Source organism: Vitreoscilla stercoraria DSM 513 (assembly GCF_000382305.1).
Taxonomy (GTDB): domain Bacteria; phylum Pseudomonadota; class Gammaproteobacteria; order Burkholderiales; family Neisseriaceae; genus Vitreoscilla; species Vitreoscilla stercoraria.
Genome location: NZ_KB908027.1, coordinates 1 through 114078, shown reverse-complemented (window position 1 = coordinate 114078; position 114078 = coordinate 1). Strand labels below are relative to the sequence as shown.

Below are 114078 nucleotides of genomic sequence, written 5' to 3'. Positions count from 1 at the left end.
TTATGTTTAATCTCTAAGCTTACTATTTAATTTCTGGTCTGCTTCTCAAAGAAAAAGAGCGAGAAATGATTAAAAATCATATCTTGTCTTTACTTCTTTAGCAGTGTGAGGCTCTTCGCACTCACACTTATCGGTAATCTGTTTTTTAAAGAGCTGTGCTGTGAAACTTGTGAAGCTGACCGTTTGGTCTGTTTCGTTTCTGTCTCAGCAGCGAAGAAACCGAATATTACAGAAACACCGAAAACCCGTCAACACCTAATTGTAAAAATATGACTATAAAAACACAATGCTATTGAATTTAAATAAAATTATTTTCAAATAGATTCCAAAATCATTCTAAAAAGTATCAAAGTTCACTCAATACTCACTTCATCACACACTTAACTGAAAAAGCACGGCCAAACCAAATCTACAATCAAACTCACCATATCCCATATCAAAGCGTCCTGTAATCCATGAAAACGTTCTTTGGTGTCATATACTATTTGTCATGTTATTACAGGCATTGACTCTCTAAAATATACAATACATCTTCCCGACATGAACAAAATGATACAACTCATCCCATAAAGCCACCTTGTCAAAGATGAAAATATATCGCTATGATGGTTTGCACTTTAAGATAGATGCGTAGCATCGGTCTTAATACAATATTCCATATCATTTTCAAAAAGAGGTCTTGCATGAACCAAGCCGAACACATTAATCAATGGTTAGATGCTCACAATATTACTGAAATCGAGTGTTTGGTACCTGACATGAGCGGTACTGCTCGCGGCAAAATCATTCCACGCCACAAATACAATCCAGCAGAAGGCATCCGCATGGCCGAAGCTGTGTTCACCCAAACAGTAACAGGTGACTTTCCCGAAGAGGATTTTACCGATGTTGCCGATAACGACATGCGTTTGATTCCAGACCCATCTTCGTTGTGCTTGGTGCCATGGGCCAAAGATCCCACTGCTGCCATCATTCATGATGCTTACAATTTCAAAGGTGAGCCAATTGAAATTGCGCCACGCAATGTTTTAAAACGGGTTTTAAAAGCTTATGCTGATTTGGGCTTAAAGCCGATTATTGCGCCTGAGATGGAGTTTTATTTGGTGCAAATTCAGCCTGACGAAGATTTGCCATTGGCGCCGCCTGTGGGTCGTACTCGCCGTACCGAAGCAGGCCGCCAAAGTTTCAGTATTGATGCCATGAATGAATATGGCGATATTTTTGATGTGATGTACGATTGGTGTGAGATACAAAACATTGCTTTGGACACATTGATTCATGAAATGGGTCCTGCTCAAATGGAAATCAACTTGGATCATGGTGATCCGCTGGATTTGGCTGACCAAGTGTTTTTATTCAAGCGCACCATTCGCGAAGTGGCATTGCAAAACAATATGTATGCCACATTCATGGCCAAACCGATGCAAGGACAGCCGGGCTCAGCCATGCATTTACATCAAAGCATCGTGAATATTGAAACAGGCGTGAACATTTTTGCCGACCCCGATACGGGCGAATCCACCGAAGTATTTTTCAATCACATAGCGGGCATGCAAACTTATTTGCCTGCTGCAATGGCATTTTTGGCACCTTATGTGAATTCTTATCGCCGTTTGAGCCGCTTCAGCTCGGCACCAATCAATTTGGAGTGGGGTTTTGACAACCGCACTTGTGGTTTGCGTGTACCAGAATCGAACGCTGCAGGTCGCCGCATTGAAAACCGTTTGCCCGGCGTGGATGTCAATCCATATTTGGCATTTGCTGCCAGCTTGGGAGCAGGATTGCTAGGGATGCAACAAAAACTCAAACCATCGGATGCTTTGGCTGGCAGCGCTTATGACAAAGCAGCGAATTTGCCACACCATTTGGACGATGCCGTCGCAGAATTATTAGCATGCGAGCCATTGGCACAATTATTGGGCCCACATTTTGTGCGTTGTTATGCTGCGATTAAAGAAACGGAGTTTGAAGAGTTTTTCGAAGTGATTTCACCGTGGGAGCGCCGCTTCTTATTATTGAATGTTTGATTTCAATGCACCACTGAACAAGCGTCCTGTAAACATTGACAGGACGCTTTTTAATGTTTGCAATATTCTGAATCATACTTGTGCGATTTTCGAAGCCATCTTCTAGCCTAGCCGTCATTTGTGCATCGCCACATTCCATTTTACAATGGACACATCACTCAGAAAGGTCTCACATGAATTCAGCAGTCGATTACAGCGGCTTGGAATTTTTAAACAAAATCAAAGACGGCCAATTGCCACACTCCAATATGGCAAACACCACAGCCATGCGTTTGGTCGAAGTGGCAAAAGGCAATGTGGTGTATGAAGTCACACCAGACGAACGCCATTTGAATACTTTGGGCGGCGTACACGGCGGTTTGTATGCAACCGTAATGGACACCATCACAGGTGCAGCCATACACAGCATGTTGGATGCTGGCATTAATTTTGGTACCACCGATTTAAATTTGAAAATGTTGCGAGCGTTGAAACCACACCATACTTACCGTGGCGAAGGCAAAATCATCAGCATCGGGCGCACTTTGCTCACTGCCGAGGGGCGCATTGTCGATGAAAATGGCAAAATTTATGCTTATGGCTCAGCCAGCTGTTTGATTATTAAATAAGCGTCCTGTAAACCAAAAAAAAAGCGTCCTGTAACTTACAGGACGCTTTTTAAATGCCATGACATCAATTAAAACGACTCTTTCAAACCGACCGTGCGGTTGAACACAGGTTTTTCAGGGGTATGGTCATAACGGTCGGTCACAAAATAACCCAAACGCTCAAATTGATAACGTGCTTCAGGTGCCAAAGTATTGGCCACAGGTTCAATCAAAGCGCTGACTTCGGTAACAGAATGTGGGTTCAAGAATTCGGTGAAGTTTTTGTACTCACCGTTTTCGTCACGCACCGCATCAGGACGCTCAACCGTAAACAAACGCTCATACAAACGCACAGTCGCATGCACCGCGTGTTCCGCTGACAACCAATGAATCACGCCTTTGACTTTGCGACCCTCTGGTTTTTTACCCAAAGTGTCATGATCAATCGAGCATTTGAGTTCAATCACATTGCCCATTTCATCCGTCACAACTTCTTCACATTTGATCACATAGCTGTAACGCAAACGCACTTCACCGCCCACAGTCAAACGTTGCCATTTTGGCGGCGGCTCCAAAGCAAAATCATCTTGCTCAATGTAAATATGGCGTGCAATCGGAACATTGCGCTCGCCCATTTCTTCATGATGCGGATGAAATGGTGCGCTGCGGCTTTGGGTTAAGAATTCATCAAAATTGGTCAATTCAATTTTCAATGGGCTCAAAATCGCCATCAAACGCGGTGAAGAGTTTTCCAATTCTTCACGCACCGCGCCTTCTAACACATTCATGTCCACCACATTTTCACTTTTGGAAATGCCAACGCGTTTAGAGAACAAACGCAAACCAGCAGGCGTATAACCACGACGGCGCATGCCTGCAATCGTTGGCATGCGTGGATCGTCCCAGCCTGAAACATGGTTTTCAACGACCAATTGGTTCAATTTGCGTTTTGAGGTAATCGAATACAACAATTCCAAACGTGAAAATTCGTATTGACGTGGGTGCGTTTGAATCGGGATATTGTCCAAAACCCAATCGTATAATGGACGATGGCTTTCAAATTCCAAAGTACACAATGAATGGGTGATGTTTTCAATCGCATCAGAAATCGCATGGGTGTAATCATACATCGGGTAGATGCACCATTTGTCACCTGTGCGGTGGTGGTGCACGCGGCGAATGCGGTAAATCACAGGGTCACGCAAATTCACATTGCCTGCTGCCATGTCAATTTTCAAACGCAAAGTCTTGCTGCCATCAGGAAACTCACCCGCACGCATGCGTTGGAATAAGTCCAAGTTTTCTTCTGGCGTGCGATCACGATATGGACTGTTTTTGCCTGGCTCGGTCAAAGTACCACGGTATTGACGCATTTCTTCGGCGTTCAATTCGTCCACATACGCCTTGCCAGCTTGAATCAAACCGATGGCATATTGGTATAAATCTTCAAAATAATCCGATGCAAAATGCGGCTCACCTTGCCATTGAAAGCCCATCCATGTCACGTCCTCTTTAATAGAGCGCACGTATTCATCTGATTCTTTTTCAGGATTGGTGTCGTCAAAGCGCAAATTGCACAAGCCGTCGTACACAGTGGCCAAACCAAAATTCAAGCAAATGCTTTTGGCGTGACCAATATGCAAATAGCCATTAGGTTCGGGTGGGAAACGGGTTTGAATTTGTTGGTGTTTACCGCTGGCCAAATCGTCTTCAATAATGGTGCGGATAAAATGATTGTCCGCGAATTCTTCTTTGTTCATAAGCTCTGTATGTCTGTAAACAGTTAATGAAGATTGTACCTGATTTGCTGCCTCGCAGCATCTATCTGCACATCAATTACTCATTTAAAAACTTTATTTACCTCAAACGCTTGACTATACAAGCGACCTGAATTCACCTTCTTACAATCAAATCGACTGTTGATAGCCAATCTAAAACCCAATATAGCTTGGTAAAGACAAGAAAAAGTTTTCAAATCAATATGTGAATGATTTCATTTAATCAAATCAAAATATTGCCATTACAAGCGGCCTGTAAAATACCTTTTACGCAACAAAAAAGGGTGTCAAAGACACCCTTTTCATCTCATTTTAGTTTGTGGCGGAAGCAGCAGGCGCGGCTGCAGTGGCAAACCATTTCGCATAAATCTTATCATAAGTACCATCAGACTTGATACCTGCCAATCCAGTGTTGATTTTGTTCAACAAATCATCACTTCGGCCTTTTTTCACTGCAAAACCGTAATATTCTTTTTCAAATGTTGGGTCTACCAAAGTGCGCAACTTAGCGCCCGGATTATTGGTCACAAAGTTTTGTACCACGCCATTGTCACCGACAGATGCATCCACGCCACCTGCTAACAATTCTTTCAAAGCCAAAGGCATGCTTTCAAAACGCTTGATTTGCTTGCTGTCAGCGCCCATCAACTTTTGCGACACAATGTCACCTGTCGTACCCGTTTGTACCGATACCAAATGTTTGCCATTTTTCAAATCAGCAAACGATTTGATGTCTGCACCTTTGTTATCATTAATTGCAATCATTTGTGTGGCTTCAAAATACGGCTCAGAGAAATCCATTTGCGCTTTGCGTTCTTCGGTGATGGTCACACTTGAAGACACAATATCGCTGTCACCGGTATTCAAAGTTTCAAAAATACCTTCCCAAGGTTTGTTCACAATTTGGATTTTAATGCCTGCTTTATCGGCCACTGCCTGAATCACTTCTTGAGAAAAACCTATCACTTGGCCTTTGTCATCTTGATACTCAAATGGCGCATAAGTGGCATCAGAACCCACAGTATAAACCACATTGCTGGTATCGGCTGCAGGTGCTGCGCCAGCTGAATTGGCAGGTGCGGCAGGCTCTTTACCACCACATGCACTTAACAATAGGGCTGCGGCAATAGTACACAAACTGAATGAGGTTTTTGAAATCATTTGCATCTTGTCTTCTCCGAATGGTTTTGTAAGTAGCAGCACTGTCTCAATTTTTTAATCAACACATAAGCTAAATCAACTCTGTTACATCAAGCTGTGTTTTTGGCAAATTATGTTGCACTATAAATTTTCACTGTGGGATGGTCAATGTTTGTGACTTTAAAATGACATATAATTTTTAGAGCCGCTCGCATTGCAGGCAAATGACAACAACGTCATAATGGTTTCTTATCAGTTTTGTAGTGAGTTTTTACATGTTGATTTTGCACCAATCTAACCGTCTTGAAAATTTGGCACAATCGTTTGCCTCTTTGCTACAAAACCTACCGATAAATGGTGTGTTCACACCTGAAACCATAGTCATTCAAAGTCAAGGGATGAAACGCTATGTCAACCGCTTTTTAGCATTGCACAATGGTATTGCTGCCAATTTAGATTTCAATTTGCCTGCACGATTTATGTGGAAAACCATGCAACAAAGTTTGGGACAATTGCCCAAAGTGAGCCCGTTTTCATCCACAGTTTTGCATTGGCGCTTGATGCAATTGTTCGAAAATCCACAATTCAAACAACAAAACAGCCCTGCCGCCCAATATCTGAGCAATTACATCGACAGCCGAGATGAGGCGTATTTTGATTTGGCATTTATCTTAGCCGACATTTTTGACCAATACATGGTCTATCGTTTCGATTGGACTGAGGCTTGGCAACACAATCAATTACTCGGCTTGGGCGCTGATGAAGCGTGGCAAGCCGATTTATGGCAGCAATTGACCGCTCAAGAAAGCCACCAAGGCGAACACCGTTTGCAAGTGTGGGAGCGTTTTTTAGAAGCTTTGCCCACAGCCAAGCTGCCTGAACGCATTTGGGTATTTGGCATTACTTCTATGGCGCCGATGTATTTGGACTTGTTTCGCCAATTGTCACAATACACCGATGTACACATTTTTGCGACCAATCCCAGTCAAGCCTATTGGGGCGATGTGATTGAACCCACTTTTTTATTGCGCAAATACGAATCCATGAGCACTGAAGAGGCGGCACAACACCAAGGTCATCCGCTATTGGCATCGCTTGGGAAACAAGGACGGGATTTTTTCAGTGCTTTAACCAGCGATATTGAATACGAATTTAGCTTAGACTTATTCCAAGAGAACGCCAATACGACTTTATTGGCTCGTTTGCAAAACGATTTGTTGCATTTACACAGTCCTCAAAACCACGCCACCGACCCCACACACAGCGGCCTGAACCATCCCGATTTATACGATGGTTCTATTGTCATGAACAGCGCACACAGTGCTTTGCGTGAATTGCAAATCCTCAAAGACCACATTATTCAGAATTTGGCACAAAACCCAACATGGCAATTGCACGACATCGCTGTTTTGACTCCGCAAGTTGATCCTTATTTGCCTTATTTAGAAGCGGTGTTTGGTCCCAATTGTCCCGATGGCAAACCTTTGGCATATTCGGTTTCCGATGTACGTTTGAGCCGCCAACAACCTTTGATGCAAGCCATTGAACAGTTTTTACATTTGATGGACAGCCGTTTTGAATTGTCCGACATGTTACCGTTGCTGGATACACCCGCTTTGCAACAACGTTTTGATTGGGATACCGATGACGTCGCATTGCTGCACACCACCATCCGTGAATTGAACATACGTTGGGGCTTGGATGACAATATGCGCCGCCAATTTGGTGGTGAAGGCGATGCGTTCACTTGGAGCCAAGCTTTAGAACGGGTGTGCATGGGTTGGATGTTGCCCCAAGGCAGCAGCCACATTGCATGGCATGAGTTGGTACCCTATGACAGCGAGCCGAATCATTGGGCCATCTTGGCGCAATTGAACCACTTGGTCAGCTTATTACAAAGCTACCACCAACAATGGCAAGAAGACACGGATATTGCCACTTGGGTCATTCGTTTACAGGACGCTATCAAAGAATTGTTTTTACCGCTAGAACGTGATGCGTTTTCTTTACAACAATGGCAACAAAATTTGCAAGAGTGGCAACAATACGCCGACATGGCGCAATACCAAGGCAAATTATCGTTTGCCATTGTCAAACGCCATATCAGCGCCTTCTTACAACAACAAAGCCAAGCAGGGTTTTTGCGTGGCGGCATCACTATTTGCTCGATGGTGCCGATGCGTGGTTTGCCGTTTCAAATGTTGTGTTTGCTCGGTATGAACGATGGCGAATTTCCGCGTGACACCAAAGCCCCCTCGTTTGATTTGATTTACCAAGATGCCCTCCACCACCGCATGCGCAAGGGTGACCGTTCTCGCCGCGATGACGACCGCTATTTGTTCTTAGAAACCTTGCTCAATGCCCGTTCGCAACTGTATTTGTCTTATATCGGCAAAAGCATTAAAAATGACGAACGCTTGGCGGCTTCAACAGTGGTTTATGAATTCATAGACACCATTGCATTGATGGTTGGCGCAAGCAGCCAAGATTTGATAGAAGGCGATGGCGAACAAGCGCCGTGGATCACATCCCATCCGTTACAAGCATTCTCACCCAATTATTTTGCGCCACAAGCCAAGGTTTACAGCTACCGCCAAGACATTGCCCAAGCTTTGAATGCGCCCGCCAAACACATCGAAGCATTCATCGATGGTGCTTACGAAAACCATTTACAAGCCTTACCGACTCAACATGAAGACTTGAATTTGCACATGCATGAATGGTTGGCATTTTGGCGCAATCCCACCCGTGTTTGGCTCAAGCAGCAATTGTCATGGCAAGACACCTACGCCCAAGATGCTTGGCCAGAGCAAGAATTGTTTGAACTAGACGCCTACGACAGCATGCCGCTATATGAGGCTTTTTATGATGCCCGTCGCCAACGCCAATCTTTGGAGCATGTGGCCGCGCAAATCTTGCAACGCAACCAAGTGCCTATGGGCAAACTCAGTCAATTACACATTGAAACCATTCAAAAACAAGTTTTGTCTATGCCAAGTGAATGGTTCCATGCTCCAACATTGCCCAACTTAGACCATGTCTTAGAACACCGCTTTCACGATGGCAGCCATGTACAATTGCAATTGAGCCTCAGCCATCGCACCGATTGTGGACAGATTTTTTGGTTTCATAAAACCCCGACTGCACCTGAAAAAATGGCAGCTTGGCTAGAGCATTTGGCCTTCTGCGCCATCGACCACAGCCACATTCCCAAAACCACCATCATCGCTTGGGCAGAAAATGCTTGGCAATGGCGGCCTGTAAATTCCGATGTGGCAAAACAATATTTACTCGAAAGTCTGATTTTGTTGCGTTTGGGCAAACACAAACCGTTGCCATTTTTTGCTCGTGCTTCGCTTGCCGCTGGCGAGGCGTGGTACAAACAAGCGAAAAAAACACCTGACGATGAAGCCATCATCCAAGAAGAATCCCGCAAAAAAGCCTATGTGGCATTTGCAGGCAATCATTTCAAAAGTGGACAATTGCAACAAGAAGAAGGCACCAATTTGGTCTATGCCCACAGCGAAGATTCGCCTTTAGACAGCCATTTATTCATGGAAGTGGTCAAACAAATGTGTGTGCCCATGTACGAATACATCGTGGCCATTGAAGATGCCGATAAGGAAACCCATGCAAGCTGAAACCTTCAATGCTTTGAGCATTCCCATCAACGCCACCAATTTGATTGAAGCATCCGCAGGCACAGGCAAAACTTGGAGTATTGCCGCGTTGTTTTTACGTTTGGTGTTACTCGAACGCATTGCTGTCGACAAAGTCTTGGTCGTGACTTTTACCAATGCGGCCACTGCCGAGTTGAAAACCCGTTTGCGCAGCCGCTTAGATGAAGCCTTGCGTGAATTAAAAGACTTGCCCGACGACAACGCCAGCGCCTTATTGGAAGAAATATATACACAAAAAAACGCTGCAGAAGATGTGCCAGAGTTTGAGCCATTTTTGTACGAGGTGTTGCAACTGGCTTTGCAACAAGAAGCTGCTTCACGTGTGCGTTTGCGTTTACAGGCCGCTTTAAACCAATTTGACCATGCGGGCATTTTCACCATTCATGGTTTTTGCCAACGCGTCTTGCGTGAATTTGCCTTTTTGTGCCAAGTGCCCTTTCAAATCAGTTTGTCAGACGATACCGCCATCGCCAAACAACGCATTGCCGCCGATTTTTGGCGCAAACATGTGATTGAAGACGAGCAACGTGCACGCTTGTGTTTTGAGCACAACATCACTTTGAACGATGCTTTAAATCGCATTCAAAATTGGTTTGGACGCTCTGAACACCACATCCAATTTCAATTGGCACAACCTAGCCATGCCTTAGAAGACTTACATGCCCAGTTAGATGAATTGGCGCAAGCCATATTGCTCCAATTGGAAGAATGGAAAATCTCGTTCACCGACATGCATCCAATGCTCAATGGCACCACGTTCAAATTACCGACTTATCTGACCTTGTTTGACGATTTGGCACAATGGCTGCCCCGCCAACAATGGCACAAAATCAGCAGCAAAGAAAAACACATTCTCAATTTACAGGCCGCTTATTTACAAGAAAAAACCAAAAAAGGCCAAGTTTTAAGCGATACACAACTCAATCAATTTGCACCATTACACCGTTTATTGGATTTGTGTCTGAGCCTTAAAACCGAACAAGACGCTTTATTTGACCAATTGCATTTGGATTTGTACCACTATTTGCTACCCAATTGGCAGCAAGAAAAACAACGAGTACAACAATTGGGCTTTGATGATTTGCTCACCGACGTGGCCAAAGCGTTGCAAGATGAAAAATACGGTTTGCATTTGGCTTCTTACTTGAGTGAACACATGTGGCAAGTGGCTTTGATCGATGAGTTTCAAGACACCGATCCTTTGCAATATGGTATTTTTGACACCATTTTCCGCCAACATCACAAACCTGTGTTTTTGGTCGGTGATCCCAAACAAGCAATTTACCGCTTTCGTGGTGCAGACATCCACGCTTATTTGCAAGCCAAACACGAAGCCAACCGCTTGTATACGTTGGACACCAACCGCCGCACCCACCAACAATTGGTCGCCAGCATCAATGCCTTATTTTTGAACAAAAACAAACCCTTTTTATTGGACGATATCGATTACATCGACGTACAGGCCGCTCGTGCTGACAGCCGCTTGTTACCCAATGACACACCGTTGGAAATCCAATGTTTGTTGCAAGGCGATGAAACTTATCTGAACAAAGAACAAGCCAAACCACGCGCGGCTTTGTATTGCGCATTGGACATTGCACGGCATTTGGCGTTGAGCAGCCAAGGCAAACTGCAATACGATGGCGGCCCCTTACAAGCCAAACACATTGCAGTATTGGTTCGCACTCATGGCGAAGGCGAATTGGTACAAAAAGAATTGCGCAAAGAAGGCATTAGCAGCGTGATCTTGAGCCGTGACTCGATTTTTGCTTGTGAACAAGCCAAGCCTGTATTGAGTTTGTTGCAATGGTGGCAAGCACCACAACAACAAGGCTTGTTGCGTTCGGTTTTGGCCAGCGATTTGCTCAACTACCGCAGCAGCGATTTAATGCGTTTGAACCATGCCGACTCACAAGACGAATTGATTGGTTGGATGGAAGATGCATTACAAGCACAACAAGTCTGGCAACAGCGTGGTGTGTATGCCGCTTGGCAAATGTTCGATAAAAAACGAGGTATCAGCGCAGACTTTTTAAGACGCAATGACAAGCGCGGCTTGACCAATGTGCAACAATTGTTTGAATTGCTCGCCAAAGAAGAAAGCGAGCGTTTTGGTGCCGCTTCATTGATTCAATGGCTCAACGAACAAGTCAGCCAACAAACCCATGGCGAAGCGTATACTTTGCGTTTGGAGAGCGATGAAGAATTGGTGAAAATTGTCACCATGCACGCATCAAAAGGCTTGCAATACCCTGTCGTTTTTTGTCCATTTGTATGGGACCATCGTGACTTTAAAACGTCTGAATTCAATATCGTCCATCAAAATGGTCAAGTGCGCATCGTCAGCGAATATTGCTTGAGTCAAGACGATGAAGTCAGTTTGATTGAAGACGAACGCTCGGAAACCTTGCGTTTATTATATGTGGCGTTCACACGTGCCGAAGAAAAATTGATTTTGTCTTGCAGTTTGCTCAAAGACAATGGCAGCGCCAACAATGTCTTGCACCATTTGATTGCCGGCGAGCCCGACCACTCATGGGAACAAACTCACGCCTTATGGGCCAATGCAGGCAAAGACAAACGGGTGTGGTATCAAGACTTGTGGTTGCAATGGGCGCAAAAATACCATGTCAATTTATTGTGGCGGCCTGAACAACCAGAATACTCAGGTTTGATACAACAACAGATTCAGCGCACCGAATACACCGCATTGCAAACAGCATTGCCATTTTATCGTTTTCAAGAATACACCAGTTTCAGCGGTATCAGCCGCCATATCAGCCATCTTGCCATGGATGAATTGGTGCCTGAAATCGATGTGGGTGAATTACAAGACGATCAAGTGGTATTGGATGAAGAGACAGTCTTGCCTGAAGCGCACGAATTTGATATTTTTCATTTCCAGCGCGGTACAGATGCAGGCTTATGTTTACATGCTTTATTAGAACACACCGATTTCCAACAATCGGCCATCAGTCAAAGCGATGTATACGCACCGATTTTAGAGCGTTATCACATTGATGAATCATGGCAGCCTGCGCTCTATGCTATGATTGATGCCACTCGTTTGGCACATTTGGATGCAGATGTTTGTTTGGCTGATTTACCTCCAGAGCAATGTTTGGCGGAGATGGGTTTTGTGTTGAATGTCAATCAATTTACCGCAGCCGACATCCAACAATGTTTGTTAGAATCGCATTTACCATCGGCAATCAAACAGGCCGCTCAAGGCTTGCATTTTCGTGATGTGATGGGTTTTTTAAATGGTTTTATCGACTTGGTTTGCGTGAACTTAGATGGCAAAGTGTATGTCATCGATTACAAGTCTAATCATTTGGGTATGTTGCCCAAAGATTACCATACCAATGCTTTGAATCTTGCCATCAATGACCACCATTATTATTTGCAAGCTTTGATTTATGCCATTGCTGTCGGTCGTTATTTGCGCAGTCGCCACTTTGATTTTGACGCCATTCACATACGTTATTTGTTTTTGCGTGGTTTACAGCCTGCGAGCGAACAAGGTGTATGGCGTTGGGACATCGGCATAGATGAGTTAGATAAAATTGACGCTGTACTTGCTTCATGACAATATCAACCTACTTATTTTTTTAATTATCAAGCAACACAAAGGACACCCACCACATGAAAAAACCTGAAGAAATCATCATGGCCGTCTTAGCGGCTTTATGGGTGGTTCTGACTTATTTTATTTTAAATTATTTTGGCGTGCGCACCGAAACCACCTTGACTATTACGGGTTTGACCTTACTTTGGTCTATAGTCACATTTGTGTTTTGGCAAAAAAACTTGCTCACGTTTATTTGGCCTGTGTTCGTAGGTTTACTGGTCGCTTGTTGGTGGCCTTGGTTTGACTGGTTTGCAATGAAAGACGTCATCGACCAATCACGCATTGGTGATACTTTGTTATTAACCCGTCCATGGTATGCCACTTGGGGCTTTAAATTCACAATCGCCATCGTACCCATGATCATCGGTTATGTGGGCGTATGGAAGTTGGCTCAACGTCGCAAGCAAAAAGCCTCACCACAAAATTTATCGGCTTAACAGTTACAGAAAGATTGCACCATGTCAGAAGACAAAAGTAAAGCCTTAGCCGCCGCCTTGGCGCAAATTGAAAAAAGTTTTGGCAAAGGCGCTATCATGAAAATGGATGGCAGCCACAAAGATGAAAACTTAGAAGTCATTTCGACAGGCTCATTAGGTTTGGATTTGGCATTGGGCGTAGGCGGTTTGCCTCGCGGTCGCATCGTCGAAATCTATGGTCCTGAGTCTTCAGGTAAAACCACGCTGTGTTTGGAAGCCATTGCACAATGTCAAAAAGCAGGCGGTGTGTGTGCTTTTATTGATGCGGAAAATGCGTTTGATCCTGTGTATGCACGTAAATTGGATGTCAAAGTAGAAGATTTGTTGGTATCGCAACCTGATACTGGCGAACAAGCTTTGGAAATCTGCGACATGTTGGTACGCTCAGGCGGCGTGGATATGGTCGTGGTCGATTCGGTTGCGGCATTGGTTCCTAAAGCCGAGATTGAAGGCGAAATGGGTGACAGTCATGTCGGCTTACAAGCGCGTTTGATGAGCCAAGCCTTGCGTAAACTGACTGGCAATATCAAGCGCACCAATACTTTGGTGGTCTTCATCAACCAAATTCGCATGAAAATTGGTGTGATGTTCGGCAGCCCAGAAACCACGACTGGTGGTAATGCGCTGAAATTCTACGCATCGGTGCGTTTGGACATTCGCCGTACTGGTCAAATCAAAAAAGGCGATGACATTTTGGGCAATGAAACCCGTGTCAAAGTGGTGAAAAACAAAGTGGCACCACCATTCAAACAAGCTGAATTTGATATTTTGTATGGTCAAGGTGTCAGTTTAGAAGGCGAAATCATCGATATTGGCGTGAAATTGGGGATTGTCGAAAAATCAGGTGCTTGGTATAGCTACAATGGCAGCAAAATCGGTCAAGGTAAAGACAATGTCCGCTTGTGGTTGATTGAAAATCCTGCGATTGCCAATGAAATCGAACAGAAAATTCGCAAAGAAGTGGGTATCAATCCCGACAACACCGAAGGTGTGTTGGATGAAACCGATGGCGAACAACCTCATTAATCCATAATCCATCTAAGCTTTAAACCAAGCGTCCTGTAAGTTACAGGACGCTTGATTCATTTGATACGCTAGATGCTATTGATGATGAATGTATTCTAGCGATTCATCATTTTGACAGGCCGCTTCAAACCACATTCCTATCTAAAAACCAAATGTTTTAGACAATTCTTGTGCTGCAGTTTGCAAACGTGGAATGAACGACAAAGACACCGTCAAAGGTGTGGTTGCCACTTGACCATGCATGGCAATGGCGGCAATACAATTGTTTTTGTCATCAAAAATCGGTACCGCCACACAAGTAATACCCAACACAAATTCTTCATTGTCGATGCTGACATTGCGCACATTGATGCGCTCTAGCTCCGTATCCAATTCATCCAAATCGGTCAACGTGTTTGGCGTCAAGGCTTCTAGTTTGGTTTGACGCAACAGTGCATGGCGTTTGTCTTGGCTCATTTTGGATAAGAACAATTTACCACTGGCGCAAGAATGCGCAGGTACGGTCGTGCCCGGTTGCAAATCCAAGCGCAAAGGTGAAGGCGATTCCATGCGGTCTAAATACAACACTTGCGATTTGACCAACATGGTCAAATTACAAGTTTGTCCGATATCTGCCACCAAGCTTTTCAAAATCGCATGACGCTGGCGTTGTACATCACCGTGATTCAACACAGTGCTGCTCAAACGGGTCAAACGGGGACCAATCGTATACGCATGTTTGGCACCTGCATCACGAATAATCAAACCACCCGCTTCCAAAGCCGCCAAATGGCGATGTATCGAAGGTTTCGGAATATCCAATACTCGCGCCAATTCTGTCAAGCTCATGGCATGGTCTGATGCAGCCAAACATTCCAACAATGAAAACGCTTTTAAGGTAGGGGTTTCATTTTCACTCATACGCAGCAACTCCTAGCGACGCTTGACGCCAAAATTAGACTGTAACAAAGCGCAAGACAAACGCTGACTGCGCACACCACGGCGACGACGACCCTTAATCAAAGGTGAGTCAGGAAAATCATCCAATGCCACATCGGTTTTAGATTCCACAGATGACGCGGCAGCCAGCGCTGATTTACGCGCTTGGGTATTGGAAGGATGAGCAGCACGAGGCTTGTCTTTGGCAACAGGAGCTTCTTTAGGCGCTTTGCTCACCGCGGTAACCAATTCACCTGAAGTTGTATGTGTACTTTGCGCTTCGTGTTTTTGCATCCAACGTGGCTCAAAATTTTCTATTTTATCCAAAGGCAAATCTTGTTTGATGAGTTTGCAAATCGACTCATACATTCTTTGTTCGGTTTCATCCATCAAGGACAATGCAATGCCTTCTGCACCTGCGCGGCCTGTACGACCAATACGGTGTACATAGTCTTCTGGATTGCTTGGCAATTCGTAATTGATTACAAACGGCAATTCACTGATATCCAAACCACGCGCCGCCACATCGGTCGCAACCAAAACTTTGACTTTACCCTCTTTGAAAGCCGCCAAAGTTTCGGTACGGGTTTGTTGCGCTTTGTCACCGTGAATGGCTTTGGCAACAATGCCTTTGCGCGACAAATCACGCGTCACTTGATCGACACTGATTTTGGTTTTACAAAACACAATCACTTGTGGCATGTCCAAATCTACAATCAAACGCTCTAACAAATGGCGTTTGCGAGAAGCATCCACCGCAATCATGTGTTGTTCAACATTTTTATTGGTAGCGTTTTGTGCCGCTACTTCAATGATTTCAGGCAAATGCATAAAATCATTGGCCAAACGCTTGATTTCAGGTGCAAACGTGGCGGAGAACAACAAAATTTGACGGTTTTTTGGCAACATCGCAATGATTTTACGGATGTCATCAATGAAGCCCATATCCAACATGCGGTCGGCTTCATCCAATACCAAAATGTCCACTTTGTTCAATTGGATGGTTTTTTGCGAGACATGATCAAGCAAGCGACCCACGGTTGCCACCACAATCTCACGTCCGCTGCGCAAAGCCTGCACTTGCGTATCCATATTGGTGCCACCAAACACCACCGTGTGCTTCAACGGCAAATATTTGATGTAAGAAGTGATATTGGCATCAATTTGGTCGGCCAACTCACGCGTTGGCGTCAATACCAACATGCGCACAGGATGCATGGCAGGTGAGGCACTGGTATTGGCAAAACGCTTCAAACGCTCCAAGCTTGGCAACATAAAAGCAGCCGTTTTGCCCGTACCTGTTTGTGCAGCCGCCAAAATATCATGACCTGCCAAAACTTTGGGAATGGCAGCGGCCTGAATCGGTGTTGGCGTGGTATAACCTTGTTCGTCCAAAGCTCGGACGATTTCATTGGACAAACCCAATGTATTAAAAGCATTCATGCTTTGTATTCCTTGTCTCACCGTGCTCTTACTCACAAGAACACGGTATTAATCACTATAAGATGTCTTTGTGCGCCAGTTGTTGGGCTTGCTGCTCACGTTGTTGTTCTTGGCGATAATGGGCTAATGAAGACTCAACATAATCAATGTGTTTGGCTGCCAATTGTTGCGCCAAAACTGCATCTTTAGCACGAATTGCCGCAACAATGGCTCGGTGTTGTTCTCGCAAACTGATTTTCGCTTCATCATCAATCGAGAACATATTGGCCAGATTTTTTTGAGTATGTTGGTGCAAAATACGCAGCAAGCTGGCGGACAATTGACTGAATAATACATTATGTGAGGCCTCAGCGATGGCTTGATGAAAGTTCACATCCGCTTGTGATTGTAATTTAACACTTTTTTTCTGCACTGCGACATCAATTTGTCTTAGCCAATACTCTATTCTTTCCAAATCGGTCTCAGTTCGGCGCTGTGCTGCCAAAGCGGCCAAAGTACCCTCTAAAGAGCGGCGAAAATCCAACACATCGCTTTCTAAATAGTCATGTGTTTGCAATAAACTCTGCCAACCACCAATAAAAGCCTGTTGCAATTGGTCAGACACATAATAACCATCGCCTTGTCGTGCTTCGAGCAAACCGCGCGTCGTCAAAACACGCAAAGCATCGCGAATAGATGGGCGAGATACGCCAAAATCTTCTGCCAGCTGGCGTTCTGGCGGCAACTTACTTTGCGCAGCATACACGCCTCTGACAATGCGCTCTTCTAAATACCAATGCGATTTGTTCAAACAATTTTTGCTGTTTTATCACACTCATTGCCACATATCCAAAAAAAATAAAAAATAAAAAATATCAAATACTTATTTAAAAAATCCGATTGAATTCATTCTCAAAATACATAATAGCTATGATTCAAATCTTGACCAAAACAACTTTTTTTTGTAAAGTATTTGTAAATATAAAAATTGGTCTGACCAATTTACCAAGGATAACATAGAATGGAACACCAAAACAATCAGTCGCACCGCGTGACCGATGTTTACTTTTTTGGTACCTGCGTGATAGACATTTTCATGCCAAACGCTGGCATGGATGCCATGACTTTGCTTGAAAAGCAAGGCATACGTGTTCACTATCCGCAAGCTCAAAGCTGTTGTGGTCAGCCTGCGTTCTCTTCAGGCCGCCCGAAAGAATCGTTTGCTGTTGCCAAAGAACAATTGGACTTGTTTCCCGAAGCTTGGCCTATTGTCGTGCCATCAGGTTCTTGTGGCGGCATGATGAAGCATCATTGGCCTGATTTATTCAAAAATACCGTGTATGAACAACAAGCTTTAGATGTTTCAGGCCGCATTTACGAGTGGTCACGCTTTTTGGTAGACGTTTTGAATTATCAGCCGCAAGACACAGGCACGCCGATTAAAGTCGCGGTACACACCAGTTGCGGTGCGCGCCGAGAAATGAATGTGCACACGTCTAGCTGGCAATTGGTCGATGCTTTGAGTCACGTTGAACGTGTTGTGCATGATCATGAAAGCGAATGTTGTGGTTTTGGCGGTACTTTTTCGATGAAGCATCCTGATATTTCAGGCGCGATGGTCAGCGACAAAGTCAAAGCTTTGAAAGACACACAAGCGGTTGAAATCATCAGCGCCGATGCAGGTTGCATGATGAATATTGGTGGCAAAATCGCCAAAGATGACCCATCCATGCCCAAACCCAAACATTTGGCGACGTTCTTATTGGAACGCACAGGACACAAAACTTGTGAGGAATCGGTTTGATGAGCGCGCGTGACCAAATTTTAAACCGTTTGCGAGCGGTACACACCGAAACTTTGCCACAGCCACAAACGGCTGAGTATTACACTGAGATGAGCCCGAAATGGGACACGCCTGCGCTGCGTTTGCAACATTGGGCGAATACCATGCGCAAAGTCAAAGGCGAGATTGTTTGGTGTCATCGTGACACTTGGCAAGACACTTTTGCTCAAGTGGTGGCTGAAAAAAACATTGCCAAAATCGTATTGCCATTGCAAACGGAACATGGTCAACAAGCGGCTGAAATTTTACACAATAAGCGGCCTGTAACCGAAATTTGTGCTTATTCACAAACATTAGAGCAATGGAAAGACGAGTTTTTCAATACTGTGGATGCAGGTTTTACCGATATCAAAGCAGGCATTGCCCACACAGGTACTTTGTTATTGTGGCCAACGCCTGAACAGCCTCGCACCATGAGTTTGGTGCCACCGATTCACATTGCCTTGTTTGATACCACCACGCTTTACGATGACTTTTACGCAGCCATGCATGGCTTGGATATGGCCGATGGTATGCCGACCAATGTGGTATTGATTTCAGGACCTTCTAAGACTTCTGATATTCAATTGACTTTGGCTTTTGGGGCACATGGTCCTCGAGATTTGGTGGTGTTGGCGCTTTTACCTGATGACATTTCAATGGAAGATGTAGAGGGGGCGGCATGAAAACACAAACCATCCATTTTATGCCTGAAACATTCAAGTCCAATGCCAAAACCGCCTTAGCCGATGCACCACTACGCCAAAGCTTGCGCACAGCCATGGATGGCTTGATGAGCAAGCGCAAAGCGGTTTTGTCTGATGAGCACGAATTGCAAGCATTACGCACTTTGTGTGAGAGCATCCGCCAACATGCTTTGTCTCGTTTGCCTGAATTATTAGAGCAATTGGAAAGCAATTTGACCCGTTTGGGCGTGAAAGTCCATTGGGCGCAAACGCCTAAGGAGGCTTGCCAAATCATTGATGGCATCATGAATCATCATCAAGCTTCATTGATGGTCAAAGGCAAATCGATGGTCAGCGAAGAAATCGAGCTGAATCATTATTTGGAAGCGCAAGGCAAAGAGGCGATTGAAAGCGACATGGGCGAATACATTGTGCAAATGGCACATGAAAAGCCCACGCACATTGTGATGCCTGCCATTCACAAAACCAAGCAACAAATTTCCAAACTGTTTCACGACGAATTGGGCACACCACTGACTGATGATGTCGATGAGATGATTCAAATTGGCCGCAAAGCCTTGCGCAGCGTCTATCGCAATGCTGATGTGGGTTTATCAGGCGTGAACTTTGCGGTGGCTGAAACAGGTACTTTGTGTTTGGTAGAAAACGAAGGCAATGGGCGTTTGTCAACTTCGGTACCGCCTGTGCACATTGCCATTACTGGCATTGAAAAAGTGGTCGCTCGTTTGGACGATGTGGTGCCTTTGTACAGTTTGCTCACACGCTCTGCCATCGGCCTGAACATCACCACTTACTTCAACATGATTACAGGCCCCCGTCGTTCGCAAGAATTGGATGGTCCACAAGAAATGCATTTGGTATTGCTAGACAATGGTCGCAGCCAAGCCTATGCCGATGAGCAATTGCGCAAAACTTTGCAATGCATCCGTTGTGGCGCATGCATGAACCATTGTCCTGTGTATTCACGCATTGGCGGCGCAGCTTACGGCACCACGTATCCCGGTCCTATTGGCAAAATCATTTCACCGCATTTATTGGGTTTGGAGTCTACCAAAGATTTGCCGACCGCTTCTAGTTTGTGCGGCGCTTGTGGTGAAGTGTGTCCTGTACGCATTCCCATTCCTGAATTGCTTGTGCGTTTGCGCACCGAAGCACAGCGCGATCCAAACGAGAATGTGCCACATCCTATTCGCGGACAAGGTGCCAACCATTCATTGAGCGAGAAAATGGCATGGCGAGCGTTTGAAGGCATTTTCAGCGGCAATAAAACTTACCAATATTTTGGCAAAGTGGCGACCAGTTTGCGTGGTTTAACCCCAAAACATCAAAAGGGCTGGACACAAAACCACACGCCATTAAAACCCGCTAAAAAGACTTTGCACCAATTGGTCAAAGAAAAACACAATACTTTTAATTGAAAAATACACCATTCATTATCCAAGGAGGCCGCACATCAACACAATTTTAAACGCATTGTCATTTGGTCAAACCCAATAATAATCAGCGCAAAAAGCGCTTTAGCCAATGATAATTTAACTGAGAAAAGAAACTAGTAAGTCATTTGGAGTAACCCAAGATGAGTCTATACACGCTATTAGCACTCGCCCCCATTGCGGTGGTATTTTTATTGATGGTGGTGATGAACCGCTCAGCGGCTTTGTCCATGGGCAGCTCGTTCGCTGTCACCGCCTTATTGGCTTTATTTGTGTGGAATGCCCCAGGGGCCGTGGTTGCCGCTGCCACTGTTAACGGCATTGTCACAGCTTTAACCTTATTGTTCATCGTATTTGGCGCGATTTTATTGCTCAATACTTTGAAAGAAAGTGGTGCCATCAAAGCCATTCGCAAAGGCTTTATGGACATTTCTCCCGACCGCCGCGTACAAGTGATCATTGTGGCTTGGTTGTTTGGTTCTTTGATTGAAGGCTCGTCAGGCTTTGGTACACCGTCTGCCGTAGGTGCGCCTTTGTTATTGGCTTTGGGCTTCCCTGCCATGGCAGCGGCGATGGCGGTTTTGATCATTCAATCAACGCCAGTGTCTTTTGGTGCGGTAGGTACGCCTGTGTTGGTAGGTGTGCGTTCAGGCATTGACAATAAAGAAGACGTGGCTGCATTGATTGCACCACAAACGCCATTGGAATACTTGCAACAAATCGCTGAAAACGTATCGATTTTGCATGCATCTGTGGGTTTTGTGATTCCAGTGATTTTGTGCGCGTTCTTGACCCGTTATTTCGGTGCCAATCGTTCGTTCCGTGAAGGCTTGGCAATTTGGCCATTCGCCATTTTTGCTGGCTTGGCATTTGTGGTTCCTTACACCATTGTGGCACACATTTTAGGCCCTGAATTCCCATCTGTATTGGGTGCTTTGATTGGTTTGGCAATCGTGGTTCCTGCTGCGAAAAAAGGTTTCTTACAACCAAAAACCGTTTTTGATTTCCCACCTCGTTCACAATGGGAACAAAAATGGATCGGTACCATTGATGACAAAGACGACGGCCAACCATCACAATTTTCAGTCATTCGCGCCTTCTCACCTTACATCATCATGGTGGTATTCTTGTTGTTGACCCGTAACATTCCGCCATTGAAAGCGTTCTTGACAGGCGAATTGACGACTTTGAAAGTCAGTGGTTTGTTCGGCACCCACATCAATGCTTCTGCACAATTGTTATACTCTCCGGGCTTTTTGTTGATTTTGGTGTCTTTGATGTGTATTGGTTTGTTCAAAATGAATGGCCAACAATACATGACAGGTGTGAAAAACTCTGCACGCACCATGTTAGATGCAGCGCCTGCGTTATTGCTTGCTGTGCCGATGGTACAAGTATTTGTGAACTCAGGCTCGGCTGATCCTAGCATTGCAGGCGCATTGCCTAATATGCCGATGGTGTTGGCACAAGGTGCTGCGGCATTGGCAGGTTCTGCTTGGCCAAATGTATCGCCTTGGGTAGGTGGTTTGGGTGCGTTTATTGCAGGCTCTAACACCGTATCGAACATGATGTTTGCTTACTTCCAATTCCAAACCGCACAACAAATCGGTTTGAGCGTAGACCAATCGTCTATCGTGGTGGCATTACAAGCCATTGGTGGTGCAGCAGGTAACATGATTTGCGTACACAACGTGGTGGCAGCAGGTGCTGTGGTTGGCTTGATGAATCGTGAAGGCGAAGTCATTCGCAAAACCTTGATTCCATTTGCATTCTATTGCATTCAAGGTGGTTTGATTGGTCAGGCTTTGATCACTGGCAACTTCATGTGGTGGATCATGGCAGCCGCTTGGTTGGCGATTTTCTTTGCATTCTTATACACACGCAAACAAGCGCAACCTGTCAGCAGCCAAAATACTGGCAAAGAAGTTTCATCTTCTTAAAAAAACATCCTTCTTCTGATGTGTCTTTTACCCACTCTGCAAAGAGTGGGTTTTTTATGGTGCATCTGATCATCAAGCGTCCTGTAAATATTTACAGGACGCTTGATGATCAGATGATTATTGAACGATACAACACACTGTCATCTACTTGCGACACCTTGGTTTTGCCGCACAAAGCCATGGTCGTGTCCATTTCTTTGGCTATGATTTCCAGCACACGCCGCACACCATCTTCGCCATATGCTCCCAAACCATAATTGTAAGCGCGCCCAATCAACACGCCTTGCGCGCCCAATGCCAAAGCCTTGAAAACATCTTGACCCGAACGAATACCACCATCTAACCACACTTCAATGTCTTGTCCCACTGCCGCCACAATTTCAGGCAAGACTTGTATGCTCGATGGTGCACCGTCTAATTGCCGCCCACCATGATTGGACACAACGATGGCATCCGCGCCACAAGCCACTGCCGCTTGCGCATCTTCCACATCCATGATGCCTTTGATGATGAGTTTATCGCCCCATTGCGCTTTGACCCAAGCGACATCATCCCAGCTTAATTTAGGGTCAAACTGTTCGCCCGCCCAAGCCGACAAAGAACGGGTATCGCTCACGCCTTCCACATGCCCTACAATATTACCCAATTGATGGCGTTTGGTTTGGCTCATGTAATAACACCAACGTGGTTTGGTCAACAAATTCAAAATGGTTTTCACCGTCGGTTTCGGTGGCGTGGACAAGCCATTTTTGATGTCTTTGTGACGCTGCCCCATAATTTGCAAATCTGCTGTCAACACCAAGGCGCTGCAAGCGGCTCGTTTGGCACGCTCAATCAAGCGTTGCATAAACGCTCGGTCTTTCATCATATAAAGCTGAAACCACAAAGGTCGCTGCGGTGCGTAAAACGCCACCTCTTCCAAAGCGCACACACTCATGGTCGAAACAATATAAGGCACACCAAATTCTGCCGCTGCTTTGGCAGCCAACATTTCACCATCGGCGTGTTGCATACCCGCCAAACCTGTTGGTGCCAACGCCACTGGCATACTCACCGCTTCGCCCAACATCGTGCTGTGTAAAGAACGGCAACTAATATCTTGCAACACTTTTTGGCGCAATAAAATTTTTTGGAAATCGCTTTCATTGTGGCGATACGTCAACTCCGTATAAGAACCCGAATCAACATAATCGACAAACATCTTAGGTACGCGGCGGCGATACACTCGGCGCATGTCCTCAATACAGGTAATGTGTTTCAAATCTTGCATCAATTTTTCACCACTTCATCAACATAAAAAAGCGTCCTGTAAACACTTACAGGACGCTTGCGCATTCATTTTCAGACAAATTCTTTGGCCACTTCAATCGCAATGCGTTCACTCAACGCTTTGATTTTGTCCATATCACCCATTTGTGCCGCATGTCTGCCTAAATCGCGAATATGGCTGGGAATCACATGAAAATGCACATGCGGAATCACTTGACCGACCGCTTCACCATTGGATTGCACCAACACCACGCCACCGGCATCCATGGCCGCATTCACGCCACGGGCTATTTTTTGCACCGCTTGAATGGTCTGTGCCGCAGCATCAGCAGGCAATTCAAACAATGTCACCGCAGGCACTTTAGGAATCACCAATACATGACCGTCTGCTTGCGGCATGATGTCCATAAAAGCCAAAACATGTTCATCTTCATGTACTTTAAACGCTGGCATTTCGCCACGCAAAATTTTTGCAAAAACATTGTTGTTATCGTAAGCCATACTATTCCTCGTCTTCAAATATTGGTATAAACCATACCAAGCTTAAGCCTCAAAAACAAGCACTACACACCGTTTTCATTCACATCAAACTGTGCCATTTGACTCATCCAAGCGTCCTGTAAATCGTCATTGACATCTTTGGATTGGATTTCTAAATGTAAAGTCGCACCAAAATGCGCAAAATGCATGGTAGCTTCGTCTTGATGGCGCGCCAATCTATGCGTGCGCTCAATCTGTGCCATGACTTCGGCTTCCGTCCAAGCTGGTTCATTTTTCATCTGCAAGCACGCCATTACAATGTGTGTTAAGGCTGTTTGACATCGCTATCAAACAAATCTTTGAAAGAAGCATGTTTTGAATGAGCCGCTGATTCTGCTTGATTTTTAAATGGGCTGTCTTCATCCAATAAACCATTGACCAATTGCTTCAAATCAGGCGCACCTTCACCCAATAAATGATTCAACGTGTTTTGCAAATCCCCTTCCATATCTTGCCACGCCTCAGGTGACATAGAAGGCAAATCAGCAGCACCTTCATCCTCTTCTTCAAACAAAATTTCAGCATCCATAATGCCGCCATGCTTGGCAGAATAGACATAATCGCTTTCTTCCAAAGCTTCAATATGCGCATCTAACCATGCTTCTAAGGATGTCGCTTCCAAGCTGCGCACCATATTGTCAAAGCGCACACGAATGATTTGACCCATCACCCCATCTGCGCTCGGTGCCAAATCCACACACACATAATTGCCTTGTCCATCATCGCTAAAAGGCAACCACGCATCATGCCACCACAAAGCTTGCACCTCATCATCCGCACTCAAAGCAATCTCTTCATGAGACATTTCAGTTACACGCGTTTGCATGTGTTGCCAAAGCGCTTGCATGCGGGACAACGACAACCATGCTGCACCATTGAATACATGCTCACTATTGGGACTTTGTCCATCAAACAGACGATACCATTGCTGCAAATCATCAGGAAAAACCACATTCAAATCAGCTTGCACTTGTACAAGCTGTGCCTCAGTGGCGCCATCATTCAGTTCTAACCGTGATAATGGTTGTTGTTTTTGGATTTTTGCCAAAACGGCTTGAAAACGCTGTGCTAAATTTTGAATCATGATGACCTATCTTTCTACATCCAACCTAAAAACCAAATGAATTTGTGGCTGCGATTTTAGCACAGCCACAATAAAGCCTTGGTCTACATCCTTAAGCAACCACGACCCATTTAAAAATCATTCATTCCTATCAACGCTTGGCCGCTTGATAATAAGGCATCACTTGTGGAATGGTTTGTTGAATCTTGGCAATGCGATCGGCTGAGGCAGGATGGGTGCTTAAAAAAGACACCGATTGTCCCGATTGTAAGTTTGCCGCTGCCATTTTTTGCCAAAATGTAATAGCCGCATTGGGATTGTATCCAGCGCGCGCCATCATTTCCAAACCAATCAAATCCGCTTCGGTTTCTGCGCTGCGGCTATTGGGTAAATCCCAACCGTATTTACTGGCCAAACTCACCACTTCATTACCCGTATTGCTTAAGCCTGCATAACTGGTAATCAAACTCGTCACCAAACCACCTACCGCACTTTTACTCGCTTTTTCACGCGAATGCTCACGCAAAGCATGCGCAATTTCATGTGCCAATACTGCCGCCAATTCGTCATCGGTTGGTTTGACTGCATTCAACAAACCTGTAAACACCGCAATTTTGCCACCAGGCATAGCAAACGCATTGATGTCTTTGCTTTCAATCACATTCACTTGCCAATTCCATTGTGCCGCATCAGCTCGGTATATCGGCACTTGTTGCAATAAGCGCTGACTGACACGTGTTACTTGCGCATTGCTTTTTAATTGTCCACTGGCTCTGACTTGCTGAATCAATGAGCCATAATCTTGCGCCGCTTGTGCATGATATTGCTGTTCAGGCAGCATGATAAACTGCTTGCGGTTGCCTCCCAAAGTATTTTCATTGGTGGTAGAAGCACAAGCACCCAACATCAAGCTACTGCTTATCGCTACGGTCCATATCACATATTTGGCTGTTTTTTGCATGATGACTCCTTATCTTGCCATATGAATTTGAGAATGAAATACATCATCCACGATAAAGCTATTTTTGTGCAAGTGCATTCCCATGTCGATGGATACTATTGAAAGCCATATCAAACCATCAATCGCACCCATAAGAAAAGCCGTCTGAATCGACGGCAGTTCCAATCAAGAAATAGTAAAAACATTAAGATTCAAATGGTGCACTCAAGTTCAAATTGGCTTCAAAAGCATCATTAAAGTCTGCCAATTCCCACGTATGCTCATCCCACTCGACCAATATTTGTGTGTCTTGCAAGTTTTTTTCATTCATACCACAATCTACAACCATATCCATGGATAATCCTCAGTTTCATACTCTTTGTTTACAGAAGATAATAAAGCCAATCTGTCACTCAAGCCAATCAATAAGCATTTACATTGCCAATTTTTGATTTGTCGCAAGAAGATGTCACCAGAAAATAGAAAAGACTTGTTAAGAACAAAAATGCCCTGAGACCAAGTTCAGGGCATCACAAAACATCATCGGCTCATTAGCTTTGACGCTCTACTTGAGACACATCACGCACCGCACCTGTATCCGCAGAGGTCGTCATTGCTGCGTAAGCACGCAAAGCTGCCGACACATAACGGTCACGATTCACAGGTTTCCAAGCCTCTTTGCCTTTGGCTTCCATTGCTGCACGGCGTTCTACCAATACCTCATCTGAAACTTGCAAATTAATACTGCGGTTTGGAATGTCAATTTGAACGGTATCACCTTCTTCAATCAAACCAATCGCACCACCTTCAGCCGCCTCTGGTGAAGCGTGACCAATAGACAAGCCCGAAGTACCGCCTGAGAAACGACCATCGGTCAACAAAGCACATGCTTTGCCCAAACCTTTGGATTTCAAATAAGACGTTGGATACAACATTTCTTGCATACCAGGGCCGCCTTTAGGGCCTTCGTAGCGAATGATAACAATGTCGCCTGCCACAATGTGATCGGCCAAAATGGCTTCTACTGCCGCATCTTGGCTTTCAAACACACGAGCGCGGCCTGTAAATTGCCAAATGCTTTCGTCCACACCAGCCGTTTTCACCACACAACCGCGCTCAGCAATATTACCAAACAATACCGCTAAACCACCTTCTTTAGAATACGCATGTTCTGCATCACGAATACAGCCGTTTGCACGGTCAGTATCCAAGCTTGGCCATGAACGGCTTTGGCTAAATGCCTCAGTCGTGCGCACGCCACCTGGCGCGGCACTAAAGCGTACATGCGCTTCGCTGTCTGCTGCGGTTGTCATGATGTCCCATTTGGCTAAGGCATCGCCCAAAGTCGCTGCATGTACCGTGTGTGCATCGGTATGAAGCAAGCCAGCACGATTCAATTCCGCCAAAATCGCCAACACCCCACCGGCACGGTGAACGTCTTCCATGTGGTATTTTTGTGTGGCAGGCGCAACCTTACTCAAACAAGGCACTTTGCGGCTCAATTGGTCGATGTCGGTCATTTTAAAGTCCACGCCCGCTTCGTTCGCAGCTGCCAACAAATGCAAAATGGTGTTGGTTGAACCACCCATGGCAATATCCAACGCCATCGCGTTTTCAAACGCATTTTTCGTCGCAATCGAGCGAGGCAACACAGAAGCATCGTCTTGTTCATAATAACGCTTGGCCAAATCCACAATGCGGCGACCTGCTTCTAAAAACAACTCTTTGCGGAATGCATGTGTGGCGAGCAACGAACCATTACCCGGCAATGACAAGCCCAAAGCTTCGGTCAAACAATTCATCGAGTTGGCGGTAAACATGCCCGAGCAAGAACCACACGTTGGACAAGCCGAACGCTCAATTTTCGCCACATCTTCATCAGATACTTGGTCATTGGCAGCTTCTACCATTGCATCGACCAAATCCAATTTGCGGATTTCGCCTTCGATGATTTGACCTTGCGCATTGGCAATGCCAATGACTTTGCCCGCTTCCATAGGGCCACCTGACACGAAAATCGTTGGTATGTTCAAGCGCATCGCAGCCATCAACATCCCTGGGGTGATTTTGTCACAGTTGGAAATGCACACCATCGCATCGGCGCAATGGGCATTGACCATATATTCCACGCTATCGGCAATCAAATCACGCGATGGCAAGCTGTACAACATGCCACCATGACCCATCGCAATGCCATCGTCCACCGCAATGGTATTGAATTCTTTGGCAATGCCACCCGCCGCTTCAATTTCGCGCGCCACCATTTGACCCAAATCTTTTAAATGCACATGGCCTGGTACAAATTGGGTGAATGAATTGGCAATGGCGATGATTGGTTTACCAAAATCACCATCTTGCATGCCAGTGGCGCGCCACAAAGCGCGAGCACCAGCCATATTGCGACCGTGGGTAGAGGTACGAGAACGATATTGAGGCATGTTACACAATCCTTATTATATTAAAGACAGCTGACTGCTGATGATTGATTTCATTGTAACACCGAGGAGCAGACTTGTTGATAGCCGCACCAACATGCTTATTTTTTATACAAAATACAAAATACCATTTATTTTAAAATATTAAAAATATAAATCCTTTGTTTTTTCAATATATAAAACTTTCATCCAAAATAAACCCATTTATGCCACATTCAAAAATCATCAAACTACCAATCCTCTCATAATTATGATTCAAAGCCCACTGATATTGACCAAGCGTCACCCGATGATTCACAACAATCACAATATTAAAATGCCAGAATCATTCCCTTCATTCACATCAAAAAAAGCGTCCTGTAAATGTTTACAGGACGCTTTTTATCTGCAAAATGACTGTTCAAACCATTTAACGCATATTATCGTTCGACTCTTCTTCTTTGCGCACCATTTCAGAAACCACTGTTTTTTTACTTTTGGTACGGCGGCGTGGTCTGGCCAAAATCGGATGGGCAATCTGCTTCAAGTCTTTTTCCATGTCGCCCAACGCAATTTCCAAAGCATGACAAGACAAAATCAACTCATACATCGAAATCAACAATGACACCACCAAACAAGACAAACTGATCGTGAACAAACTCACGCCCCAAAATTGACTTTCAAAAAACAAAGCAATGATGCTGGCAATACTAAGCATGATACAAGCCACGCCAAACATTTGCATGTTACGCACCATGATGACGCGCCGCTGCAAATTGTCAATTTGCAATAACAAAGAATCATCAGGATGTTGTTGGTATTCGTGCGTCAAATTGCGAATGACCGTCGACACACCTAAAAATCGATTGGTGTAAGCCAACATAATCAATGAGATGGCTGGAAAAATCAGCGCAGGGGTGGTCATTTGTAAGTCCATATAGATACTTTTCTTTATTTTAAAATATTAAAACCCATTGGTTTGTCACAAAGTTTCAGTGTCGCTGTGAGTAATACCATCCAAACGGGCTTGCAAACGCTCTACTTGCTTTTTCAATGCCATGATTTCAGCACGGGTATTCTTAATCATCTGCATCAAACCCGCACAAACCACACCCAAAATAATCAAATTCAACACAAACAAAGTAAACATCTTTCATCCCAACTCAAATACAAAAATCTTGACCAAAATCCAATTGCTGCACTGCAATAAAAATACCACAAACCACCATCACACACCACTAGCTTCTGTCCATTGAGCAGACACAAACTGTGTGAATATCAAACCTATTGGCATCATATCTTGCCATGTTTGGCAAACAAATTCAAAACCCTACAAAAAAGCCATCTTGCTGTGAAGCAAGATGGCTTAAAAATCTAAAAGAGGTCAAACCAATTTATTTTAATTCAACCACTTCTTGACCAAACAAAGCCGCAGCGGTGCGCAACATTTGGCAGCTAAAGCCCCATTCATTGTCATACCAAGCCAATACTTTGACCATATTGCCGTTAGACACTTTGGTCAAAGTCGAATCGAAAGTTGAACCTTCGGTAGAATGGTTAAAGTCGGTTGAAACCAATGGCAAAGTATTGAAGCCCAAAACATGTTTCATACTGCCTTCAGCAGCGGCTTTGACAATGGCATTGACTTCATCAACAGATGTATCGCGACCGGCTTCAAACGTCAAATCTACCAATGACACGTTAATGGTCGGCACACGCACAGCAAAACCATCCAATTTGCCATTCAAATCAGGCAATACCAAACCCACGGCTTTGGCAGCGCCTGTTTTGGTCGGAATCATGTTTTCAGTAGCAGAACGCGCACGACGCAAGTCTTTGTGACGCACGTCGGTTAATACTTGGTCATTGGTGAACGCATGAATCGTGGTCATCAAGCCTTTTTGAATGCCCAATGCATCGTTCAAAGCTTTGGCAACAGGTGCCAAACAGTTGGTGGTGCAAGACGCGTTAGACACAACCGTCATGTCAGCAGTCAATACGTCATGGTTCACACCATAAACCACAGTAGCATCCACATCATCGCCACCTGGCGCTGAAATCAAAACTTTTTTTGCACCTGCATCAATGTGTGCTTGGCATTTTGCTTTGGTGGTGAACGCACCTGTACACTCCAAAACCAAATCCACATTCAATTCGCCCCAAGGCAATTCAGCTGGATTGCGAGTAGAGAAAAACGGAATCACATCACCATTGATGACCAAAGCATTGTCTTGATGAGTCACTTCTGCACCAAAACGGCCGTGTACGGTGTCAAACTTGGTCAAATGTGCATTGGTGGCCAAATCGCCAGAAGCATTCACGCCAACGACTTCAAACACATTCGTCAATTTGTAATCGTAAATGGCACGTAAAACTTGGCGGCCGATGCGGCCATAACCGTTGATGGCTACTTTAATCGTCATGGAAAATCCTTAGTTGGTTTAGGAGACACAAAAACGGCGGCAATTATACCAAAAATGTCGCCTTTTGGCTGTCATAAGTTGCAAATGAATTTAAGCGGCTGCAATAAACAGTGCCAAAATACACACCAAACCCACCATCCACGACCCAGAACGCAAAGTCGCCATGTCTTTAATGTACAAGAAAATGTACAGCAAGCGACTCAACACAAACAAAACCGACCAAAAAGTTATCGCAGCTTGCGATGCGCCGCCCGTCATATGTGCAATGATGACAGCTGCGGCAAACGCAGGGAAAATTTCAAATGAATTTTGCTGCGCTGCATTGGCACGCTTGGCTTCGCCTTGCGTGTGCAACATAAAATCACGTGGATTGTGGTTGTCTTGACCTGCAAAACCGCCGACCCGTTTAGCATAAAACGCACACAACCACGGTAAAAACATTGCAATAAACACACACCAATACGCTAAAGTCATGCTAATTTCCTTTGTTTTCAACATCAAAAAGCGTCCCGTAAACCTTTACAGGACGCTCGATGGTTTCAAGAATGTTTCTGTGTTTTTTGACACAAATCCAATAATAAATCTTGCATAGATTGCCATGCCTTGCCATCGGCAGCACCTTTGATTTGACGGTCTATCAGCGCACACTGTTGCAAAGCCATCAAGACGCGTCTGACACCTACACGGCGCAAAGCTTGTTGCGCCCATGCATATTTGTCACCCCACAAACGCAAGTTGCGCCGCAAAATCTGCTCGCTTTCGCCTGAAGACAAACCCGCTTTCAAACGCAACAAAGCACGCAAATCCTCGCTCACCGCCCAAACCACCAACACAGGTTCATCGCCTTCGCTTTGCAAGCTCGCAAGCAATTGCAATACTCGGCTGACATTACCTTGCATCCAAGACTGCGCCAAATCAAACACGTCAAAACGTGCCACATCTGCCACCGCTTGTTGGGCGTCCTGTAAACCCAAACGCGCGCCTGCACCATGCAACAAAGCCAATTTGTCGATTTCTTGCTTAGCCGCCAGCAAATTGCCTTCCACACGCTGCGCCAACACATCCAAAGCATCGGCTGCCATGTGCAATTGGTGTTGCTGCAAACGCTGCTCTATCCAACGAGGCAATTGCGCAGCGCTAACCGCTTTGCATTCCAACACACAAGCGGCCTGTAACCACGCTTGGAACCACTTGCTTTTTTGCTGCGTTTTGTCCATATTGGGCAAAACCAATACCGTGACAGTATCTTCTGCAAAAGCAGCCGCGGCCTGTAACAACGCTTCGGCACCTTCTTTGCCTGGCTTGCCTGTTGGCAAGTGAATTTCAATCAATTTTCGCTCAGAAAACAAACCCATAGATTGCGTCGCTTCACGCAACAACGACCAATCAAAATGGCTATCCACCGTCAAAACCTGACGGTCAAAATATTCTTGTTCTCTGGCAGCAGCACGCAAGGCGTCCACAGCCTCAATGCGCAACAAATCTTCTTCACCAAACACCACATACGCCGCTGGTAATGGCTGTTTTAAACTGGCCATCCAAGCTTGAGCATTCAACAAAGCCACTACTGTCGCACTCGCAAATCAGCTGCATTGACCATGGCAATGCGCAAAATCAACTGCGCAGCCGCCTCACGACGCATGTCTTGCCACAGTTTTTGTTCTTCATCGTCTTTACTTAAAATCTCATTGTCTGAGTATTTCATAAAGCGACGCACTTGCACACTCATCGGCTCAGACACAATCATGCCGCCTTGTTCGATGCGAATGGTGACGTTCAAAGTCATCAAATACTCAGTGGTGGAACCTTCTAAATTCAAAGACTGTGAACGTCTGTCGGTGCTTTCCTCTAAGACACGCAAAATGGCTTGCGATTGAGCTGCATCCACCACTTCTACGTCTTGACGGCGTTTCAATTCGTATTTGATTGGGTTATACATGCCCTTTGCATCTTCAACCGCCCAACGGTGGTAAGGCAATAAAGTGTCGGTCAACTCAACGCCACGCAAATTAAAGCCACAAGCGCTCAATAAAAACAGACAACTCAATATCAGCCATTTTTTCATGTGTGTCCCTTATTAAACCAATTTGGCTTTCATCAAATCTTGCACTTGCGCAGGATTGGCTTTGCCACGGCTGGCTTTCATCACTTGACCGACCAAAGCATTCAAGGCTTTTTCTTTACCCGCTTTGAATTCTTCGACCGATTTAGGATTGGCTGCCAACACTTCGTCAATCATTTTTTCAATGGCGCCAGTGTCATTGATTTGTTGCAAACCATCACGTTCAATGATTTGTTCGGCTGACAAATCGCTGCTCCACAAAGCTTCAAACACTTTTTTCGCCAATTTGCTCGACAAAGTGCCATCGACAATTTTTTTCACTAAACCAGCCAAACGCACCGCGTCAATCGGGCTGTCTGCCAAGGTTTTTTCTTCACGGTTCAATGTTGCTGCCAATTCGCCGTTCATCCAGTTGGCAACCAATTTGCCTTCGCCTGAAGCTTTGGCAGCGGTTTCAAAATAATCCGCCGTGATTTTGGATGTCGTTAACAAACGCGCATCGTATTCGGTGATGCCAAAATCCGCCACAAAACGCTCGGCCATGTCCGCAGGCAATTCTGGCATTTCCGATTTCACACGCGCCAATTGTTCATCAGAAATGATCACAGGCAACAAATCAGGGTCTGGGAAGTAACGGTAATCGTTGGCGTCTTCTTTGGTACGCATCGCGCGGGTTTCGCCTTTTTCAGGGTCCCACAAACGCGTTTGCTGAATCACTTTACCGCCGTCTTCAATCAATTCGATTTGACGCTCAACTTCGTAATTGATGGCCGCTTCCAAAAAGCGGAATGAGTTCAAGTTTTTGATTTCGCAACGCGTGCCAAATTCAGCCTGACCTACAGGACGCACCGACACGTTCGCATCAATACGGAACGAACCTTCGGCCATATTGCCGTCACAAATATCCAACCAAGTGACCAAATCATGCATCGCTTTGGCATATGCCACCGCATCGGCTGCGCTGCGCATTTCAGGTTCAGACACCACTTCCAATAAAGGCGTGCCCGCACGGTTCAAATCAATGCCCGTAAAGCCTTGCACCGCATCGTGTACCGATTTGCCCGCATCTTCTTCCATATGCGCACGGGTCACATTGATGGTTTTGAGCGTATCGCCAACGACGATGTCCAATTTGCCATGTTCGACAATCGGATAATCCATTTGGCTGATTTGGTAGCCTTTGGGTAAATCAGGATAAAAATAGTTTTTGCGGTCAAAAATATTGGTTTGATTGATGGTGGCTTTCAAGGCCAAGCCCAATTTGATGCCTTTTTCAATCACCGCACGGTTCATCACCGGCAATGCCCCCGGCATCGCCAAATCCACTACCGATGTATGTGTGTTGGCATCGGCACCAAAAGCTGTGGATGAGCCGCTGAAAATTTTTGATTGTGTGTTCATTTGGACGTGGATTTCCAGTCCAATTACGGTTTCCCAAGTCATATTCTTACTTCCTATTCAGATTACAGGCGTCCTGTAAACGGGTGTTACTTAAAAATCTGGGGGTTATGAAGCCAAATCAGTGGCTTGTTTGAGCAATTTTTTGACAAACACGCCACGACCTTTGGCTTCTTCTGCCTCGCTGACAGAACCCGTGACCACCAATACTTGCTGTGCACGGGTCATGCCTACATACAATACTTTGGCGTCCGACGCAGTGCGTTTGGCTTCTGGTGCCAAGCTGCCCACACCCACCACGACCACATGTGTGAATTCCAAACCTTTAGACGATTGCAACGTCATGATGGCGACGCTGTTGTCGTCTGGCAAATACGCTTTTTTGGCTTTGCTATCGACCAAAATTTGTGTGGCCACATTCACCTGTTTGAAAGCGTCCTGTAAAGGTTTGGCTTGTTCCAAAGTCACCACCAAAATCGCCATTTTGTGCAAAGCCACACCTTCGGCTTGCCAAGAGACTATTTGCTGTTTGGCTTGGGTGATTTCCTCACTGAACGATGGCAGGCGGTAAAACACAGGTTTCGGACCAGACACGCCACCGGACTCAGGTAAAACCAAAGGAATGTGGTCGTCGTCTTTGCTGTCTGCACCGGTTAAATATTCGCTGGCAAACTCATACGCAAAATGCAAAATTTCACGCGTATTGCGGTAATTCATTTTCAAAATCGAAGTGCGGCCTTGTGCTTTGATGCCGACACTGGACAAAGTAAAATTCAAACCACCACGACGGTAAATCGATTGTGCATCGTCGTATAACAATAACAAATTGCCATCGTCTATATCCACCATTTTGGCCACAGCTTGCAGCCACTCAGGCTCAAAATCGTGGCCTTCATCTATCATTACTGCGCCATATTGTTCACGTGAAATCCTACCATCTTCCACCGCCGCCAACATAGTGGCAACTTGGCGTTTGTAAATCGGCTCAGAGCCTTCGATGGTAGCAATATGGTGTTTTTTCAGTTGCTCAATACACCAACCATTAAAATGGTGGACTTGGACTTTGTCGCCCAAGCCTTTATTTTGCAACATCGTCTTTAATTTGACCGCCAAAACAACGTTGTAACACAAGACCAAAATCGGTTTGCTCAACATTTGCGCCAAATATTGACAATGGTAAGCCAAAATCAAGGTTTTTCCCGAACCTGCCACACCATGAATCACCCGATGTCCCGCACCCAAATTGCGTGCCAATTGCTCTTGCTGCAAATCCATGACTTTGATTTTATCAGGCAAAGACATGGCACTAGCGTCCTGTAAAACCTCTAGCGATGGCTCATCATCAAACAAATTGGTTTGTGACAATTGCAAATCAATGCGCAATTCTGGATACAAATGCCAACGCACACGGTTGATTTCGTCCTCACTCAAACGCTGCCCAAATTGATACGGGAACATGTCCCACAATTTGTTTTGAAATGCCTCGTCATCCACATCATCACGCAAATCTTCTTGGTACAACACCAAATGGTCGGGTAAGACCAAATTGCGGCTGTCTTCGGGCAAGGCATTTTCCATTTGACTGCGCAAGACTTTGGAAAAAATCACCCCACAACCATACGGCATTTTCAATTGTCCCAAACGATGGGCGGCCGTTTGCTGTAAAACAGGGTCGGCTTTCAATTGATTGACCAAGGCAAAAGCACAACCACGCACTTGTGCCAAAGGATTGGGATCGGTGCGCAAACCATTGCTGGTTAAGCGTTGAATGTCATTGGGATTGATGGATTTGAAAGTTTTCAGCTCCCAATCTTTCACCTCCAAAAACAACAAGCCTTTTTGCGGATGCAACACGATGAAATCAGGATAGCGGCGTTTTTTGCCCACTGCCACGTCATACCACACCAAACATTCATCGCCTAATTTGCGTCGCAAAACCTCTGCCACACGCCGCTCACCTGCCGTACCGCGACCTTTGAGTTGATTCAAATTGGGGATAATGATGGCCATAAGCGCGACGTCCTAAGCATGAAAACAGGTTTAAGGAATACTACTTGTCCAATAGATGTTTACAGGACGCTTAAAACAGCGTCCTGTAAACACGATGAATACCTTACGCAGGTGTGCGTGTGTGGTAGTCACTGTTCAATTGGATTTGATGTGCCACGTTTAACAATTTGGCTTCCGCAAAATAATTGCCAAACAATTGCATGCCAATTGGCAAACCGTCTTGACTGAAGCCTGCTGGTACGCTGATGCCCGGCAAACCCGCCAAATTCAACGATGTCGTAAACACATCACTCAAATACATTTGTACGGGGTCTTTGGTTTGACTGCCAATGGCAGGGGCTGCCGTTGGTGAAGCTGGCGCCAAAATCACATCGCATTGCTCAAAAGCGGCCTGAAAGTCATTCGACACCAAGCGACGCAATTGTTGTGCTTTAACGTAATAGGCATCGTAATAACCATGTGACAATACATAAGTACCCATCATGATGCGACGTTTCACTTCTTCGCCAAAACCTTCAGCGCGGTTTTTGCTGTAAAACTCATCCAAAGACTCAAAACTATCAGTGCGATGACCATAACGCACGCCATCAAAACGTGACAAATTGGTCGACGCTTCGGCTGTCGCAATCACATAATACGCAGGAATCACAAATTCGGTTTGACGCAAGCTGATGTCTACCATTTGTGCACCCAAAGATTTGAGCAAATCAACGGTATTTTGCACGGTTGCCGCCACATCTGCATTCAGGCCGCCTTCTAAATACTCTTTTGGCAAACCCACGCGCAAACCGGTCAATGGCAAGTTCAAATCGCGCATATAATCTTCTTTGGCACGCTCCAAACTGGTCGAGTCACGTTCATCAAAGCCTGCCATCGCATTCAACAGCAAAGCGCAATCTTCTGCCGTTTGTGCCATCGGACCGGCTTGATCCAAACTCGAAGCATAAGCGACCATACCAAAACGGCTGATAATGCCATAAGTGGGTTTGATACCTGTCACACCGCAATGCGCCGCAGGTTGACGAATAGAGCCGCCTGTATCTGAACCCAAAGCCGCAGGTGCCAAACGAGCCGCCACAGCCGCAGCAGAGCCTCCACTTGAGCCGCCCGGAACGTGATTTAAATTCCACGGGTTGCGTGTGATGCCAAAGAAAGATGACTCACTGGTAGAACCCATGGCAAACTCATCCATGTTCACTTTACCCAAGCTGACCATGCCATGGTTGCGCACGTTTTGTACTACGTGTGCGGTATAAGGGGCGATAAAGTTCTCTAACATCTTCGAACCACAAGACGTCGTCCAACCTTCTTCACAGAAATTGGCCTTGACCGCAATAGGCACACCTGTGAGCAAACTGTCGGTGCCACTTTGCAAACGCTCATCTGCTTTTTGCGCTTGCGCTAAAGTTCTGTCTGCATCCAAATGAATGTAAGCATTGATTGCTGGATTGTGTTCTTGAATTTGATTTAAGTAATCTTGTGCCAACTCAGTGGCTGAAATTTGTTTGCTTTGCAACAAATCGCTGCATTGCTTCACGCTTAATGGTTTCATGTCGCTGTCTCTTTGCGCGGTTTAATCAATGACTTTAGGGACCAAATACAGGCCGTCTTGAACAAGTGGTGCATGCTCTTGGTAGCGTTCACGCTGGTTGCTTTCGCTTACCACATCGTCACGCAAGCGCAAAGCCACTTCATGTGGATGGCGCATAGGCTCAACACCCTCAGTAGGAATGGCTTGCATTTTCTCAAGCATGGTAAAGACATTGTTCAATTGAATTTCCACAGCATTCAACTCTTCATCGCTTAAATGCAAGCGGGACAAGCGTGCAATTTTTTGCACATCACTGGTGGTTAACGCCATGAGAATATCCTTCACCTTCAATAGTATTTAAATAATACGTTAAACTGGCAGCCTGATGCTTAGCAAGCGGCATAAACTCAGGTATGATACACGCTTTTGGTTTTAGGCTACCGTTACAGGCGAGAATTATAACCGATTTTCACCAATGGGTAAGCCTTAGCCTGCTATACTGCATTGCAGCAAATCACTTGCTTATTAAATATTAATCACGGACCAATTAACCCTTTCAGGAAACTCCGATGTTGCGCTTTTTAACCCGCTTTTTTTCAAACGATTTAGCCATTGACCTTGGCACTGCTAACACTCTGATCTACATCAAAGGCAAAGACATCGTCTTAAACGAGCCGTCGGTTGTCGCCATGCACATCAATCCAAATTCCAACAAAGACGAAACATTGGCCGTAGGCACAGATGCGAAAAAAATGTTGGGTCGTACACCAGGCTCGATTCAAGCCATTCGTCCAATGAAAGACGGTGTGATTGCTGACTTCAATGTGACCGAACGCATGTTGAAAGCTTTTATTCGCAAAGTGAATAACGGCAAACTGTCTGCACCGCCTCGCATCGTCATTTGTGTACCTTGTGGTTCAACCCAAGTAGAACGCAAAGCCATTCGCGACTCAGCCTTAGCTGCAGGTGCTTCTAGCGTGAATTTGATTGAAGAGCCTATGGCTGCGGCTATTGGTGCAGGCTTACCGATTGAAGAACCAACAGGTTCTATGGTGGTGGATATTGGTGGCGGCACCACTGAAGTAGGTGTTGTGTCTTTGAGTGGCTTGGTTTATTCACACTCTATTCGTGTGGGCGGCGATGCATTTGATGAAGCCATCATCAACTATGTGCGTCGTAACTACGGTATGTTGATTGGTGAAGCCACTGCTGAACAAATCAAAAAAGAAATCGGTACGGCTTTTCCTGGTGCTGAAGTGCGTGAAATCGAAGTCAAAGGTCGTAACTTGGCTGAAGGCATTCCGCGTTCATTCACCATCACATCTAATGAAGTTTTGGAAGCTTTGTCTGAACCTTTGAACCAAATCGTACAAGCGGTGAAAAATGCTTTGGAACAAACCCCACCAGAATTAGGTGGTGACATTGCAGAACGTGGTCCTGTTTTGACTGGTGGCGGTGCTTTATTGCGCGACATCGACCGTTTATTGGCAGAAGAAACTGGCTTGCCTGTTAACATTGCAGACGATCCCTTGACTTGTGTGGCACGCGGCTCTGGCTTGGCTTTAGATAAAATTGGTAAATTAAATTCCATTTTTGTGGTCAATCCTTAATATATCGTCATTAATATATCGTCATTTTTGAATATAGTCATTGTAGATGTCTGAATCATTACAATTTAACCAACGACGCCTGCACCCACTAACCAAGTTGGTGCTCTTGGTGTTGTTGGCTTCTATCTTGCTCATCACCGACAAACGTGTCGATGCGGTGAAGCAAATGCGCAGCCAATTGGCCAGCATTTTTTATCCCATTCAATGGGCTGCTAACCAACCTGTCAATTGGTATAACAGCCTTAACCAACATTTTGCAGAACAAAATCAATTGGTACAAACCAATCAAGCTTTGCATGCCGAAAATGCCCGTTTGAAAACTGAGTTAAGCCAATTAAAAGGCATCAACAACAGTGTCGATGAAATCACTGCCAATGAGCGCCTGAAAGATTTGCTGTCCTTACCCACCACCGATGCCAAAATCGTCCATGTGGGCATAGAACCTTTTCCGACACATTATTTATTGGACAAAGGCAGCCAACACGGTGTTCAGGTCGGTCAAGCAGTCGTGACGGCTGCAGGTCTATTAGGGCAAATTACGTCTGTGGGTAACCGACATTCTGAATTGACTTTGCTCAACAATGCGCAAAACGTCATTCCTGTTATGGTCGCTCGTACGGGTGTACGCAGCTTGTTGTATGGCAATTTAGAAGACTTGGAATTGCGCTACTTCCCTGTCAGCGCCGATTTGCAAAAAGACGATGTTTTGGTCACATCAGGCATGGACAATGTGTATCCAGCGGGCATTCCCGTAGCCACAATTACCTCGATTACCCCTACTAGCGGCACCCCTTTCTACAAAACAACCACAGCAGCCACGGCCAATTTGACCAGCGTGCGCTCAGTTTTGATTTTAGAAAGCAAGCCGGTTGTTTATTTGAATGAAGCTGAATCAGCCAATGTTGCGACTGCATCCGCCGTCTCTGCTGCATCTGCGCCTATTAAGACCGAAAGTGCTCCTGCTCCATGACCGCATACAGCTCTTCTAATCCATATAAAGTTTCAGGACGCTTTATCACCACAACATTTGTTGCGGCGATTATGTTTGACTTGATTGCTTGGCCAAGAGAGTATTTTTTCTGGCTGCCTGAAGCATGCTTATTGGTATTGATTTATTGGGTTTTACACCGACCTGAAAGCATCAATATTGGCATCGCCTTTTGTATCGGCTTGGTGATGGATTTGTCTTTAAGCTCACCCTTAGGACAACATGCCATCAGTTACAGCATTATTGCTTTTTTAGCCAGCCAGCAACACCGACAACTCTTGCTATACCATTATGGTTTCCAAGCCATTGCCGTAGGTGGTTTTTTCTTATTACACGCAGGCATTATGATATTGGTGCGTCTGTTTTATGACCAAATCTTTTACGGTTGGTTGTATTTCACGCCTGCCATTACGGTGGCCATATTATGGCCTTTACTTAACACATTGATGGTTGGCATCATGCATTGGCGGCAAAATAAACGATGAAATCTTTGCGTGAATACCAAAGCAGATTCAAACAAAGAAACCAACGTGACTTCCAATTGCGCCTTTTGGTTTCCTTTGTTGTTGTGCTGATTTTAAGTGTGGTTTTGATTGTGCGTTTTGCTTATTTACAAGTTGAAAAACACGATGAATTCGTGCAACGAGCTACCAGCAACCGCGTTTCTGTCATTCCGACACCACCTATTCGAGGTGAAATTACTGACGTCAATGGCGTCGTTTTGGCACGCAATTATCCTGCTTATTCTTTGGAAATCATCCCAAGCAAAATCGAAAGCAAATTCGATGATTTGGTGGTGCAATTACAAAAATATGTCACGGTTTCTGACGCAGATATCAAGCGTTACCGCCGCATGCGCGCGCAAAGTCGTGCTTATGAAAACATTCCTTTGAAATTGAAACTGTCTATCGACGAAGCCAGTGCTTTGGCACCAGAGCTGTATCAATTTCCGGGCGTTGAAATCAATGCTCGTACGTTCCGTGAATACCCTTATGGCAAGCTCACCGCTCATATCTTAGGTTATATTGGCCGTATTAGCACCAAAGACTTGGATAAACTCAGTGAAGACGGTCGTCAAGATTTGTACCGAGGTACCACACATATTGGCAAACTTGGTTTGGAATCCTATTACGAGCCTCAATTACATGGTATCCCGGGCATGCAAGAAGTGGAAAAAGATGCCACAGGTAATATTGTCCGCGTCCTGAACAAAATGCCAGCGCAAACAGGGCAAACCTTGCGTTTGGCTTTGGATATTCGTGTACAACAAGAAGCTGACCGTTTGCTTGGTAACCGTCGTGGTGCGGTGGTGGCCATCGACCCACAAACAGGCGGTATTTTGGCCTTGGTATCCAAGCCAACGTTTGACCCCAATTTGTTCATTGACGGCATTGATACCGAGTCGTGGAAAGCTTTGAATGAGAACTGGGAAACACCCATGCTCAATCGCACCACGCAAGGTTTATATCCACCAGGCTCAACCTTCAAACCTTTCATGGCCATGGCCATGTTAGAAAGCGGCAAGTTGACCCAAACCAGTATTGTGCCCGCTCCTGGTGCATGGAGTATTCCTGGCACCAAACACGTGTACCGCGATTCGGTAAAATCCGGTTACGCCCCAATGAATTTACAACGTGCCATTACGGTTTCATCCGATACCTTCTTTTACCGCATCGGTTATGAAATGGGTATTAATATGGTAGCGCCCCACTTAAGACGCTTTGGCTTGGGTGAGCGCACTGGCATTGATTTGCCCAATGAAAATCGTGGCATTTTGCCTACCAAAGAATGGAAAGCCGAACGCTTCAAAAAAGGCAAGCCGCGAGAACGCGAATGGCATCCTTCAGAAATGGTGTCTATTAGTATTGGACAAGGTTATAACACTTATACTCCTTTACAAATGGCACATGCCACAGCCACTTTGGCCAATAATGGTGTGTCTTTCAGGCCGCATGTGGTCAAAGAATTACACAACCATCAAACGCGTGAAATCACTTTGGTCGATCCCAAACCTGAAGCTGTTTTGCCCTACCAACAAAACAATTTTAACTATGTCAAACAAGGCATGCAAAACGTGTTGCGACCAGGTGGTACTGCTTGGCGTGTGGGATCAGGCTTGCAATACAGTATGGCAGGCAAAACAGGAACGGCACAGGTGAAAAGTATTGCACAAGGGGCAACATACAATGCCGCAGCCTTGGCGGAACGTCACCGTGACCACGCTTGGTTTATTGCCTTTGCACCTGTGGAAAATCCTAAAATTGCCATTGCCGTGATTTTAGAAAATGGTGGTTGGGGTGCCACTGCCGCTCCGATTGCTCGCCAGCTTTCTGATTTTTACTTATTGAAAGTTTTAGGCAACAAAGGTTCTAGCGATGATTTGCGCATACCACAAGCCAATACTGTCTTGGCAGACGAAACCTTAATTTCCAGCAACAGTAAAGACAATAAAACCACCCACGCGCAAACTTCTTTACAGGCCGCTTTCCAATCTGCACAAAAAATACCTCGTGCAGCATCAGGTGTGACCCCATGACTTCCAATCACCCACTCAAACGCTTATACGATATTTTTATCGCACCTATGGATCGATGGTTATTACTGTCTATCTTAATCATTTACATCATGAGCTTGTTTTTGCTCTATTCTGCTGACGGTGGCCAATTTTTCCAATTAGAGAAAAAAACCCTACATACTTTCCTAGGCTTCATGCTGTTGTGGGGCTTATCGCGTATCAAACCGCAAATGCTCGCGAGCTTGGCTTTGCCAGCGTATATTGGTGGCGTCATTTTATTATTGGGCGTAGAGTTTTTTGGTGTCAGCGTCAACGGTGCCAAGCGCTGGTTGGACATCGGTCCCTTGCGCATTCAACCTTCTGAAATCATGAAAATTGGTTTACCCATGATGGTGGCAGCTTATTTTCAACGCTATGATACCGAATTGCGTTGGTACCATTATTTAGGTGCTTTGGGCATTATTGGTCTGCCTGTAGGTTTGATTTTAGACCAACCTGATTTGGGTACAGCCGTATTGATTGGCGCATCTGGTATTTTTGTGATGTTTTTTGCTGGCTTGTCTTGGCGCGTGGTTTTTGTCACCATTGTTTTAGCAGTCTTATCCATGCCGTTGATGTGGGAATATGGCATGCACGAATACCAACGTGTTCGAGTCAGAACGTTGTTTAATCCCGCAGCAGACCCTTTGGGCGCAGGCTATCACATCATCCAATCCATGATTGCCATTGGTTCAGGCGGCGTGTGGGGCAAAGGATGGCTCAATGGCACACAAACCCATTTAGACTATATTCCTGAGTCCACAACCGACTTTATTTTTGCCGTTTATGCCGAAGAATTTGGTTTGATAGGCAATATTTTATTAGTCGCAGTGTATGTGTTTATTGTCGTTCGTGGTTTGATTATCAGTGCCAATTCGCGCACTTTGTATGAACGTACTGTGGCAGGAGCTTTCACGATGACAGTGTTTTGTTATGCGTTCGTGAATATTGGCATGGTCAGCGGCATTTTGCCTGTGGTGGGCGTGCCTTTGCCTTTGGTCAGCTATGGCGGTACGGCAACTTTATCGGTGATGATTATGCTTGGAATGTTAATGAGTATTCACAGCAATCAAACCCGCGGCAATCAATCCAAATATTAAACTTTGTGCACGCCACAACGACTGTGTTGTGGCAACAAACTTAAATGATAAGGATGGCGTAAAAACGGCTGCACACATCGAGTTAATTGTGGCAGCCGTTTTTGTAAAGCATCGACCTGTAAATATGTAGCCGCAAAATAATGAGCAACGACTTCCGCTTGTTGCTCCATATTCAATTGGGCAAACGCAGGCAAATCTTGCCCTTCTTGCCAATAACGGTAAGCACGGGCATGAACATATCCCGCTTGGCCAAACAAACAAACACCTGACAATAAAACCGAAAACCCACGTTGGTATTGCCACACATGCGTCATTTCATGCATGAACCATATTTTCAAATGCACGGGTGCTTGTGAAAAATCGGCGCAATACGCCGATTTGGGAAAGTAAATACAACCATTGGGTGCCACGGCTGCACGGCTGAAAGTTTGCCACCAAGCACCAAAGACCAAACGCACAGAGGCATAATCAACAGCGTCCTGAAACATCCAACGCGCCAATTGCATTTCGCCCGTGGTCAATTTACGCTTCATTTTATTTCAATCGCTCATGCCGAGAGCGCCAACGACTGACGGTACGGCAACGCCAACCGCCGCGTACCAACACATAGCCTATCACAGCCAGACTTCCCGAAAACAATGGGACGCCTAGCATCAAATATTTGGCTTGTTCAGCCAAAGCCGCGCGCAAATCCGAACCACCTGCTTCAATCACCACTTTCCAATCCGAAAATGCCATTAAAGTGTGTCCAGGCTCAGCCAAAACATGAAAGCCCAATTGATAAGCCAAATAATACAAAGGCAGATACGTCAACGGATTGGTATATAGAGTCATGGCCAAAGAAATAGGCAAATTGGCACGCAATACATACGCCAAAATCAATGCCATCAACATTTGCGTAGGCCCTGGCATCATGCCTGCAAACAAGCCAATGGCCACAGCCAACGCCACTTTGCGACGCGAGGCGACCCAAAAATAAGGCTTGTTGAAATACGGAGCCAAAGGTTTTAACCAACGCTTGGCAAAGATTTCATCGTGCGTTGGGACTTTGTCTCGCAACGCATGCCATTTTTGACGCCACCAACTTTGTCGCAACATGTTTTAGACTTCTTTAGCGCAACAGGCTTTGTATTTTTTGCCGCTGTTACAAGGACAAGGGTCATTGCGACCGACTTTTTCACCACGGAAAATCGTTTGTGGCTTGTTTTGCACCGCTTTCCAATAATGGAAGAATTGCTCTGCGGTGGCGGCCAATTGTTCAGCCGATTCTTTGCGCTCTTTTGGGCTAATGTCTATGCCTTCTTCATCATAAATGCCTGCTGTCACCATCATTGGATAAAACGCATCTTCAAACTCTTCATCGTTTGCTGCCTCAAACCAATCGGTATTGACCACATCCAAAGCAAACAAATAAGCGTTCGCCCAAGTTTGGTAATCAAGCTCACCGTCTTCATCGTCTTCAAGCAACAAAGTCAACTCGCGCGCTTCCAATTGCGCTGCCCATGCATCGCTCAATTGACGAATCAATTCCAAAATTTGCGCTTTTTGTGCATCAGAGAACAAATTTTCATCACCCAAAATCTCAGGCATCCAATCTTCCAATTGAATGTCATCGGGACCCGACAACACCGCGCACATGAAGCCTTGCACTTCATCCACGCGCATGGTGTCACCGTCAATATGCGGGTGCAATAAAGTGGCTAATTGTTGTTGTAAGGCTAAAATATCACTCATGGTTTACTTCTCAATCGTTGTCGTTGTTGTTCAAAAATACAAATAGTGGCAGCCATCGCCACATTCAAGGATTCTGTCTGTGCATGCATTGGAATGTGAACACTCTTTGCACAATATTGCAAAAGCCCAGTGCTAATACCCGCGCCTTCGTTGCCCATCACCCACACGCCATCTTCACACAAATCCAAATCATACACGCTGTCGCTCTCTTGCTTCAAAGCTGTCATCCACAAGCGTCCTGTAAAGTTTTGCGTCCAATCAATAGCATCGACATCGGTGTAAATGGGCAGCGTAAAATGCCCACCCATCGCAGCGCGCAAAACTTTGGGCGACCAAGCATCGGCACAGCCTTGGCTTAACACGAGCCAATCCAAACCCACTGCCGCTGCGCTGCGAATGATGGTGCCAATGTTGCCTGGGTCTTGTACGTCTTCTAACAACATGCCATTGCCAGAAATTGGCAACACATCGTTTACAGGACGCTTCACAACGCTGATGATGTCGTCCGCCTCGGTGAGGCTTGTGATTTTGCTTAACGCATCACCTGTCACCACATGCACCACACCCGCAGGCAGCAAGCGCAATAAGGACGCAACCTCGGCATCGCTGCTGCGTTTTTCAGACACAAACACTTGTTCAGGAAACGCGCCCGTTTGCAAATACGCTTGCAACACATGCACGCCTTCCATCGCCGCCAAACCCAATTGACGGCGCACTTTCGCTTGCTTGAGCAATTTGCCCAAGCGTTTTAATGACTCGTTTTGAGCCGATTGAATCAAATACATTTTCAGGACGCTTTCAAAACCGTTCTAATTTCATCATTGCCTTTTAACGGGCGAATCGCTTCAAACAAAACATGCGCTTGTGGATAAACCAATTTCATCATCGCCACCCATTGTTTCAAACGTGCCATCGGATATTTGGAGTCGCCCGCCTTGATACAACACAACTCAAAAAACAAGCGCACCCAATGCATGATTTCAGGCCAATCCATTTCAGTGACAGTTTGACCTTGTTCGTACAACATGATTTGACGCGCCAAATCAGGACGACGCACAGCGCCGCGACCGAGCATCACACTGTCGCAGCCCGATTGTGCTTTGATGGCAATGTAATCGTCTAAACTGAACACATCGCCATTGGCAATCACAGGAATGTTCAAAGCCTCGCGAATGCGGTGAATGTATTGCCAATGTGCAGGCGGCTCATAGCCTTCTATTTTCGTGCGAGCATGCACCGCCACTTCACAAGCACCACCATTTTCAATGGCATGAGCACAATCTAAAAACAAATCTTTGCTTTCATAACCCAAGCGCATTTTGGCACTCAACGGAATGTGTTCAGGCAAAGCTTGGCGCACGGTAGTGACAATTTCCAACATACGCTCAGGCTCTTTGAGCAAGACTGCCCCACCTTGATGGCGGTTCACTGTCGGCGCAGGACAACCAAAATTGATGTCAATTTTTTGGGCGCCATAACGCACCGCTTCCAAAGCATTGAGCGCCATATTTTCAGCATCTGAACCTAAAATTTGCACCGTACACGGCACACCTGCAAATGTTTTGGCATCGTGTTCCAATTCAGGAATCAACTTCATCCACATGCCACGCCCATGCACCGTGTGCGTGATGCGCACAAATTCGCTCACACAAGCGTCCAACCCACCCATGCGGGTCAATAAGTCGCGCATCACATCGTCCACCAAACCTTGCATTGGTGCTAGAATCAAACGCATTGAATCTTCCTTTATCAATAGCCCGCTATTTTACCCTGACATGAGCACACTCGCCCAACGCTATTTCAATCTTTATGCTTCAAACAAGCATTGTTCAATCATGCTGCAAATGGATTGGGGAATGGGCAAGACCATTAAAATCTTTATGGCATTGACCTTGAGAAAATCGCCATCATATCGCTACCTGATACCATCAGATACGATGCAAAATATTTGTGCTCATTAGGGACATTTGAATTTGAATGAATTGAAAAGGACTTTACTATGCAAACAGCCATTTTAGCTGGTGGATGTTTTTGGTGTTTGGAGGCAGTATTCTCTCAATTACAAGGCGTCCTGAATGTCAAAAGCGGCTACATCAACGGCCACACACGCCATCCCACTTATCGAGAAGTGTGCACTGGCAATACGGGGCATGCTGAAGCGGTTAAAATTGATTTTGATGAAAATATCATTCGTTATGATGAAGTTTTGGATGTCTTTTTCACCATCCATGATCCCACCACATTGAACCGTCAAGGTCATGATGCCGGTACGCAATACCGCTCAGGTATTTATTATTTAAACGAAGAACAAAAACAGCAAGCACAAAACAATTTAGAAGCCTTGCAATACGACTTGCCCCAAACCATCGTCACCGAAATTGCAGCAGCACAAACTTTTTACCCTGCCGAAAACGAACACGATGATTACTTTTTTGAAAATCCCTACCAAGGCTATTGCCAAGTGGTGATTGCACCGAAAGTACAACAAGCGAAACAACAATTTGCACATTTATGGCGTACAGCATGATGCTGTTTGTAAGACTTTGCGGTAAAGTGACGCTGCTTAGACACATTGGAGCCCCATGCTTTCTACTCAATTTCAACGCATAGGCATTGCTTGCCGCATCGCAACACCTGAGGCGTTTGGACCTGTCAGCAAAATCGTCCAAACCTTGCTAGATGATGGCTTAGAAGTGTATTTGGACGAAGACAATTACCATGACTTGGCGCAAATGCCGCAAATTGAGCATTGCCAAATCGTCAGCAAAAGCGATTTAGGCCGCCATTGCCATGTGGTGATGGTATTGGGTGGCGATGGTACATTTTTGTCAGTCGCGCGCAAAATTGCCCCATTTTATGTGCCCATCATTGGCATTAATTTGGGTCGCTTGGGCTTTTTAACCCAAGTACCCGTGGAAACCTTGGCCACTGATTTGCGCAATATTTTGAGTGGCAAATACTTGCCTGAAGATTTGATTTTGCTAGAAAGCAAAGTGGTGCGTGATGACAAAACCATCAAGCAATCTTTGGCTTTGAACGATGTGGTGTTGTCGCGCGGTGGCTTGGGGCAAATGGTCGAATTTGAAGTGTTCATCAATCGCCAATTTGTCTATACACAACGAAGCGATGGTTTGATTGTATCCACGCCCACAGGCTCGACGGCTTACTCTTTAGCGGCAGGTGGTCCGATTTTACAATCGTCGATGCATGCTTTGGCTTTGGTGCCAATTTGCCCACAATCGATGACCAACCGTCCGATTGTCATTTCAGACACCAGCGAAATTGAAATCATGTTGACCAAAGGCATGGATGCCCGCGTGCATTTTGATGGACAGTCGTTTATCGATTTGCAAAAACTCGATCGCATCATCATTCGCCGTTATCGCAATACTTTGCGGGTATTACACCCAACCGATTACCATTATTACCGTACTTTGCGCACCAAGTTGCATTGGGGCGAACAACTCGTCTAGGGACGTTTATGCTGCTTGCCTTATCTTTAAAAGATTTTGTCATTGTTGACCAATTACATCTGAATTTTCAATCAGGTTTGACTGTGATTACCGGTGAAACGGGCGCGGGCAAATCCATTACTTTGGATGCTTTGGGCTTATTATTAGGCGACAAAGCCGATTTTTCACAAGTGCGGGTGGGTCAAAAAGAAGCCCAATTGTCCGCTTTGTTCGACATCACGGCATTGCATGCTTTACAGGACGCTTTGCGCGAACAAGGCTTAATGCAAGACGATGAAGACAAGCAATTGAGCATTCGCCGCATCATTGATGCCAAAGGCAAAAGCCGCAGCTTTATCAATGGTCAAACCGTCACTTTAAGCCAATTGCGTGACATGGGCGCGCATTTGGTCGACATCCACGGACAAAACGCCCACCAATCGTTGAACAAAGAAGCGATGCAACGGCAATTGCTTGATGCTTTTGCAGGCGCGCAAGAATTGTCATTGTCGGTCAAGCACGCTTATCAAACATGGCAACAAGCGCAAAAAGATTTACAGGACGCTTTGAATTCTGGTGAACAATTGGCTTTGGAGCAAGAACGTTTGCAATGGCAATTGCAAGACTTGGAACAACACCAATTGTCTGCCAAAGAATGGGACGAACTCAATCAAAGCCACGATGCTTTGGCGCATGCTGCGGACATTTTAGAAGCGGCGCAATGGGTAGATGAAGCGATAGATGGCGCAAGCAGCGTGCAGCAACGCCTCTACCAATGCCAACAACGCTTGAGCCATTTGGCGCAACACGAACCACGTTTTCAAGAAAGTTTGCCATTGCTTTTGGCAGTAGAAGCGGAATTGGCAGAAGTGGCCTCGAGCATGCGTGATGTGTGCGCTGATGTCGACATCAATCCACAAGAATTGGCTGTCCAAGCCGAACGCATTCAAACTTTAAACACCTTGGCACGCAAATACCGGGTCGAGCCACCAGAATTGTTTGCCAAGCAACAAAGCTTACAGGACGCTTTAAATCAATTGGAAGCCGCAGGCGATACGGAGGCTTTAGAACAAGCGGTTAACAAAACCCAAGCAGCTTTTGAAACACTTGCCCAGCAATTGAGCGCCAAACGCCAACAAGCGGCACAACTATTGGCGGCTGAAACCACCGAGCGCATGCAAGAATTGGCGATGAATGGTTCACGTTTTGCCATAGAATTACTGGCATCCAACGCAGGCTCACATGGTTTGGAACACGTCCAATTTCTGGTGGCTGCTAACAAAGGCAATCCTTTGCGGCCCATGGCAAAAGTGGCTTCAGGTGGCGAATTGTCACGCATTTCTTTGGCATTGCAAGTGGTCACCAGCCGTTTGCAAAGCGTGCCGACGTTGATTTTTGATGAGGTAGACAGCGGTATTGGCGGGCGTGTGGCCGAAGTGGTGGGCAAATCATTGCGCCAATTGGGGCAACATTACCAAGTGTTGGCCATTACCCATTTGCCGCAAGTGGCCGCGTTTGGCAACCAACATTGGCAAGTGAGCAAACGCGATGTGGGCGAAACCACATTGAGCCAATTGCTGGAATTGGTGGACGATGCACGCACCGAAGAAATTGCGCGCATGCTCGGTGGCGAAACCATCACCACCACCACGCGCGAACATGCCAAAGAAATGTTAATCCAAGCAGCTGCCGCCATTTAAGAGCACGACATGGATAATGTGGCGTATTTGCAAACCATGTGGCAAACGCTGTGGCAACAGACACCGCGTCTTGCACCTGAGCTGGCGCCCATCATCGCTGCGTATCAACAGCCGCAACGCCACTATCACACCACCCAACATTTGCGCGAATGTCTGCAATATTGGCACACTTGCCAACAGGCAATGCCCAATGCATTTGCCATTGGTGTGGCGTTGTTTTACCACGATGTGGTGTATGAGCCTCAGCGCCAAGACAATGAAACGCAAAGTGTCGCATGGATGCACCATCATTTACAGGACGCTTTAGACCCGCACACACTGCAAACCATCGCCACTTTAATCATGGACACACAAAACCATCAGGCCTCTTTGGGCGAAATCAGCGCATGGATGTTGGACATTGATTTGAGTATTTTGGGTGCCAATGCGCGACGTTTTGCCGAATATGAAGCGCAAATCCGCCAAGAATACCGCTTTGTGCCTGCGATGTTATACCGCTATCGCCGCCGCCAAGTCTTACAAACATTGGCACAACGCTCGCCTTTGTTTCAAACCCCCTACTTTCAACAACAGCTTGGCGCACAAGCACAAATCAATTTAAGCGGCCTGTAAAAAAACAAGCGGCCTGTAACATTGACAGGACGCTTGTTGGAACACCATCTCTCAAATTTTATAACTGATGCTTGTCATCACTTTTGACATCGCTTCCATCGCCATTTTCACAGGCAAAGGCAAAGGCGCTGCACCAAAATCATGCGCCATTTCAGCATGTTTCATTTCATCTTCACGCATTTGCGTCACCACCGCACGGCTTTTGGCATCTTGTGCAGGCAACGCTTCCAAATGTTCTTCTAAATGCTTGGTCACTTGTTTTTCGGTTTCTTCTAAAAAGCCCAAATTCCATTTGTCGCCCAACACACCTGCCGCCACACCAATGGCCAAAGATGACGCATACCAAACAGGATTGAGCAAACTCACACGCCCGCCCAATTCCTGAATGCGTTTTTCTGTCCACGCCAAATGTTCTACTTCTTCTTGCGCAGCATGCTGCAAAGCTTCACGATTGCTTTGGTCGCGTGCGGTCATAGACTGCCCTTGATACAACGCTTGCGCACACACTTCACCAACATGATTCACACGCATCAAACCCAAAGCATGTTGACGCTCGTCTTCGTCCATCTCCCCTTCTTGTATGCCTTGATCGGGATAAGGACGCGTGGTTTGGGCAGGCGCCAATAAGGTGCGCAACACGATGTCTACGTTTTCAATCATGCGATCGGGCAACACGGCAATCTCCTTTTTATTCCATCTATTACCAATAAAATCAATGACACAAGCTTTATCTGATTTTTCAGCTTGCATTAAGCAAAGTATTTTACCGCAAAAACCCTGCACTTGTGCGGTGCATCAGTTTTGGATAAAAACAAATTTAAATCAAACTGTGTTGCATCAAAAAAATTTGGTTTTTTATCCTATCCTCACCTTGTTTAAGCATCGCTTACAGGTTTGATACTGTTATAATGTTACTGTTTTATCCTTCAACCATTTTGAGAACATAATGAACATTAATGCTATCAAACCTGCTACCAGCATTCCAGACGATTTCAATGTTGTGATTGAAATTTCTGCCAATGCAGCACCGATTAAATATGAATTCGACAAAGAAATTGGCGCTATTTGTGTAGACCGTTTCATGGGCACCTCTATGATGTACCCTGCCAACTACGGTTTCGTGCCTAACACTTTGTCTGGTGATGGCGATCCTTGCGACGTCTTGGTTGCTACCCCATTCCCATTGCCACCTGGCGTTGTGGTTCGTTGCCGTGCTTTGGGCGTGTTGAAAATGGAAGATGACGGCGGTGTAGATGCCAAAATCGTAGCCGTTCCAGTAGAAAAATTGTGCCCGATGTACAAAGACATCCAAAAATTGGAAGACTTACCACAATTGTTGCGCGACCAAATCAAACATTTCTTTGAACATTACAAAGATTTGGAAAAAGGCAAATGGGTTAAGATTCAAGGCTGGGAAGGCATTGAAGCGGCAACCGAAGAATTAGAGTCTGGTATTAAAAACTTCAAATAAGTTTGTAATCTGTATAAAAGCCCATCTTCATGATGGGCTTTTTTTTGTCTAGATATAATGGCTTATTGACATTGACTCAGCCATTGTTGCTTTTGCTGCGGCGTTAATACTTTGAAAAAATAATGCTGCATGCGCAAATCTTGCATATCAAGTTCCGCATTGTACAAATATTTCTGACTGACATATTGGCGCGCAGCATGATCGTTAAAATCATCTTGCATCAAAATTTGTACCAAATCGCGGCGAGCCGTCGCAGCAGATGGTTTTTTTCGTGTCATATCATCACGTAATGTTCGATACTCATGGCGTAACTGTCTGAGTTGATTTTTTTGAGTTGGCGTCAATCCCAATTGGCTGGTATTACAATTCATACCAACCGCATGCGCCGTTTGCATACAAGCAAAAAAGCTGACAAACAACACACAACCTAAGGTTGTTTTTTTCAGTGTGGGTATCATGACAGAGCCCATGCATTCAAACCAAATAAATTAAGAATGTTTGCATTGTATCAGTGTCGGTGTGAAACTGAACCTCAAGCCCGTAAATCTGTGTAAATCGAGCATTTGCTTAAGTTATTTATGTCATTTAAGAATTTGATTTTAAATCCAACTAAGCATGGTCGACCCTGCACAAAGCCGTTACAATATAGCCTCCTCTTGCTAACAAAAATGACACACACACCATGAATTACCGTATTTCTCCAAGTATTTTGTCTGCCGACTTTGCCCGTTTGGGTGAAGAAGTTTCCAATGTGATTGCAGCTGGTGCAGACTTAATCCATTTCGATGTCATGGACAACCACTACGTACCCAATTTGACTTTTGGCCCTATGATTTGTGAAGCCATCAAACCTTATTCGTCTGTTCCGATGGACGTTCATTTGATGGTAGAACCTGTGGATGATTTGATTCAATCTTTCGCCCAAGCTGGTGCCAACATCATCACCTTTCACCCAGAAGCCAGTCGCCATGTTGACCGCAGTTTGGGCTTGATTAAAGCACAAAACTGTCAAGCAGGCTTGGTCTTGAACCCTGCGACACCTTTGCATGTATTGGATTATGTTTTGGACAAAATCGACATGGTGTTGTTGATGTCAGTTAATCCTGGTTTTGGTGGTCAAAGCTTCATCCCTAACACTTTGGATAAAATCCGTGCTTTGCGCTTAAAATTGGATGAATACGAACAGCTTTCAGGCCGCCGCATTGCCATCGAAGTTGATGGTGGCATCAAAGTCAACAATATTGCCCAAGTGGCTGCAGCAGGTGCAGATACGTTTGTGGCAGGCTCGGCTATTTTTAGTCAAAGCGATTACAAGGCAGTGATTGATGCAATGCGTGTCGAATTGGCAAAATTAAATTCTTAATAAAATCAAGCAAGCACCATTTTATGCTGCAAAAATTGTTTTTTTAAGTTGACAGTTTTTTCAAGGTCGCTATAATGCACACCTATTCCCTGATAGCTCAGTCGGTAGAGCGACGGACTGTTAATCCGCAGGTCCCTGGTTCGAGCCCAGGTCGGGGAGCCAAATTTAAAAAGCCAGCTGATCAGCTGGCTTTTTTCATATTCATCTTATCTATAAAATCTTTGTTGTTTATCAAAAAATCATTCCTGTTTAAAAACCTTGTCTGGCTTACGTTTACATCCACAGTAAGCGTCCTGTAAACATTTCATCTGTGCCATTTCAAGCTAAACACAATTATTTATTAACAATATTACAATGCATTTCTGATACTTATCTTCAAGCCTGCATTTTTCTGTTAAATCTGGCTTGACAGTTTTTTCAAGGTCGCTATAATGCACACCTATTCCCTGATAGCTCAGTCGGTAGAGCGACGGACTGTTAATCCGCAGGTCCCTGGTTCGAGCCCAGGTCGGGGAGCCAAATACAAAAAGCCAGCTAATCAGCTGGCTTTTTTCATATCTGTATCCTCTTGTGTATTTTTCAGGACGCTGCGACACTGCCAGCATTCCATTTCCCATTACAAAGGACATACCATGTCATTTCAAGCCATTTTATTCGATTGCGATGGCGTATTGGTCGACAGCGAAGGCATTACCAACCGCATCATTTGGCAATACATGAACGAACATGGTTGGTATGTCAGCGAAGCCGAATGTTATGACATTTTCTTGGGCAAAACCGTGCGCAGCGAAACCGCTTTGATTGAAGCCAATCTTGGTCGCTCAATAGATGACACTTGGATGCAAGAATTTTACCGCCGCCGCAACATCGCCTTATTAGAAGAATTGACCGCCATTGAAGACAGCCATTTGGCGGTACAAGCGGCATACGGTGCTTGCCAAGGCAATATTGCTTGCGCTTCAGCAGCCGATTTGCACAAAGTGTGTATGCAATTGGATAAAGTCCAACTCAAACCATTTTTCAAAGCGGTTTTAAGCGGTCACAACTGCCCTCGCAACAAACCTTATCCTGATGTGTATTGGGCAGCAGCCCAAGCTTTGAACGCAGACATTGCCCAATGTTTGATCATTGAAGACAGCGTCACTGGTATCCAAGCAGGCGTTGCCGCTGGAGCAACGGTATGGGCTTACTTACCTGAAAACAGTCATTTTAATGCTGAAACTTTGCAACTAAATGGTGCAAAAAAAATATTTTCAAGTATGAAAAATCTAGAACAACTGATTCATGAGCATTTTTCATTTTAAAATTTAAAATTATTAATCAAATCAACCTTTAAAAATAATATTGATTCTTCCACTTACCGCTTAGATTACATAAAATAATCCTAAACTTACAAAATTGAGCAATATTCATTCAAGATTACAATTTTTTGCACCATGATAAACCTCGACCATTAAGATATAATTATAAATTGCCTAGTTTATACGGCAAACTGTGCGTTTTATCCAACCAACAGAAAACTCATGCCACGGATTGTCATCCAACCGTGGCTTTTTATATTGCGCTAAGGATAGATCATGAATCAACCTCAACGCGTCGACCATTTTGCCAACTATCGTGAGTTAACCATTCGCGGCATCATTTTAGGCGCACTCATTACGGTGATTTTCACCGCGTCCAATGTTTATTTGGGCTTAAAAGTCGGCTTGACCTTTGCGTCAGCCATTCCTGCCGCAGTCATTTCGATGGCAGTATTGAAGTTTGCCAAGGATTCCAATATTTTGGAAAACAACATGGTGCAAACCCAAGCTTCGGCAGCAGGCACTTTGTCTTCCATCATTTTTGTCTTACCGGGCTTGCTAATGCTTGGCTATTGGCAAAACTTCCCATTCTGGCAAACCACTATGATTTGCTTGGCTGGTGGTATTTTAGGGGTGATTTTCACCATCCCATTGCGTCATGTCATGGTGGTTAACAGCAATTTGCCTTATCCAGAAGGTGTGGCGGCAGCTGAAATCTTAAAAGCGGGCACCAGCGGCTTGGTTGTCAATGAAAAAGGCGAAATCGAACAAGATGCCAACTCCAAACCTGAAGAAAGCGGCATCAAAGAAATCGTCATGGGTGGTGCTTTAGCAGGTGTGTTCAGCTTTATGGTCAACGGTTTGCGCATCGCATCTGACCATGCTTCACATTGGTTCAAAATGGGCAATGCCATTTTCCAATTGCCGATGGGTTTTTCCGTTGCCTTGTTGGCAGCAGGTTATTTGGTAGGCATCGCTGGCGGTATGGCCATTTTGACCGGTATCGCCATCGCTTGGGGCGTAGCAGTACCTGTATTGTCTAGCACAGCTCCTATGCCTGCCGATGCAGACATGGTGTCTTATGCCATGACTTTGTGGAAAGAAAAAGTGCGCTTTATCGGTGCCGGTACCATTGGTATTGCAGCCATTTGGACTTTATTGAGCTTAGCCAAACCGATGATGGAAGGCATGCGCATGTCTTTTGAAGCCATCAAAAACCCAGCTGCCGCAGCCAATACCCATCGTGCTGACCGCGACTTGAGCCCTAAAGCCATGATAGGCATCAGCTTGTTGATGGTATTGATTTTGTTCATCACTTTTTACAGTTTTGTACAAGCAGCCCCAATTTCAGCTGGCTTAGGCTGGGGTTTGGTCGCTGTTGCCACTTTATTGGCTGTGGTCATTGGTTTTTTGGTCGCCGCTGCATGTGGTTATATGGCAGGCTTGATTGGCTCATCTTCTAGCCCAATTTCAGGCATTGGCATTGTGTCGGTGTTGTTGATTGCCACCACATTCTTGATTGTTGGCGAAAGCACTGATTTATTGTCCACCACAGAAGGCTCAAACTTCTTAACCGCATTGACTTTGTTTGTGGCTTCGGCAGTGATGGCAGTGGCCACCATTTCCAATGACAACTTACAAGACTTGAAAACAGGTTATTTGGTCCATGCCACACCTGCCATGCAACAAATTGCGTTGATTATTGGCTGTGTGGTCGGTGCCGTGGTCATTTCACCAATTTTGGATTTGCTCTTCCAAGCATACGGTTTCACTGGCGCCATGCCACGTGAAGGCATGGATGCGGCGCAAGCTTTGTCAGCACCACAAGCGACATTGATGACCACCATTTCAAAAGGCATTTTTGCCCACAATTTGCAATGGGACTTCATCTTGATGGGTGTGGGCATCGGTATTGCCGTCATTATTGTAGATGCATTGTTGAAAAAATCCAGCGGTGGTCGTTTGACTTTACCTGCTTTGGCAATCGGCATGGGCATTTACTTACCACCTTCAATCAACATGCCATTAATCATTGGTACGGTGATGTCTTATTTGTTACACCGCCACTTGAAAAAAACCCGCGGTGAAGCAGCATTTGTCAAAGGCGAACGCCGTGGCACCTTGTTTGCCGCAGGTTTGATTGTGGGCGAGAGCTTAATTGGTGTGGCCATGGCGATGATCATCGTGGTGTCTGTAACCTCTGGTGGTTCAGATGCGCCTATGGCCTTGCAATTGGCCAATTGGGACACAATGGCAACGGTATTAGGCTTGGCTGGTTTCTTGGCAGCTTTGGCGTTGTTTGTCCAACGCGTTTTGCGCAAATAACCCTTTTTGACATTTTAAAGCGTCCTGTAAATCTTTACAGGACGCTTTTTTCGATTTGAATTCATGCCTCAACATACCTTTTAATAGGCTTCATCTTTCCTAGGCTCATGCCCCAACACACACATTCACCCAAGCAGCCGTCTTCAAACCGATGAATTGGAATAGACCACCGCAGGTCGTTTCAATAAAAAGCGTGCGATGCGCAAATACCAATAATGGTATTTTGAAGCATACAATGTTTTGATCAGACCATTGTCACCGATTTCAAATGCCACAGGCAATCCTCTTAAAGGTGGGAAAGTGTGTTGCCATGTTCGAATGTGAAACACATAGGTTTTACCTTCAACACTGACAATTCCTCCGCCTGCTTTGACAGAGAAATCCACAATTTTTCCTTTATATTCCATCTCCATGACTCCTTTTCAGACCTCTTCAAACCAGATAGCGCTCCTTGATGATTAATATGAGGAGCCCAACTTTGCCTTGCTTAGAAAGCATATTACTCACGCGTGCAGACAAGTGGTGTCTCCTCTCCACATTAAGACCTCATTTTGCATAAAAAAATGACAATAGATTTGATATAAGTGAAAGTATTTCTTGCCCATACAAAGAGGCGTCCTGTAAAACTTTACAGGACGCCTCTTATATCCAAAACTGGCTATTTTTTAACTGTATTATTTTTGTGACTCAGGCAACAACCAGTTCAAAATCAATGCCGCAATACCACCTGTGGCTACGCCAGAGCTGAAAATATTGCGTATCAATTCAGGCATGTGTTCCAAATATTGTGGCACTTGTGCAATGCCCAAGCCCAAGCCCAAAGACACCGCAATAATCAGCAAAGCACGACGGTCTAGCGTGGTGCCCGCCAAAATATTAATACCCGAAGCGGCAACCGAACCAAACATCACAATGACCGCACCGCCCAAAACTGCTTCAGGAACCGCTTGAATCACGGCAGGCACCACAGGGAACAAGCCGAGCAATACCAACATGCCCGCAATCCACAAACCCACATGGCGGCTGGCAATCGAAGTCAATTGAATCACACCGTTGTTTTGTGCAAACACAGAACTTGGGAATGTATTGAACAAGCCTGCCAATAATGAATTGGCACCATTCACCAATACACCGCCTCTGACACGCTCCATCCAACGTGGACCTTCCACTTCTTGTTTGGACAATTTACTCGTTGCCGTCACATCGCCAATGGCTTCCAAAGATGTCACCAAATAAATGAATACCATCGGAATGAACAAAGCCCAAGAAAAACTCAAACCAAAATGCATCGGTTTAGGTACTTGGAATAAAGGCGCTTGCTCTAAAGCTGAGAAATTCAACAAGCCCATCACACCTGCCAACACATAGCCTACGACCAAAGCAATCAAAATAGACGCGCTTTTAACCCACACAATTTTGACGCGATTGAGCAAAATGATTAACACCAACACGGTCGCCGACAAAATCAAGTTTTCAAAATTGGCAAAACTGCCTGTTTGCATGGCGTAATAACCACCGCCCATACTCACCAAACCTTCTTTAATCAAGGTCAGACCAATGAGTAACACCACCACGCCGGTGACCAATGGTGTAATCAATTTTTTCACCCACGGCAAAATGCGAGAAACGCCCATTTCAATGAATGAGCCGACCATCACCACGCCAAAAATCGCTGCCATCACTTGCTCAACAGGCGTACCCGCCGCCACCATGCCACTACCGATGGCAATGATAGGACCAATAAAATTAAAACTGGTACCTTGCACAATCAACAAACCTGCACCAAATGGTCCCACTTTTTTACATTGCAAGAACGTCGCGATACCCGAAATCACCAAAGACATCGACAAAATCAAATTTGTATCGACTTCGCTCACGCCCAAAGCCTTACAAATCAAATAACCCGGTGTGACAATCGGCACCAAAATCGCCAATAAATGTTGCAAAGCTGCAAAAAACGCCACCAGAGGTTTCGGCTTATCATTGATGCCGTAAATCAACTCGGATGGCGCTTGTGGCGTAGAATTGTGTTCTTGTTGTGACATGATAATGTGACAAATGGATGAAAAGCGCGCATTATAAACCATACGCCACCTCATGAACACCTTAATGACTTGTTATTTCAATTATTTTTGCCAATAAGTTTTCACATTCACAAATTCATACAAACCAAATTCAGACAATTCTCGCCCAAATCCAGATTGCTTGATGCCACCAAATGGCAAGCGCAAATCGCTGCTGGTATGGCGATTGATGAACACACTGCCCGCTTGCAAACGCTTGGCCAAAGCCCAAGCTTGTTCGGTATCGTGACTGTAAACTGCTGCTCCCAAGCCAAAGCAAGTATCGTTGGCCAAGCGAATAGCATCCTCTTCGTCTTGCGCCCGCAACACGCTTAAAACGGGCGCAAACACTTCTTCTTGGTAAACACGACACGCGGCATTCACACCATCCAAAACGGTGGCTGGATAAAAATAACCCACGTTTTCAGGCAACACGCCACCACACAACACTTGTGCGCCATGCGCCACAGCGTCCTGTACTTGTGCATGGGCTTTTTGTTGCAATGTTTTGGTGTGCAAAGGCGCCAAAGTCGTTTCAGGACGCATCGGGTCACCCATCACCAAAGCCTCACTCAACGCCACCACTTTGGCAATGAGTGCATCGGCAATTTGTGGCGTCACAATCAAACGCTTAGCGGCATTGCACGATTGCCCTGCATCGCGAAAGCGCGAATACACCACGTCTTGCGCCGCTTGTTCAATGTCAGCATCATCCAACACAATGAAGGCATTGCTGCCACCGAGCTCCAACACACATTTTTTAATGTGTTTGCCCGCCAAACTCGCCAAATAGCGGCCTGTATCGGTCGAGCCAGTAAACGCCATCGCATCGGTTTGCACAATCGCTTCTTCTACCGCCTCATGTTCCAAATAAGCGGCCTGTAAAGGCAAATCGCTGCCGACCAAAGCCATTAATTTTTGCGTCACTTGTGCCACGCTTGGCGCAGGTTTCACCACACAAGCATTGCCTGCACACAAAGCTGGAATGGCAAAACGCATGATTTGCCACACAGGATAATTCCATGGCATCACTGCCAACACCACACCCAAAGGCTCAAACCGCACTTGCGATAAGCTCGCTTGCGTGGTGATGGTTTTGGCATCGAGCAACTCAGGCGCAAGTTTGGCGTAATACCGCACCAAATCCACCGTTTTATCAATCTCCGCCTCACACTCACGCAAACAACGTCCCACTTCCAAACACACCGCTTGCGCCAATTCATCTTTAGCCGCCTCAATGCGCAATGCCAATTGCAATAAAACAGCACAACGTTCGGTCACTTTTTTATCCGCCCAAAATTGTTGCTGTTCACGCAAATCCTTTAAAGCGTCCTGAAAATTATCCAACGTTTGTGCTGGTCTTTGCGCCAAGATTTGCGCACTGGCAGCATGAGTGCTGACATACATATTGCCTGTTTTTTTCACATCCATTTTATTATCATCATCCTGCTATTTTGAAACCAAAAATCTCTGCCCCTATGGCCATCATATTCACATCACAAAAAAACCCAGCTTAACGCTGGGTTTTGAGCATACGCATGTCGATGTATTAACGCAACACACCCGAACCATCAATCTCGATTTCCACGCGGCGGTTAGGCTGCAAGCAAGCAATCAATTGTTGACGACCCAATGTTTCATCACACTGCTTCACAGGCTGCGACTCACCCATACCACGAGGCTCAATCAAGTTCGCAGGAATGCCACGGTTCACCAAATATTGTGCAACAGTCACTGCACGGCGTTGTGACAATTGCAAATTATAGCTATCAGAACCCAAGTAATCGGTATGACCCACAACTACAATGCGATTCAAACGATCAAAACCACGCAAATTTTGAGCCAATTGGTCTAATTCAGCACGACCACCTGCCAAAATATCACTTTCGCCATATTTATCAAACGTGAACAAAGCGTCACCGCTCAAAGTATAGCGTTGAATCGTAGGCGCTGCAGCTGGCGCATTGCCTGGAGGACAAGTAGCGCCTGCTGGATCGACTGGATTCCAATAGAAAGATTGACCACGCATACCAGAATCAAACAATACTTTGAATTGACACGTGGTCACATCATTCGTACCTTGACCTGGAGTATGGAAATGGAACAAATAATTCCACTCACGCACACCAATAAAGCCTTCATTGTAATGAGGGCGACCCAATAAATAATACAATTGGTCTTTGGTCACACCAGCTTTGACTTGTGCCAAGCTAGATGGATCTGGAAAAGTACCCAAACTTTTACTAAATGTAGATGCGCTTGGCTTAGGCCAGCTTAAGCTGTTAGCAGAGCCATCTGCGCTGATTTTAGAGCTACCACATGCCGCTAACAATAAGGCCGTAGAAACTGCCAACGCTGCCTTAATTAATTTAGATGACGCTTTCATTGTCATTCCTTTTGCTAAGTTTTAATAATAAATGGAAAGCTTGGTTAATAACCATGACATGGCAATAATACCCCATTCTTTTAAAGCAATACATCTGTATTCTACGAATTAGTCTCAAATTGTTGCGAAGCGAGTGAGTATCTCTTGTCCTACCAGTGTGGCAACCCTCAATTCAGACCGACTCATTAAAACAACACTTCTAATCTCTTCACTCTAATGTTCAATTTTACAATCATATTGTGATATTTAACATTAGTCTCACACAGTCTTTGTATCCAATTTGTGCTTCAAGTTCCCACTTTTCAAGCATAAGTCACATTACACCTCATATATATAATTTTTGCATATAGAGCAGACTATTAATTCTTTCTCAAATGTTTTTGATTCCTCTATGATGAAAATCATATTGTCATCATTCTTATGGGAACAACACCATGTCACGCTTTTTGTCTTACACTTTGATGGTCGCTGCTGCAGCGAGTTTGGCAGCATGCGGTGGTCAAAAAACCGAAACAACACCCGCACAAACGCCTGCCAATGCTTCTTCATCTACCACAGCCGCACCCGCTGGCGGCGATGTAACCATTATGAACGTGTCTTATGACGTTATGCGTGACTTTTACAAAGAATACAACCCTTTGTTTGAAAAAGAATACGCTGCCAAACATGGTGGTGCCAAAATCACTATCGAACAATCGCACGGTGGCTCTAGCAAACAGGCTTTGTCAGTTGCCAATGGCTTAAAAGCCGATGTGGTCACAATGAACCAATCAAGCGATGTGGAGTTATTGGAGAAAAAAGGCTTGATTCAAGCTGGTTGGCAAGCCAAATTACCTGACAATGCCGTACCTTTTACCAGCACCACCGTATTTTTAGTGCGCAAAGGCAATCCTAAAGGCATCCAAGACTGGAACGACTTAATCAAAGATGGCAATCAAGTCATCATCGCTCACCCCAAAACCACCGGCAACGGCCGTTACAGCTTTTTAGCAGCTTATGGCCAAGCTTTAAAAGCCAACAATGGCGACGAAGCCAAGGCCAAAGAATACGTCAAAGCTTTCTTGAAAAATGTGCCGATTATGGACAATGGCGGTCGTGCAGCGACCACAACATTTGTCCAACGTGGCATTGGCGACGCCTTGATTACGTTTGAAAACGAAGCAAACTTGGCTTCTCGTGAGTTTGGCAAAGACCAATTTGAAATCATTTATCCTAAATACTCGATTAAAGCTGAAAACCCTGTTGCAGTCGTCGACAAAGTCGTCGTAGGCAAAGGCACGGGCGCAGCGGCCAAAGAATATTTGGATTATTTGTGGAGCCAGCCTGCGCAAGAATTGGCAGCGAGCTTGTATTTGCGTCCTAGCAATGCCGAAGTATTGGCAGCCAATCAAGACAAATTCCCTACTATGGAAACTTTCCGCGCCAACGACGTGTTCGGAACTTGGGATGAAATCATGAAGAAATTCTTCGCAGATGGCGGCGTTTTTGACGAAGTCAACAAGAAGTAAATCCATACCCAAAACGGCGTCCTGTAAAGGTTTACAGGACGCTTTTTTAACCGATTCGGACTGTCTATGTTGTTTTTAAAATCTCCTACAGTATTACCCGGCTTCAAGTTCAGCTTGGCGGTATCTGCGTTTTGGCTGTCTATTTTGGTATTGCTGCCTTTTTCAATGTTGGCTTTGAGCATTACCGACATGGGGTTGGCTGAATTTTGGCGCACCATCACCGAAGAGCAAGTTTTAGCCGCTTTGTGGCTGAGTTTGAAAGTGTCTTTTTATGCCGCTGCAATCAATTTGGTCTTTGGCACTTTGATCGCATGGGTCATTGTGCGTTACGATTTTTTTGGCAAAAGCATCATCAATGCCATTGTGGATTTACCTTTTGCGCTGCCCACTGCGGTGACAGGCATCACTTTGGCAACGCTGTATGCACCTAACGGTTGGATTGGGCAATTGTTAGCGCCTATGGGCATTAAAGTGGCGTTCACGCCATTGGGCATTTTGATTGCGTTAATCGTCGTGAGCTTGCCGTTTGTGGTACGCACAGTGCAGCCTGTATTGGAAGAATTACAACCTGAGCTCGAAGAAGCTGCGACCACCATGGGCGCGAGCCGCTTCACCATCATTCGGCGCGTAGTATTGCCAGAATTGGTACCTGCTTTGATTACCAGTTTTGGCATGATGTTTGCCCGTGCCACAGGTGAATATGGCTCTGTCGTTTTCATTGCTGGCAACATCCCTATGGTGTCGCAAATTTTGCCTTTGGTCATTACCTCTAAACTAGACTTGTTTGATGTTCAGGGCGCTTCTGCCGTGGCTTTGTTCATGTTGCTCATTTCATTTGTAATTTTGTCAGTATTGAACATTGCCCAATGGTCGGTCAGCCGTAAAATTGGAGCAAAAGTATGAGCATGACGCCTTTAGAACTCAAAACCAAAGCGGGTTTAACCGAACCAAAATGGATACGCATCACGTTAATCAGCGTGGCATGGATTTTCTTGGCTTTGCTTTTGCTCATTCCCTTGTGTGCCATTTTCATCGAAGCTTTGCGCCAAGGTTGGGATTTGTACATTGCCTCGCTCACCCATCCTGATGCCTTATCTGCCATCAAATTGACTTTGCTCACAGCCGCCATTGTGGTACCGATTAATGCGGTTTTAGGCGTGTGTATTGCATGGCTTTTGACCCGTTTTGATTTTCGCGGAAAGCAATTTTTAACCACATTATTGGATTTGCCGTTTTCAGTTTCCCCTGTGGTGGCAGGCTTGATGTTTATTTTATTGTTTGGCAGCAACAGCTTATTGGGCGGATGGTTAGAATCACACGGCTTTCAAATCATTTTTGCCATTCCCGGCATTGTTTTAGCCACTTTGTTTGTGACTTTCCCTTTTGTGGCGCGTGAATTGATTCCCTTAATGCAATCGCAAGGCGACAACGAAGAACAAGCGGCCTTAATTTTGGGTGCTTCAGGCTGGCAAATGTTTTGGCGCATTACCTTGCCAAACATCAAGTGGGCATTGCTATACGGCTTGATTTTGACCAATGCCCGCGCAATGGGTGAATTCGGTGCGGTGAGCATTGTTTCAGGACACATACGCGGTCAAACCAACACCATTCCTTTGCATGTAGAAATTTTGTACAACGAATACAATTTTGTCGCTTCGTTTGCAGCAGCGAGTTTATTAGCGGGCTTGGCATTATTGACATTGATTTTGCAAAATGTGTTGAACCATTTGCAAGAACGCAAAATGCGTGCCGCCACCCGTGAAGCCAAACCCGATACCGATTTAATTCAAGTGAAAAAGAGCCAAGCATGAGCATTACGATTAAGAACCTGAACAAACATTTCGGCGACTTTCATGCGCTGCAAAACATCAATTTACAAGTGCCTACTGGTGCTTTGGTGTCTTTACTCGGTCCTTCGGGCTGTGGCAAAACCACGCTTTTGCGCATCATTGCAGGCTTGGAAACCCATAATAATGGCGAAATTTGGTTTGGTGACCAAAATGTGAGCGACAAATCGGTGCGTGAGCGTGGCGTGGGCTTCGTGTTTCAAAACTACGCACTGTTTCGCCATATGACAGTGTTTGACAACGTCGCTTTTGGCTTACAAGTGTTGCCCAAAAACAAACGTCCCAGCAAAGACGAAATGGCTGAACGTGTGCATGGTTTGCTCAAAATGGTGCAATTGGAATGGCTCGCCAAATCGTATCCGCATCAATTGTCAGGTGGTCAACGTCAGCGCATTGCTTTGGCACGGGCTTTGGCGGTCAAACCACAATTGTTGTTATTGGATGAGCCGTTTGGTGCTTTGGATGCCAAAGTACGCAAAGAATTGCGCCAATGGTTGCGTGACATTCACCACGAATTCAATGTCACCAGCTTGCTCGTTACCCACGACCAAGAAGAAGCTTTGGAAATTTCCGACCAAATCGTGGTGATGAACCATGGCAAAGTCGAACAAGTCGGCAGTGGCGCACATTTGTACGAGCAGCCTGACAATGCTTTTGTAACGGAATTTTTGGGCGAAGTGAACCGCTTTGAAGGCTATATTGAGCGAGGCGAATTGGTTTTAGGCCATTTCCGCTACCAAGCAGTGCCGCCACAAGAAAAATGGAGCGAAGGCACCGCCACCGCTTATGTGCGTCCACACGAATTCACCATCAGCCGCGACCAAACAGGCAGCATGTTGGCAGCACAAATTCACCATATTTCGGTATTGGGTCCGATTGTGCGTGTGAGCTTATACGATGCCACAGGTCAAGACATCGAAGTGATGATTCCACACCAACAACAATTGCAACACCAATACCGTGTTAACGAAACAGTGTTTTTAACGCCGACCAATATCAGCGTGTTCTCGCAAAAAAGTTTGGTGGATTATGTCATTTGATGTTTCGCTTGCATTTGATTGAGCGGTAAACGGTTTTCTCTGCCACCAAAAGCGGCGGCCTGTAAACGCTTTGAAGTGCAATTGTTCATCTAAAATCCATACCGCACCGCCTTGCATATCGGTGCGGTATAATTCAATTTCATGCGCGCTCAACCGATTTTGCACCGCGGGCGTGGGATGGTGATAGGCATTGTTCCAACCTGAGGACGCAATGGCAATATCCGGATCCACCACATTGAGCCATGCACCGCTGCTTGAACCACTAGAGCCGTGATGACCCAAAATCAAAACAGTGCTGCGCAAATTGTGTCCATATCGCTGCAACAAGCCTGCTTCTTCAGCATGCCCTATGTCTGCAGGAATCAACACAGCTTGTCCTTGTGTCACCACACGCAACACACATGAACGGGCATTGGTGGTATTTTTAACGTTTTGCAGCGGCAATGTGAGCCACTCAAACCAAACGCCATCCCATTGCCATGCGTGCTCTCGGCAAGTGTGCGTTCGCCACTGCGGGTATGCTTGCGTGTCACTCACCCAAATGTTGTGCGCGGCAATGGTTTGTAATAACTCTGCTGCCGCCCCATCGTGATCGTCATCATGATGCGACAACACCAACACATCCAAGTCCCGCCAACCTTGTGCATATAGCGTAGGAATGATGGCTGTCTGTGCCGAGCTGCGCCCTGTATCAAACAACAAGCGATGGTTTTGTGTGTTGAGCAATACCGACAAGCCTTGTCCAACATCCAAGACTTGCAGGCGCAATTGTCCTTGTTCCAATACAGGCGGCCTGTAAACCATCCACAACACCATTATTAAAACCGTTACAGGACGCATCAATGCCGCTTGTGGCAACAAACACAAAAAAGCCGCCAGCAATGCCAAAATCAACATCCAAGTCGATTGTGCCGCAATCACATACTCCGGCGAATATGCCACCGCCCACACGCTGACATCCACACTGTATTGCGCCACCGCCACCACGCCTAATAATGGCGCATCCCATGGCAATAACACCGCCACCAATGCCCATGGCGTCAACACCCAACTGAACCACGGAATCGCGATGGCATTGAACAAAGGACTCAAAACAGGCACGATGTGAAAATAAGCCCCGACCAACACCACCGTCAACAACATCAAACCTGTTTGCACTCGCAATAGAACACGCCAAGTATTTCCACGCTCACGCCAAGCATGTGCTGCCCACATCATTATCGCCACCAAACCAAACGACAGCCACAAACCAATCGACAAAAAAGCCGCAGGCTGCAAACCCACTACCACCGCCAAAGCCCGCCACCATACTTGCCCTAAAGACAAACGCCATTTGCCTGTCAAAGCGATGGCAAATAACAACAACATCCATACTGTGCGCTGTGTCGGCACTTGAAAGCCTGCCACCAATGCATATAAAAACGCCACCGCCACGCCTGCCCAGCATTGCCACAACATCGGGGTTTTGACGGTATAAGGCAAGTAACGCAATAACGTTCCAACAAGCCATCCTACCAATACCGCCAACATCGTCACATGTACACCCGAAATACTGACCAAATGCACCACACCCAATTGGCGCATCGCTTGCCAAGTGCTTGAGCTCAAACCGTCCTGTACGCCCACAGTCAAAGCCGCCACCATCGCTTTGCCTTGATGGTTTGGCGTATTGAAGTTTTGCAAACGCTGCCACACATTTTCACGCCACAAACGCCAAAACTGCCATGTATTTTGCAAGCTGGATATTTGGCAATGTTTACCAATATGCGCACTGCCATCCATGCCATTGGCCAAAGCCCACGCCTCCACATGAAATCCTGCGGCATTCACCGCCCCAATATTCGGACGCAAACGCACATTGCATTGACTGATTTGCCCAACCTTCCATATTTGTTGATGCGCATCATAAGCATACACTTGAAATGTTTGACCATCTTGCAAGATGATTTGAGCCAAAAATCTTTGCCCATACGTTTGTTCGGTCGCCACATCCAAAACCGTCACTTGAGCAGTTTGCGGCACTATGGCATTTTGGATGGGCACTTGTTGCTCCAATGCCCATTGCAAACGGAAAAACGCATACACAAAACCCAAACACAAAAAGAGCCAAGCATGCCATTTTCCCCATTTGTGCGCAGCACAGCCCAACAAGCCAGCTGCCAACAACAGCCACAACCACGGCAGTGTGGGTAAAAACACACACAACATCACCCCCAAACACCACGCCACCCAAGCCATTTTGTGCCCTATTTCATCCCAATGCCCATGCTGATGGAGTGTTTGAGACCACAATTAATTTCCCAACACCAAGCTATAAGCTAAAATCCAATCGTTGATCAAGTATTAAAAAAGCGTCCTGTAAATGTTTACAGGACGCTTTTTTAATCATGCCAATACAATTTATGCTTCTAACCAAATGGCGCTGACCATGCGCCCTGTTTGACCATCACGGCGATACGAGAAAAAGTCTTCTCGTTGCAATACCGTACAGTGTTCGCCACCGTAAATATCCAAAATACCCAAAGCTTGCAAACGCTGGCGCGCCAGCAAATAAATGTCTGCCAAATATTTGCCATCGCCAATGTCAACAAATGCCTTGGCAGCTTGCGCATCGTGCGCCACAAATGCAGCACGCACTTCTTCGCCCACTTCAAACGCATCAGCACCAATGGCAGGACCCAAATAGGCTAATAAGCGACCTGTCACATTCATCGCCGCCACCGTGTTTTCAATCACGCCACCGACCAAACCACGCCAACCTGCATGCGCAGCCGCTACCACCGTCCCTGCCGCATCACACAGCAACACCGGCAAACAATCTGCCGTCATCACCGCACAAGCGGCCTGTCCATTGCAATTGACGCTGGCATCGGCATCAAGCAAATCTTGCAATGCCGCTTCCGCCTCCACCACATCAGTAGAATGGGTTTGATTCAAATAAGCCAAAGGCATGGACGCGTGTTGTTGCACCAACGCGCGGTTTTGCGCCACATGCTCCGCCACATCGCCCACATGCGCACCCACATTCAAACTGGCATACACACCTTCACTGACACCACCGTGACGAGTAGAAATCAAAGTTTTGACATTGGCAGGCGCTGGCCAATTGGCAGTAAAAACAGATTCAGACAAACGCGTTATGGCAAGGTTTTTCATGAAAACATCCTTCAATAAATCAAGCTTGAAATAATATTGCCCATTGTACGTTTGAAAATGGCACAGCCCAAGCCTTTCCCAGTCCATACAGCAACACCCACACCATGACGGTACATGTCTCCACATCTCAACACCATCAAAACCAAACCATAAGCGTCCTGTAATATAGACAGGATGCTTAAAACTCAAAAAAGCCTCGACAAAATATGCGAGGCTTTTTTAAACCAACTCAATGCAACCGTATTAATCGCGGACGTAAATCACTTCCACATCGTCGTCATCATCCCAATCGTCATCGTCGTCCATGCCCATTTCATCGGCATAACCCGCTTCATGTTGCAAAGATGAATCCAAACCCGCTTCCAAACGCAACAAAGACAACAAATGATACATATCGTCTGGCATCGACGCTTCAAACGACACCAATTCACCTGTCACAGGATGTACAAAACTCAAACGGTAAGCATGCAAAGCTTGACGGTGTAGGTTTTTCACCACTTCTTTGACTTTGTCAGAACACAGATGGCGGACATTACCATACACAGGGTCTGCCACCAATGGATGGCGCGCTTCACGCATGTGAACACGGATTTGGTGAGTACGGCCCGTTTCCAAAGCACATTCCACATAGCTGTGATTCAAATAACGCTCCAGCACTCGCACATGCGTAATCGCCTCTTTGCCACCATATTTGACCACCGCCATTTTCAAGCGATTGTGTGGGTCGCGACCAATCAAGGTTTCAATCTTGCCATCAAATGGTACGATACCATTGCACACTGCACGGTAAATACGCTTGACCGTACGTGCTTGTAATTGCTGTACCAAATTGTTTTGCGCTGGCAAAGTTTTGGCAACAACCATCAAACCACTGGTGTCTTTGTCCAAACGGTGCACAATGCCCGCTCGTGGCACTTGCGACAATTCAGGACAATAATGCAACAATCCGTTTAATAAAGTACCATTCCAGTTACCAGAAGCTGGATGAACCACCAAACCTGCTGGCTTATTGATAACAATGACAGTATCATCTTCGTAAATGATGTCTAAGTCCATCTCCTCAGCAGTAAACGCCGCGGTTTCCAAGCTAGGGGTGATGGTGACGGTTAAGTGTTCAGAACCAATGAGTTTGTGTTTCGGTTGAGCGGTCTTGCCATTGAGCATCACTTGCTCATCTTTGATCCATGTGGTGATGCGGCTACGTGAGTAGTCAGGCAGCATGTGTGCCAAGGCGGCATCCAACCGTTTACCTGCCAATTCATTTGGTACGGTCAACTCAATGACTTGAGCCTCTACCGCTAAATCCAAATCATCGTTATAATCTTCGGCGTTATTCAAGGAAATCTGCTTTCATGAAAAAAATTTTAATTGCCAGCTGTGTGGCGCTTGTTTTAACAGGTTGTGCCAATAAAGGTACTTCTGTCGACAAAGATGCCCAAATCACCCAATCGTGGACTGTGCAGCAGTTGTATACAGAAGCACAAGATGACTTGAACGGCAAAAACTATACCCGTGCTGTCAAATTATACGATATTTTGCAATCCCGTTTCCCAAATGGTCGTTATGCTCAACAAGCTCAGTTGGACAAAGCTTATGCGCATTATCGCGATGCTGAGCCTGCTAAGGCGTTAGCGGAATTGGATAGTTTTGAGAAAAAATATCCAAAACACGAAAATTTAGATTACGTGTTCTATCTACGCGGTTTGGTGGCTTTCAACGAAGACACCTCTTTTGTGACCAAATTGGCCTCTCAAGATTGGGCTGACCGTGACCAAAAAGCCAACCGCGAAGCCTATGGCCACTTCAATACATTGATTACACGTTGGCCTGACAGCAAATACGCACCTGATGCGCGCGATCGCATGAGCAAATTGGTGGTGGCATTTGCTGGCAATGAAATGGCCATTGCACGCTATTACTTAAACCGTGGTGCTTATGTTGCCGCAGCCAATCGTGCGCAAAACGTGATTCAACATTATCAAAACACACCGTTTACCGAAGAGGCATTAGCCATCTTGGCAGCGTCTTACGATAAATTAGGTCAAACCCAATTAAGCCAAGACACGCAACGTGTGTTGTTAAGCAATTTCCCGCAAAGCCAATTTTCGGAAGGTTGGAAGAGCAATGACATCCCTTGGTGGCGTTATTGGAAATAATCCTGATGTGATGGAATCAAGCGTCCTGTAAACTGACAGGGCGTTTTTTTATGTTCATTTTGAAACATGCCATCGGCTATTATAACCGACACAGCCACAGATATCACACCTAAGCTGCAAAGGAATGATTTTGTTGGCTCATATATGAACACACCACAGCCTCATGCAAATGGTTCATCTGCCTCATCACCGAGCGCCAATAACCAAACAAAGCAATGTCTAGCCACACACAAGCGACCTGTAAAACTGGTGGATGTGCTTGGTCTTCGGTCCATTCGTGCGACAAAGTCATCACAGCCTGATCAACCTACGCGCAATAAAATTGCCCATCATTCGGCAGCACTTCAATGCTGCGCCCTCAAGCGTTATCATTTTTCGCGTAGTCTCTCATCTTGACCACGGTTAGATACCCTTATGACCCTACCTGATGCCTTTTAATCGCCATCAGGCACCAAGACCGATGCCACACCCATATTGGCCAATTCATCTGCTCGTTCATTGCCTGCATTTCCTGCATGGCCTTTGACCCATTGCCACGATACCTCGTGTTGTTGCACCAAGTCATCCAATTGTTGCCACAAATCCACATTTTTGACAGCTGCTTTGGAAGCGGTTTTCCAACCACGCGCTTTCCAGCCTTCAAGCCACTCCTCCATGCCTTGCAACACATATTTGGAATCGGTATAAACCGTCACCACACACGATTGTTTTAACACTTTTAAGCCTGCAATCACTGCTGTCATTTCCATGCGATTGTTAGTGGTTTCTACTTCACCGCCAAACAATTCTTTAACGTGCTCGCCATATTGCAGCTTCACGCCCCAACCTCCAACGCCAGGGTTGCCTTTACAAGCGCCATCGGTATACATGGTGACGTGTTTTTTATTTGTGGTCATACTTTGGGCTTTCTGATGAAGCTGGATTCAAAATCAATTCGGTTTGTTTCAAATGTCGGTGCCGAGCATGCTCAGACAAAGGACGCAAATACACGGTTTGTTTGATGGCCAGCATCGCATACATCGCTGCCATATGCGGCCACCAACGATTGCCTGCCAATTCTAACCATTGCCATTTTGGCGAAGGGCGGCCTGTAAACAAAGGGCCATAATGGATAAAACGACTGCTTTGTGGCTGTAAATCCAATAATTTCAACCAATCTGCCATGTGTTTGGGCGTCACGCTTTGATGGCTGTGGCAAGCGGTCAAACGCTGCCATTGTTGAGATTGAATGCGCCACAAAGAATGTGGATTCAAATCCACAATCACCAATTGCCCATAACCACACAACACCCGTTGCACTTCGCGCAAAATGGCATGGCGGTTTTCATATTGGGACAAGGCAAATGGCAATACTACCAAATCCATGCTTTCGGTTGGCAAAGGCAAATAATCAAATTGAGCCACAATCGGCGCCTCTTGCTCAGCCATGATATAACGATGCACCACGCCCGTTTGTGGTAATAAGTCCACGCTTGGCAAGCCCAATTGCAGTGCATGCTCATAATGTTGCGTACCAATCAACTGTTGCAATTGGGTTTGCACTTGCGCCAAGATTTCTTTGCCATGTGGGTGTTGCAATAGCCATGTTTGTAGATGATTTGAATTCATTTTATACAAACACCATCAATTTACTTATCATAAAAAAATGTCCTTCTTGATGATTAAATTTTGTAAAAATTGCTTAAAAATCAGTTAATTTACACTTTTTAAGCAACTTGCTTAAATTGACAACATTTGTAAACACTTTTATTATCCACTGCAATTAAAATTCCTATTTCTGATTGTTATGACCCATTTCAAAACCCTGCTCCTGACTTTGACAGGTGTATCGATGGCACAAGCGTCGTTGGCGCAAGTGCAAACACCTTTTCAAACTCAAAAAATGGCGCATGACTTGATGCGTTTGAACTCTAGCTTGCTCCATGGCCAACAACAAAAATATACCAATGTTTTCGGTCGCATTGGCAGTCGTTTTGAAATGCCTGAAGTCAACTCAGAATTAGTGCGTCGCCACGAACAAAAATTCGCAAAAGAATCAGCGTATTTAAATCGTACCATCAAGCGCAGCGAACCTTATCTACACCATGTGGCAACCGAAGTCGAACGCCGCAATATGCCAGGTGAAATTGCGTTATTGCCTTTCATTGAAAGTGCTTTTGTCATCAAAGCAAAATCACCAGTGGGCGCATCAGGCTTATGGCAATTTATGCCAGCCACAGGTAAAGATTATGGCTTAGACCAAACCTATGTTTACGATGGCCGCCATGATGTTTATGCTTCCACCGATGCTGCTTTAAATTATTTGGAATATTTATACGGCTTGTTTGGTGATTGGTCTTTGGCATTGGCAGCGTATAACTGGGGACAAGGCAATGTGAGCCGTGCCATCAAACGTGCGGAAAGCCAAGGTTTGTTACCTGTGTATGAAAACCTCAATATGCCGCAAGAAACGCGCAATTATGCACCAAAATTACTGGCTTGGCGCAACATTCTACATAACCCAGCTGCTTTTGGCGTACAAATACCGCACATCAACGACGAAGCTTATTTCCAAGCTATCGACATCAACACCCCGATTGAAACTACCGTCGCAGCTCGCTTAGCAGGCATTAGCCATGATGAATTTTTACGCTTAAATCCAGGACCCAATTTACCTGTCTTCATTCCTGCTGAAAATCGTAAAATTTTATTGCCAACCGCTGCTGCCAACCAGTTCATGAAAAACTACCAAGCGAGCAAAGCAGAAGACTTATTATCTTATCAAGTTTATACGCCTCAATATTCTGAAAAAGCCGATGATGTCGCAGCCAGCTTTGGTATGAGTTATCAAGAATTGCGCCAACTCAATGGCTTAAAAGGCAATACTTTAAGCTCAGGTTTGCCTGTATTGGTGGCTAAAAACCGCTCACCCTTGCAAAACACAGACGCATCTTTACAACATGCTGTTTTAGAAATGGGTGCCAATTTCTTGCAACAACCTGCTGTGACCGTGCGCCAAGCCGATAGCTTGAGCAAACCACAAGCACAATTGGCTGGTGCACTGCCAATTAAAATGCGCGGCAGTCACACGCCTTATGGTTATGCTACGCCTGCGGCTTTGGCAGGTGCGGCGATGCCAATATCTAACCAAAACTTTGCAGCATCTGAAATAGAGCGGCCTGTAAGCCATATTCAAGTGGCACAAGCAGAAAGCTTTACCCATACGACGCCAGCGGTGAATACAGCGTCCTTAACACCTACCGTCAATTTATTGCAAACGCCCAAAGCGCGCACCAGCCAACAAATGGCCACAGCCGATCCTTTGTCTAATTTGATGAACCATCGCAGCAACACACGTCCAACGCCTGCTGTACAAGCAGTCGCCAAAGCACCTGTTGCAACGCCAAGCGTTGCCATCAATACGCCTGTTCTGCAAGAAAATATGGTACTCACACAAGCACCGTCCACGCAAAATATGGTTTTAGAAGCAGCGAACATACCGAAGTTACAAAACAATATGGCGCTGACTCAAGCGGTCAACATCACTGAAAACCAAGCCTCTGCAAACCAGATTACCGACGCCAATACAGTGGCTACTGATATACAAGCGGCAAGTATTGAATTGACAGAAGTTCAAACCACACCGATTGCAGCGTTGCAATTGGATGAGAACCATGCTGCCAATTCCGTACGCTTGGCAATTGAACGTGAAAATGAGCGTGAGGCACGCGAAGAAGCGCGTTTGGCCAAATTACAAGCAGAAGCAGAAAAACGAGAACGCCAATTGGCCAATGCCAATGAACACAAAGTATCTTCTGGTGAAACTTTGTACAGCATTGCCAAAACGTATGATATGCAAGTGTCTGAATTGCTCGCTGCCAATGGTTTAGAGAGCAATACCATCAAAGTAGGTCAAACTTTGAAAGTGGGCAAAGCTGCTGACAAAGCCATTCAATTGGCACAAGCCAAAGACAGCCAAGCTCAGAAAAAACAAGCTACCAAAGACCAAAATACGCCTAAAAATGTCAATTACGTGGTACGCAAAGGCGATACTTTGATGAGCATTGCTGGCAAGTTCAATGTACAAGTCAATGATTTGAAAAAATGGAACAACACTGGCAGCAATTTGCAACCTGGTCAAAAACTGATGTTACGCCAATTGTAAAATTGCATTGCAATATGAAAAAAAACAGCCTTGATGGCTGTTTTTTTTTGATTTTTATGGTCTGATATTGCCTATGGTCGTGATTGTTATGTGCCATGTCGTTATCTGAATGTTGGCATTTAAAAACCTTCTTTACAATGGCAAATATAATAAACCTCATTTACCGTGATACATCACAGACAGGTACCTTTTTATGATTAGCGTTTTTGACATTTTCAAAATTGGTCTGGGTCCTTCTAGCTCTCATACTGTGGGTCCGATGAAAGCAGCTGCTGCTTTTGTGGCTCAATTGCAAAGCAATGGCTTGTTGTATCAAACCCAACGCCTTGCTGTAGAAGTCTATGGCTCATTGGCATTAACAGGCGAAGGTCATGCAACGTTTGAAGCCATTTTATTGGGTTTAGAAGGCGAACAACCTGACTCTGTCGACTTAGACAGCATTCCTGCTCGCTTAGCGGCCATCAATAATCAAGCCATTTTGCCTTTGAGCGCAGACTACAGCATTGAATTTATTGTTGCCCGTGACATTGTGATTCGCTATGCCGAAAGCCTTCCAAAACACCCCAATGGATTGCGCTTTACCGCTTATGATGTCAACGAAAAAGAAATTGCACAGCAAATATATTATTCCATTGGCGGCGGTTTTATTGTCACCGATGCCGAGTTCGGTCAAGACTTAAGCAGTGGTATCTGCGTACCTTACCCTTTTCACAATGCCCAAACCATGGCGGAACAGTGCCAAACCCACAATATCAGTTTGTCTGAATTGGTTTTGGCCAACGAAATGGCTTTGCAGCAAGCCGATGTCGCAACAGTGAAAAAACGCATCTGTGATGTGGCGCAAGTCATGTTTGATTGTGTGGAACGTGGTTTAAACCAAACAGGTGAATTACCAGGCGGCCTGAAAGTCACCCGCCGAGCCCCATTATTGGCTGCAAAATTAGGAGACTTGCGTGAAGGCAATCAAGTGAACACGCAATTGTGGCCGATGGTGTTTGCAATGGCAGTAAATGAAGAAAATGCTGCAGGCGGCCGTGTCGTTACGGCACCGACCAATGGCGCAGCAGGCATCATTCCCGCTGTTTTAACCTATTATCGCCGCTTTCACCCGTTGTCTAGCGATGATGGCGTGGTGCAATTCATGTTAACTGCTGCCGCAATTGGCATGTTATACAAAATGAATGCCTCTATCTCAGGCGCGGATGTGGGTTGTCAAGGCGAAGTAGGTGTGGCTTGCTCGATGGCCGCAGGTGCTTATTGTGATGTCAGCGGTGGTACGATTTGGCAAATTCAAAATGCAGCAGAAATGGCCATGGAACACCATTTGGGCTTGACTTGCGACCCTGTGGGCGGTTTGGTACAAATTCCATGTATCGAGCGCAATGGTATTGGTGCTGAAAAAGCCATTAAATTGGGTTCTTTGGCTTTGCTTGAAGATGGCTTGGGTAAAAAAGTGTCGTTAGATGCCGTCATTGCAACCATGTTACAAACGGGTCGAGACATGAAACACATCTACAAAGAAACCTCTTTGGGCGGCTTGGCAGCGACCATGAAACACAAAATGATTCCAGTTTCAGTGTCTGTGATTGAGTGTTGAGTTTGTGCAAGGCAAGATTGCGGTATACTGTCGTTTTCCAGCATGAATCCTGCAATAAATGGATACACATTACTACAGCGTCAGCCTTGCCACAGGCGAGCATTTGGGCTTTTTGGTCACTGTCTTAGAAAGCGAAGACGGTGCGTCCGCTTTTGGTCAAGCCATGCTTAAAATTCAACCCAGCGATGATGCTTGGCTTACGCGTCCTGAAAGCATGGCTTTAAATCACTTAATGGTTCATCAACCATTGCAATGGCAACATCAAAATGATGGTATCGTATTGCGCGATGACTCAGGCTCGGTGTTGACACGCATGGTCGATGGCTACTTCAAATGGCAAGGTCATGTGTTTTTGGTCAATGACATTTCCAGCACAATGTGATGTGAACAAGCGATGTCTCACTGATTCGAACCCATATCATCATTGACTATCGTTTGACCTGAATCAGGTTAGCAAAACCTTATTTGCATACTAAAACGACGCTCTTTAACCAAATCAACTTCATAAAAGAGTTTACAGGACGCCTTTATGTTTGAATTTGCCCGTACCCGCCGCTTTGCACCTTTGTTTGCCACCCAATTTTTGGGTGCATTCAATGACAATTTATTCAAAACCGCTTTAGTCACCCTCATCAGCTTTTACAGCTTGGGCAGTGATAGTGGTGTGCGTCCTGAAATTTTGGTCGCCATCAGTACGTTGCTGTTTGTTTTGCCCTATTTTTTGTTCTCATCCATTTCAGGACAAATGTCCACCCGTTGGAACAAAGCTACCTTGGCCAAAGCCACCAAAATTTGGGAAGTGCTGATTATGTTGGTGGCCGCTTATGGTTTTATCAACAACCAAATTTGGCTATTGATGGGCTGTTTGTTCATGATGGGCACACAATCAACCGTTTTTGGCCCTGTCAAATATGCCATTTTGCCTGAATACTTACCAAATAAAGAATTGCTCAACGGCAACAGCTTGATTGAAAGCGGCACGTTTTTAGCGATTTTATTGGGTCAAATTTTTGGTGCTTTGATGGTCGCAGGAGGCACATACGTGGTAGTCGCTGTGATTGTGTTGGTAGCGATATTGGGTACGGTGACCAGTTTTTACATGCCCGCTACACCACCGCAAAACCCTGCGCAAAAAGTTCAAATCAACATTGTTGGTTCGACTCGTGATTTGCTTCAACAAGCAGCCAGCATCAAACCGATTAAAACGGCCATCATCGGCATTTCATGGTTTTGGTTGGTCGGTTCGGTATATACCACGCAATTGTCGAGCTTTGCCAAAACCTATTTGGGTGACTCAGAAGCCTTGTTTTCCGTTTTATTGGCCATGTTTTCCATCGGCATTGGTATCGGTTCGATTTTGTGTGCCAAACTCAGCCACGGCCGTTTGAATTTGCGTGTGGTTTTATGGGGCGCGGCAGGTATGGCCATCAGCGGCGTGTTGTTTGCCGTACATACTTTTGGCTTACCACCTGCCAATCCTGATACCAGCATCTGGATATTTTTAAGCCAAGCCCAGAATTATTATTTATTGGGTTTGCTCACTTTAATGGGCTTTTTTGGTGGCTTTTTCTCAGTGCCTTTATACACTTGGTTACAAACTGCCAGCTCCGATGCTTTTCGTGCCCAAGCGGTTGCGGCCAACAATATCATCAACGGTTTGTTCATGGTGGCAGGTGCTTTAATCAGCTCGGTGGTCATTTTTGTTTTTGACAGTTTGGGCTTATTGTTTTTAATTTTGGCTTTGGGCAATATTGGCATCATTTATTTTTTAAGCCGTTTAAGCCCTGAAATGTTGGGCAACCATGCTGTAACAGACACACAGGCCAAACAATGAAATCTTTGTTTTATACTGGCTTATTCTTATTGAGTTTGCATACGCCTGCTTGGGCATTTGATTTACAGGACGCTTGGAATGCCGCGTTAAACCACGATGCTGGACATACAGCCAATGCCTATGCGCGTCAAGCTGCGCAAGAACAAACCACCCAAGCGCGTGCTTATTTATTGCCCTATGCCAGTTTGGGTGCCAATTACCAACGCAATAAACCGCTAGAGCCCAATGCCGATTCGTATAGCCAACACGGTTACAGCGTCCAAGCCACACAAACTTTGTTTGATGCAGGCAAATTGGCAGACTATCGCCAAAGCAAGATTGCGGTGCGTTTGGCAGATACACAATTTGATTTGTCTGAACAACAATTGCTGTTAGATGTCAGCCAAACGTATTTTGATGTTTTAACAGCGCATGACATGATTGCAGCGACAAATGCCTCCAAAGCTTCATACCAACGCCAATTAGACCAAGCCAAAACCATGTTTGATGTCGGTGCGGCAACGATAGTCGACACGCATGAAGCGCAAGCGGGTTTGGATGCAGCGCAAGTACAATGGCTCAATGCCCAACACAAATTGTCTGTGGCACAAGAAAAATTGCGCCATTTAACGGGTTTGAATCCTGAAGACATTCAAGTGTTACAAGCTGGCAAAGTGGCTCAAATTCTCCCTTTGCACACTTTGGCTTATTGGCAAGAGCAAGCACAAGCCAACAGCAGCAATATTGCCGCCAAAGCTTTGGCAGTGGAACAAGCGCAAGAAACGATTAAAAAAGCTTATGCACAAATGTATCCCAAAATTGAGTTACAGGCCGCTTATCAAGACCAACATCAACAAGCCTCTGCTGCTACTTTAGGTCAAGCCACCCACAATCGCGGTGCATCCATAGGCGTACAACTGAGTATGCCATTGTATGCTGGCGGTGGCATCAGCAGTTATCGCCGTCAAGTGGAATCTGAATTATTGCAACGCAAAGAAGAATTGCTTGCCGCTAAGCGTGAAATAGAATTGCAAGTGCGGGAGCGTTATTTGAATGTGCAAAACGGCTTGGCGCAAGTGAAAGCTTTGGAGCAATTGCTGTTAAGCAATCGCAAAAAATTAGAGTCTAGCCAATTAGGGCAACAAGTGGGTGTGCGCAGCAATTTGGATGTGGTGATGGCACAGCAAACCTATGCCGATGCCGAGCAGCAATTGGCAGCGGCACGTTATCAGTATTTACAAGCGCAATTGGCCTTGGCTCAAAGTGCGGGTCAATTGCAAAGTGGCGCCACTTTGGCTCACATTAATCAAGCCATTTCCCAGCAAACGCTTCGCAAACAGCCCTAAATAATGGCATAATCAGAACGCCTCTTATGAGGCGTTTATTATTTTATGTTGATTGAAACAATGGTTTTAACCTTGCACCATCAACCTCCGTACAACGCTTTGACAGGTAGACAGGCATCATGCTGCTGATGATTGATAATTACGACAGTTTCACCTATAACATCGTGCAATATTTGGCGCAACTGGGACAAGAAGTGGTTGTCAAGCGCAATGATGAAATCAGTTTGGACGACATCAGCGCCCTGAATCCAGATTATTTGCTCATCGGTCCCGGTCCATGTGACCCGCAACAAGCAGGCATTTCTTTGGCAGCCATCCGCCATTTTGCTGGTCAAATTCCGATTTTAGGTGTGTGTTTGGGACATCAATCCATAGGCGAGGCTTTTGGCGGACGCATTGTGCGTGCCAAAACCTTGATGCATGGCAAAATTTCAGCCGTACACCACACCGACAGCGGTGTGTTCGCCACTTTAAACAACCCTGTCAATTGCACCCGCTACCACAGTTTGGTGATTGAAAAAGACAGTTTGCCAGCCTGCTTAGAAATCACCGCTTGGACAGACGATGGTGAAATCATGGGCGTGCGCCATAAAACTTTGGCCATAGAAGGCGTACAATTCCATCCTGAAGCGTTGTTAACTGAATCGGGCCATCAAATGTTTGCCAATTTTTTAACCCAACACGCTACTGCTTGATTTTTTGACCACACGGCATCGTCCGTGTTTTTGCATTAAAAGGACCACACATGATTACGGCCACCGAGGCTTTGAACCGCTTGATTGATCAAAATGAATTGTTCTACGACGAAATGACCGATTTGATGCGTCAAATCATGTCGGGACAATTGCCTGCCGAAGTGGTTGCAGCTTTGCTCATCGGATTGCGTATTAAGGTTGAAACCGTTTCGGAAATTACCGCTGCTGCCAATGTCATGCGTGAATTTGCTACCAAAGTGCCAACTCAAAACAAACAACATTTGGTTGATATTGTTGGCACAGGTGGCGACCAAGCCCATACTTTCAATATTTCGACCACTTCGATGTTTGTCGCCGCAGGCGCAGGCGCACGCATTGCCAAACATGGCGGTCGTGCCGTGTCTTCTTCTAGTGGTGCTGCGGACATCATCGAGCGCATGGGCGTGGCAATGACTTTGTCTTCTGAGCAAGTCGGTCGTTGTATTGATGAAATTGGCTTGGGTTTTATGTTTGCGCCGAATCATCACAGTGCGATGAAATATGTGGCTCCCGTGCGCAAGGCTTTGGGTGTGCGCACCATTTTCAATATTTTGGGTCCCTTAACCAATCCAGCCGATGCTCCCAACCAAGTTTTAGGTGTATTCCACCGCGATTTGGTCGGCATTTTGTCACGCGTGTCACAACAAATGGGACGTGAACATGTATTGGTGGTTACAGGTAGCGATGGCTTGGACGAATTGACCATCACCGGTAAAAGCCATATTGCCGAATTAAAAAATGGTCGTATCGAACAATACACGATTCATCCTGAAGATTTTGGCTTGGCGGTCATTGACGATTTGCGCCCTTTAAAAGCACAAACCGCAGAAGAGTCTTATGTCAAAATGAACAGCGTTTTAGATGGCGAAGCCAGTCCTTGTCGTGACATTGTGGTGTTGAATGCTGCAGCGACCTTAATTGCCGCCAATTTGGCTGATGGTTTTGAAAGCGGCGTGGCCATGGCACAAGCTGCCATCGACAATGGTAAAGCCAAACAAGCGCGTCAACAATTAATTGATTTTTCTCAGCAACTTGCTGCACAGGATTAACACATGAGCCCTACACCCACTTTAAACGCCGACATTTTCAAGGCGTATGACATTCGTGGTGTCGTCAATGAAACCTTGACCCAAGAAGCGGTATACCACATTGGTTTGGCCATCGCCCTCCGTGCACGCCAATTGGGTGTAAGCCATATTGCTGTCGGTCGTGATGGCCGTTTATCAGGTCCTGATTTGGTCAACAGTTTGGCAAACGCTTTACAGGACGGTGGTTTGAATGTGGTTGATGTTGGTATGGTCGCCACACCAATGTTGTATTTTGCAGCACATACTTTGACCCAAGGCTCAGGCATCATGGTCACAGGCAGCCACAATCCACCGCAATACAATGGTTTGAAAATGATGCTTGCAGGCACCACGTTGTCAGGTGATGCCATTCAAGATTTGTATCAATCTATTGTACAAGGCCAAGCCACTGCTCACCATGAGCGTGGACAATTGAGCCAAGCTGATGTCAGCGCCAATTACCAAGCACGCATCGTCAGCGACATCCAATTGTCTCGCCCCATGAAAATCGTCATTGATGCAGGCAATGGCGTTGCAGGCGCATTTGCAGGCGATTTGTACCGTGCTTTGGGTTGTGATGTGACCGAATTGTTTTGCGATGTTGATGGCACTTTCCCCAACCACCATCCCGACCCTGCCAAACCTGCCAACTTGCAAGATGTGATTGCCGCTTTGAAAGCAGGCGATGCTGAAATTGGCTTGGCTTTTGATGGCGATGGCGACCGCATTGGTGTGGTCACTAAAGACGGCAACATCATTTGGCCAGATCGCCAATTGATGCTGTATGCAGCCGATTTATTGCAACGTGAGCCGAATGCCAAAATCATTTACGATGTCAAATGCACCCGTTTGTTAGCGCCTTGGATTGAACAACATGGCGGTCAGCCGATTATCAGCCGCACAGGTCACAGCTTGATTAAAGCGGCGATGAAAGAACATGGCGCAGCTTTAGCGGGCGAAATGAGTGGACACACATTCTTCAAAGAGCGTTGGTTTGGTTTTGATGATGGTTTGTACACGGGCGCGCGTTTGTTGGAAATTTTATCCCAACACGATAATCCTAGTGCCATTTTGAATGCTTTGCCTGAGGCTTTGTCTACGCCTGAATTGAATATTGCCATGCCAAACGAAGGCGACAATCACCGCGTAGTGGCACAATTACAGCAACAAGCACAATTCCCACAATCGCAAACCATCATCGACATCGATGGCTTGCGGGTAGAATATGCACAAGGTTTTGGCTTGATTCGTGCCTCCAATACCACGCCTGTGTTGGTGTTGCGTTTTGAAGCTGAAACCGAGGCAGCTTTGGCAATGATACAAAACGAGTTCAGAGCCGTATTACAGCAAGCAGGCATTGAAGATTTGCCGTTTTAAAAATAGCGGTTAAAACAAAGCGTCCTGTAAACATTTACAGGACGCTTATCAATTGTCACGCTACCAAGACCCACATTCAAGGCTTAGGCGCAGACAATTCACGCACATCACGCCAACCTTTATCAGTGCGCACCAAAGTCGCCGTCAATTCATTGGGTTGTTCTAATTTTTGTTTCAATTCAGGCATGCCTTCTTTCATCAACTGCTTGGCAAAACCTTCTAATTTGTATTCAGGCTGATAACGCACTTGCGTGATGGTCATGCCATTGGCAGGTGTAGGCTCGGTGAACCAAGCGACTTTGTCTACTTTGACTTGACCCAAACACAAAGCATGACCTTGTGCTGTACCACGAAGGAATTGTTTTTTACCTTCTTCGGTCAATTGGTAGCTGCTCACAGGCACTTGTAAATCATTTCCTAACAAAGCTTTTTGTTCTTTTTTGCCTGCTTTTTCATACAAGCCAGCACGGGTCAAGACACGCAATTGTTTTTGAGCCGCTTCGTTGATGTCATCGCCATTCAAATTCTCAGTCGTGATGTGTATCCACTCATCACCCAAACCACCTTTAATCAAGTGCGCTGTATTGCCTGCTTGCTGTGCCAACAAGCCTTGCACAGACACACAAAATGGATGGTCACGATTGTATTCATCGATGGCTTTGCTCAAATCACTCTTGCTAACACCATTACCCGAACAAGCAGCTAAAGTAGCCACCAAGCCTAAAGCGATCCAATATTTCATGTTTGTCCCTTAAAAAAGCCTATTTGATTTGCCTATATCATGACAAGAATGCTGCAGCCTCGCAAGCGACATTTTCAGTCTGACCCACTAATGTATTCTAAAAATCAGTTAAAATGGTATTTTGTTCACAAAGGCACTGTTATGTTGCATCTGTATGGTATTCCCAATTGCCAAACGGTTAAAAAAGCCCGTGTTTGGTTGGAAGAAAATGGCATTGAATATGTGTTTCACAATTTCAAAACCGAAGCACCCACAACCGAATTATTGCAATCATGGCTGCAAACCACCAATCTAGAAAGCTTGGTCAACAAACGTGGCACGACTTGGCGCAAATTGTCAGAAGACGAACAAGCTGCGTTACAAAACCCTGAAACAGCCATGGCTGTGTTGATTGCCAACAGTTCTGTCATCAAGCGTCCTGTAGCCGTTATTCCTGAAACACCCTTGATTTTAGGCTTTGATATCGATACTTACACGAATGCATTTGTAAAATTATGATTCAACATTTCATTTCCCAACTGAATTTAAGCATTGACAATGCACGCAATAATTTTTTGTTTATGAAATATTTGGCCGAACACATGGGCAAAATCGATGCCTTGTATTTGGTGGACAATGTTTTTGATGTTTGGACGGGAGATGAAAACCGCCACCATGTGACGGAGGAGTTGATTACCGCATTGGCTGTCTTCACCCAACACACACCCGTTTTTATTCAAACTGGTTGGACTGATTTTTTATTAGGCGATGTTTTTGCACAGCGTACAGGCATCACTTTTTTACCACCTGTGGCAAAGATTGCTCATCTTGATGAAACCATTTTATTGGTTTCGAATACTATTTTAAGTATATGGCATCCTCAATACCAACAATTGCGCCAAGAGTTACTCCAACAAAAATCGATCAGTTTGTCCCCCAAGCAGCAACTCATACTCGCTCAAAACATCCAACAAGCAGCAGCCCTTCCTCACACTCAAGCTAAAAATACGACCATTCAAACTTTATTGCAACATAATGGTATGGATTTTGCTTATAATCGAACCATCCTATTTGGTCATACAGGTAGCTTCTTAGCAGAATCAACCATTTGGCATAAAAAATCAACCACTTGGTATGACTTACCACATTGGCAGCAAGAGCATGGTATTTATTTAGTATTGTCTGATACTGAACAAAAACTCATGTTAGATAGCTCTGCTAGAATCTAACGACTCTCTCCAATCACTTTCATATATTGAGCGATCATGGCTTCTACTATCTTAGAAATATTACAAACACGGGTTCAAACTTTAGGCAATAATATCGTGAAAACCGAATCTAAAATCAGCCTAATTCAAGAACAACTGCAACAAAATCAAATCCATCTCACCCAAGCACAGCAAGATGGTGATTTAACTTTGATACGTGAATGCTTAAGCAAGCAACAAATTTTACAAGAAGCCATCCCACCCTTGCAAAAAACATTGGCCAACATTCAAAAAAGCCACCGCTTATTTGAACGCCAATTGCAACAAAACTCTGTTGCCTTAACCAAATAATCTTATGTCAATATCCCAACTCATATAAAAATCCACCTATAAATAGGTGGATTTAATGTCTTCCCAAACCATCATTAACGCAAATAACGCAATAAATCATCCAAAACATACACACTCACAGCCATCAGCCCGACCAAAAAGGAAATTTGAATCTGGCTAATGGTCAAATAATGTACAGGCTTAGCACGCATACGAGCAACCAATGCAAACATTCCCATAATCAACCACTGTATCAAAATCCAATATACAGGCTGCAAAAAATACAGCTGCAACAAACCCATTAAAACATATGGACTTAACCCCTCAGGATGTTGGTACAAAGCAGCAGCCATAGGAATCAGCCAAGCCAGATGCAGCGTCATACCTGTTAAAGCCAAATACATTAAATAAGGTGAACAAGGCGGTTCTGCATAAAAAACACGAGTTGCAGCATGATAACGCCAATGATTGACAAAGAAAAACAAGCTACCTAAAGAAATCCACAAAGGAAGAAATCCACAAAGGCAATAAATGCAGAAATAAAATAGCATGGTGGTATACAAAGCCAGGCAACACACTGGCCAATAACCAAATAGAGCCCATTCCTAAGCCTATTGTGGCCAACATCCATTGTGTATGACCATTGGTATGCGCATAGTAAAAAAACAAGCCTGCATAAATAAAAATGACCACTGTGCTTAACATAACACCGTAACACCCATGATTCTGGCCAAAGCAGCACCTAAAACTTGCACATATGCTTCAAGATAAGTCGTGTCTAATTGAGTATTAAAATAATCCTGTTGATCAGATGCCACCACCCACATACCCAAAGTATGACCTTGATAGACAATCGGCAAAACCAAAAAACTAGCATGATTGTGCTCAAACCAATTACTCATACTATTAGGCAAACGCGAGTAAGCGCGTACCTCATTCAAATGAACCACCATATCCATTTGCAAATGACGCGGTACAGGACGCTTATTACATGGTGCGAACAGTTTCAATGCATGGGCTGGAAAATCCAAAGATTCAAACAACAAAACATCCAAAACCGATTCTATTGCCTGATAACCATTAGCTCGTGCAAGATGTGCAGCACTGTCCCACAATAAATAAGACAATTTTTCATTCATACGCAAAGCCGCTAACCATTGCTGCTGCCGTTGGCTCAAAATATCATTCTCAACTTTGGCTTTGACCAGTTGCGCTTCACGAAAATCTTTAACCTTAGCACGAACTGACACCTGCAAATCCTCTTGCTGAACAAGCCAATCGGGATTTGCAGCCAAATAATCAATGACTTGCTTTTCAGTCAATTCACTCAATATGTCAATACCCCACTGTAAACTTCAGCCGCAGGACCTGTCATCAATACCGACTCTCCTTCTTGCCATTGAATGGTCAGCGTACCTCCTGGCAAGTTAACCAACACGTTTTGATTCAATAAACCATGACGTATACCAGCAACCGCCGCCGCACAAGCACCTGTACCACACGCTTGCGTTTCACCAACACCACGCTCAAATACACGCAAATTGATTTCATCACGCGAAACAATCTCTGCAAAACCCACATTCACTTTTTGTGGAAATTGTGCGTGTGATTCAATTGCTTCGCCCAAAACACTCACTGGTGCTTTGCGAATATCATCTACCAATAAAACTGCGTGAGGATTGCCCATATTGACACAACTGATAGTGACCGTATCAGTACCAACAATCAAAACATGAGCCATAGCATCGTGATCAGTAGGGCTGCTTGGAACATAAGGAATTTCTTCAGGCGCAAAATGTGGTTTGCCCATGTCTACGGTAATTTGCCCATCTTCCAATACATGCAAAACAATGATGCCACGCATGGTTTCTACCATGACAGATTTTTTATCTGTCAAACCATGTTCTGTCACATATTTAGCAAAACAACGCGCACCATTACCACACTGCTCGACTTCACTGCCGTCAGCATTAAAAATACGGTATTTAAAATCACAGCGTTCATTGCTAGAAGGCTCAATCACCAATAATTGATCAAAACCAACGCCTGTATGACGATTAGCCCATGCTTGAATGTTCGCAGCTGTCCATGAAATAGGCTCTTTGGTTGCATCCACAACCAAAAAGTCATTGCCCAAGCCATGCATTTTGGTAAATTTCAATGTATTCATACGTCACTTCTACTTTCATTCATCATTAGATTCATTGTGTCACAAACCAGCACTCTATTATAGTATCTAAATCCAAATTCATATGCCACCTACTTATAACAATAATACACGACTCATAACGTAAATAAGATGCTCCTAATTCCATATCAGAAGCATCTTATTTTCATTTTCAAGAACACCATTACGCTACCAGCGGCGATTCTCGGTCGTGTCTAACAATGGTCTTAAATCAGCGGCAATCACTTCTCGCGCTCGGAAAATACGGGAACGTACAGTTCCAATAGGACATGCCATCACCGAGGCAATTTCTTCATACGACAAACCATCTATTTCTCGCAAGGTAATCGCACGACGCAAATCTTCTGGCAATTTCGCCACAGCACTTTCCACCGTTTCCAAAATCTGACGGTTCATTAATTCTGCTTCTGGTGTTAAATCATCGGCAATTTGTTCTGCCACATCCAACACCTCACCATCACTATTGGCAATATCACTGGAAGTAATGGGACGTTTATTAGAGTTGGCTAAGAAATTCTTCGCAGTATTGATACTGATACGATATAGCTATGTATAAAATGCACTTTCTCCGCGAAAACTGGGTAAAGCACGATAAGCTTTGATAAAAGATTCTTGTACCACATCGTTTACTTCATGTTCATCTTTTATAAAGCGTGATAACAAACGTGCCAAGCGACGTTGGTATTTCACCACCAGTAACTCAAACGCATGGTGATCGCCCTGTTGCGCTTTTTCAACCAGCTGCTGATCTATTTCTCGATCTTCCATGAGCACTCACTTACAAGAGATTAAAAGTCAAATAAATTCCAATGAATTAATTCGGTTGTATTAAATACAAGTCTAAAAAAGACAAATATTCATTCCATATTGGAAACTGCCGTAGCATCTCACCATCTTGTATTTTTGCTGCCCATACTTGATGGCTACCTTCACTAAAAATCCAACAAGGCCATTCTTCTATAACAAACAAAGGGATTTTTTTTGCCTTCAAAACCTTCATCAATTTATTCAAAGTAATCTCATCAGTGATTGAGCGAACTTTGGATAATGGCAACAACGCTACTCCATATTTTCGTAAAGAACTGCAATGATTAGTATTGTCGAACTGTTTTAAGAATGCAAGTGCTAATTGGAGCTTATCTTGTTCATTGATAAATGAGTTCTCAAAAAAATCAAATAATTGTTTAAATTGCCCCTGTTGTTGCTCACCCCAAGCATATAATCTGCCTCGGTCTGCTCTAACTTGATTACATCCTAATGATATTTGATGCCGAGTAGTAGGAGAATGCGCTAATTCAGCTAAAAAATGGTTTAATTTGGCTTTACTCCAAGTACTTAGCTGATAATGTGTTGCAAATAATAATAATTGTTGTTCTTGTCGCGGGATACTCAAGCTGAGCATTTTATTAATACTGAAAACTTTTTCTGAAAAAATATATTTCCAATCTTGCTCTTGTATCTCATTTAATACAGATAATTCTTGCTGACGCTGATAAATCCCTGCCAATATTTTTTTATTAGTGTATGCATCATACAAATTCAATTGGGGTAAAACTGTCTTTCTCAACCAATTTCTGGTGTATGACTCATCTGCGTTACTTGGATCATTAACATACGCCAAATTTTCTTCTAATGCATATTGTTCTAAATCGCTCTTAGAAAGATTTAAAAACGGTCGCCACAACTGAACAGCTGCATTTAAAGGTCTCCAAGCTGGCATGGCCGCTAAGGCACGCAAACCGCCACCGCGTAAAAATGCCAATAATGCCGTCTCCACCTGATCATCGCTGTGGTGTGCCAAAACCACCACATCTGCCGAGGTTTTCGCAAAAGCCTGATACCTTGCCATTCTTGCAGCAGCTTCTATACCTAATTTCGCTACTTGCTCCACTTTTACATTCTCAATGCGTAAATTAATTTGCAAACGCTCACACAAACGCTCACAAAAGCTTACCCATTCTCCTGATATCAGCTGTAACTGGTGGTTCACATGAACGGCAGAAATATGCCAATTCATAGTGTCTTTCAAAGAGGCTAAAACATGTAATAAAACGACCGAGTCCAAACCGCCACTTAAAGCCACTTCCAAATGAAAATGGTCAGAACCATTAGGCTCTGACCATGAATTGACAATGGCTGCTTGTAATTTATTTTTCAGCATACGTACCATAAGCCATAATGCGATCAAAACGCACCGTTAATAAATCCGCCATAGGCATGTCTTGTGCCTGACGCAATTGCTCTACTATCACACTTTTGACATTGCGCATGATTTCAGGGAAATTGCGATGTGCACCACCCAAAGGCTCATCAATCACACGATCGACCAAATTCAATTCATGCAAACGCTTAGCGGTAATACCCAAAGCTTGAGCTGCATCGGCCGCTTTTTCTGCCGTTTTCCACAAGATGGATGCACAACCTTCAGGAGAAATCACTGAATAAGTTGAATATTGCAACATATTGACTTTGTCGCCCACAGCAATAGCCAACGCACCACCAGAACCACCTTCACCAATGACCGTACAAATCACAGGCACACGCAATGTAGTCATTTCATACAAATTTCGACCAATCGCTTCAGATTGACCTCGTTCTTCTGCACCAATCCCAGGATAAGCGCCCGGAGTGTCAATAAAAGTAATGACTGGCAAGCCGAATTTTTCAGCCAATTTCATCAAACGCAACGCTTTGCGATAACCCTCAGGTTTAGGCATGCCGAAATTACGATAAATCTTTTCTTTGGTATCACGGCCTTTTTGGTGACCAATGACCATCACAGATTGACCGTTCAAGCGTGCCAAACCGCCAACAATGGCAGGATCATCTGCAAATGCACGATCGCCATGTAACTCTTGGAAATCGGTAAAAATATGCTGGATGTAATCTAATGTATAAGGACGTTGGGCATGACGAGACACTTGCGATACTTGAACAGGTGTCAATTTCGCAAAAATGTTTTTGGTCAGCTCATCGCTTTTCTTTTGTAAGCGTTTGATTTCTTCAGAAATATCAACTACGGAATCGTCCTGAACAAAACGCAACTCTTCAATCTTTTGGCTTAATTCTGCAATCGGTTGCTCAAAATCCAAAAATACTTGCTTCATGCAGTGGTATCCATGTGTCGTAAATTATCAATTATCATACGCTATCTTATTCTTAGGTGCAGCTGTTTTGCATCGTGATTGATGCAAAGCAACATTCAAATCCTTAAAATTCAGCGCATCTTGCATTATCGCATAGCCATTCTAGGTTTAAAATACAAATACTAACTATGACTACTCATTATTCAATGTGATATTCATTGATTGCATACAAACACAGTACAATAACTTGGCATCATTAAGGAAAACATCATGAGTGACATCAATACCATGCGTTTGGATAAATGGCTATGGGCAGCCCGTTTTTTCAAAACCCGTGCCTTGGCGCAAAAACACATTGAACTGGGACGCATCAAAGTCAACAACGAGCGCATTAAAAACAGCAAATACATCGTTGTAGGCGATGTGGTGGACATGAATTTGAACAGCTTGCCCCACCGTTTGACCATCAAAGGCTTGAATATGCAGCGTCGTCCTGCGCCCGAAGCACGTTTGTTATACGAAGAAGATGCTGAAACCATCGCCAAACGTGAGCACATGAAATTGCTCAATCAAGCTGCGGACATGCAAACTTATTATCCCGAAGGTCGCCCGACCAAACGCGACCGTCGTCAAATCGACAAATTCAAACAAGATTGGTAAACCCAAGCGTCCTGTAAACGTTTACAGGACGCTTAAAGCTTGTTTTCCGTTACAATGCCTGTTTTGTTTCATTGGCAATCGGGCAATATGCGTCTTACCCATATCAAATTGGCAGGTTTTAAATCTTTTGTAGATCCGACCACTTTACACGTTCCGGGTCAATTGGTTGCAGTCATGGGACCTAATGGTTGCGGTAAAAGCAACGTCATCGATGCTGTGCGCTGGGTTTTAGGCGAAGCGTCTGCCAAACAATTGCGTGGCGAATCGATGCAAGACGTGATTTTCAATGGTGCTACCACCCGCAAAGCGGTGTCTCGTGCTGCCGTAGAATTGGTATTTGACAACAGCGATGGGCGTTTACAGGGCGCTTTTGGACAATATACTGAAATTGCCATCAAACGGGTGTTAACTCGCCAAGGACAATCAACGTATTACATCAACAACCAAGTGGTGCGACGCCGAGACATTACCGATTTGTTTTTAGGTACGGGCGTGGGTGCGCGTGGTTATGCGGTGATTGAGCAAGGCATGATTTCACGCATCATCGAAGCACGTCCTGAAGAATTGCGTGCCCACATCGAAGAAGCCGCAGGCGTATCCAAATACAAAGAACGCCGCAAAGAAACCGCCACCCGTTTAAAAGACACCACCGAACACTTGCAGCGTTTGGCAGACATTCAATCGGAATTGAATATTCAAGTCAACAAACTGAACACCCAAGCCCAAACCGCTGCCCAATACCAAGACTTGTCTGCCGACTTACAGCACCAACAAAATCACATGGATTTCATCCGTTACCGTGAAGCCGAAGCTTCATGGCAACAAGCGCATCAAGCACAACAAGATTTGCAAACACAATTGGATATCAGCCAAACACAAGCGCAGCAATTGTCAGATGATTTATACCAATTGCAAATCAACGAACAAGTCGCACAACAACATATCCACACCTTGACCGAGCAACGCACCATCAAGCGTGAGCAAGCGACACGTTTGGAAATGCAAATCCAACACCTCCAAACCAACCATGAGCGCATTATTCGAGAACAAGAACAAGCATCTGAACAATTGCAACACATTGAAATGGAGCGAAGCAATTTAATCGCCTCTGCCGAAGAAGCGTACATTGAGCTAGAAGAATTACAATATTCACACGAACAATGGCAAATGCAGCTAGAGCAATTGCAAGACACTCAACCACAGCAACAACACGCCAGCGAAGATTTAGAACAAGCGTGGCAACACCAACAAACCACGCTGCACTGCTTAGAACGTGAATTGGCATTATTGACACAACAGCAACAACACCAGCGCCAACAACAGCAACAGTGGCAACAGCGCCAACAACAATTGCTGCAACACCAACAAGCCTTAGATTTACCGACAACAAGCAGCTTACAGGACGCTCAAGAGCGAGTGGCATTGTTGCAAGAACAGGTTTTAGAAGCTGAAAATCTGATATTACAACATGAAGATGCACAACAAAGCTTACAGGACGCTTTAAAACAAGCACAACAACAAGCGCAACATTGTCAGCAACAAATCATTGCCATCGAAGCCAAACAACAAACCATTCGTGCATTATTGCCCAATGTGTCCAACACGATGTCGGACGATGCACAAATTTTGTGGCAACACATGGAAGTGTCTGAAGTTTGGGTACATGCCGTGCAAACGCTGTTGCGAGAACGCCAACATTGTCGCAGCCATGCACCACACATGGTATCCGATCAGCCTAACGCCATCAGTTGGCTGAATATGCCTGATGACTTGCCCGATGCTGCGATACTGCCTGACAGTTTGGCGCATGTGATTCATACCCACGCCACCTTCACTCCTGCGATTGCCTATTGGTTTGGTCATATCCGCTGCGCTCCTGATTTGGAAACTGCTTTGGCGCAACAATCGCAATTGCAAGCTCATGAAGCTTTCATCACGCCACAAGCTTGGTGGATCGATGCGGTGAGTGTGCAAGCCTTAGCACAAGAAAGCGAAGCTTTGCTAGAACACCAAGCACAACTGCATGCCTTGGCAACGCAATGGCAACAATGGCAACCGCAAACAGACCAAGCACAAAACATTGTCTTGCAACTGCAACAAGATTTAGACACACAACAACAGCAATACAAACAAGCCCAAACGCAACACAAACAATGGCATGAGCAATTGCGTTTGGCTCATACCGAAGCGACTCAGTTATTAGAACGCACGCAGCAAGTACAACTGCGCCACAATCAAATTGAACAAGAATTGGCACAGTTGCAACTCTCTTTGAATCAAAATGAACAAGAGCACAATCAAAGACAAACTCAGATTCATGAGTTACAGGACGCTCAAGAACAATTAAATCTAGAATTAACGCAGTTATCAGAACAACGTGAAAGCCAACAACACCACCAACAACAATTGCATTTGCAAATATTGGAAGTGCAACGCCAACAAGGTTTGGTGGCTTTGGAATTGCAAAAAAGACAACAGCAAAACCAACACATTCAGCAACGTTTACAGCAATTGATGCAGCAACAACAACATTGGAGCGAGCGCCAGCAAAGTTTGGCTTTGCAATTTGACGATGATGCCAATACCGATTTGTTACACACACAATGGCAAGCATGTTTGCTGCAAATCGACACTTTGGAAGAACACATTCAAAGCGAGCAACAGCACAACCAACAACATGTCGCCACACGACAACAGTTGCAGCAACAACAGCAACAATTGGACACACAATTGCCGCAGCAACGAGCACAATTGCAACAACAATTGTTATTGCAACAACAAGCGCAATGGAATCAAGAGCGTTATTTGGAGCAGCTGCAACAACGTGGTGCCCTGTTGAAAGATTTGATTGATTTGCCTGTGGTCAGCTTGGCACCACTGCAACAAGCCATTGTGCGTTTGAACCAACAATTACAAGCTTTGGGTCCTGTCAATTTGGCCGCTTTGCAAGAGTTGGAACAAGCGCAAGAGCGTTGTGATTATTACCAAAATCAACGTGAAGATGTGGAACAAGCCATGGCTTTACTCAATGATGCGATGGCGCAAATTGACACCGAAACCAAAAATTTGTTTGAGCAAACATTCCATGCAGTGAACGAACACATGCAAGCGTTTTTCCCGACTTTGTTTGGCGGTGGGCAAGCGAGCTTGAAATTGGTGGGCGAAGACATGCTCGAAGCTGGCGTGGCGATTATGGCGCAACCACCGGGCAAGAAAAATTCGACCATTCATTTGCTCTCAGGTGGAGAAAAAGCCTTGACGGCAATGTCATTGGTATTTGCACTGTTTAGTCTCAATCCTGCACCGTTTTGTTTGCTTGATGAAGTCGATGCGCCTTTGGACGATGCCAATACCGCACGTTTTTGTCGTTTGGTTGAAAAAATGAGCCAACAAACACAATTTTTATACATTTCTCACAACCGCTTGACCATGGAAATGGCGGAACAATTAATCGGTGTGACGATGCAAGAAAAAGGTGTATCACGCATTGTCGATGTCGATATCAAGCAAGCAATGGCTTTGACCGAGCAAACCATTTAGAGTCCCATTAGGCTTGTTTTTTATTCAAACTGAATTTAAAGTTTGCACTTTAAGCGTCCTGTAAAGTTTACAGGACGCTTTTTAACAAGCTGTGTGTTTTATTAAGGAAACATAAAGATGTCATTTACCCAAGACGTTTGGCAACGCAATCACGCGTTATACCAAGCCACAGTCCAGCATCCATTCAACCAAGAATTGGCCGCAGGCACACTGAGTCGTGAGGCATTTATTCATTATGTCATTCAAGATGCGCATTATTTGCTCGCTTATGGTCGGGCTTTGGCAGTGATTGGTGCGAAAGCTTATGATGCGGATTCTGTGATTCAATTTACCGAAGCGGCCAAATTGGCCATCATCGTTGAGCGCAGTTTGCACGATGGTTTTATGGCGGATTTTGGCATCAGCAAAGAAGATTTCGAAGCCGCACCTTTGAGCCAAGCTTGCCACCATTACACTTCATTTTTACAAGCGACCGCTTGGGCAGAAAGCTATCCGGTGGCGTTGGCGGCAGTGTTGCCATGTTATTGGGTGTATGCACAAGTGGGCAATGACATTGTCGATCAATCGGTCGCCAACAATCCTTATCAAAAATGGGTCGATACTTATGTCAGCGATGAGTTTCAGGACGCTGTGACCAAAGTTTTGGCCACCATTGATGCTTTGGCAGAACAAGCCGATGCGGCGACAGTCGAAAAAATGCATGCAGCTTACACTCGTGGCGCTGAATTGGAATGGGTATTTTGGGATTCGGCTTATCGTTGTGAACAATGGCCTTTGTTACAGGACGCTTTGAAACCAGCTTAATCACCTTAAAGGAAATACCATGCCGTTTGCTGCCAAACACAATCCTTTACAGATATGGCTGCACCAACGCTATGCCCAACATTCCGATTTCCGATATTTGAAGATTCAATGTCAGGATGAACAAGGTTTGTTTTGGCACAAACGGCATTTATACCAACAAAAACCCAATCAAGTTTTCCAAGCCAAATTTGTCAAACGCATAGATTACAACGACATCGACAACATCCACATTGCCCGCATCGATGGCAATTTGGCACCACCATGGTTACTGTATCCACAGCCTTGGCGTGATGGTTTGTTGCTGGCTTGTGTGGGTATTTTATTGGTCATGTTGATGGTATGGCTATTGCGCTTTATGCCTGCCTCGACCATGCCATGGCTTTATCCTGTGTTATTGAGCATGGTGTTTTTCAGGACGCATGAGCAATTGCTACAAACTTTATTGACCTATCACCAAGCTTCGCTGCCCCAACATGCTTCTTTATTGCACCCTCCTCGTTGGCTCAAATGGCTGTTGCGTTTGGCTTTGTTCACCTTGCTGTTCATGGGTATGGGCATCCCGATTACGATGTGGTTACAAACTTTAGAACGAGCCACCTTGATGACGACAATGGGCTACGGTATGGCTTATTTGATTGCCATCAGCGTGGCAGATATTTGGCTCAACCACCGCTTGCGGCAACGCCACCCTACTCAAGCAGCACATTATTTTGTGTTGCAACTGCATTTATTCGATGATCATCGAGTGGATTTTGCGTATGCCCAAGATGAAGCTGTGTTGCAACAATTAAGGCAACACTTACACCAGCAACATCCACGTTTACAGGCCGCTTGACATGTTAAAACTCAAAGCCAAAGACAATGTGTTGGCGATGTTTTTAAGACAGCAAAATCTGCCTGAACGTGAGCTGAATTTTTTAAAGTCTTGTGGCAGCGATAACCTGAGCGTGTATCTGCATAATATGTATTTGACTGACTTAATACATATCCAATCCACCAGTATCCAAACCATTCACAAACGCTTGCGTGACTTCAAAAGCATGACGCCGTGGCAATTTTTCCTGTTGTGGATAATGATATTTGCCCAATTTTTCCCCATTCATTTATGGTCGCACATACAACCGTATTTGCCTGATGGTTTTCAGACTTATCTTTGGACTTTAGTAGCCATTTATCTGTGTGCTGAGGTGCTGGTTTGGTTTATCAAACAGCGTCAACATCCGCAAACACATTACCAATTGACGCTGCACACCCGCTTTGGTGAACAATATGTGTTTGCCAAAGCAGAATCCAAAGACACTTTGTTGCTGCTAGAAGCTTGGTTACAAAACCACCCGTCCCACTCGAAAACTTCTGTCAACTAAACATTTCCAACCTTAACGCCACCAACATCGACCCATCATTCACGATGTGAAATAATACGCCTCAACCATTCTCATAACGAAGAATACAAATACATGCGCATTTTATTAGTTGAAGACGATTTAATGATAGGACAAGCCGTTTACGAAGGCTTGCAACAACAAGCTTATGCGGTGGATTGGGTCAAAGATGGCGAAGCGGCTTTACTGGCTTTGAGCACACATGAATACGATGTGGGTGTGTTTGACATAGGATTACCAAAAAAAAATGGCTTACAAGTGCTGGCGGCACTGCGCGGACAACGCTCTAGTTTGCCTGTGTTATTACTCACAGCACGCGACACCGTGGACGACCGCATTACCGGTTTAGACACAGGTGCCGATGATTACTTGGTCAAACCATTTGAAATGAAAGAATTGCTCGCGCGCATTCGCGCCATCAGTCGTCGTCGTCAAGGCAATGCTGAACCCATTTTGGACAATGGCGTCCTGAAACTCAATCCTGCAACCAAAGAAGTACAACGCGATGACAAAACCACCCGTTTGTCCTCACGCGAATTTGCCTTATTGCTTGCATTGATGCAACAAGCAGGCACGATTTTGTCACGCAGCGATTTAGAAGAACGCATTTACGGTTGGAATGAAGAAGTCGAAAGCAATGCAATCGAATTTCTGATTCACAGCTTACGTAAAAAATTAGGCAGTGACAGCATTAAAAATGTGAGAGGTTTGGGATGGTTCGTCGCCAAGGCTTAGGCCAATCGTTACAATTTCGCTTGGCATTGATTATCAGCATCGTCTTGCTCATCATTGCGGTAGTGGTCAGCGTGTGGTCGTTTCAGCGCACTTACAACCGCATCCAATATTTCCAAGACCGCAGCATGCAAACTTTGGTGTCTATGGTGCAAGACGACAATGTGTCTTTGGTCGATGCCGATGATACCAGCACCACCACTACCCCTCATCATGCTAACCCGACTTCATCTGCGCATAAAAGTTTGCCACAACCGCCTATTAATCAGTTAGCACCGCCACACGAGCAGCAAACCATCATCGACACTGTCGACAATCCCGATTTGGCTTTGTTATTTGACTATCCAAATGTCAATCAATACTTAATGGCTTTACCCGATGGTTTTCATGATTTACAAGGCAAAGACGATACTTGGCGTGCCTATTTACTCACGCAAACCGACCAACGGGTTATTGTGGCACAACCGTCTGGCTTTCGTGATGAAATGGCCCGCAAAAGTGCTTGGCAAGCATTGATTCCTTTATTGCTATTGCTGCCTTTATTGATTGCTGCTGTTTATATTACAGTCTATCAAGTGTTCAAACCTTTGCGCCAACTGACACAAGACCTTGCAAATGTGGAACATTTACAAGCACCCTCTTTGTCTGAACGCTCGATTCCCAACGAATTGCAGCCCTTTACCCACGCTGTTGACGACTTGTTTTTGCGTTTGAATGATGCCATGCAATTGAATCGGCGTTTGATTGCCAATGCCGCTCACCAATTGCGTACACCCTTAACAGCTTTGAGCTTACAAGCAGAACAATTGCAACAAGCCACCCATTCATCGGAACGATTTACCGAGCAATTGCATCAATTACAACAAGGCATCCATCGCCAACGGGATTTGGTGGTGAAATTATTGGATTTAGCACGTAGCGAAGAGGTTTTAACCCAACAAAAACCTCAGCCCTTGTCTGTCATCGATGAGGTTACCGCCGTCATGCAGCAATGTTTACCCATTGCCATGCATAAAAACATTGATTTGGGCGTCACCCATTTGGACAATATGCCTTTGGCGATGAGTCGATTGGATTTTCAAACCTTATTGCAAAATTTGGTTGAAAATGCGGTTCATTACACGCATGAAGATGGTCAAGTCGATGTCGCTGTTTGGCAAGAAGCACAAGACATTGTGTTACAAGTGAGCGACAATGGCATTGGTATTGATGATGCACACAAAGACATGGTTTGGGATGCTTTTTACCGTGTCGAAGACAACCGCCACAACAGCACGGGTTTGGGTTTGGCCATTGTCAAAAATTTGGTAGAACGCTACCATGGTCGCATCTATTTAGAAGACAATCACCCACAAGGCTTGATTGTCACTGCCCGTTTTTCCATTGATTGAGAGAATATGTATGACCCAATTAGTTGATGAACAGACCGTCATTTGGCGTTTACATGCCGATAAATTAATGTGGATACGCGATAATGGCACACATACTGCCATGGTCGGTTTTCAAATGACCGCCTCTTGGTTTAACAACACACCACCTAACTCTTTGGATATCGAATATGCTATTCAACTGATTGAAGATGGTTTATTGCCGTTAAAACAAGAAAGTTTTGCTGTCACAGACTGGCTCACCGATGACAAAATATTTGAACAACTGAGCTTGCGCATCAACCACACCAAACACATTAGTCGTGATGAGTTGGAAGCTTATTTCCAAAATCTCACTCAACAACTCAATCGCTCTGTGTTTAGCCAACATCCATTGACCAAACAAGAGATTGCTTATGTATTGGTTTTGCGTGAAGCGATGTTTCATTTGGATGTGTTACACATGCGTTTTTAGGCTGACTTTATTACAAAAATTAACAATTTGCTAAGTATGGTCTAAGTCTTGTTTCTTATACTGTTTCACAAATGAACCACGCTTCCAACACAACGTGGCTCATTGAGTAGTATCGCAATACGGCAAGCAGACTCCCTGACAGACAGTTTGCTTGCCGTTTGCCTTTCTTTATTGCATTTGCATATGGATATCCGCGGATGAAATTCATTTGGTTATTTTGTTTGAGTATTGTATTAACCAGTACTGCAGCGTGGGCAGATGCGCCAACGGCTCAAATGTCGCCTAAGATACCATCTTATTCAGAAGCCAATCCCAGCACGGATGACTCTTCTACACCAGCGAAAAAAATATATCGCAGCAAAAAACTGCGCATTCACAAATACGACGGCACACATCGTTCTCATAAAGACAAGCCACACCGCCTTAAAAATGATGTGAAGCGTCCTGAAAAAAACCCTCAATCACCTCCCGAACAACCATAAAATAAGCGTCCTGTAATCATTACAGGACGCTTATTAAGTATATTTCATCATTTGCCCTTGATGATGCCCATAATTGTGCGACTAATACTTTTGCTGACTTGATTGGAAATGGAATGTCCCAATTGCGCGCCAATTTTATTGCTCATACTCGCTTGGCTTTTGCGCCGCCCACCCAATAATCCTGTTAACAGCCCATCTAATAAACCAGGCTCTTCTGCTGCTGGTTGCGGCTTTTGTTGCTCAGTGGCTATGGTGTTTTGTGTCATCTCTTTTGCTTGAGCTGCTGCCGCTACTTGCCCCTCTTCATAAGCCAAAATAGCCTCATACGCAGAATAACGATCCACACTGGTTTGATAAGCAGCATATAAATCATCATTTTGAATGTGTGACACGATATCGTTTTCAGTTTTAGGTGGCAATGCGCTGCTTGGTGGGAAAATCAAAGCGCGCTGTACAGGTGTAGGCATGCCTTTTTCATCTAAAAATGATACCAAAGCTTCGCCCGTTGCCAACTCTGAAATGGCTTGAGTCACATTTAAATGGGGATTGCTGCGAAATGTTTCTGCTGCGGCTTTCACCGCTTTTTGATCTCGTGGCGTGAATGCCCACAACGCGTGTTGAACCCGATTGCCCAATTGTCCCAAAATGGTATCAGGCAAATCCAATGGGTTTTGCGTGACAAAATACACGCCCACACCTTTAGAACGAATCAAGCGCACCACTTGCTCCACTTGTTGCAATAAAGCAGGCTCTGCTTGATCAAAGAGCAAATGGGCTTCATCAAAAAACAAAACCAATTTCGGCTGTGGCAAATCGCCCACTTCAGGTAAACGCTCAAACAACTCTGCCAATAACCACAATAAAAATGCACTGAAAATGCGGGGCGAACGCATCAAACGCTCACCTTGTAAAATATTGATGATGCCTTGTGTGCCCTCTGTTTGCAACAAATCATCCAAGTTGATATCAGGCTCGCCAAAGATTAAATCTGCCCCATCTTGTTCTAATTGCAACAATTGACGCTGTATCGCACCCACGCTGGCAGCAGACACATTGCCATAAGTGGCACGAAAATCCTTAGCATGCTCAGACACATATTTGAGCATGCCACGCAAATCTTTCAAATCAATCAAATGCCAAGCTTTGTCATCAGCCACTTTGAACACCAAGCTCAACAATCCCGATTGGGTATCATTCAAGCTGAGTAAATGTGACAATAACACAGGTCCCATTTCAGAAATGGTGATGCGTACAGCCAAGCCTTTTTGCGCAAACACATCCCAATAACGCACAGGAAAACCATGCAAATAAGCGTCCTGTAAATCAAATTCTTGCATGCGTTTGGCAACAAAGCCACTGTTTTCACCAGCATCTGCAATACCTGACAAATCGCCTTTGACATCCAATAAAAAAACCGGAATGCCAGCATCGCTGAAGCATTCCGCCATTTTTCGTAAAGTCACTGTTTTGCCCGTGCCTGTTGCGCCTGCAATCAAACCATGTCGATTGGCCATCTTGGGAATCAAGCCCAAATCATGTTGTTCCGCATTTTTGGCAATGGCAAACAATTCGTTCATTTCATTGAAGTTCCATTCGTTGTTGTAACACAGACAAACCATCATGATATTGGTTCATGAATTCTTCATGTACATAAGGACGCAATAGATTGAATACCTGTACCAAACCACGTACTTTGGATTTTTCATCCAATTGATGGTGATTCAAAGAACCATCAAACACAAACCAATAACGGCAAATTAACCAAATATTCAAGGCCAAAACATCGACATCCAAAACCTCACCACGCAAAGCACCGCTGCGTACCAAATGATTCAAGTGCTTGTGTATCATCGGTGAAACTTGTTTCCAAGTGAAATTTTGATACTCACCTGACAATTCGCTGTTGCGCATGAGTAAGGTGTTCACATCGGCAAACAAAAAGCGGTAACGCCACATCACATCAAAGACTTCTAAGAAATAATCCACCATGCCCGTCATGTCTTCTGGCGTTTCATTGCGACTGAGTATTTCAGTCAATTCCGAACGATAACGCTTGAACAATTGTAAAATGATTTCATCTTTATTGCGAAAATGATAATACAAATTACCTGGACTAATACTTAAATGTGCTGCAATATGATTGGTACTGATTTTGCGCTCACCTTCCGTATTGAACAACTCCAAACTCGCATCCACAATACGGTCATAAGTGTTTCGTTTGCCTTGCTTCGCCATGAATACAACCTTTTAATATCAAGTGTGTGTAATAAAACAACGTCGGTTAAAAAGCGACCAACATCCCAATGCACCAAACGCACATTGGGCTTTTTAATCAGAATAAGACACGCACTTTGATTCAAAACTCATGCCTTATTCTCACCAAAAAGTAGGTTCAATGTGTAAATTCACATCAAACTGATCCAACACCTCATTTTGAATTTGTTTGGCCAGATCCAAAATATTTTGGTGTGTTGCCTGTCCTTTATTCACCAAAACCAACGCTTGCTGCTGATGTACTGCTGCACCGCCTTGTTGCAGACCTTTTAAGCCTGCTTGATCAATAAGCCAGCCTGCCGCAATCTTTATCTTGCCTTGTCCTTGCAAGTATTGCGGCATGGATGGATATTGCTGTTTTAATAGTTTCGCTTTTTGTTCTAACAAAATGGGATTGTGAAAAAAACTGCCCACATTGCCCATTATTTTAGGGTCTGGTAATTTACTTTGACGAATCTGACACACTGCATCACTGACAATTTTGGCAGTCATTTGACTGCCTTGCGCCATTGCGATCGAGACTTTTTCCAAGTCACCATAACCCACATTAGGTTTGAATACTTTATTTAATTCTAATATTACCGACCAAATTAAATAACGTCCATGCTCTGCATGTTTAAAAAAACTATCACGATACTGAAATTGGCATTCGGCATTTGAAAACACACGCCATTTTTTTTCATGCGTATCAAAACATTCCACTGAATGAATAATGTCTTTGACCTCTACACCATACGCACCAATATTTTGCACAGGTGCCGAACCGACTTGTCCAGGAATCAAACTCAAATTTTCCAGACCACTATAACCCAAGTCGATACAATGCAATACAAACTGATGCCAAGACTCACCCGCTTGTGCTTGAATCAACACTTTATCATCTGTTTCAGACAAAACCTCAATGCCTTTATTGGCAATATGCAGCACCCATGCATCTATCACAGGTGCCATGATAATATTACTGCCACCACCTAACCACTGATGCTTGATTTGTCCAAACCATTCATGTTCCACCAATTCATACACATCGTTTACGGTAACCAATTCAGTAAAATAACGGGCGCAACTTCCCAAGCCAAAGGTGTTGTACGGCTGCAACTCAAAATTCGATTCAATTTTCATGATGGTATTTGCTCAAAAAACGTTTGCTCACACGAGACAATAAAATGATGAATGCCACTGCTGCTACAGATAAAGATAAAATCAAAGCACTCCAAAAACCATAAATGCCCATATTAAAGCGATAACACAAAACATAACCTAAACACAGTCCCAAGCCCCAAAAAGCAATCAAATGCACAATCATCGGCAAACGCGTGATTTTATAGCCACGCAAAGCACCAGTGGCGATGGTTTGCAAGGCATCAGGGATTTGAAATACCGCATTGAAAACCAATAATGCAGAAGCAATAGCAATGACAGCAGCATCAGTAGTATACAAAGATACAATATGATAGCGGCCTGTAACAATCACCAGTACGGTCATCAACGATGCTATCAAGCCTATACTCAACCCCACGCCTGCAATATAACGTGCTCGTTGAAAATGACCTCGCCCAATGGCATAGCCAACGCACACACTCAAAGCAGCGCCCAATGATTGGGGAACCATATAAACCATCGTACTGATATTAATCACCACTTGCTGACTGGCCACATATTCCACACCCAAGTTAGCGATTAAAATGGCAATCATGGTGAACAAACTGACTTCAATTAAAAATGACAAGCCAATCGGAATACCCAAAGACACAATGCGTTTGAGTACGGCCACATCTATGCCACCTTTTAAACTCAAGCTACCAAACTGCTTAAAATAAGGATGCAAGCTGATGTATAGCCACAAACAAATGGTATTAAATGCAAAGACAAACACAGTCGCCAAAGCACAACCAATCCCACCTAAAGCAGGCAAACCCCATAAGCCATAAATCAACACATAATTCACAGGTACGCTCAAAGCCAAACCAATCAAGCTGATCCACATAATCGGCTTAGGACGGTTTAAACTGCTGGCATACGCATGCAAGCTGCGATACAACAAAGCAAATGGCAAGGCAAATGCTACCCAAAACATAAAATACGCAAACACATGCTTCACATAAGCACTGAGTTCGAAATAACGATTCAAGGGCACAATCAAAGCCCACAACACCAACATACCCAACACACTAAGCAACAAGGCCAGCCACAAACCTTGGCTGCCGACCTTACTGATTTCGCTTGTTTTTTGCGCACCATACAACTGCGATACAATCGGATTTAACGCTGTTAATACACCCATTAAACTGATGTAAATGGTTAAAAACAAACTCGTACCCAACGCTACCGCTGCCAAGTCTTCCGCACCATAACGCCCAGCCATGACCGTATCGACCACGCCCACACCCACTTGAGCAATTTGTGCCACAAACATTGGCCAAGCCAATTGGATGATTTTTTTCGCTTCGCTGCGATAAACACCGCCACTGAAACGATTGAGATCAAATAACATACACTCTTTCAACATGTTTCACATGTACATTCAAATACAAAGCGACGCTGCGGCCTTAAAGACTCACAGCGTCGCTTTGGCACGTAAAAGGCTTAATCAATCACATTAAGCACGTTTACGGAATTCGTGGGTGCGGCTATCGATTTCGATTTTTTCACCATTTTCAACGAATGCAGGCACCGCAATTTCAAAACCACCAACCAAACGAGCAGGTTTCATCACTTTACCAGAGGTATCGCCTTTCACTGCAGGCTCGGTGTATTCTACTTCGCGTACCACAATAGTAGGCAACTCAACAGAAATCGCTTTACCGTTGTAGAAAGTCACTTCACAGATTTCTTCCATGCCGTCTACGATGTAAGGTAATGCATCGCCCATGTTTTCTGCTTCAATTTCGTATTGTTCGAACTCTTGGTCCATGAACACATACATAGGATCGGCAAAATAAGTGTAATTACACTGTTTGCGTTCCAAAATAACCACATCAAATTTTTCGTCAGCTTTGTAAACTGATTCAGTCGCAGCGCCAGTCAACAAGTTTTTCAACTTCATTTTCACCACTGCTGCATTGCGGCCAGATTTGTTGTATTCTGATTTTTGTACTACCATAGGGTCGTTGCCAACCATAAATACATTACCGACACGCAATTCTTGTGCTGTTTTCATAATCTAAATTCCGCATTAAAAAGTTTTAAAACGCGCTATTTTAACTGATGGCGAATGAAGTTGGCTAGCTGTGTCGCTAAACTACCCTTATCCCACAACAATTGCCGCCATTTTTGCAAAAATACTGCTAAATATACTTGATGTTCACACACATATTGCCATGCTTGCGCACGTTCTGACACCGACAAATGCCTCACACCATTGAGCTCATCGGACAATAATTGATGCGATTGCCATACTTTCTGCGCAGCAGCGTCCTGTAATATCTCCGTATCATCAACAAAACGTTGCCAAAATGCCTTGAGCTTGATGTGATGTGCTTGCGCTTCTTGGCGATAAATTTGCCACCAAAACACTTGTCCTTGCCACAGCGCGCGCAACACGCTGTCTTCACCACGCACCACGCACACATCAGCGGCCTGTAACACTTCATCAAACTGCGCTTGTGCCACAAATGGCACCAAACACACAGTGACACGTCCCCAAACCACACTGTCCCCGACTTGCTGCAAAGCTTGTAAAACAGGATATTGGGTTTGCAATTGCGTTAAGACGCTGCCTTTGGCCAACCAAACTGTTAACGATTGTGCGCCATGAGCCCACATTTCAAACCACAACGGCCACATCTCATCGGCATAACCAAACACATACACATGTGTATTGCCTGCAATAGATGGCAAGGCATATTGTTCACGCAATGCTTGCTTATGCAGGCTATCGACAGGCCATTTTTTTGCAAGCAAGTTTTGCTCATACGATACGCCACCAGTTTGCTCGCTAAAACCAGGACAAAAAAAGTATTTCGCCACACCATTGCTTTGCAACGAAGGCAATAAATGGATGCCGTCCACCCAATCTTCAGCCGTCAAATACTCCAAATTGAGCCACACCACTTGTTTTTGCTCAGTCAACCATTGCAATACTGTTTCAGGTACATCACACGCAAACGTTTCAATGACTGCATCCGCAGCAGGCATATTTTGTAACCCTTGCATGCTTTGCGCCTCATTCCAAAAAAGCAATAAAACCCCTTCATACTCACAAGGCTGATGACCGACATCAGGCAATAAAGCTTGTACCGCTTGCCAATCATCCACCCACAACACCACCTGCATGTTTTGTTCGCACACCAATTGTTTGGCCAAACGCCAAGACACGCCAATGTCACCAAAATTATCTATCACACGACAAAACAGCCATGCACACAATTTGTTTTTTTTCATAAGTCTCATTATGCCCCAATCCCCATAATGAAGCGACCAAGCATCCTGCCAGCTAATTTTACAGGACGCTTTAAAAAAGCTTACAAATACTTTAAATCGATGATTTTTTAACTCTGAGCCAAATAAAGATAAGCGTCCTGAAATATGGGCTTTGTGCTATACTCACAGGCTCTATAGACCATGTGTTCAGTGTTATGACCGATTCCTTATTTGCCAAAGAAACCATCGCCATTAGCCTCGAAGAGGAAATGCGTCGTTCATATCTTGACTACGCCATGAGCGTGATTGTGGGTCGTGCTTTGCCCGATGTGCGCGACGGCTTAAAGCCCGTCCATCGCCGCGTTTTATACGCCATGCACGAGTTGAACAATGATTGGAATCGTGCTTATAAAAAATCTGCTCGTATCGTCGGCGACGTGATTGGTAAATACCATCCTCATGGTGATACTGCGGTTTACGATACCATCGTGCGCATGGCACAAGATTTTTCGATGCGTTATATGCTGGTCGATGGTCAAGGTAACTTTGGTTCAGTCGATGGCGACAGCGCTGCGGCAATGCGTTACACCGAAATTCGCATGGCCAAAATTGCACACGAATTATTAGCCGATATTGACAAAGAAACGGTTAATTTTGGTTCCAACTACGATGGTTCAGAATCTGAACCTTTGATTTTGCCAGCTCGTGTACCTGCATTATTAGTCAATGGCAGCTCAGGCATTGCTGTAGGCATGGCCACCAACATCCCACCTCACAATTTGAATGAGGTATTAGATGCTTGTATGGCTTTATTGCAAAACCCTGATTTGAGCATTGATGAATTAATCGATTACATTCCAGCGCCAGACTTCCCAACAGGTGCCACTATTTATGGTTTGAGCGGTGTACGTGAAGGCTACCGTACAGGTCGCGGTCGTGTGGTTATGCGTAGTAAAACCCACATCGAAGCCTTACCGAAAGAGCGCGAAGCCATCATCATTGATGAAATCCCTTATCAAGTAAACAAAGCCAAATTGGTCGAAAAAATCGGTGAATTGGTACGTTCAAAAACACTGGAAGGCATTTCTGATTTGCGCGATGAGTCAGACAAATCAGGTATGCGAGTGGTCATTGAGCTCAAGCGTAATGAAAATGCCGAAGTTATTTTGAACCAATTGTACAAAATGACACCATTGCAAGACAGTTTTGGTATCAATATGGTTGCTTTGGTTGATGGTCAACCTCGCTTGCTCAATATCAAACAAATCCTAAGCGAATTTTTACGCCATCGCCGTGAAGTAGTCACACGTCGCACCATGTTTGAATTGAAAAAAGCCCGTGAGCGCGGCCATATTTTGGAAGGTCTAGCGGTAGCTTTATCCAATGTTGATGCCATTATTGCCTTGATCAAGAGCAGCAGTACACCACCCGAAGCCAAGCAAGCCTTATTAGGTCAAGCATGGAAATCTTCTTTGGTCAACGACATGCTCAGCCGTGTTGAAAATTTAGACATGGTGCGTCCTGAAAATGTGGCAGCGCATGTCGGTTTGCATGGTACACAATACCAATTCAGTGAAGCCCAAGCCCAAGCCATTTTAGAAATGCGTTTACAACGCTTAACTGGTTTGGAACAAGACAAAATTTTGGGCGAATACAAAGACATCATGACCACCATTTTGGACTTGATTGATATCTTGGGCAATCCTGAGCGCATCAATCAAATCATTGATGGTGAATTGAGTAGCATTAAAGTGCAATATGGCGATGAGCGTCGCTCTGAAATCAACCCATTTGGTGGCGATATTGCTGATGAAGACTTGATTCCACCACGCGAAATGGTGGTCACCCTGACTCATAGCGGTTATATCAAGACACAACATGTCGATGATTACCAAGCACAAAGACGTGGCGGCCGAGGCAAACAAGCCGCAGCCACCAAAGATGAAGATTTCATTGAATCGTTGTTTGTCGCTAATACCCATGATTATCTAATGTGTTTCACCAATTTTGGGCGCTGTCATTGGATTAAAGTTTATAAATTGCCTGAAGGTGGCCGCAATAGCCGTGGTCGCCCTATCAGCAATGTGATTCAATTGGATGATGGTGAAAAAGTCAGCGCTATCTTGGCTGTTCGTGACTTTCCCGACGACCAATATGTGTTCTTTGCGACGGCTCAAGGTTTGGTTAAAAAAGTACAACTGTCTGCTTTTAAAAACGTCAGTAGCAAAGGTATTAAAGCAATTGCCTTGAAAGACGGAGACAGCTTAGTTGGCGTGGCACAAACCAGTGGTCAAGACGACATCATGTTATTCTCTAATTTAGGCAAAGCCATACGTTTCAACGAATACTGGGAACGCAGTGGTGATAGTGATGAAGCAGAAGATTTAGACAGTGACAATAGCATTGAACATACCGATGGCGACAATGATGCCACTGAAATAAGCAAGCCTGCCAATGGCGTACGTATTTCTAATCGTGGTAGTGGTGGTTTACGTGGTATGCGCTTACCTGCCGAAGGTCGAATTGTCAGCCTGATTACCTTCGCGCCAGAATGTGAGCAAGGCCAATTACAAGTATTAACTGCCACTGCCAATGGCTATGGCAAGCGTACACCTATTGCTCACTACAGCCGCAAAGGCAAAGGTGGTCAAGGCAATATTGCCATCAATACAGGTGAGCGCAATGGTGAGTTGGTCGCTGCCACTTTAACCGACGAAACCGATGATTTGATGTTGATTACCTCTGGTGGCGTGTTGATTCGCACGAAAGTCAATCAAGTACGCGAAACAGGGCGTGCTGCTCAAGGCGTTCGCTTAATTAATTTAGATGAAGGCGAACAATTGGTCAGTTTGACTCGTATTGCAGAAACTGAGGAAGATTTATCAGAAGATGCCATTGAAGCTAACAGTATTGAGACACCTACAACTAATATTGAATAAAAGTTTTATTGATTATCAAAAGCCCACACGATGTGGGCTTTTTTCATTGATGAATATCCAAGCATATCAATTCGATTTCAATTGTCAGTTGACATCAAAAAAGCCGCTCTTTCGAGCGGCTTTCATTACAACCTAACTACCTCACCACTGATAACCTGCACCAAGCGTACCACCAATGTGACCGCGAGAATTACCACTTGCTGAGGCTTTGACTACCCAGTTACCGCCATCTGAAATACTTGAGTAGCCTACTGCATAACCAGTTTCACCTCGGTACACACTACCAGCAACCGCAACCATGCTCTTACCAGGTAAATATGCTTGTGGCAATCCAGCTACAGCCATCGCAGTGGCAGTACCTGCATTAGCATTGTTTTCTACCTGATTAATACGGTTGTTCAGGGTGCTGCCCATTTGTTGCAACTGTCCTACATTGGCAGCATCTGTTGGTGCCGCACCTGCCGCAACATTAGACAATTGTACAGGATCAGTACCATCTGCAGCATCAACCTTACCATCGCCATTTCTATCCACAGTTGCCGGTTTACCCGTCAAGGTTGCGTTATTGCTAACCACGCCGCCATTGCTAACTGTTGGATTGTTACCATCTGAATACTGCACGATACCCGCTGCACCTTTATTCAAATTATTAACAGCTTCATTGGTTGCATACAACTGGCTACCATTGATGGCATCGGTACTGGTTTCACTGATGCGACCTGCTGCAACATTGGTAACAGTACGTTCAGAACCTGCACTACCGACACTGACAGTACCTACTGGAGCAGAGCCTGCAAAATCATAAGTATGATTTTGAATGGTCACACTCTTAGTACCCACTGCCGCAGCCACTGTTGAGCCATTACCTAAGCCCATAGAGCCTTTAAAGCTTGCTCCATTTGCCTGAGTCATATCATCAACATTACGATCAATAACTATATCGTTACCAACTGTAAATGAGTTGTCTGCTGCAATGGTATTGTTGTTACCCAATGCATAAGAGTTATTGCCACTTACGATATTAGGGTCACCAAATGCACCGGAATTATTACCACTAACCACATTACCAGTACCAACACTCAATGCTTGCTTACCACTGGCTATTGAATTGTGACCAATTGCAATTGCACTGCTACCAGTCGCTTGAGCACCAGAACCTATGGCCACAGCATCGGTTGCATCATTGCCAACAAAGCTGTTATGTCCCATAGCCACAGAGCTAGTACCGCCTGCTTGAATAATGGCATTCACACCAATTGCGCTTGAGTTTTTACCACCAGCGCTTGAGTCATTGGTAGGTCCAATCTTGCCTTGTTCGTCAACCTCTGGTACGCCATTAGTATGCATATACTTAATACCACCAGTATTCATTGCATTAATAGTACTTACCAAGTCTTTATGCTCAGTCATATTTTGACCTGACACATCGAATGTAGCACCCAATTTATCCATATCACCAATATCAGTTTTAATCTGATTGATGACAACATTTTGTTGGTTGTTAGTAGATGTTACCAAACTATTCAATTGGCCTAAATTCACCGCCTGATCGTCAGTAACTGCATCAGCAACATTGCTAATGTTTTTACCTGCCATATCAATGCCACCTTGGGTAATGCTTGGTCCATCTTTAATCGTCAAACCACCTTGATTCAAAACAGTACCACCCAAGTCTATTGAATCTACTGTGACATTTTTAGCCAAACCAACAGTGATGTTACCCGCTTGATTGGCAATCACAACATTACCATCGTTATTCGAAAAATCTACTTGCGACCCTGGAGCCACGTTATGAACAGGACCACCGTTAGTTGATACATCCCAACCACGATTCGCTACATTACTAACCGTTGTCAATTGGTCAACATTCACAGCATCCTTACCGTCTTTACCTTCTGCTACATTGGTAATTCTGCCATCAGCAACCAATTTAACACCCTCTTCTCCAAAACTATTTACAAAAGTAAGACTAGGGTTAACACCGCCTGAACCCGCTGTACCTACAATGCTAAAGCCTGGATGTCCTTTACTATCTGCAAACTGAATTGAAGCATCTTGTCCATCTTTGCCATTGAGTACTAAACCTGAGAATTCAGGACGATCTGCCAATTGAATTTGCAAACCATTTTTGGTTACCACTGTTTGGATGTTTTTCGCAGAATAGTCACCCGCAGTTGCATACAAGCTCTTATCTTCAGAAATACCCAATCCAGTCAAGGCACCAATGATGCTCAATGTATCACCCAAGTCTCTGTGAATTACATTGCCATCACTGGCAGTGAAGTTTAAACCATCACTAGTCAAGTTAGCAGACACACCATCCAACTGACTCTTATTCACCGCATCATTTGGACGTGTACCATCTGCCAAGTTAGATATAGTGCCATCATTATTAAAGCTCACACCGTCTTTACCATCTTTACCCACTACGGTTAAGCCTGGCAAACCATCTGCACCTGGTTTACCCACCAATGCAGCACCTTTGTTACCGCTAGGATCGGTGAATTGAATCGATGCATCTTTACCGTCTTTGCCATTCACAACCAAACCTGAGAATTCAGGACGGTCTGAGAAGTTGATAACAATACCATCTTTACCAACTACTGTTTCCATATTTGAAGAAGTGGTAGTCAAGCCCAAAGTTTCACCCAATTTGCGATGAATCACTGTGCCTGCATCATCAGTGAAGTTCAAACCTGCATTGGTCAATGCATCTGATACACCAGTCAACTGACTCAAATTCACTGCATCTTTCGGACGCGTGCCATCTGCCAAGTTAGAAATCGTACCATCGTTATTGAAGCTCACACCGTCTTTACCGTCTTTACCCACTACGGTTAAGCCTGG

At 44.9% G+C, this 114078-nt stretch carries 101 protein-coding genes, 2 tRNA genes and 1 pseudogene; 51 read left to right on the top strand and 53 right to left on the bottom strand.

Going from position 1 to position 114078, the window contains the following annotated elements:
* The first annotated feature begins 683 nt into the window (after positions 1-683).
* On the top strand, positions 684-2027 hold the full coding sequence (locus tag H150_RS0108980; protein WP_019958725.1) for a glutamine synthetase family protein: 1344 nt from the start codon (positions 684-686) through the stop codon (positions 2025-2027).
* A gap of 173 nt (positions 2028-2200) precedes the next feature.
* Complete coding sequence (locus H150_RS0108975; RefSeq protein WP_019958724.1) at positions 2201-2635, top strand: PaaI family thioesterase; 435 nt, start codon at positions 2201-2203, stop codon at positions 2633-2635.
* A gap of 68 nt (positions 2636-2703) precedes the next feature.
* On the opposite strand, the gene H150_RS0108970 is transcribed toward H150_RS0108975, so the two are convergent.
* Positions 2704-4374 carry a glutamine--tRNA ligase/YqeY domain fusion protein gene (locus H150_RS0108970; protein ID WP_019958723.1) on the bottom strand — a complete coding sequence of 557 codons (1671 nt, stop codon included), beginning with the start codon at positions 4372-4374 and terminating at the stop codon, positions 2704-2706.
* A gap of 330 nt (positions 4375-4704) precedes the next feature.
* Positions 4705-5559 (bottom strand): basic amino acid ABC transporter substrate-binding protein, encoded by an 855-nt coding sequence (locus H150_RS0108965; RefSeq protein ID WP_019958722.1) that lies wholly within the window; start codon positions 5557-5559, stop codon positions 4705-4707.
* Between the two features lie 248 nt (positions 5560-5807).
* On the opposite strand from H150_RS0108965, the gene recC reads away from it, so the two are divergent.
* From recC to recA, 4 genes are read left to right on the top strand one after another with little or no spacing between them, the layout of a single operon-like run.
* The gene (recC, locus tag H150_RS0108960; RefSeq protein WP_019958721.1) at positions 5808-9173 is read left to right on the top strand and encodes an exodeoxyribonuclease V subunit gamma; all 3366 of its coding nucleotides are present in this window, start codon (positions 5808-5810) and stop codon (positions 9171-9173) included.
* On the top strand, positions 9163-12801 hold the full coding sequence (gene recB, locus H150_RS0108955; protein WP_019958720.1) for an exodeoxyribonuclease V subunit beta: 3639 nt from the start codon (positions 9163-9165) through the stop codon (positions 12799-12801). The genes recC and recB overlap by 11 nt, the downstream gene beginning before the upstream one ends.
* Positions 12802-12857: 56 nt before the next feature.
* Positions 12858-13280 carry a hypothetical protein gene (locus tag H150_RS0108950; protein ID WP_019958719.1) on the top strand — a complete coding sequence of 141 codons (423 nt, stop codon included), beginning with the start codon at positions 12858-12860 and terminating at the stop codon, positions 13278-13280.
* Positions 13281-13301: 21 nt separating this feature from the next.
* Positions 13302-14345: a recombinase RecA gene (gene recA / locus H150_RS0108945; RefSeq protein ID WP_019958718.1), complete on the top strand. Its 1044-nt coding sequence runs from the start codon at positions 13302-13304 to the stop codon at positions 14343-14345.
* Positions 14346-14486: 141 nt separating this feature from the next.
* Here the strand turns inward: recA and H150_RS0108940 are convergent, their stop codons facing one another.
* Genes H150_RS0108940 through H150_RS14135 form a run of 3 tightly spaced genes read right to left on the bottom strand, consistent with a single transcriptional unit; the run spans position 14487 to position 17496 of the window.
* A complete protein-coding gene (locus H150_RS0108940) occupies positions 14487-15245 on the bottom strand; it encodes an IclR family transcriptional regulator (protein ID WP_019958717.1) in 759 nt (252 codons plus the stop codon).
* Between the two features lie 12 nt (positions 15246-15257).
* Positions 15258-16706: a DEAD/DEAH box helicase gene (locus H150_RS0108935; protein WP_019958716.1), complete on the bottom strand. Its 1449-nt coding sequence runs from the start codon at positions 16704-16706 to the stop codon at positions 15258-15260.
* Positions 16707-16761: 55 nt separating this feature from the next.
* Complete coding sequence (locus tag H150_RS14135) at positions 16762-17496, bottom strand: FadR/GntR family transcriptional regulator (RefSeq protein WP_019958715.1); 735 nt, start codon at positions 17494-17496, stop codon at positions 16762-16764.
* A gap of 210 nt (positions 17497-17706) precedes the next feature.
* On the opposite strand from H150_RS14135, the gene H150_RS0108925 reads away from it, so the two are divergent.
* From H150_RS0108925 to H150_RS0108910, 4 genes are all read left to right on the top strand, one after another.
* Positions 17707-18489, top strand: coding sequence for a (Fe-S)-binding protein (locus H150_RS0108925; protein ID WP_019958714.1), 783 nt, complete (start codon positions 17707-17709; stop codon positions 18487-18489).
* Positions 18489-19193, top strand: coding sequence for a LutC/YkgG family protein (locus H150_RS0108920; RefSeq protein WP_019958713.1), 705 nt, complete (start codon positions 18489-18491; stop codon positions 19191-19193). Before H150_RS0108925 ends, H150_RS0108920 begins: the two co-directional genes overlap by 1 nt.
* Positions 19190-20632, top strand: a complete 1443-nt coding sequence (locus H150_RS0108915) for a LutB/LldF family L-lactate oxidation iron-sulfur protein (RefSeq protein ID WP_019958712.1) — start codon at positions 19190-19192, stop codon at positions 20630-20632. Before H150_RS0108920 ends, H150_RS0108915 begins: the two co-directional genes overlap by 4 nt.
* Before the next feature lie 158 nt (positions 20633-20790).
* Entirely contained in the window at positions 20791-22587 is a 1797-nt protein-coding gene (locus H150_RS0108910; RefSeq protein WP_019958711.1) for an L-lactate permease, read from the top strand.
* Positions 22588-22696: 109 nt separating this feature from the next.
* Here the strand turns inward: H150_RS0108910 and H150_RS0108905 are convergent, their stop codons facing one another.
* The 17 genes from H150_RS0108905 to gatC all read right to left on the bottom strand — a co-directional run bounded on the left by H150_RS0108905 (position 22697) and on the right by gatC (position 38567).
* The gene (locus tag H150_RS0108905) at positions 22697-23860 is read right to left on the bottom strand and encodes an alpha-hydroxy acid oxidase (RefSeq protein WP_155970509.1); all 1164 of its coding nucleotides are present in this window, start codon (positions 23858-23860) and stop codon (positions 22697-22699) included.
* Positions 23861-23928: 68 nt separating this feature from the next.
* Complete coding sequence (locus tag H150_RS0108900; RefSeq protein WP_019958709.1) at positions 23929-24357, bottom strand: HIT family protein; 429 nt, start codon at positions 24355-24357, stop codon at positions 23929-23931.
* Positions 24358-24419: 62 nt separating this feature from the next.
* Positions 24420-24635, bottom strand: coding sequence for a hypothetical protein (locus H150_RS0108895; protein WP_019958708.1), 216 nt, complete (start codon positions 24633-24635; stop codon positions 24420-24422).
* A 26-nt stretch (positions 24636-24661) separates the two neighbouring features.
* Complete coding sequence (locus H150_RS0108890; protein WP_019958707.1) at positions 24662-25480, bottom strand: SMI1/KNR4 family protein; 819 nt, start codon at positions 25478-25480, stop codon at positions 24662-24664.
* A gap of 130 nt (positions 25481-25610) precedes the next feature.
* A complete protein-coding gene (locus H150_RS0108885; protein WP_019958706.1) occupies positions 25611-26420 on the bottom strand; it encodes a M48 family metallopeptidase in 810 nt (269 codons plus the stop codon).
* Between the two features lie 184 nt (positions 26421-26604).
* Positions 26605-26754 carry a hypothetical protein gene (locus H150_RS15115; protein WP_019958705.1) on the bottom strand — a complete coding sequence of 50 codons (150 nt, stop codon included), beginning with the start codon at positions 26752-26754 and terminating at the stop codon, positions 26605-26607.
* Between the two features lie 196 nt (positions 26755-26950).
* Positions 26951-28837 carry a dihydroxy-acid dehydratase gene (gene ilvD, locus H150_RS0108875; RefSeq protein ID WP_019958704.1) on the bottom strand — a complete coding sequence of 629 codons (1887 nt, stop codon included), beginning with the start codon at positions 28835-28837 and terminating at the stop codon, positions 26951-26953.
* A 406-nt stretch (positions 28838-29243) separates the two neighbouring features.
* Positions 29244-29738 carry a DUF2721 domain-containing protein gene (locus H150_RS14130; protein WP_169708873.1) on the bottom strand — a complete coding sequence of 165 codons (495 nt, stop codon included), beginning with the start codon at positions 29736-29738 and terminating at the stop codon, positions 29244-29246.
* A gap of 57 nt (positions 29739-29795) precedes the next feature.
* Entirely contained in the window at positions 29796-29963 is a 168-nt protein-coding gene (locus tag H150_RS15110) for a Sec-independent protein translocase family protein (protein WP_019958702.1), read from the bottom strand.
* Positions 29964-30207: 244 nt separating this feature from the next.
* Entirely contained in the window at positions 30208-31236 is a 1029-nt protein-coding gene (gene gap, locus H150_RS0108860) for a type I glyceraldehyde-3-phosphate dehydrogenase (RefSeq protein ID WP_019958701.1), read from the bottom strand.
* Between the two features lie 90 nt (positions 31237-31326).
* Entirely contained in the window at positions 31327-31710 is a 384-nt protein-coding gene (locus H150_RS0108855; RefSeq protein WP_019958700.1) for an MAPEG family protein, read from the bottom strand.
* 65 nt (positions 31711-31775) lie between these two features.
* Entirely contained in the window at positions 31776-32774 is a 999-nt protein-coding gene (gene holA / locus H150_RS0108850) for a DNA polymerase III subunit delta (protein WP_026353609.1), read from the bottom strand.
* Between the two features lie 26 nt (positions 32775-32800).
* On the bottom strand, positions 32801-33301 hold the full coding sequence (locus H150_RS0108845; protein WP_019958698.1) for an LPS-assembly lipoprotein LptE: 501 nt from the start codon (positions 33299-33301) through the stop codon (positions 32801-32803).
* Positions 33302-33313: 12 nt separating this feature from the next.
* Complete coding sequence (gene gatB / locus H150_RS0108840) at positions 33314-34741, bottom strand: Asp-tRNA(Asn)/Glu-tRNA(Gln) amidotransferase subunit GatB (RefSeq protein ID WP_019958697.1); 1428 nt, start codon at positions 34739-34741, stop codon at positions 33314-33316.
* 63 nt (positions 34742-34804) lie between these two features.
* Positions 34805-36706: a 3'-5' exonuclease gene (locus H150_RS0108835; RefSeq protein WP_019958696.1), complete on the bottom strand. Its 1902-nt coding sequence runs from the start codon at positions 36704-36706 to the stop codon at positions 34805-34807.
* A gap of 103 nt (positions 36707-36809) precedes the next feature.
* On the bottom strand, positions 36810-38258 hold the full coding sequence (gatA, locus tag H150_RS0108830; protein ID WP_019958695.1) for an Asp-tRNA(Asn)/Glu-tRNA(Gln) amidotransferase subunit GatA: 1449 nt from the start codon (positions 38256-38258) through the stop codon (positions 36810-36812).
* Between the two features lie 21 nt (positions 38259-38279).
* Positions 38280-38567, bottom strand: coding sequence for an Asp-tRNA(Asn)/Glu-tRNA(Gln) amidotransferase subunit GatC (gatC, locus tag H150_RS0108825; RefSeq protein ID WP_019958694.1), 288 nt, complete (start codon positions 38565-38567; stop codon positions 38280-38282).
* A 239-nt stretch (positions 38568-38806) separates the two neighbouring features.
* Here gatC and H150_RS0108820 point away from each other — a divergent pair, with 239 nt between their 5' ends.
* Genes H150_RS0108820 through rodA form a run of 5 tightly spaced genes read left to right on the top strand, consistent with a single transcriptional unit; the run spans position 38807 to position 44489 of the window.
* A complete protein-coding gene (locus H150_RS0108820) occupies positions 38807-39847 on the top strand; it encodes a rod shape-determining protein (RefSeq protein ID WP_019958693.1) in 1041 nt (346 codons plus the stop codon).
* 46 nt (positions 39848-39893) lie between these two features.
* Entirely contained in the window at positions 39894-40817 is a 924-nt protein-coding gene (mreC, locus tag H150_RS0108815; protein WP_019958692.1) for a rod shape-determining protein MreC, read from the top strand.
* A complete protein-coding gene (gene mreD / locus H150_RS0108810) occupies positions 40814-41320 on the top strand; it encodes a rod shape-determining protein MreD (protein ID WP_051083023.1) in 507 nt (168 codons plus the stop codon). Before mreC ends, mreD begins: the two co-directional genes overlap by 4 nt.
* The gene (gene mrdA / locus H150_RS0108805) at positions 41317-43371 is read left to right on the top strand and encodes a penicillin-binding protein 2 (protein ID WP_019958690.1); all 2055 of its coding nucleotides are present in this window, start codon (positions 41317-41319) and stop codon (positions 43369-43371) included. The genes mreD and mrdA overlap by 4 nt, the downstream gene beginning before the upstream one ends.
* Entirely contained in the window at positions 43368-44489 is a 1122-nt protein-coding gene (gene rodA / locus H150_RS0108800) for a rod shape-determining protein RodA (RefSeq protein WP_026353607.1), read from the top strand. Before mrdA ends, rodA begins: the two co-directional genes overlap by 4 nt.
* Here rodA and H150_RS14125 read toward each other — a convergent pair.
* From H150_RS14125 to H150_RS0108775, 5 genes are read right to left on the bottom strand one after another with little or no spacing between them, the layout of a single operon-like run.
* Entirely contained in the window at positions 44486-45022 is a 537-nt protein-coding gene (locus H150_RS14125; protein WP_019958688.1) for a hypothetical protein, read from the bottom strand. The two genes, rodA and H150_RS14125, sit on opposite strands and share 4 nt — an antisense overlap.
* A 1-nt stretch (position 45023) precedes the next feature.
* Positions 45024-45587, bottom strand: coding sequence for a DUF2062 domain-containing protein (locus H150_RS0108790; protein WP_019958687.1), 564 nt, complete (start codon positions 45585-45587; stop codon positions 45024-45026).
* Positions 45588-45590: 3 nt separating this feature from the next.
* On the bottom strand, positions 45591-46223 hold the full coding sequence (locus H150_RS0108785; RefSeq protein ID WP_019958686.1) for a UPF0149 family protein: 633 nt from the start codon (positions 46221-46223) through the stop codon (positions 45591-45593).
* Positions 46220-47008, bottom strand: coding sequence for a TrmH family RNA methyltransferase (locus H150_RS0108780; protein ID WP_019958685.1), 789 nt, complete (start codon positions 47006-47008; stop codon positions 46220-46222). Before H150_RS0108780 ends, H150_RS0108785 begins: the two co-directional genes overlap by 4 nt.
* A 2-nt stretch (positions 47009-47010) precedes the next feature.
* Complete coding sequence (locus tag H150_RS0108775) at positions 47011-47958, bottom strand: tRNA dihydrouridine synthase (RefSeq protein ID WP_019958684.1); 948 nt, start codon at positions 47956-47958, stop codon at positions 47011-47013.
* Positions 47959-48222: 264 nt separating this feature from the next.
* Here H150_RS0108775 and msrA point away from each other — a divergent pair, with 264 nt between their 5' ends.
* From msrA to H150_RS14120, 4 genes are read left to right on the top strand one after another with little or no spacing between them, the layout of a single operon-like run.
* Complete coding sequence (msrA, locus tag H150_RS0108770) at positions 48223-48750, top strand: peptide-methionine (S)-S-oxide reductase MsrA (protein ID WP_019958683.1); 528 nt, start codon at positions 48223-48225, stop codon at positions 48748-48750.
* 55 nt (positions 48751-48805) lie between these two features.
* Positions 48806-49696, top strand: a complete 891-nt coding sequence (locus tag H150_RS0108765) for an NAD(+) kinase (protein ID WP_019958682.1) — start codon at positions 48806-48808, stop codon at positions 49694-49696.
* A gap of 8 nt (positions 49697-49704) precedes the next feature.
* The gene (recN, locus tag H150_RS0108760; protein WP_019958681.1) at positions 49705-51375 is read left to right on the top strand and encodes a DNA repair protein RecN; all 1671 of its coding nucleotides are present in this window, start codon (positions 49705-49707) and stop codon (positions 51373-51375) included.
* Between the two features lie 9 nt (positions 51376-51384).
* Positions 51385-51987: an HD domain-containing protein gene (locus H150_RS14120; protein ID WP_019958680.1), complete on the top strand. Its 603-nt coding sequence runs from the start codon at positions 51385-51387 to the stop codon at positions 51985-51987.
* Positions 51988-52038: 51 nt separating this feature from the next.
* On the opposite strand, the gene coq7 is transcribed toward H150_RS14120, so the two are convergent.
* Complete coding sequence (gene coq7 / locus H150_RS0108750; protein WP_155970512.1) at positions 52039-52647, bottom strand: 2-polyprenyl-3-methyl-6-methoxy-1,4-benzoquinone monooxygenase; 609 nt, start codon at positions 52645-52647, stop codon at positions 52039-52041.
* Positions 52648-52933: 286 nt separating this feature from the next.
* Here coq7 and ppa point away from each other — a divergent pair, with 286 nt between their 5' ends.
* On the top strand, positions 52934-53458 hold the full coding sequence (ppa, locus tag H150_RS0108745; RefSeq protein WP_019958678.1) for an inorganic diphosphatase: 525 nt from the start codon (positions 52934-52936) through the stop codon (positions 53456-53458).
* A 62-nt stretch (positions 53459-53520) separates the two neighbouring features.
* On the opposite strand, the gene H150_RS14115 is transcribed toward ppa, so the two are convergent.
* Complete coding sequence (locus tag H150_RS14115; protein WP_169708872.1) at positions 53521-53916, bottom strand: Spy/CpxP family protein refolding chaperone; 396 nt, start codon at positions 53914-53916, stop codon at positions 53521-53523.
* A gap of 224 nt (positions 53917-54140) precedes the next feature.
* On the opposite strand from H150_RS14115, the gene rpe reads away from it, so the two are divergent.
* From rpe to H150_RS0108715, 5 genes are all read left to right on the top strand, one after another.
* Entirely contained in the window at positions 54141-54821 is a 681-nt protein-coding gene (gene rpe / locus H150_RS0108735; protein WP_019958676.1) for a ribulose-phosphate 3-epimerase, read from the top strand.
* Positions 54822-54907: 86 nt separating this feature from the next.
* Positions 54908-54983: transfer RNA gene (locus tag H150_RS0108730), tRNA-Asn, on the top strand.
* A 281-nt stretch (positions 54984-55264) separates the two neighbouring features.
* A tRNA-Asn gene (locus H150_RS0108725) sits at positions 55265-55340 on the top strand.
* Positions 55341-55453: 113 nt separating this feature from the next.
* Complete coding sequence (locus H150_RS0108720; RefSeq protein ID WP_019958675.1) at positions 55454-56125, top strand: HAD family hydrolase; 672 nt, start codon at positions 55454-55456, stop codon at positions 56123-56125.
* A 273-nt stretch (positions 56126-56398) separates the two neighbouring features.
* Positions 56399-58447 (top strand): OPT family oligopeptide transporter, encoded by a 2049-nt coding sequence (locus H150_RS0108715; RefSeq protein ID WP_019958674.1) that lies wholly within the window; start codon positions 56399-56401, stop codon positions 58445-58447.
* Positions 58448-58590: 143 nt separating this feature from the next.
* On the opposite strand, the gene H150_RS0108710 is transcribed toward H150_RS0108715, so the two are convergent.
* The 4 genes from H150_RS0108710 to H150_RS0108695 all read right to left on the bottom strand — a co-directional run bounded on the left by H150_RS0108710 (position 58591) and on the right by H150_RS0108695 (position 62896).
* Positions 58591-58854, bottom strand: coding sequence for a hypothetical protein (locus tag H150_RS0108710; protein WP_019958673.1), 264 nt, complete (start codon positions 58852-58854; stop codon positions 58591-58593).
* 267 nt (positions 58855-59121) lie between these two features.
* Entirely contained in the window at positions 59122-60492 is a 1371-nt protein-coding gene (locus H150_RS0108705) for a uracil-xanthine permease family protein (protein ID WP_040755836.1), read from the bottom strand.
* Between the two features lie 81 nt (positions 60493-60573).
* Positions 60574-61917: an aldehyde dehydrogenase family protein gene (locus H150_RS0108700; protein ID WP_026353602.1), complete on the bottom strand. Its 1344-nt coding sequence runs from the start codon at positions 61915-61917 to the stop codon at positions 60574-60576.
* Positions 61918-62059: 142 nt separating this feature from the next.
* Positions 62060-62896, bottom strand: a complete 837-nt coding sequence (locus H150_RS0108695; RefSeq protein WP_019958670.1) for an OmpA family protein — start codon at positions 62894-62896, stop codon at positions 62060-62062.
* 434 nt (positions 62897-63330) lie between these two features.
* Between H150_RS0108695 and H150_RS0108690 the strand changes: the two genes are divergently transcribed.
* The 4 genes from H150_RS0108690 (at position 63331) to H150_RS0108675 (ending at position 67291) form a co-directional block, all read left to right on the top strand.
* Positions 63331-64404: a sulfate ABC transporter substrate-binding protein gene (locus tag H150_RS0108690; protein ID WP_019958669.1), complete on the top strand. Its 1074-nt coding sequence runs from the start codon at positions 63331-63333 to the stop codon at positions 64402-64404.
* A gap of 66 nt (positions 64405-64470) precedes the next feature.
* The gene (gene cysT / locus H150_RS0108685; protein WP_019958668.1) at positions 64471-65307 is read left to right on the top strand and encodes a sulfate ABC transporter permease subunit CysT; all 837 of its coding nucleotides are present in this window, start codon (positions 64471-64473) and stop codon (positions 65305-65307) included.
* A complete protein-coding gene (gene cysW, locus H150_RS14110; RefSeq protein WP_019958667.1) occupies positions 65304-66215 on the top strand; it encodes a sulfate ABC transporter permease subunit CysW in 912 nt (303 codons plus the stop codon). Before cysT ends, cysW begins: the two co-directional genes overlap by 4 nt.
* Positions 66212-67291: a sulfate/molybdate ABC transporter ATP-binding protein gene (locus tag H150_RS0108675; protein WP_019958666.1), complete on the top strand. Its 1080-nt coding sequence runs from the start codon at positions 66212-66214 to the stop codon at positions 67289-67291. The genes cysW and H150_RS0108675 overlap by 4 nt, the downstream gene beginning before the upstream one ends.
* Here the strand turns inward: H150_RS0108675 and H150_RS14105 are convergent.
* The 3 genes from H150_RS14105 to rluD all read right to left on the bottom strand — a co-directional run bounded on the left by H150_RS14105 (position 67232) and on the right by rluD (position 71785).
* Positions 67232-69583 (bottom strand): DNA internalization-related competence protein ComEC/Rec2, encoded by a 2352-nt coding sequence (locus H150_RS14105; protein WP_155970506.1) that lies wholly within the window; start codon positions 69581-69583, stop codon positions 67232-67234. The two genes, H150_RS0108675 and H150_RS14105, sit on opposite strands and share 60 nt — an antisense overlap.
* 108 nt (positions 69584-69691) lie before the next feature.
* On the bottom strand, positions 69692-70447 hold the full coding sequence (pgeF, locus tag H150_RS0108665; protein WP_019958664.1) for a peptidoglycan editing factor PgeF: 756 nt from the start codon (positions 70445-70447) through the stop codon (positions 69692-69694).
* A 243-nt stretch (positions 70448-70690) separates the two neighbouring features.
* Entirely contained in the window at positions 70691-71785 is a 1095-nt protein-coding gene (gene rluD / locus H150_RS0108655; RefSeq protein ID WP_019958662.1) for a 23S rRNA pseudouridine(1911/1915/1917) synthase RluD, read from the bottom strand.
* A gap of 14 nt (positions 71786-71799) precedes the next feature.
* Here rluD and H150_RS0108650 point away from each other — a divergent pair, with 14 nt between their 5' ends.
* Complete coding sequence (locus H150_RS0108650) at positions 71800-72603, top strand: outer membrane protein assembly factor BamD (RefSeq protein ID WP_019958661.1); 804 nt, start codon at positions 71800-71802, stop codon at positions 72601-72603.
* A gap of 109 nt (positions 72604-72712) precedes the next feature.
* On the opposite strand, the gene H150_RS0108645 is transcribed toward H150_RS0108650, so the two are convergent.
* The 3 genes from H150_RS0108645 to H150_RS0108635 form a co-directional block, all read right to left on the bottom strand.
* Positions 72713-72895, bottom strand: a complete 183-nt coding sequence (locus H150_RS0108645; RefSeq protein WP_019958660.1) for a hypothetical protein — start codon at positions 72893-72895, stop codon at positions 72713-72715.
* Positions 72896-73037: 142 nt separating this feature from the next.
* Positions 73038-73499, bottom strand: a complete 462-nt coding sequence (gene rnhA / locus H150_RS0108640; RefSeq protein ID WP_019958659.1) for a ribonuclease HI — start codon at positions 73497-73499, stop codon at positions 73038-73040.
* Positions 73486-74211, bottom strand: a complete 726-nt coding sequence (locus H150_RS0108635; protein WP_019958658.1) for a class I SAM-dependent methyltransferase — start codon at positions 74209-74211, stop codon at positions 73486-73488. Before H150_RS0108635 ends, rnhA begins: the two co-directional genes overlap by 14 nt.
* A 223-nt stretch (positions 74212-74434) precedes the next feature.
* Here H150_RS0108635 and H150_RS0108630 point away from each other — a divergent pair, with 223 nt between their 5' ends.
* The 8 genes from H150_RS0108630 to H150_RS0108595 all read left to right on the top strand — a co-directional run bounded on the left by H150_RS0108630 (position 74435) and on the right by H150_RS0108595 (position 84681).
* A complete protein-coding gene (locus tag H150_RS0108630; RefSeq protein ID WP_019958657.1) occupies positions 74435-76747 on the top strand; it encodes a LysM peptidoglycan-binding domain-containing protein in 2313 nt (770 codons plus the stop codon).
* A gap of 193 nt (positions 76748-76940) precedes the next feature.
* Entirely contained in the window at positions 76941-78344 is a 1404-nt protein-coding gene (locus H150_RS0108625; RefSeq protein WP_019958656.1) for an L-serine ammonia-lyase, read from the top strand.
* Between the two features lie 58 nt (positions 78345-78402).
* On the top strand, positions 78403-78726 hold the full coding sequence (locus H150_RS0108620) for an HLGFF motif protein (RefSeq protein WP_019958655.1): 324 nt from the start codon (positions 78403-78405) through the stop codon (positions 78724-78726).
* 147 nt (positions 78727-78873) lie between these two features.
* Positions 78874-80178, top strand: a complete 1305-nt coding sequence (locus H150_RS0108615; protein WP_019958654.1) for an MFS transporter — start codon at positions 78874-78876, stop codon at positions 80176-80178.
* Complete coding sequence (locus H150_RS14100) at positions 80175-81503, top strand: TolC family outer membrane protein (RefSeq protein ID WP_019958653.1); 1329 nt, start codon at positions 80175-80177, stop codon at positions 81501-81503. The genes H150_RS0108615 and H150_RS14100 overlap by 4 nt, the downstream gene beginning before the upstream one ends.
* Positions 81504-81622: 119 nt before the next feature.
* Positions 81623-82198 (top strand): anthranilate synthase component II, encoded by a 576-nt coding sequence (locus H150_RS0108605; RefSeq protein ID WP_026353600.1) that lies wholly within the window; start codon positions 81623-81625, stop codon positions 82196-82198.
* A gap of 50 nt (positions 82199-82248) precedes the next feature.
* On the top strand, positions 82249-83286 hold the full coding sequence (trpD, locus tag H150_RS0108600; RefSeq protein ID WP_019958651.1) for an anthranilate phosphoribosyltransferase: 1038 nt from the start codon (positions 82249-82251) through the stop codon (positions 83284-83286).
* 3 nt (positions 83287-83289) lie between these two features.
* Complete coding sequence (locus H150_RS0108595; protein ID WP_019958650.1) at positions 83290-84681, top strand: phosphomannomutase/phosphoglucomutase; 1392 nt, start codon at positions 83290-83292, stop codon at positions 84679-84681.
* Positions 84682-84757: 76 nt separating this feature from the next.
* Here the strand turns inward: H150_RS0108595 and H150_RS0108590 are convergent, their stop codons facing one another.
* Positions 84758-85423: a hypothetical protein gene (locus H150_RS0108590; protein ID WP_019958649.1), complete on the bottom strand. Its 666-nt coding sequence runs from the start codon at positions 85421-85423 to the stop codon at positions 84758-84760.
* Positions 85424-85564: 141 nt separating this feature from the next.
* Here H150_RS0108590 and H150_RS0108585 point away from each other — a divergent pair, with 141 nt between their 5' ends.
* The 3 genes from H150_RS0108585 to H150_RS0108575 are packed head-to-tail and all read left to right on the top strand — an operon-like array spanning position 85565 to position 86961.
* Positions 85565-85921 carry an ArsC family reductase gene (locus tag H150_RS0108585; protein WP_019958648.1) on the top strand — a complete coding sequence of 119 codons (357 nt, stop codon included), beginning with the start codon at positions 85565-85567 and terminating at the stop codon, positions 85919-85921.
* Positions 85918-86631 carry a metallophosphoesterase family protein gene (locus H150_RS0108580; RefSeq protein WP_019958647.1) on the top strand — a complete coding sequence of 238 codons (714 nt, stop codon included), beginning with the start codon at positions 85918-85920 and terminating at the stop codon, positions 86629-86631. The genes H150_RS0108585 and H150_RS0108580 overlap by 4 nt, the downstream gene beginning before the upstream one ends.
* A gap of 36 nt (positions 86632-86667) precedes the next feature.
* Positions 86668-86961 (top strand): hypothetical protein, encoded by a 294-nt coding sequence (locus H150_RS0108575; protein ID WP_019958646.1) that lies wholly within the window; start codon positions 86668-86670, stop codon positions 86959-86961.
* 74 nt (positions 86962-87035) lie between these two features.
* On the opposite strand, the gene H150_RS0108570 is transcribed toward H150_RS0108575, so the two are convergent.
* From H150_RS0108570 to H150_RS0108540, 6 genes and pseudogenes are all read right to left on the bottom strand, one after another.
* Entirely contained in the window at positions 87036-87446 is a 411-nt protein-coding gene (locus H150_RS0108570; protein WP_155970503.1) for a hypothetical protein, read from the bottom strand.
* A 192-nt stretch (positions 87447-87638) separates the two neighbouring features.
* Positions 87639-88271, bottom strand: a complete 633-nt coding sequence (locus tag H150_RS0108560; RefSeq protein WP_019958643.1) for a DUF484 family protein — start codon at positions 88269-88271, stop codon at positions 87639-87641.
* Entirely contained in the window at positions 88268-89110 is an 843-nt protein-coding gene (dapF, locus tag H150_RS0108555) for a diaminopimelate epimerase (protein WP_019958642.1), read from the bottom strand. The genes H150_RS0108560 and dapF overlap by 4 nt, the downstream gene beginning before the upstream one ends.
* Before the next feature lie 186 nt (positions 89111-89296).
* Positions 89297-89896, bottom strand: a pseudogene (gene rpoE, locus H150_RS14095) (RNA polymerase sigma factor RpoE).
* 46 nt (positions 89897-89942) lie between these two features.
* Positions 89943-91289, bottom strand: coding sequence for a tRNA lysidine(34) synthetase TilS (tilS, locus tag H150_RS14795; protein ID WP_019958639.1), 1347 nt, complete (start codon positions 91287-91289; stop codon positions 89943-89945).
* Positions 91276-92235, bottom strand: coding sequence for an acetyl-CoA carboxylase carboxyltransferase subunit alpha (locus H150_RS0108540; protein ID WP_019958638.1), 960 nt, complete (start codon positions 92233-92235; stop codon positions 91276-91278). Before H150_RS0108540 ends, tilS begins: the two co-directional genes overlap by 14 nt.
* Before the next feature lie 249 nt (positions 92236-92484).
* Between H150_RS0108540 and H150_RS0108535 the strand changes: the two genes are divergently transcribed.
* From H150_RS0108535 to H150_RS0108495, 9 genes are all read left to right on the top strand, one after another.
* Positions 92485-92874, top strand: a complete 390-nt coding sequence (locus tag H150_RS0108535) for an RNA-binding S4 domain-containing protein (RefSeq protein WP_019958637.1) — start codon at positions 92485-92487, stop codon at positions 92872-92874.
* A gap of 87 nt (positions 92875-92961) precedes the next feature.
* A complete protein-coding gene (gene smc, locus H150_RS0108530; protein WP_026353598.1) occupies positions 92962-96414 on the top strand; it encodes a chromosome segregation protein SMC in 3453 nt (1150 codons plus the stop codon).
* 117 nt (positions 96415-96531) lie between these two features.
* Positions 96532-97218, top strand: a complete 687-nt coding sequence (tenA, locus tag H150_RS0108525) for a thiaminase II (RefSeq protein ID WP_019958635.1) — start codon at positions 96532-96534, stop codon at positions 97216-97218.
* Positions 97219-97237: 19 nt separating this feature from the next.
* Positions 97238-98053, top strand: a complete 816-nt coding sequence (locus H150_RS0108520) for a hypothetical protein (protein WP_019958634.1) — start codon at positions 97238-97240, stop codon at positions 98051-98053.
* Between the two features lies 1 nt (position 98054).
* Positions 98055-98582 carry a hypothetical protein gene (locus H150_RS0108515; protein WP_019958633.1) on the top strand — a complete coding sequence of 176 codons (528 nt, stop codon included), beginning with the start codon at positions 98055-98057 and terminating at the stop codon, positions 98580-98582.
* A gap of 93 nt (positions 98583-98675) precedes the next feature.
* Complete coding sequence (locus H150_RS0108510; RefSeq protein ID WP_019958632.1) at positions 98676-99335, top strand: response regulator; 660 nt, start codon at positions 98676-98678, stop codon at positions 99333-99335.
* On the top strand, positions 99314-100723 hold the full coding sequence (locus H150_RS0108505) for a sensor histidine kinase (protein ID WP_019958631.1): 1410 nt from the start codon (positions 99314-99316) through the stop codon (positions 100721-100723). Before H150_RS0108510 ends, H150_RS0108505 begins: the two co-directional genes overlap by 22 nt.
* Before the next feature lie 10 nt (positions 100724-100733).
* The gene (locus H150_RS0108500; RefSeq protein WP_019958630.1) at positions 100734-101174 is read left to right on the top strand and encodes a hypothetical protein; all 441 of its coding nucleotides are present in this window, start codon (positions 100734-100736) and stop codon (positions 101172-101174) included.
* Positions 101175-101371: 197 nt separating this feature from the next.
* Positions 101372-101656 carry a hypothetical protein gene (locus H150_RS0108495; protein WP_019958629.1) on the top strand — a complete coding sequence of 95 codons (285 nt, stop codon included), beginning with the start codon at positions 101372-101374 and terminating at the stop codon, positions 101654-101656.
* Positions 101657-101703: 47 nt separating this feature from the next.
* On the opposite strand, the gene H150_RS0108490 is transcribed toward H150_RS0108495, so the two are convergent.
* From H150_RS0108490 to earP, 6 genes are all read right to left on the bottom strand, one after another.
* Entirely contained in the window at positions 101704-103233 is a 1530-nt protein-coding gene (locus tag H150_RS0108490) for a helicase HerA-like domain-containing protein (protein WP_019958628.1), read from the bottom strand.
* Between the two features lies 1 nt (position 103234).
* Positions 103235-103891 carry a TetR/AcrR family transcriptional regulator gene (locus tag H150_RS0108485; protein ID WP_019958627.1) on the bottom strand — a complete coding sequence of 219 codons (657 nt, stop codon included), beginning with the start codon at positions 103889-103891 and terminating at the stop codon, positions 103235-103237.
* Between the two features lie 141 nt (positions 103892-104032).
* Positions 104033-105055 carry a UDP-N-acetylmuramate dehydrogenase gene (murB, locus tag H150_RS0108480; RefSeq protein WP_425316054.1) on the bottom strand — a complete coding sequence of 341 codons (1023 nt, stop codon included), beginning with the start codon at positions 105053-105055 and terminating at the stop codon, positions 104033-104035.
* Positions 105042-106424: an MATE family efflux transporter gene (locus H150_RS0108475; RefSeq protein WP_019958625.1), complete on the bottom strand. Its 1383-nt coding sequence runs from the start codon at positions 106422-106424 to the stop codon at positions 105042-105044. Before H150_RS0108475 ends, murB begins: the two co-directional genes overlap by 14 nt.
* A 105-nt stretch (positions 106425-106529) precedes the next feature.
* Positions 106530-107090 (bottom strand): elongation factor P, encoded by a 561-nt coding sequence (gene efp / locus H150_RS0108470; RefSeq protein ID WP_019958624.1) that lies wholly within the window; start codon positions 107088-107090, stop codon positions 106530-106532.
* A gap of 35 nt (positions 107091-107125) precedes the next feature.
* Positions 107126-108313 carry an elongation factor P maturation arginine rhamnosyltransferase EarP gene (gene earP / locus H150_RS0108465; protein WP_019958623.1) on the bottom strand — a complete coding sequence of 396 codons (1188 nt, stop codon included), beginning with the start codon at positions 108311-108313 and terminating at the stop codon, positions 107126-107128.
* Between the two features lie 194 nt (positions 108314-108507).
* Here earP and gyrA point away from each other — a divergent pair, with 194 nt between their 5' ends.
* A complete protein-coding gene (gene gyrA, locus H150_RS0108460) occupies positions 108508-111231 on the top strand; it encodes a DNA gyrase subunit A (protein WP_026353596.1) in 2724 nt (907 codons plus the stop codon).
* A gap of 141 nt (positions 111232-111372) precedes the next feature.
* Here the strand turns inward: gyrA and H150_RS0108455 are convergent.
* The coding region (locus tag H150_RS0108455) for a YadA family autotransporter adhesin (protein WP_019958621.1) at positions 111373-114078 on the bottom strand (2706 nt) is incomplete at its 5' end.

Coding starts and splice junctions, on each gene's coding strand:
- rodA (WP_026353607.1), top strand. CDS start 43,368: ATGACTTCCAATCACCCACTCAAACGCTTATACGATATTTTTATCGCA.
- H150_RS0108845 (WP_019958698.1), bottom strand. CDS start 33,301: ATGAAAAAATGGCTGATATTGAGTTGTCTGTTTTTATTGAGCGCTTGT.
- H150_RS0108625 (WP_019958656.1), top strand. CDS start 76,941: ATGATTAGCGTTTTTGACATTTTCAAAATTGGTCTGGGTCCTTCTAGC.
- H150_RS0108475 (WP_019958625.1), bottom strand. CDS start 106,424: ATGTTATTTGATCTCAATCGTTTCAGTGGCGGTGTTTATCGCAGCGAA.
- H150_RS0108500 (WP_019958630.1), top strand. CDS start 100,734: ATGACCCAATTAGTTGATGAACAGACCGTCATTTGGCGTTTACATGCC.
- gatB (WP_019958697.1), bottom strand. CDS start 34,741: ATGACTTGGGAAACCGTAATTGGACTGGAAATCCACGTCCAAATGAAC.
- H150_RS0108820 (WP_019958693.1), top strand. CDS start 38,807: ATGTTGCGCTTTTTAACCCGCTTTTTTTCAAACGATTTAGCCATTGAC.
- earP (WP_019958623.1), bottom strand. CDS start 108,313: ATGAAAAAAAACAAATTGTGTGCATGGCTGTTTTGTCGTGTGATAGAT.
- H150_RS0108580 (WP_019958647.1), top strand. CDS start 85,918: ATGATTCAACATTTCATTTCCCAACTGAATTTAAGCATTGACAATGCA.
- H150_RS0108915 (WP_019958712.1), top strand. CDS start 19,190: ATGAAAACACAAACCATCCATTTTATGCCTGAAACATTCAAGTCCAAT.
- H150_RS0108720 (WP_019958675.1), top strand. CDS start 55,454: ATGTCATTTCAAGCCATTTTATTCGATTGCGATGGCGTATTGGTCGAC.
- H150_RS0108535 (WP_019958637.1), top strand. CDS start 92,485: ATGAGTGACATCAATACCATGCGTTTGGATAAATGGCTATGGGCAGCC.
- H150_RS0108520 (WP_019958634.1), top strand. CDS start 97,238: ATGCCGTTTGCTGCCAAACACAATCCTTTACAGATATGGCTGCACCAA.
- trpD (WP_019958651.1), top strand. CDS start 82,249: ATGATTACGGCCACCGAGGCTTTGAACCGCTTGATTGATCAAAATGAA.
- H150_RS0108940 (WP_019958717.1), bottom strand. CDS start 15,245: ATGAGTGAAAATGAAACCCCTACCTTAAAAGCGTTTTCATTGTTGGAA.
- H150_RS0108765 (WP_019958682.1), top strand. CDS start 48,806: ATGCTTTCTACTCAATTTCAACGCATAGGCATTGCTTGCCGCATCGCA.
- H150_RS0108620 (WP_019958655.1), top strand. CDS start 78,403: ATGGATACACATTACTACAGCGTCAGCCTTGCCACAGGCGAGCATTTG.
- H150_RS0108975 (WP_019958724.1), top strand. CDS start 2,201: ATGAATTCAGCAGTCGATTACAGCGGCTTGGAATTTTTAAACAAAATC.
- H150_RS0108835 (WP_019958696.1), bottom strand. CDS start 36,706: ATGGCCATCATTATCCCCAATTTGAATCAACTCAAAGGTCGCGGTACG.
- ppa (WP_019958678.1), top strand. CDS start 52,934: ATGAACATTAATGCTATCAAACCTGCTACCAGCATTCCAGACGATTTC.
- H150_RS14125 (WP_019958688.1), bottom strand. CDS start 45,022: ATGAAGCGTAAATTGACCACGGGCGAAATGCAATTGGCGCGTTGGATG.
- H150_RS0108950 (WP_019958719.1), top strand. CDS start 12,858: ATGAAAAAACCTGAAGAAATCATCATGGCCGTCTTAGCGGCTTTATGG.
- H150_RS0108710 (WP_019958673.1), bottom strand. CDS start 58,854: ATGGAATATAAAGGAAAAATTGTGGATTTCTCTGTCAAAGCAGGCGGA.
- H150_RS0108615 (WP_019958654.1), top strand. CDS start 78,874: ATGTTTGAATTTGCCCGTACCCGCCGCTTTGCACCTTTGTTTGCCACC.
- H150_RS0108630 (WP_019958657.1), top strand. CDS start 74,435: ATGGCACAAGCGTCGTTGGCGCAAGTGCAAACACCTTTTCAAACTCAA.
- H150_RS14115 (WP_169708872.1), bottom strand. CDS start 53,916: ATGATACCCACACTGAAAAAAACAACCTTAGGTTGTGTGTTGTTTGTC.
- gyrA (WP_026353596.1), top strand. CDS start 108,508: ATGACCGATTCCTTATTTGCCAAAGAAACCATCGCCATTAGCCTCGAA.
- holA (WP_026353609.1), bottom strand. CDS start 32,774: ATGGCCAGTTTAAAACAGCCATTACCAGCGGCGTATGTGGTGTTTGGT.
- H150_RS0108585 (WP_019958648.1), top strand. CDS start 85,565: ATGTTGCATCTGTATGGTATTCCCAATTGCCAAACGGTTAAAAAAGCC.
- H150_RS0108895 (WP_019958708.1), bottom strand. CDS start 24,635: ATGAAAAATGAACCAGCTTGGACGGAAGCCGAAGTCATGGCACAGATT.
- H150_RS0108505 (WP_019958631.1), top strand. CDS start 99,314: ATGGTTCGTCGCCAAGGCTTAGGCCAATCGTTACAATTTCGCTTGGCA.
- H150_RS0108485 (WP_019958627.1), bottom strand. CDS start 103,891: ATGGCGAAGCAAGGCAAACGAAACACTTATGACCGTATTGTGGATGCG.
- smc (WP_026353598.1), top strand. CDS start 92,962: ATGCGTCTTACCCATATCAAATTGGCAGGTTTTAAATCTTTTGTAGAT.
- H150_RS0108575 (WP_019958646.1), top strand. CDS start 86,668: ATGGCTTCTACTATCTTAGAAATATTACAAACACGGGTTCAAACTTTA.
- H150_RS0108705 (WP_040755836.1), bottom strand. CDS start 60,492: ATGTCACAACAAGAACACAATTCTACGCCACAAGCGCCATCCGAGTTG.
- gatC (WP_019958694.1), bottom strand. CDS start 38,567: ATGGCGTTAACCACCAGTGATGTGCAAAAAATTGCACGCTTGTCCCGC.
- H150_RS0108635 (WP_019958658.1), bottom strand. CDS start 74,211: ATGAATTCAAATCATCTACAAACATGGCTATTGCAACACCCACATGGC.
- H150_RS0108785 (WP_019958686.1), bottom strand. CDS start 46,223: ATGAGTGATATTTTAGCCTTACAACAACAATTAGCCACTTTATTGCAC.
- rpe (WP_019958676.1), top strand. CDS start 54,141: ATGAATTACCGTATTTCTCCAAGTATTTTGTCTGCCGACTTTGCCCGT.
- H150_RS0108540 (WP_019958638.1), bottom strand. CDS start 92,235: ATGAAGCAAGTATTTTTGGATTTTGAGCAACCGATTGCAGAATTAAGC.
- H150_RS0108595 (WP_019958650.1), top strand. CDS start 83,290: ATGAGCCCTACACCCACTTTAAACGCCGACATTTTCAAGGCGTATGAC.
- H150_RS0108900 (WP_019958709.1), bottom strand. CDS start 24,357: ATGGCTTACGATAACAACAATGTTTTTGCAAAAATTTTGCGTGGCGAA.
- H150_RS0108935 (WP_019958716.1), bottom strand. CDS start 16,706: ATGAATGCTTTTAATACATTGGGTTTGTCCAATGAAATCGTCCGAGCT.
- gap (WP_019958701.1), bottom strand. CDS start 31,236: ATGACGATTAAAGTAGCCATCAACGGTTATGGCCGCATCGGCCGCCAA.
- mreD (WP_051083023.1), top strand. CDS start 40,814: ATGACCGCATACAGCTCTTCTAATCCATATAAAGTTTCAGGACGCTTT.
- efp (WP_019958624.1), bottom strand. CDS start 107,090: ATGAAAACAGCACAAGAATTGCGTGTCGGTAATGTATTTATGGTTGGC.
- mreC (WP_019958692.1), top strand. CDS start 39,894: ATGTCTGAATCATTACAATTTAACCAACGACGCCTGCACCCACTAACC.
- H150_RS0108890 (WP_019958707.1), bottom strand. CDS start 25,480: ATGATTCAAAATTTAGCACAGCGTTTTCAAGCCGTTTTGGCAAAAATC.
- recC (WP_019958721.1), top strand. CDS start 5,808: ATGTTGATTTTGCACCAATCTAACCGTCTTGAAAATTTGGCACAATCG.
- gatA (WP_019958695.1), bottom strand. CDS start 38,258: ATGAAACCATTAAGCGTGAAGCAATGCAGCGATTTGTTGCAAAGCAAA.
- H150_RS0108885 (WP_019958706.1), bottom strand. CDS start 26,420: ATGCAAAAAACAGCCAAATATGTGATATGGACCGTAGCGATAAGCAGT.
- H150_RS0108515 (WP_019958633.1), top strand. CDS start 98,055: ATGTTAAAACTCAAAGCCAAAGACAATGTGTTGGCGATGTTTTTAAGA.
- H150_RS0108695 (WP_019958670.1), bottom strand. CDS start 62,896: ATGAAAGCGTCATCTAAATTAATTAAGGCAGCGTTGGCAGTTTCTACG.
- recA (WP_019958718.1), top strand. CDS start 13,302: ATGTCAGAAGACAAAAGTAAAGCCTTAGCCGCCGCCTTGGCGCAAATT.
- H150_RS0108910 (WP_019958711.1), top strand. CDS start 20,791: ATGAGTCTATACACGCTATTAGCACTCGCCCCCATTGCGGTGGTATTT.
- H150_RS15115 (WP_019958705.1), bottom strand. CDS start 26,754: ATGGATATGGTTGTAGATTGTGGTATGAATGAAAAAAACTTGCAAGAC.
- dapF (WP_019958642.1), bottom strand. CDS start 89,110: ATGAATACATTGAAATTTACCAAAATGCATGGCTTGGGCAATGACTTT.
- H150_RS14130 (WP_169708873.1), bottom strand. CDS start 29,738: ATGACCACCCCTGCGCTGATTTTTCCAGCCATCTCATTGATTATGTTG.
- H150_RS0108980 (WP_019958725.1), top strand. CDS start 684: ATGAACCAAGCCGAACACATTAATCAATGGTTAGATGCTCACAATATT.
- H150_RS0108965 (WP_019958722.1), bottom strand. CDS start 5,559: ATGCAAATGATTTCAAAAACCTCATTCAGTTTGTGTACTATTGCCGCA.
- H150_RS14120 (WP_019958680.1), top strand. CDS start 51,385: ATGGATAATGTGGCGTATTTGCAAACCATGTGGCAAACGCTGTGGCAA.
- H150_RS0108650 (WP_019958661.1), top strand. CDS start 71,800: ATGAAAAAAATTTTAATTGCCAGCTGTGTGGCGCTTGTTTTAACAGGT.
- recB (WP_019958720.1), top strand. CDS start 9,163: ATGCAAGCTGAAACCTTCAATGCTTTGAGCATTCCCATCAACGCCACC.
- H150_RS0108495 (WP_019958629.1), top strand. CDS start 101,372: ATGAAATTCATTTGGTTATTTTGTTTGAGTATTGTATTAACCAGTACT.
- H150_RS14100 (WP_019958653.1), top strand. CDS start 80,175: ATGAAATCTTTGTTTTATACTGGCTTATTCTTATTGAGTTTGCATACG.
- H150_RS0108510 (WP_019958632.1), top strand. CDS start 98,676: ATGCGCATTTTATTAGTTGAAGACGATTTAATGATAGGACAAGCCGTT.
- coq7 (WP_155970512.1), bottom strand. CDS start 52,647: ATGATTGAAAACGTAGACATCGTGTTGCGCACCTTATTGGCGCCTGCC.
- msrA (WP_019958683.1), top strand. CDS start 48,223: ATGCAAACAGCCATTTTAGCTGGTGGATGTTTTTGGTGTTTGGAGGCA.
- H150_RS0108970 (WP_019958723.1), bottom strand. CDS start 4,374: ATGAACAAAGAAGAATTCGCGGACAATCATTTTATCCGCACCATTATT.
- cysW (WP_019958667.1), top strand. CDS start 65,304: ATGAGCATGACGCCTTTAGAACTCAAAACCAAAGCGGGTTTAACCGAA.
- rnhA (WP_019958659.1), bottom strand. CDS start 73,499: ATGACCACAAATAAAAAACACGTCACCATGTATACCGATGGCGCTTGT.
- H150_RS0108605 (WP_026353600.1), top strand. CDS start 81,623: ATGCTGCTGATGATTGATAATTACGACAGTTTCACCTATAACATCGTG.
- H150_RS0108920 (WP_019958713.1), top strand. CDS start 18,489: ATGAGCGCGCGTGACCAAATTTTAAACCGTTTGCGAGCGGTACACACC.
- H150_RS0108690 (WP_019958669.1), top strand. CDS start 63,331: ATGTCACGCTTTTTGTCTTACACTTTGATGGTCGCTGCTGCAGCGAGT.
- tenA (WP_019958635.1), top strand. CDS start 96,532: ATGTCATTTACCCAAGACGTTTGGCAACGCAATCACGCGTTATACCAA.
- recN (WP_019958681.1), top strand. CDS start 49,705: ATGCTGCTTGCCTTATCTTTAAAAGATTTTGTCATTGTTGACCAATTA.
- ilvD (WP_019958704.1), bottom strand. CDS start 28,837: ATGCCTCAATATCGTTCTCGTACCTCTACCCACGGTCGCAATATGGCT.
- H150_RS0108855 (WP_019958700.1), bottom strand. CDS start 31,710: ATGACTTTAGCGTATTGGTGTGTGTTTATTGCAATGTTTTTACCGTGG.
- H150_RS0108675 (WP_019958666.1), top strand. CDS start 66,212: ATGAGCATTACGATTAAGAACCTGAACAAACATTTCGGCGACTTTCAT.
- H150_RS0108645 (WP_019958660.1), bottom strand. CDS start 72,895: ATGACTTTGTCGCACGAATGGACCGAAGACCAAGCACATCCACCAGTT.
- H150_RS0108700 (WP_026353602.1), bottom strand. CDS start 61,917: ATGTATGTCAGCACTCATGCTGCCAGTGCGCAAATCTTGGCGCAAAGA.
- cysT (WP_019958668.1), top strand. CDS start 64,471: ATGTTGTTTTTAAAATCTCCTACAGTATTACCCGGCTTCAAGTTCAGC.
- H150_RS0108715 (WP_019958674.1), top strand. CDS start 56,399: ATGAATCAACCTCAACGCGTCGACCATTTTGCCAACTATCGTGAGTTA.
- H150_RS0108490 (WP_019958628.1), bottom strand. CDS start 103,233: ATGAACGAATTGTTTGCCATTGCCAAAAATGCGGAACAACATGATTTG.
- pgeF (WP_019958664.1), bottom strand. CDS start 70,447: ATGAAAAACCTTGCCATAACGCGTTTGTCTGAATCTGTTTTTACTGCC.
- H150_RS15110 (WP_019958702.1), bottom strand. CDS start 29,963: ATGTTTACTTTGTTTGTGTTGAATTTGATTATTTTGGGTGTGGTTTGT.
- H150_RS0108775 (WP_019958684.1), bottom strand. CDS start 47,958: ATGCGTTTGATTCTAGCACCAATGCAAGGTTTGGTGGACGATGTGATG.
- H150_RS0108925 (WP_019958714.1), top strand. CDS start 17,707: ATGGAACACCAAAACAATCAGTCGCACCGCGTGACCGATGTTTACTTT.
- tilS (WP_019958639.1), bottom strand. CDS start 91,289: ATGCTGAAAAATAAATTACAAGCAGCCATTGTCAATTCATGGTCAGAG.
- H150_RS0108790 (WP_019958687.1), bottom strand. CDS start 45,587: ATGTTGCGACAAAGTTGGTGGCGTCAAAAATGGCATGCGTTGCGAGAC.
- mrdA (WP_019958690.1), top strand. CDS start 41,317: ATGAAATCTTTGCGTGAATACCAAAGCAGATTCAAACAAAGAAACCAA.
- H150_RS0108780 (WP_019958685.1), bottom strand. CDS start 47,008: ATGTATTTGATTCAATCGGCTCAAAACGAGTCATTAAAACGCTTGGGC.
- H150_RS0108590 (WP_019958649.1), bottom strand. CDS start 85,423: ATGAAATATTGGATCGCTTTAGGCTTGGTGGCTACTTTAGCTGCTTGT.